This window comes from Nocardia ignorata NBRC 108230 (genome assembly GCF_001612905.1).
In the GTDB taxonomy this organism is placed as follows: domain Bacteria; phylum Actinomycetota; class Actinomycetes; order Mycobacteriales; family Mycobacteriaceae; genus Nocardia; species Nocardia ignorata.
Window position 1 is genome coordinate 223711 of the sequence record NZ_BDBI01000002.1, and the last position, 113240, is coordinate 336950.

Here is a 113240-nt window from a genome sequence, read left to right on the forward strand (position 1 = left end):
CAACCAGTGTTATCCCGACCACGTTGATCCTGGATCGTCAGCACCGGGTCGCCGCGGTCTTCCTTCGCTCGCTACTGGCCGAAGACCTGCAGCCCGTGGTCGAGCAACTCGCCCTCGAGGAGAAGCAGTGAGTCGTCGTCGTCCCGGAAATCTGACCGCGTGTCGCCCCCGCCAGGGTGCCCGCCGCATGGGAGCGGGGTGGACCGTCGATGATCGTTGGGCGGGCATCGCCACCGTCCCGCGCAGCGTCGCCGGTGCGGGCCTGTTCGAGTTCGGTCCGGTCGAGCCGGCCGAGACCGAGCGCACCCTGTCGTTGCCCCGCGACGAGCAGCGTGACGAGGACACCTCCGAGTGATGGTTCTTGCCGCAGTCGGGGACTCGTTCCAGCAGACCGCGGCATCGGGACCGTTGCTGTTGGCGCTGGGTGCCTGTCTGCTCGCGGGCCTGGTGTCGTTCGCTTCACCGTGTGTCGTGCCGCTCGTGCCCGGCTACCTGTCGTATCTGGCCGGCCTGGTCGGTGCCGAGGCGCCACCTGCCTCGACCGCCCAGGTCGCCACGCTCACCGAGCAGCGCCGTAGCGCGAAGCTGCGGGTCGCCGGTGCCGCCGGGCTGTTCGTCGCCGGGTTCACGGTGGTATTCGTGCTGGCCACGGCCACTGTTTTCGGTGTGATCCAGACGCTCAACGTCAACCGCGAACTGCTGCAGCGCATCGGTGGTGTGGTGACGATCCTGATGGGTCTGGTCTTCATCGGCCTGGTGCCCGCGTTGCAGCGCGATACGCGGATGGAACCGCGCCGGTTCACCAGCATCGTCGGTGCGCCCCTGCTCGGCGGGGTGTTCGCGCTCGGCTGGACGCCGTGCCTCGGCCCGACGCTGTCGGGGGTGATGGCGGTGTCCGCCGGTACCGAGGGCACCACCGCCGCGCGCGGTGTGGCGCTGATCGTGGCGTACTGCCTCGGCCTCGGCTTGCCGTTCGTGGTGCTGGCCTTCGGCTCGGCGGGTGCGCTGCGTGGGGTGGGCTGGTTGCGGCGTAATTCGCGCACCATTCAGGTAATCGGGGGTGTTCTGCTCGTCGCCGTCGGCGTCGCGCTGGTCACGGGGGCTTGGGATCAGTTCGTCGGCTGGGTGCGTGACGGGTTCGTCTCCGAGGTGACCCTGCCGATCTGATGACTGACACACTGACTCCCCCCGCTGCCTCCGCCCCGCCCCGCCAGTCGCTTCCCGGCCGCGCCTGGGCGCTGGTCCGCAACACGTGGCGTGGCCTGACCAGCATGCGCACGGCGCTGGTTCTGCTGTTCCTGCTCGCCCTGGCCGCCATTCCCGGCGCGCTGCTGCCGCAGCGCAGCCTGAACGCGCAGAAGGTCGACCAGTACATCGCCGACCGGCCGACGCTCGGCCCGTGGATGGACCGGTTCGAACTGTTCGACGTGTTCGGCAGTTTCTGGTTCACCGCCATCTACGTGCTGCTGTTCATCTCGCTGGTCGGCTGCATCCTGCCGCGCTGCTGGGACCACTACAAGGCGCTGCGCACCCCGCCCGTCGCCGCCCCGCGCAACCTCGGGCGGTTGCCGCATCATTTCGACGAGACCGTCGATCGTGACGCCGACACCGTGATCGAGCAGGCGCGCGAACAGTTGCGTGGCTGGCGTACCGAGGTCCGTCCGGGCAACCGCGACGGCGAGATGACGATCTCCGCCGAGAAGGGGTATCTGCGCGAATTCGGCAACCTCGTGTTCCATCTGTCGCTGGTGGGGCTGTTGGTCGCGATCGCGCTCGGCAAGCTGTTCGGGTACGAGGGCAATGTCATCGTGATCGCCAACGGTGGTCCCGGTTTCTGCACCACCTCGCCCGCGGTGTTCGACTCGTTCCGGGCGGGCAATGTCAACGACGGCACCGGGATGACCCCGCTGTGCGTGAAGGTCAAGGACTTCAAGGCCGATTACCTGCCCACCGGTCAGGCCGAGATGTTCACCTCGAACATCGACTACCAGGCGGGCGAGGACCTGACCACCGATACGTGGCGCAGCACCGAGCTGCGGGTGAATCACCCGTTGCGCGTCGCCGGTGATCGCGTCTACCTGCAGGGGCACGGTTTCGCGCCGACGTTCACCGTCACCTTCCCGAACGGGCAGACCCGCACCGAGACCATCCAGTGGCGTCCCGACGACGCCCAGACCTTCCTGTCCAGCGGTGTGCTGCGCATCGACCCGCCCGGCGGCATGTACGCCACCGAGGAGGAACGCCGCCAGAACCAGATCGCCATCGAAGGTCTCTTCGCGCCGACCGCGATGTTCCACGGCAGTCTGCTCACGTCGTCGTTCCCGAAGATGGACGATCCGGCTGTCGCCGTGGACATCTACCGGGGCAATACGGGCCTCGACACCGGCCGTTCGCAGTCGCTGTTCGCACTGGACCCGGAGATGGTGAAGCAGGGGCGGCTCATTAAGGAAGCGCGCGTCAACCTGCGGCCCGGCGAGTCGACCACCCTGCCCAACGGCACCAAGGTGACCTTCGACGGCGCCGAGGAATTCGTGAATCTGCAGGTCTCGCACGACCCCGCCCAGCAGTGGGTGTTGGTGAGCGCGCTGACCATGATGGCGGGTCTGCTGGTTTCGCTGCTGGTGAAACGACGCCGGATCTGGATCCGGGCGTACCCCGCCGACCCCGAGGCAGGTACCGTGGATCAACGACGAACCGTAGTAGAGATGGGCGGCCTCGCCAGAAGCGATCAAGCGGGCTGGGGCGGCGAATTCGATCGACTGCGGGCACGGTTGCTGGGAGCGGAGAAGTGATGCGGAGCGCACGCGACATCGAGGCGGAGTTCTGATGCCGATCGACGAAACGCTGGCACGCTACAGCGACTATTCGTTCATGTCGGCGATCGCCGTCTACACCCTGGCGACGGTGCTGCTGATCGTGCAGTACGCCTCGGCCCGCGCCAAGCAGGTCGCCGCGCGTGACCACGGCCCCGTCGATCCGTCCCTGCCCGGCCGGATCGCGATGCCCGAGGCGAAGTCGCGCGCCGAACGCTTCGGCGACATGGCGTTCTCCGTGCTCTCGGTGGGTGCGGTCCTGCACATCGCCTCGATCGTGCTGCGCGGTTTCGCCACCCACCGCTTCCCACTCGGCAACATGTACGAGTTCACCACCATGGCCACCGCGGCCGCCGTGGTGATCGGCCTGATCTTCCTGCGCGATCAGCGTTTCCGCGCGATGTGGGCGTTCCTGCTCGTCCCCGTGCTGATCCTGATGTTCCTCGCGGGCACCGTCCTCTACGCCGACGCCGCCCCCGTCGTCCCCGCCCTTCGCTCGTTCTGGCTGCCCATCCACGTCACCATCGTGAGCGTCGGCAGCGGCGTCTTCCTGGTCTCGGGCGTCGCCAGCCTCCTCTACCTCTACCGCATGCGCCAACCGGCAGGCGAAGAGTCCTCGAACATCTTCGGCACCATCGCCCGCCGCCTCCCCGACGCCCGCACCCTCGACCAGCTCGCCTACAAAACCACCATCATCGGCTTCCCCCTCTTCGGCGCAGGCGTCATCCTCGGCGCCATCTGGGCCGAAGCCGCCTGGGGCCGCTTCTGGGGCTGGGACCCGAAGGAAACCTGCTCCTTCATCGCCTGGGTTCTCTACGCGGCCTACCTCCACGCGCGCGCGACCTCGGGCTGGCGAGACACCAAGGCCGCGTGGATCAACATCGCCGGGTTCGTGGCAATGCTGTTCAACCTTTTCATCATCAATATGGTCATCTCGGGTCTGCACAGCTACGCCGGGTTGACCTGAGCGTCCCCGGTTAGCAGCCGTACGCTGTGGCCGCATGGGGATCATCGTCGAATCCGCGCAATTGGCCGCTAGTTCCGACGAGGACCGGCTGGTCGTCACCGACCATGCTGTGATCGTTCTCGACGGTGCCACGGCCCACGATCCCGCGATGCCGTCGGCCGGGGCGTATGTCGACTTTCTCGCCTCGGACCTCGCGCAGTCGATCGATGGAACGTCGCCGTTGGCGGTCGTCCTCGAGCAGTCGATCGCGAGGGCAGTGGCCGTGCTGGGGATCGAACCGGGGGCGGCGCCGTCGAGCACAGTCGCGCTCGTCCGCGTCGAATCCGACGCCGTCGATGTGCTGGTTCTCGGTGACTCGTCGGTGATCGTCGGGCTGCGCACCGGAGGCGTGCAGGTGCATACCGACGATCGGCTGCCGAGGCTTCGGCTACCGGAGGCTGACCTGTTCCGCAGGTTGCTGGCCGACGGGCAGGGCTACAGCGAACAACATCGGAAGGTCCTGCGAGAGCTTCAGGTCGCCGAACGGGCGCAGCGCAACCGCCCGGATGGCTATTGGATCGCCGAAGCCGATCCCGGCGCGGCCGCACACGCGCTGCGCTTTCGGTATCCACGTGATGAGGTCGCGTGGATCATCGCTGCCACCGACGGCGCCTTCGATCTCGTTCCTTCGCTCGGGGTGACCTGGCCCGAAGTCGCGAACATGTCCACGCGACAGCTCGAACAACTGCTTCGTGATGTGCACATCTGGGAGGCCGAGACGGACCCGGACGGCCAGGCACTTCCTCGGGCCAAACGTCACGATGACAAGACCGTCGCCGTCGTGCGCCTCGTGGCCTAGATTCATCGTTTCCTGAATACAGATTTCGATGTACTGTCGACGTGTGGATACTCTGATTCGTCGTGACGCGCTGGCCCGCTTCGGGCACGCGCTCTCCGACGCCACTCGCACGCAGATCTTGCTGAGCCTGCGTGAAGCGCCTGCGTACCCCTCGGACCTGGCCGAACGTATCGGAGTGTCGCGTCAGATCCTGTCCAATCACCTGGCCTGCCTGCGCGGTTGTGGGCTTGTGGTCGCGGTACCGGAGGGGCGGCGCTCGCGTTACGAGCTGGCCGACGCGCGCATCGGGCGGGCCCTGGACGACCTGACCGGGCTGGTGCTGGCCGTGGATCCGGCCTGCTGCCCGGACTCGGCTACGCAAGAGTGCTGCTGATGTCTTCCTCGGTGTCCGCGGCTTCGACGCAGCGCCTGGCCTTGCTGGCGCGCCGGATCCGCTGGTTCGTCGCGGCCACCATCACCTACAACGTCATCGAAGCGATCATCGCCTTGACCGAGGGCGCTCGCGTTTCGTCGGCCGCGCTGATCGGATTCGGTCTGGACTCGATCATCGAGGTGTCCTCGGCCGCCGCCGTCGCCTGGCAGTTCGCAGGCCGGGACCCGGAGAAGCGCGAGAAGATCGCGCTGCGGATCATCGCGTTCTCGTTCTTCGCCCTTGCTCTCTATGTCACCGTCGATTCGATCCGTGGGTTGCTCGGCGCCGGCGAAGCCCGGCCTTCCCCGATCGGGATCACCCTGGCGGCGGTGAGCCTGGCGGTGATGCCGGTGCTGTCGTGGGCCCAGCGCCGCGCCGGCCGCGAACTCGGATCGGCTTCCGCGGTCGCCGATTCCAAGCAGACCCTGCTGTGCACCTATCTTTCGGCGGTGCTGCTGGTCGGACTGTTGCTCAACAGCCTGTTCGGGTGGTCGTGGGCCGACCCCATCGCCGGCCTTGTCATCGCCGCAATCGCGGTCAAGGAAGGTCTCGACGCGTGGCGGGGTGACACCTGCTGTCCGGCACCCTTTGCTGCGAGTACAAGCGATCACGACTGCGCTTGCTGCGACTGATCCGAGAATTCCGCTCATACAGATGCTTCGAGCCACAGACCACGGAAGCGGGGTCTCGTGGTTGCGCCGGCACCTCAATAGCCTGCTCGGCAGTGGGCAGTTCGAAACTCGGCGCAGTAAGGATTCTCGATGAAAAGATCTTTCGCGGTGGCTACGTTGGTCGGCGCGCTGATGCTGGCCCCGGTCGGCCCCGCCCAAGCTGCCACTCAGCCCGCTGCTCCCGTTGCCGCGTGCGTCGAGTACCCGATCGGAGCGCCGGGCGGGTGCGACTTCATCCAGAACATCCTGCAATTGCTGAGCCTCGGCTCGTCCACACTGAGCGCCGGCCCGACAGCATCCTGAATCGAGTCGCGCAGCCATAGGGACAGGCCTGCTGCTCGTCCCGAGTGAAAGTCGAGACAGTACGGCATTGGCCCGCAACATATTCGACGGCATCGACCGCGAGTAGCGTCGAACCGTGCGACCGCGTTGGCTCATCGACCACCACGACGAATTCCCCGGATCGGCCGTTGTCGCGGCTGCCCTGGACGATCCCGTGATCGTGCACCGTCATGACGTCATGATGGGCCGTTGGCCTGTCCTGCCCGACACGCGCCCGGTCGTCGGCTACGGGACGATGCCGACAATGACGCACCTGCGCCGGCATCCGCACCTCGGTGACGCGGTATTCGACGACTACCCGACGCTGCGCTGCTCGTCGTACTACCCGCACGTATACGACCTTCTCGGCCGCACCGCCGTTCTTGTGCCGTTCTCGGCGCTTCCCGACCTTCCCTTGGGACGCATGTTCGGCAGCGATCGCGTCTTTCTCCGCAGTGACACGAACTTCAAACTCTTTCCCGCGGCCGTTCATCCGATTGCCGAGCTGGATCGGTGGGGCGACCTGTACGACAAGCACAAGCACGAACTCGTCGTGGTGTCGGAAGTCGTGAACTTCGAGAATGAGTACCGCTGCTTCTGCCGCAACGGCCGCTTCTTCTGCGGAAGTTCGTACCCCCTGGAACCGTATGCTCCGGTCCCCGACCACGTGCGCGCTTTCGCGGAGGCTGCGGCGAGGCGCATGCTCGTGCACGGCTCCAATATGGTCACGGTCGACGTAGGCGTCTGCCCGGATGGCGTGCTTCGCCTCGTAGAGCTCGGCGGCGTCAATAGCTGGGGCATCTATGGCTCGAACGTCGCGGACTTCATCGCGTCGATGGAAGCCGAGGCACTTGACCGCGCGGAGGTGTGACGCGAGCCCACGGAAGTGGGGGCGTTTCACTTTTGTTCATCGGCATTACCGTCTGCGGTATCTATCGGTGTTCGAGAGGTTGAAGAAATGCGTCGTCTGAGTGTGGTTGCTGCTGTTGCGTTTTCGTTGGGCGTTGGGCTGGCTGGTACTGCGACAGCTTCGCCCGTCGCGACCCCGAGCCCGGTGGCCACCGATTCCGGATCGGCCGGCCCGATGACTGCCTCCGCAGATCCGGATTCGGGTTCGGCGGCCCTTCCCGGCCTGCTGCTGCGATGCCTGTCCACCGGCACAAGCATGCTCATGGGGATGCCGACCTGCGTCTGACTTTCAGGCAAGGCTCCTGAACGTCCCCGGCCTCTCGGTGAGGAGCCGCTGTCAGGTCGTGGTTGGGCACTGTCACCGGCGCCGAGCCCGGTTTTTCCTGAGCTCGGTTGGCTCGGTGTGCTGCTGTGAACCCCCTTGTGCTGCAACCGAGTTGACGTTGATCGCCGGGCGGGTCATGCTGTCCGGTTCGGCTCGGCAGGAGTCGATGATCGACTGGAGGGCCCCGTGGGGAAGCAGATTTCGATGGTGTTGGCCGCTGTGGCGATGGTTGTCGCGGGAGCCGGGGTGGCGGCGGCCGAACCGGGGGAGGGCGGGCGGTACTACGGGGTTGTCACGATGGATCGGGCCGATTCGTCGCATCTGATCTCGGCGGTGAACTATCCGAGCTGGGAGGCTGCGGAGGAAGCCGCGCGGGAGCTGTGCCACCGGCCGAACTGTGAAGTCGTCGCCCGATTCGTCGACGAATGTGTGTCGTTGGCGAGGAACATGGTGAATGCTGGCGGGCCCGGGCGCGACGGGGACTTCCGCGCCCGGGTCGCCCCGACGGCCGAGGAGGCCGAAGCGGCCGCGATCGCCGCTGCGGCGAAGATCGGGCCGGGTCCGGTGATGGTGATGAAGACGGTCTGCAGCGGCGTGTAGTGCCGCGATCAGGAAGCCGGAACGAGGGTGTTCTGGCGGGCCGACACCCACCACCGATCGTTCTCCTTGACCAGCACGTACAGGGCGACCATGGCAGGGTCGGTGTCGATCAGCGTGCCGTCGGCGGTAGTGGCCCGGGCTTCCTTGTGCGCGATGGCGACATCGGGGCGCAGGAAGGTGATGTCGGTGACGTCGTACCGGACGTACTCGTCGGCGAGAAATCCGGCCAAGCCCCGTCGATTGGCATCGAGCAGCGCATCGCGCCCACGCAGCACCATGCCGACCGCATTACCCACGACGGCGTTCGCGGCGAACGGTGCCGTCATCAACTCGGCATCGTTGGTGTTGTACGCGGTCTGGGTATCGGCGACGATCCGGCGGATCGCGGCGATATCGGCGGTGTGGTCCACGGTGTCGTCATCGACCACCGGCGGTTGCATCGTGTTCATAGGTCCGGACGCTATTTGCTCAACTTCGGTTGAGGTCAAGTGTGGCGGGGCCGGAGACAACTGTGCCCGGGTGCTCGGGTGAGCATCCGGGCAGTGGTCGGTGCGATCAGCAGTAGTAGCAGATCTTGTTGGCCGGGAGTTCCACGTGGCAGTTCAGGCAGACCGGTTTGCGGACCGGTTCGGGCTTGGGGGTGGTGACGCTGGGGCGGGAGGAGGCGGTGCGCTTGGCTTCGGCGGCTTCCGCGGCCTCGGTGGTCGCCAGGTCCTGGGAGGTGCGCTGGCGGATCGCGGCGACCTTCGGGGGGAGGGTGGGGAGGCCACCGTCGGCGGGGAGGTCGGTGGCGTAGTGCTGGTAGCACTGCCAGCGGGCGGCGGCCGCGTGCATCTCGAGGTCGTCGGGGATGGGCAGGCCGGCGAGTTCGAGGATGTAGCGGTAGCCGGTGCCGACGGTCTGGTTGCGGCGCACACACAGCGCGCTCAGCGGCGGCTCGTTGTTGTTGTGACAGTATTCGGCGACCCGGTCGAGCACGACCGGCAGCCAGTGCTGCCACTTCACCTGGGTGCGGATACCGGACTCTTCCTGCACCAATTCGGCCAGCTCGGTATTGACGATGAAGTTGTTGAAGCGCGACGCGGTGGCGGCGAGCACGTCGTGTGCCGCGCGTGTCCACGCCGACCGCGCCTCGGTGAACGTCACGGCGCTGCCGTCGGCCGCGCGCCAAGTGGTCGGGATGGAAGCCTGCTGCACATCGATCACCGGAATACGTTATCTACCCAGCTGTTTCGTGCGCAATGGGGGGTATGTGGGTCAGCTCACGCCTCGGGACCGGAATCGTCGCGTGGTTGCTTGCGGAGCCGCCACAGGAATTCCGGGTCGTCGTCCGGACCGAGGATCGGCCTGCGTGCGGCCGGGCCGGGGTTCGGGCTCGGGCGTTCGGGGCCGAACGCCTTCCAGCACAGCACCGCGATGGCCACGATCGCGATGAGTGCCAACAGGTACGTCACGTCGCTCACCTCCTGCTATCGAGGGTAGCCGTGTCCGCACCGTGTGCACATCGGCAACGGAGGGGAAATTCCCGGCAAACGCGAGCCGAACCGGCTCGCGCCGCCGGTGAGGTCAGCGGGGGGCTGCCTCGGTGGTGAGCGATTTGAGCAGCTGCAGAACCTCGGACTCGCGGAATCGGCGGTGTCCGCCCGGCGTGCGCAGCGAACCGAGCCTGCCCGCATGGGCCCACCGAGTAACGGTCTTCGGGTCTACGTGGAACATTGCGGCCACTTGGCCTGGTGTCAGCAGAGTGTCCTGGCCGCCGACGGTGATCGCAGTCATAGCTAACCTCTCCGTTCTCGACAGTTCCCTCATCAGATGGCGCCATCGTCGCACTGCGACCCCCACGTAGTCGAACCACCTACAGTTGGTAAAGGGGAAGTAATAGACAAATGCCGCGAACGGGGCCGCGCGCGCCGGGGTTACCCTGTCAAGGTGAGTGAAGCAACTGGTCAGCAAGGTTCTGCGGGGAAGCGGCTGGCCCGCAACCTTGCCCTCTACACGCTGGCCCGGCTCGGGCTTGTCGTGGTGATCGCCGCGTTGATCGTCGGCGTCGCCAAGCTCATCGGGGTCGAGGTGCCGATCATCGTAGCGGCCCTGTTCGCGCTGATCGTCGCGATGCCGCTGTCGCTGACCCTGTTCAAGAAACTGCGCATGAAGGTGAACGAGGACATCGCCGTCGTCGACGAGCGCCGCCGCCAGGACAAGGCGCAGCTGCGGGCTCGTCTGCGGGGTGACGAGGACGCGTGAAGTACCTCGACCGCAGCGCACCGCGTGACTGGGTCGACAACGCGGTGCGGCTGATCGACGCCGACGCCCAGCGTTCCGCCGACACCCACCTGTTGCGCTACCCGCTGCCCGCCGACTGGCCGGTACAGCTGTATCTCAAGGACGAATCCACCCACATCACAGGCAGTCTCAAGCACCGCCTGGCCAGATCGCTGTTCCTGTACGCGATCTGCAACGGCTGGGTGACCGAGGGGACGACGGTGGTCGAGGCGTCGTCGGGGTCGACGGCGGTGAGCGAGGCGTATTTCGCCAAGCTGCTCGGGCTCGATTTCGTGGCGGTGATGCCGGCGAGTACGTCGCCGCAGAAGATCGCGCTGATCGAAGCCCAGGGTGGCCGTTGCCATTTCGTCGAGCGGCCGCCGGAGATGTACTCCGAGGCCAAGCGGCTGGCCGCCGAATCGGGCGGGCACTTCATGGACCAGTTCACCCACGCCGAACGGGCGACGGACTGGCGCGGCAACAACAACATCGCCGAATCCATCTTCCAGCAGCTGGCTTTGGAACAGCATCCGATCCCGGAGTGGATCGTGGTCGGCGCCGGAACCGGTGGCACGAGCGCGACGATCGGTCGCTACATCCGCTACCGCAGGCACCCCACGCGCCTGGCCGTGGTCGACCCGGAGAACTCCGCGTTCTACGGCGGTTACGAGACCGGCGACGCCGGGTACGAGACCGGAATGCCTTCGCGCATCGAGGGAATCGGTCGCCCGCGGGTGGAGCCGTCGTTCATCGGTCAGGTCGTGGACCGCATGATCGTGGTGCCCGACGCGGCCTCGATCGCGGCCACCCGGCACGCGAGCACCGCCCTCGGCCGCCGCGTGGGCGGCTCGACGGGGACCAATCTGTGGGGCGCGTTCCACCTGGTCGCCGAACTGCTCGCGGCCGGGCGCAGCGGCAGTGTCGTCACCCTGCTGTGCGACGGCGGTGACCGCTACGCCGGTACCTACTTCGACGATGCCTGGGTCGAGGGTCAGCGCCTCGACCTGACCGGACCGAGCGCCGTTCTCGCCGAATTCGCCGCGACGGGTCGCTGGACCGGCTGATTTCCCACACCGAACCTTGACAGTGGATGGCAGGTTTCACTGTCAGGATCGGTGTTCATGACGACCACCTATTACACGGCTTCCAGTCTCGACGGCTACATCGCCGACCCCGACAATTCGCTGGATTGGCTGATGGCGGTAGCCGATGCCGATCCGGCCACCGGGGATGTCGGCGTTTTCCTGGAAGGCGTCGGCGCCATGTGTCTCGGGTCGACCACCTACGAGTGGATGGCGAACAACAACCCGCCCGAGACCTGGCACGACGAGTACGGCGACCTGCCGACCTGGGTGTTCACCCACCGGGTGCTGCCCCGGCTGCCCGGTGCGAACGTGCGCTTCGTCGCCGGTGAGGTCGGCCCGGTCCACGAGCAGATGACCGCAGCGGCCGGGGTTCGCGACATCTGGGTGATGGGTGGTGGCGACCTCGCCGGACAGTTCGCCGATGCCGGGCTGCTCGACGAGGTGATCGTCGGCGTCGCGCCGGTGACTCTCGGTGGCGGCGCGCCCGTACTCCCGCGCCGCATTCTGGCCGACCGGCTGCGACTCGTCGAGGTCGAGCGCCTGGGGCAGTTCGCCAAGCTCGTCTACCGATTGAGCTGACATCGGTCGTCAATTTTTGTTGACAACCCTTGGATCGTCAATCAAAATTGACAGCATGACCGATGCAACCACGCTCGCCGCCGCGGCGGGCAATCCCGATCCCTCGGTCGGTCTGCGCGCGGTGCTCGCCCTGCGCAGACTGGCCGACCGGCTCGAAACCATCCAGGTGGCCAACGCGCGCGCCAACGGCTGGTCGTGGCAGGCGATTGCCGACGCGCTCGAGGTGAGCAAGCAAGCGGTGCATCAGAAACACAACCGGAAGGGTGGCACCCGCTGATGTTCGAGAAATTCACCAAAGGCGCCAAGGTGGCCGTTGTCCTGGCTCAGGAAGAAGCCAAGGAACTGGGCGCCCAGCGAATCGGACCCGAACACGTCCTGCTCGGCGTGCTGACCAACGCCGAGCCGCCGCTGCGCGCGGTTCTCGACGCCGACGGCATCACCGCCGAGGGCGTGCGCTCCACGCTCGCCGCACGGGCGAACGAAACCCCGCTCGGCGCCGACGACGCGGAGGCGCTGCGCTCCATCGGCATCGACCTCGACGCGGTGCGGGCCAGCGTCATCGAGAACTTCGGCCCGCAGGCGTGGGATCAGGCCGAACCCGAACCCAAGCGCGGGATCTTCGGCCGCGTGAAGGGTGCCGACTGGGGCCACATCCCGTTCTCGGCGCCCGCCAAGAAGTCCCTCGAGCTCGCCCTGCGCGAAGCACTGCGCCGCAAGGACCGCGAGATCGGCACCGCCCACCTGTTGCTCGGCATTCTCCGCAGCGTCGATCCGGTGCAGGCCGATCTGCTCGGCGGCAGCGACGGCATCGCGACGCTGCGCGAGGACATCCACCGGATGCTCGACCGCGCCGCCTGAACTTGCCGCGCCGGACACACCGCGATGTCCGATTTCGGGCATAGCATGGGTCTATGCAGCTAGCCATACGGTTGGTCATCAACGCCATAGCCATCTGGGCCGCGGCGGCGTGGATCGACAAGATCACTATTTCCGTGCCGCCGGAATGGTCCGACGAGTGGGGCAACTGGGGCAAGGCCCTGGTCATCCTCATCGTCGCGATCGTGTTCACCGCCGTGAACGCCGTCATCAAGCCGATCGTGAAACTTCTGTCCCTGCCGTTCGTGATCCTCACGCTCGGCCTGTTCCTGCTGGTGGTGAACGCGGCCATGCTGTGGCTCACCGCCAAGATCACCGAACTCACCGACTACGGCCTGCGGGTCGACGGTTTCTGGGCAGCGGTGCTCGGCGGTGTCATCATCATGCTGGTCAACTGGGTACTCGGCATCATCGTGCCCGACGGCGACTAGCCGAAACCGACGGCCAGCGCGCTCAGCGCCGACCAGGCCAGCAGCGCCAGCCCGGAATCGCGCAGGGCGGGAATCAGTTCCAGCCCGCCCTTGCCCGTACGCACCGGGGCGTTGGCCCGGACTGCCAGCGGAATCGCCAGCAGTCCGGCCAGCGCCAGCGGTGTGCGGGCGATCAGCGCGAGACTGATGATGAACGGTACGGCCAGCAGTACCAGGTGCAGTGTGCGGGTGCGCGCGTCACCGAGTTTCACGGCGAGGGTGACCTTCCCGGACTCGGTGTCGGTGGGAATGTCACGCAGGTTGTTGGCGACCAGCACGGCACTGGAGAACGCGCCGACACCGATCGCCAGCAGTAGCCCCACCCAGTCGACCCGCTCCGCCTGCACGAACTGGGTGCCGAGTACGGCGATCAACCCGAAGAACACGAACACCGCGATCTCACCGAAACCGCTGTATCCGTAGGGCTTGCTGCCACCGGTGTAGAACCAGGCACCGGCCAGGCACAGCGCGCCGAGGAGTACCAGCCACCAGGCGGTCGTCGCGGCGAGCACGAGCCCGGCGACGGCCCCCACCGCGAGGCTCACCACGGCGGCGGTGCGAACAGCGCTGGGGGAGGCCAGTTTCGACCCGACCAGCCGCAGCGGCCCCACCCGCTCGTCGTCGGTGCCGCGGATTCCGTCGGAGTAGTCGTTGGCGTAGTTCACCCCGACGATCAGGGCGAGCGAAACGAGCAGGGCCAGTAGTGCTTTCCACCAGACGGCGCCGTCGATCGAGGCGGCGGCACCGGTGCCCGCCAGGACCGGGGCGATCGCGTTGGGCAGCGTCCGCGGCCGGGCGCCTTCGATCCATTCCGCAGCTGTAGCCATGAATCGAAGCCTAGTCGCGTGTTCAGGACCCGGCTGATTCGGCGACCGTCTTCAATCTGGCCAGGCCCTTGTCGAAGTCCTTGCCGATCATGTTGTCGATCGGGAACACCTTGCCGAGCACACCCATCAGGCCCGAGTGGGTGCCGGTCATCCGCCAGGTCACCTCGGTGCCGCCGGGGACCGGGTCGAGGGTGAAGGTGACCGTATTGGTTGCCTTGAACGGTTTCTCGAACTCCAGTCGCACGCCGATCTCGCGCTCGGCATCGGCTTTGATCTCCATCACACCGGCACCGGCCTTGCGGTTGCCGCGCCATGCGTACCGCGCGCCCACACCGGATTCGGGACCGCTGTAGGTGCGGGCCAGCTGCGGGTCGGAATCCTCCCAGGGCGACCACAGCCGCCACTGCCGGAAGTCGTTGATGAAGCCACGGATGCGTGCCGGCTCGGCGGCGATGGTCGCGCGCCTGCTCACCTCGAAGTCGCCCATGAGAGTGAGCCTAGAACCCGGCACCGACAAATTCGCGGCTTGCGGGCCGGTGTCATCGTGGCAGGTCGGCACCCCGCCCGTCGGCCGCGACGACTATCCGGCCAGCAGGCGTGCCCGCACGGCCGCGCGATCGGGCTTACCGGGCCCACGCAGCGGAATCTCCTCGAGCACCACGAGTTCCCTCGGCGCCGCGATCGAGTCGAGCTCGGCGACGACGTGCGCCCGGATCTCCTCCAGCGTGGGGGCGGCGCCCGCGTTCGGCACGATCGCCACGGCCACCCGCTGACCGAGCCGTTCGTCGGGCAGCCCGAGCACGATGCATTCCCGGATCCCCGGATGAGTGGCCAGCACGGCCTCCACCACCTGCGGAATCACCAGCAGGCCACCGGTCATGATGGCCTCGTCGAGTCGTCCGCTGATCGCGAGCTTACCGTCTTCGAACGAACCCGCGTCCTCGGTGCGGAACCAGCCGGGCTCGGCGAAGGCGGGGTGGTCGGGCAGGTTGCGGTACCCGCGCGCGATCATCGCGCCGCCGAGCACCACCCGGCCGTCCTCGATGCGTACGCGGGTGCCGTCGAGCGGTACGCCGTCGTACACGCAGCCGCCGCATGTCTCGCTCATGCCGTAGGTGCGGACCACATTGATCCCGGCATCGCGGGCCCGCTCGTACACCGGTGGCGGGGTGGCCGCCCCGCCGACCAGCACGGCGTCGAGCTCGCTGAGCGCCTTGGCCGCGATCGGCGAGTCCAGCGACTTGATGAGCTGGGTCGGGACGAGCGCGGTGTAGCGGCGCGGCCCGCGCATCGCACCGACCGCCCCGGCCAGTGCCTCCGGCAGGAATCCGCCCGACACGTCGAGCACGGTCGGCTCGGTGCCCGCGAGGATGCTGCGCAACAGCACCTGAATGCCGGCGATGTGGTGGGTCGGCAGGGCGAGCAGCCAGCTGCCGGGTCCGCCGAGGCGAGCGTGGGTGGCGTTTCCGCTGGCCCGCAGTGCCTCGGCGCCGAGCAACGCGCCCTTGGGGATGCCGGTGGTGCCCGAGGTCGTCACGACGAGCGCGACGTCGTCGTCGATCGGGTCGCCCGGCTTGAGCGCGTCGGAGAGTCGGCGTGCCTCGCGACGGTCGGTCGTCGGGATCGGCAGCCACGCCGGTCCGCTGCCGTCGAGGGCCTGCCGCAGATGGGGAAGTACTTCGCCGACACCGGAACCGGTGGGCATCTGCAGCGTCCGAAGGGTTCTGCTCACGCCACCACCTCCGGATACAGCAAGCTGTGCGACCTCACGACTTCGATCGTGTCATGCGGGCGACAAGACCCGGCCAACGGGTCGGTTTGCTCTGCGGGAAAAAGCCAGGCATAGCGTCTGCGATTCAGTAGATGGACAGAACTCGCTGCGCGGTCCGGACGTCGGCGGTCGGGCGCTTGCTCCCAGCCATCGTGCTCGGGCACGCGCGCATCGGCAAATCGGGCGACCCGGCTCACTCCGGCGACCAGCGCTGGTCACGCCGGATGGGATGTTCGGCGGGCACCTCCACCAGCACGATCGGTACGCCGTCGGGGTCGGCAACCCACATCTCCCACAGTCCCCACGGCTCGAGCACGGGTTCACGGACGATGGGAATTCCCTTCAGCGCCAGCTCCGCCGCCGCGTCGGACACATCGCGCACCTGCAGCCACAGCGCACCGTCGAAAGTGCCCGACTGCCCGCTGCCACCGTGCGCGGCGACCTCCACCAGCGACTGCCCGGCGAAGAACACCGTGCCGCCGGGGTACTCCCTGGCGATCGCGAGACCGAGCCCGTCGCGGTAGAACGCGAGGGTGGCCGCATAGTCGCTGGGCCGCACGATGATCCGGCTGTTGAGAATTTCCATCGCCCGTCCGTTCTCAGAAGTACCAGGGGTAGGGCGTCCAGTCGGGCGCGCGCTTCTCCAGGAAGGCGTCGCGCCCCTCCACCGCCTCGTCGGTCATGTACGCCAGCCTGGTCGCCTCACCGGCGAACAGCTGCTGACCGACCAGACCGTCGTCGAGCAGGTTGAACGCGTACTTCAGCATGCGCTGGGCCTGTGGCGATTTGCCGTTGATGTCGGCGGTCCACTCCAGCGCCACGGTCTCGAGCTCGTCGTGGTCGACGACCTTGTTCACCGCACCCATCTGATGCATCTCCTCGGCCGTGTACGGCCTGCCGAGGAAGAAGATCTCGCGCGCGAACTTCTGGCCGACCATCTTCGCCAGATACGCGCTGCCGTAACCGCCGTCGAACGAGCCGACATCGGCGTCGGTCTGCTTGAAGCGCGCGTGCTCGCGCGAAGCGAGCGTCAGGTCGCACACCACGTGCAGGCTGTGGCCGCCGCCGGCCGCCCACCCGTTCACCAGGGCGATCACCACCTTGGGCATGAACCGGATCAGCCGCTGCACCTCGAGGATGTGCAACCGGCCCGCGCGTGCCTTGTCGACGGTGTCGGCGGTGTCGCCCTCGGCGTACTGGTAGCCGCTGCGGCCGCGGATGCGCTGGTCGCCGCCGGAACAGAACGCCCAGCCACCGTCTTTCGGGCTCGGCCCGTTGCCGGTGAGCAGCACCGCACCCACGTCCGGCGACATGCGCGCGTGGTCGAGCGCGCGATACAGCTCGTCGACGGTGTGCGGGCGGAAGGCGTTGCGCACCTCGGGCCGGTCGAAGGCCACGCGCACGGTGCCCTGTTCGACGTGCCGGTGATAGGTGATGTCGGTCAGGTCTTCGAACCCGGGGACGGGCCGCCACAGCTTCGGATCGAAAGTCACGACACCGATTATTGCCCTACCGCATGGGGCGAGCCTACGAGGCGGTAACACCGCAGGTCGAGCGGTCGCGCGAGCATCCCGCGCGCGGGTGCGTATAGTTGCGCCTGCTCGTTCATCGAACCGATCCGGAGGAACCTGAAAGTGGTTGCAGCACTGTCTGAATCCCTGCTCGACGACGCCAAGCGCCCGGCTTTCCTTGCTGACGCCGTCGAGGTTCTCGACGCCGAGGTCTCGGACAAAGGTGGTGCGTCCGGCCTGGCCGTGAAGGGTGGTTACGCGGCGGTCAAGAAGATCAGCCCCACCATCGTTCCCGACGCGCTGGCCTCGCTGGCGCCGAAGCTGCTCGATCAGCTCCAGCCGTACTGGGCCGAATTCACCGCCTCGGGCACCGGCACCTTCGCCGATCTGCTGAGCGCCAAGTCCGACGAGGTCGCCGAGTCGCTGCTGGCGGTCACCGACGCCCGCGCCGAGGCGTCGACCCGTCCCGCGCTGCAGAAGGTGTACTCCTCGATGCGCGGTTCGGCCAAGAAGCACGTCATCGAGGCGCTGCCGCGCGTCGGCGATCTGGTGCAGAAGCACGCGGGCTGAGTTTCCCGCACACACCGAAGGCCGGTGTGGTTCGTACGCGAACCGCACCGGCCTTTCGCATGTCCTGTGACCACTGTCACCCCGGGGGATTCGCGGGAACCGCCCGTCACGGCCACGCCCGGTCGCGGGTAAATTCCGCCGCCCCGACTGTGAGCGAGATAACCGCGCCGGTAAACGGCGGGAAAATTGCGGGTTGCCGTGAATTATGGAGCGCGCGAGGATGCCGCGAACGATTGGCTACTGCCGACCGGAATCGATTACCGTGCCTCTCGAGCGGTTCGGAAAGAGGAATTGCTTGCTGCGGAAATCGCATCTTCCGCTGGGTACAGATGAAATGACTGCATTGCGCAGGTCGAAAGGAAGTCCGGTCACATGATCTCTCGTAAGGCCCTCGCCGCCACCGGTGCCGCCGCTACCGCCGCCGTCATGTTCTTCGGTCCGGCCGCTATGGCGAACGCTGAGGACAGCGGCTCCGCCAGCGGTTCCGCCGAGCTGCTCGAGCTGTCCACCGGCTCGGCCGGCCTGCTCGAAGGCCCCGCCGCCGGCTCCAGCGTGCTCGAGTCGGGCAGTGGTGCCATCGACGGCCTCACCTCCGCCGTCCTCAACATCGTCGACGCCGTCACCGGCATCAAGGACCTCACCGCTCCCGCCGAGTGAGCTGACCCCACCCTCGGCCCTTGTGCCGAAACGAAATCCGGCGACCGGGGCACGGCCCCGTCGCCGGATTTCTTTGTCTTGACGACTTGTTTGCGAACCGATGTATCTCGAACAGATAAACATAGTAATAGCCATACCTTTCGAGCCACCGGCAGCTAATTGCCCGGAACCGCCGGGGAATTGGTCTCCGGCACCATGACGGTGCCGCAGGGCCCCGGCGGTGACGTATCCAACGTGGGCCGGAGGCAGACGCGCCCCGCCCCGTCTGACAGGCTGGTGATTGTGAATCCGTCAACTGCGCAGGCACGAGTGGTCGTCGACGAGTTCGTGCGCGGCGGCGTCCGCGAGGTGGTGCTGTGCCCCGGATCGCGCAACGCCCCGCTCGCCTTCGCCCTGCAGGCCGCCGACGCGGCCGGTCGGCTGCGGCTGCACATGCGCATCGACGAGCGCACCGCGGGATTCCTCGCGATCGGCCTGGCGGTGTCGTCGGGGCGGCCCGTCCCGGTGGTGATGACCTCCGGTACCGCCGTCGCCAACCTGGCCCCCGCCGTGCTCGAGGCGAACTACGCGCGGGTGCCGCTGATCGTGGTCAGCGCGAACCGGCCCTACGAGATGCTCGGCACCGGCGCCAACCAGACCGTCGAACAGCTCGGCCTGTTCGGCAGCCAGGTGCGCGCGACCATCAGCCTCGGACTGGCCGAAGCCGAGGTCGGCGAGGCGAACTACGCGAGACAGAACAGCGTGTGGCGCTCGGCCGTGTGCCGGGTGCTCGCCGCCGCGCGCGGTACCCGCTCCGGCAACGCGGGACCCGTGCAGTTCGACATCCCGCTGCGCGAGCCCCTGGTCCCTGAGCTGTCCGACGATGTGATCCCCGTCGGTCGCGAGGGTGACAAGCCGTGGACGGCTACCCAGTACGCGACCCTCGACGTACCGCTCGACATCGACCTCACCCCCGACACCGTGGTCATCTCCGGACACGGTGCCGGTCTGCGCCCCGAGCTCGCGGCGCTGCCGACGGTCGCCGAGCCGACCGCGCCCATGCACGGCCCGGCCTTGCATCCGCTCGCGCTGTCGCTGCTGGCGCCGAAGCAGGCGATCATCACCGGTCGGCCCACGCTGCACCGGCAGGTGTCGCGGGTGCTCGCCGATCCGAACGTCACCGTGTACGCGCTCACCACGGGTCCACGCTGGCCCGATGTGTCCGGCAATGTCGTCGGCACCGGCACCCGCGCGGTCACCACCGGAACCCCGGACCCGGCATGGCTGGCCCGCTGCGCCGACCTGAACAACCAGGCCGAAGCGGTGGTCCGCGCCGAGCTGGCGAGCCACCCCAAGGCCACCGGCCTGCACGTCGCCGCCGTGGTCATGGACGCTCTGCGCGAGGGTGATCAGCTGTTGCTCGGCGCATCGAACCCGGTGCGCGACGCCGCACTGGTGTCGAGCCCGCGCCGAGGTGTGCGGGTGCTGTCCAACCGTGGCGTCGCGGGCATCGATGGCACCGTCTCCGGCGCGGTGGGCGCGGCGTTGGCACACCCCGGCCGCACGATCGCCCTCATGGGTGACCTGACGTTCCTGCACGACGCGTCCGGCCTGCTCATCGGCCGCGGCGAACCGCGCCCCGGCAACCTGACCATCGTGGTCGCCAACGACGACGGCGGCGGCATCTTCGAGCTGCTCGAACAGGGCGACCCGCAGTACGCGGGCGTGTTCGAGCGGGTCTTCGGCACACCGCACGGCATGGATCTGGCCGCGCTGTGCGCCGCCTACCGCATTCCGCATCGTGGCGTCGACCCCGCCGAACTCGCGGAGGAACTCGCCGCCGACGCGCACGGCATGCGGGTGCTCGAGGTGGCCACCGAACGGTCCAGCCTGCGCGAGCTGCACGCCACCGTGCGCGCCAAGATCGCCGGCTAGAGCTCGTCCTCCTCGTCGACGAACGCGTCACCGTCATCGAGCGGCACCTCGATGCTCTGCTCGATCACATCGGCCGGATTGGCCCGGTCGGCGTCCTGATCGACCCGGGCCGCCATCTCCTCGGTGTAGTCGGCGCTGTCGACGAGGGCCGGGTCGTCGGGGACATCGTCGTGGAAGGCCGACTGCTCCTGTTCCACGCGATCGGCCTCGGGGACCTCGTCCAGCGGGCGGGCGGTGTCGTAGTCGATCATCGGTACTCCTCTGTCGTCGTCGTTGCCTCGGACGGGTGTCGCTGATCGGGTCGTGCGCTGTCCAGAGTGCGCCGTTCGCCGGTTCTCGGCAACCCGCACCGATGATTCCGGCAGCATCGGGTCGTCTCGTTCTGTATGGAGCCGCAATTCGATTTCGCCCCCGCCGCCGGTTCGCTGGCCACTGTCGTCGCCGGGATCACCGACGACCAGTTCACCGCCCTCACCCCGTGCGTCGGCCTCGACGTTCGCGATCTGATCCGCCATGTCGTCGAGCTCACCGAAGCGTTCCGCCAGGCCGCGACCAAGGAATCCGTCGGTCGCTCCGCGCCACCCGGCGTGGTCGACGACGAGCTCTCCGCCGATTGGCGCACCAGGATTCCCACGCAGCTCGACGCGCTCGTCGAGGCATGGCGGGCGCCCGAGGCCTGGGACGGTGATACCGAAGCCGGTGGGGTCGTGATGCCGGCTGCGGCGATGGCGATGGTCGCGCTCGACGAACTCGTGGTCCACGGGTGGGATCTGGCGGTGTCGACCGGTCAGGTACTCGAGGTCGACCCTGATCATCTGGGGATTCTGCTCGAGTTTCTGGGTGAGACCGATCCGGAGGGGACACCCGGGTTGTTCGGGCCGGTCGTCGCTGTCGCCGAGGACGCGCCCGCACTCGACCGAGTGTTGGGGCTCACCGGTCGTGATGCGGGATGGAAGCCTCCGGCCTAGCGCTGCGAGGTGGAAGCCGCGGGCCTGGTGCTGCTGGGTGGAAGCTGCGGGTCTGGCGCTGCGGGTCTGTTTGCCCGAACTCGCGGGTCGAACGTTGTCCTACGACCGTCGGTCGGCGTAGGCCGCGTCGACGAAGGTGCCTGCCATCGTCGCCACGGTCGCGGCGCGCGCGGCTCGGTCGGCTGCGTCCCGATCGATCGGATCGCCGCTGGCCAGGAGACGGTAGTAGAGCGGTGCGGAGACCGCTGACAGCACAGCGCGGGCGTCGGTACCCGCGGGTGCTTCGCCGCGAGCGACCGCGTCGTGGACGCAGGGCGCCCACTCGTCGAGGCGGGTGTCGTAGAAGGCGTGCAGCGCGTTCGCGGTGTCGGCGTCGACGGTGGCGGCGGCGATCACGGCTCGGAACAGGTTGCCTTGGCGTGGGTCGATGAGGGTTTTGGCGACCAGGCGGGCGTTCGCGGTTAGGTCGTCGAGCAGGGCGCCGGTGTCGGTGCGGGGCAGCGACTGCTCGGCCATATCGATCAGGAGGTCCGCGACCAGGCCCGCGGGTGTGCGCCAGCGCCGGTAGACGGTGGTCTTCCCGACGCCCGCCGTCGCGGCGACTTCGGTCAGATCGAGCCCGCCCAAGCCGCGTTCGGCGAGCAGATCGCCGGTCACCTGCAGGACGGCTTCACGGACCCGTGCGGTACGCCCACCTGGGCGAACAGACCCGGGCCAAGCGATATCGTGCTGCATAACGGAACTCCTGTTTCATTTATGGCGAATCGGGTGTACTGTCCGAGGCGTTAACGAAACTATAGACCCTTTAGGAGTTCTCATGGAGTATCGGCGGCTCGGCGCTTCGGGTCTGCACGTTCCCGCCCTCGGTTTCGGGGCAGGCACCTTCGGCGGGCGTGGTCCCCTGTTCAGCGCGTGGGGCGATACCGACGCGGCCCAGGCCAGGCGGTTGATCGACGTCAGCCTCGAGGCTGGAGTGACCCTGTTCGACACGGCCGATGTCTATTCCGACGGTGCGTCCGAGGAAGTGCTCGGTGCTGCGATCAAGGGCAGGCGCGACAAGGTGCTGTTGTCCACCAAGTCGGCGCTACCCACCGGGCCCGGCGCCGACGACGCCGGTGCGGGCCGGGCCAGGCTCATCCGCGCGGTCGATGCGGCGCTGCACCGCCTCGGCACCGACTATCTCGACCTGTTCCAGCTGCACGCCTTCGACGCCGGCACACCGCTGCTCGAAACACTCTCGGCGCTGGGCGATCTCGTGCAGGCAGGCAAGATCCGCTATGTCGGTGTCTCCAACTTCGCCGGTTGGGAACTGATGAAGACCTTGGCCACCGCTGAGGCGCACGGCCTTCCGAAACCCGTTGCGCACCAGGTCTATTACTCGCTCGTGGGACGCGACTACGAGTGGGAACTCATGCCGCTCGGCGCCGATCAGGGTGTCGGCGCGGTGGTGTGGAGCCCGCTGGGCTGGGGTCGGCTCACCGGGAAAGTCCGCCGCGGCCAGCCACTTCCGGCGGGCAGCCGACTGCACGACACGGCGCAAGCCGGTCCACCCGTCGACGACGAGCACCTCTACGACGTCGTCGACGTGCTCGACACCATTTCGGCCGAGACCGGCCGCAGCGTCCCACAGATCGCCCTGAACTGGCTGCTCACCCGTCCCACCGTCGCCACCGTCCTGATCGGTGCCCGCAACGAGGAACAGCTGCGGCAGAACCTCGGCGCCGTCGGTTGGCAACTCGACCCAGAACACCTCGCCGCCCTCGACGCGGCGAGCGCCACCACACCCCCGTACCCCTACTACCCGTACCACCGCTTACCGGACTTCGCCCGGCTCAACCCGCCCGTGGTCCGCGCGGCCTGATCAGTACACGTCGCGCACGTAGCGCTTCTCGGCGACCAGTTGCTTCTTGAAGGCCAGTGCGCCCGCCTCGTCGAGCTTGCCGTGGATGCGGGCGATCCGCAGCAGGGTGTCGTCGACGTCCTTGGCCATGCGAGCGGCGTCGCCGCACACGTAGAAGTGGGCGCCCTCGCACAGCCACGACCACAACTCGGCGCCGTGCTCGATCATCCTGTGCTGCACATAGATCCGCTCGCGCTGATCACGAGAAAAGGCCAGGTCGAGGCGGGTGAGGAAGCCCGAGCGGAACATGTCCTCCAGCTCGGTGCGGTAGTAGAAGTTGTGTGCCGCGTGCTGGTCGCCGAAGAACAACCAGTTGCGCCCGGTCGCGCCGACGGCCCGGCGTTCGTGCAGGAACCCACGGAAAGGAGCGATACCGGTACCGGGGCCGACCATGATCATCGGCACGGTCGGGTCGAGCGGTGGACGGAAATGCGGTGCCCGCTGGAGGAAGATCGGCACCTCGGCACCGGCGCGGTCGGCCAGGAAGGTCGAGCACACCCCGCCTCGGCGCACCGAATCACCCACCGGGTCGCCGTAGCGCAACACACCTACCGTCAGCTGCACCTCGTCCGGCGTGGTGAGCGGGCTGGACGAAATCGAATACTGGCGCGGCTGCAGCTTTTTCAGTGCACCGAGCCAGTCGACCAGGTCGGTCCGCACCGGGAAGTCCCGCAGCACGTCCACGGCTTGGCGGTCCCACAGGTAACTCGCCAACTCGTTGCGGTTGTCCCGGCGCAGCAGTTTGGCCAGTTGCGGGTGCGGATTCCGTTCGGCGATGAACCCGAGCAGATCGTTGCTCACCTTGGTGATGTCGAAATGTGTGCGCAGTGCGTCGGTGAGCAGCAGCTCCCGCCCGTCGACCTCCACCGCGCGTCGTCCGTCGAGGCCGGTAGCCGCGAGCCACTCCGCCACGAGGTCGTCACAGTTGGTCGGCAGCACACCCAAGGAATCGCCCACCTCGTAGGGGGCATCGAGTTTGTGCAGGTCGAAACCGAAGCGGCGCACCTCTTTCGGTGATCCCGGCGCGCTCAGCACTTCGTTGCGCATGAGGGTGGCGAGTACGGGGGACTGACGGGTGAAGGGTGCGGCGGGTGCTCGCCGCGAAGGTGTGGTCTGCGGGCGATCGAGGACGGAGGCGCCACCTCGACCGCTCGGTCGGCTCGCGGCCTGCGCGGGATAAGGCTGCGGCGCGGCCCCCTGTATTGCGGAGTGCTGGGTCGTCGCCGTGAATCCAGGGGGCCACGTCCCTGTTGGTACAGGTGCGAATCCCGGCGTGGCAGGGGCCGTCGACCCGGGCAGGGTCGTGCCGAAGTGGTTGCCTGCGTCAGCCGAGGGGGAACCGACGAGTGGCGCTGCGGGCGGGAAAGTGGTTGCGGGCGGGACGGAGCCGAATCGGGGCGTGCCTGCGGTTGAGGGGATGCCGGTCAGCGCAGATCCGGCTGAACTCGTGCCGAATGTTGTGGGAGTGCCGGCCGGTGAACCAACGTCGGCCAGTGAACCGACGTCGGACGGCGAACCTAGGTCGGCCGCCGACGAGTCGGGGCCAGACGGCGCCGAACCGGGGCCGGACGGCGCCGAACCGGGTGACGTGTCGGGGTTCGGGGTGATGGCAGTGAGGACATCGGTAATCCACTGGTCGGCGGCGTCGTCGAAATCGGGTTCGCTGTCGACGCGGGGGAGTAGGCGGTGGGCGCCACGGGCGGAGAGGAGGGTGTCGAGGGTGCGGCCGTGGCCGCAGAAGTCGTCGTAGGAGGAGTCGCCGAGGGCGAATACCGCGTAGCGGATACGAGGCAGGCGCAGCGCGTCGTCCTCGAGCCGGGCGAGGAAATCGGCGCCGTTGTCGGGCGGTCCGCCGTCACCGAATGTGCTCGTGACGACGAGAACATCACCATCGAGTGCGGTCGGTTCGCAGGAGTCCATGTCGAGCAGCTTGGGCGCGAACCCGCCATCGGCGAGCCGCGCCGCCACCGAGGCGGCCAGCTCCTCAGCGTTGCCGGTTTGCGAAGCCCACAACACCGTCACGGTTGTGGATAACGCACCACCCGCTCCCGGCTCGGCTCCGCCCGCCGAGACGCCTACGGCACCCGGTCGGCCGGGAACCGCATCGACGGTGGGTCCGCCGTTGGCCACCGCACCGCCTGAGCTGAAGTCTCCGAAGGGAGGGTTATCGAACGGCTGCCCACCGACCGGCATTCCGGTGTCAGGGCTGCCGGCGGATTCACCGGCAGTGCCGGGACCCCTGGAGTACGCGCCGGCCAACATGCCGTCGATCCACAAGCGGGCCTGCGGTGACAGCGGGGCGGTGGCAGGCAGCACGGGCTGACCGGACACCGGAAGAGTTTGCAGCGCAGCGAGATACCCACCGAGATAGACGCGCTCGGCCTCGCTGAGTAACGGCGAGATCCCCGCGTCGAGCCCGAGCATCACAGCCAACGGATGCGGACCACCGTGACCGGGCCCCGGGACCGCCGGGCTCTCCGGGGCGAACCCGACCGGTTGACGGGTGTCGGCCGACGGCTGACCAGTGTGCACGGTCGGCGGTGCGGGTTGCCCGGCCGGCATGGCGTGTTGGGGCAGCCGGCCGGCCTCTGGGGAACCTTGCTGAATCGGAACTCCCGTCGAGGATTCCGCCGCCGGACCCACACGGCGCAGCGCGACCGCGCACGCCTTGAACTCCGGTTGCAGGGAAGTGGGGTCGACGGCGTCGTTGGTGACGGCGTTGATCGTCAGGTATTCGCCCTGTTCGTCATTCCAGTGGAAAGGAGCGAAGCAGTCGCCGGGACGGACCCGGTCGCTGATGCGGACCGGGAGAACGGCTCGCCCACGCCGGGAGGCGATTTCGAGCTGATCGCCAGGTTTCAGGTCGAGGCGGGCGGCGTCGTCGGGGTGCACCTCGACGAACGGTTCCGGGTCGAGTTTGGTCAGTTTGGTGACCTTGCCGGTCTTGGTCATGGTGTGCCACTGATGTTGCAGCCGACCGGTATTGAGCAGGAAGGGGTAGTCGTCATCAGGAAGTTCAGCAGCGGGCAGGTGGGGGCGTGGGAAGAACACCGCGCGCCTGCTCGGCGTGGCGAAGGCCAGCGCGGGGGTGTGACCGTCGGCATCTACGTGCAGCGGCTGGTGGATGCCGTCGTTGCGGTAGCGGATCGGGTTGCGTGGGCTGTCACTGTCGTTGCACGGCCACTGCATCGGGCCCTCACGCAGGCGGTCGTAACTCATACCGCTCAGGTCGTAACCGGTGGCGGGATTGGTGAACTGGCGCAACTCGTCGAAAACCTCGGCGCTGGAGGTGAAGTCGAAACCGGGGAAACCCATGGCGGTGGCCACCTGGGCGATGAGCAGCCAGTCGGGCCGGGCTTCACCGACCGGGTCGACGGATCGGCGCAGCAGGGTGACATTGCGTTCCGAATTCACCATCACCGCATCGCTTTCCGCCCACAGCGTGGCGGGCAGCAGCAGATCGGCATAGGAGTTGGTCGCGGTCTCGGTGTAGGCGTCCTGCACCACCACCAGTTCGGCCGCCTCGAGCCCGGCGATCACCGTCTTCCGGTTGGCCACGGTGGCAACGGGATTGGTGCAGATGATCCACGCCGCCTTGATCTCACCGTCGGCCAGACCGGCGAACATGTCGATGGTTCCCTGCCCCGCTTCGGTGCGCAGCGTGCCCTCGGGCAGTTCCCACGCGGTCTCGACGAAGGCGCGGTCGGCGGGGGAGAGCAGGCTGCGCTGGCCGGGCAGCCCCGGCCCCATGTAACCCATCTCGCGCCCGCCCATCGCGTTGGGCTGGCCGGTCAGCGAGAACGGCCCGCTGCCGGGTCGGCAGATCGCACCGGTGGCCAGGTGCAGGTTGATCAGGGCATTGGTGTTCCAGGTGCCGTGCGTGGACTGGTTGAGCCCCATCGTCCACAGCGACATCCACTCGCCCGCCTCGGCGATCATGGTCGCTGCGGTCCTGATGTCGGCTTCGGGGAGCCCGGTGAGTTCGGCGACCCGTTCCGGCGGGTAGTCGGCGAGGAACTCGGGCATCGCCTCCCAGCCCTCGGTGTGTTCGGCGATGAAGTCGGTGTCGATGGCGCCGTCGGCGACGAGCAGGTGCAGCAGGCCGTTGAGCAGGGCGAGGTCGGTACCCGGCGCGATCTGCAGGAACAGGTCGGCGCGCGCGGCCGTTTCGGTGCGCCGCGGGTCGACCACGATCAGTTTGGCGCCGGCTTTGAGCCGGTCGGCCATACGAAGGAAAAGGATCGGATGGCAGTCGGCCATGTTCGCGCCGGTGACGAAGAACAGGTCGGCGTGCTCGAAGTCGTCGTAGGAACCGGGGGGTCCGTCGGCACCGAGGGACTGCTTGTAGCCGGTGCCGGCGCTGGCCATGCACAGCCGCGAGTTGGCTTCGATGTGTTTGGTGCGCAGGTATCCCTTGGCGAGTTTGGTCGCCAGGTATTGGGCTTCCAGCGACATCTGCCCGGACACGTAGAGCGCGATGGCGTCGGGTCCGTGTTCGTCGAGGATCGCGCGCAGCCGGTCGGCGGTTTCGCGCACCGCGTCGTCCACAGGCAGCGGGACGGGCGCTTGTCCACGTTCGGGGCGGTGGTAGGCGGTGGTCATCCGGCCGGGCGCCGCCATCATCTCCGCGTGTGTCGCGCCCTTGGTGCAGAGCCGGCCCGCGTTGGCGGGATGCAGTTTGTCGCCGCTCACCTTGGCGATCACCGGTGCGCCGGACTGGTCGATCGTGGTCCGGACGGAGATGCCGCAGCCCACGCCGCAGTACGAGCACTGCGTGCGCACAGAGTCGTCGCCGGTCATGCGCGGCCCCCTCGGCATGCTCGGGCGCCCTGCGTGGTGACGCGGGTAGGCGTGTCCGGGCGCTGACCTGTCATGGCACCGATCATCCGCACCGGGCGTTGCGCTCGATTTAACGAACGTTATGTCCAGGTGACAATCGACCTCACCGGTCGAAATCTCGTCTGTGAGGTTGCCACCGAAATATAGTCCCTGATCAGGGGATCTTTCGAGGTTTGCCGCAGATCCGAGCGGGGGCTCGACGTGACCGGACTCACCCGGTGAAATCGGCCCAGGTCAGCCCATTTTGTAGCCGCGATGCAGCGCGACGACACCGCCGGTGAGGTCACGCCACTGCACCGAGTCCCAGCCCGCGTCGGCGATGCGCCTGGCCAGCCTGCGCTGGTTCGGCCACGCCCGGATCGACTCGGCCAGGTACACGTAGGCATCCGGGTTGGAGCTCACCGCGCGCGCCACCCGCGGCAGCGCCTTCATCAGGTACTCCATGTAGACGGTGCGGAACGGCCCGAACACCGGGGTCGAGAATTCGCACACCACGAGCCGGCCGCCCGGCTTGGTGACGCGCAGCATCTCGCGCATCGCCAGGTCGATATCGGCCACATTGCGCAAACCGAAGGAGATGGTCACCGCATCGAACGAGTCGTCGGCGAACGGCAACGCCATCGCGTCGCCCGCCACCATCGGTACCTGCCGGAACCGGCCCGCGGCGAGCATGCCCTGGGAGAAGTCGGCGGCCACACACCAGGCGCCGGACTTGCCGAGTTCCACGGTGGACACACCGGTGCCCGCGGCCAGGTCGAGCACCCGCTCACCGGGGCGAAGGGCGAGCGCGCGTCGTGTCGCCCACCGCCAGTACCGGTCCTGACCACCGGAGATGACCGTGTTGGTGAGGTCGTAGCGTTTCGCCACACCGTCGAACATCGACGCGACCTCGTGGGGTTGCTTGTCCAGCGAAGCCCGAATCGGTTCCCGCTGCTCTGTTGTCGCCACGATTCGAGCTTATCCGCCCGCTCGGGGCTAGGCCGAGCGCGGCAACCGCTGCCGCATCCCGGTGACGTCGGCGTAGTGGCCCATCAGTTCGGTGCAGATGGCGGGCCAGGTGCGGTGCAGCACCGACTTGCGAGCCGCGGCCGCGAACCGGGCACGCTGATCGGCATCGCGCAGCGCCGACACCGCGCTCGGCAGCAGTTCGGCGAACCGGTCCACCGGCAGGAGATAACCGTTGCGGCAGTGCGCGATCAGGTCACGTGGCCCACCGGCGTCGGGCCCGATCACCGGCACCCCCGACGACAACGCTTCCTGCACGCCCTGGCAGAACGTCTCGTGCTCGCCCGGATGCACCATGACATCGAGGCTGGCGTAATGGGTGGCCAGTTCGGACCCGCCCAGTTCGCCGGTGAACACCGCGCGGGGCATCAGCCTGCTCAGCCGCGCCCGCTCCGGCCCGTCACCGACCACGACGAGCTGAACGGACGGGTCATCGGCGAGCGCGGCCAACCGGTCCACATGCTTCTCCGGCGCGAGCCTGCCGACGAACCCGACCACCAACCGTTCGCTCGATCCCAGCCAGCTCGCCCGCAGTTCGGCACTGCGCGCGGCCGGGTTGAACCGGTCGACATCCACGCCGCGCCCCCACCGGTGCACCCGGGGAATTCCGTGTTCGGCCAGGTCGGCCGCGGCGGCCGACGACGGGGCGAGCGTGCGCGTGGCTCCCTCGTGGATCCGGCGCGTCCACGCCCAAGCCGCCCGTGCCGCCAGTCCGAGCCCGTAGCTCTTGGCGAAACCGGCCACATCGGTCTGGTACACCGCGATCGAGGGCAGGTCGAGGCGGGTGGCGGCGGCGAGCCCGCCCGCGCCCAGCAGAAATGGCGAGGCCAAATGCACCACGTCCGGGTCGAACTCGGCGATCGCGGCGGTGATCCCGGGTTGTGGCAGGCCGACGGGCAGCGAACTCACCTTCGGCACCATCATCGCGGGCACCCGATGCACCGGGAACCGGCCGTGCAGGCGCGGGGCGGGCGGTGCGCCGCGCAGCGTATCGGGCGCCACGATCATGGCATCGTGCCCGTGCTGCTCCAGGTGATCGAGCACCCGGAGCACGGAATTGACGACGCCGTTCATGTTCGGCAGGAAAGACTCCGAGACGATGGCTACGCGCACACTCCAAGAGTGACCGCCACACCGCGCGCCACGCCCACACCGACGTGAAGCCGGGGCGAACAGCAGGGGAAAGTTACCGCTGTCTGCGCCGCACCAGCCACAGGGCGGGCAGCGCGAGCGCCCACACCACCACGATCACCGACGCGGCGGGCACGATCGCCACCCGCGCGTCGCGTCCGGCCACCCGGACCAGGTCGGGGTCGCGGGTGCTGTACTCCACGTTGATGCGCTGACCGGCGGTGAGATTGGTGGGGTAGAGGATCCCGACCTTCGGATTGTGGGTGACGCTGTCGGGCGTCACATACATCACCGCCGAGCGCAGCCGCCCCGCCGAGAGCACCTCACCGGAGGTCACCCCACGGTTGTGCTCGATCTCGTAGTCGTTGCGCCACGCCGCGAGCACCAGCAGCACCATGAGCACGCTGATCACCGTCGCGGTACCGAGGATTCCGGTACGAACCCGCCGCAGGCGATCGGAGTACCTATCCGACTGGCTGGTTTCCGACACCACGCCACCCTAACGGTGGGCTGCACTAGCGTGTGCCACCATGTCCCGAAAATTCAGCTTCACCGTGCCCTATGCCGTCCCGGTCGAAGATCTTCACCGGGCACTCGTCGACGACGCGATCTGGCAGGAGCGGTTCGCCGCCGCCGAGACCGCGACGCTGGAACTCTCCCATCCCGACGGACCGGATTCGATCCGCATCGAGATGACCGAAACACCCGGCCGGGACAAGGTTCCCGCGCTGGTCCGCAAGGTTCTCAAGAGCGATCTCGTGCTCGCCCGCACCGATGTCTGGCAGCCACTGGGCGGCGAGGTCGCCAAGGGCAGCTTCACCGGGCGCACCGGCGGCATCACCACCGAGATGTCGGGCACCTACGAGCTGCGTCCCACCGCCGAGGGCAGCGAGATCGAGGTCGTCGGCACCGTCACCGTGAAGGTGCCCCTGGTGGGCGGCGCCATCGAGCCGCTGGCCGAACAACTGCACCAGCGCGTCCTCAACAGCGAACGCAAGTTCATCGAGGGCTGGTTCGCGAAGCTCAGCTGAACGGCGCCAGTTCGTCGGCGCGTAGGGAAGCGCGACCGGCCGTTCGCCACAGGCGGGCGGTCAGGTCGTCGTCCTCGTCGGTCACCAGGTTGCCCATCACGCGAACGGCGGTGCGCTGCAAGTACTTCGAGCGCATCACCGGCGGGCCGCCGAGGGGGACCATCTTCGGGTGCGTGGCCAGCCCGGCCAGCCTGCGCGCCACGGAGAACGTGCGCCCGTAGCGCTCGCGCAGCAGTTGCGGCCACACCCGCGTCAGGTCCGGTTCGTCGAGCAGGTCGGCGAGCAGATGACCGCCTTCGAGCCCGTAGTCGATGCCTTCGCCGTTGAGCGGATTCACGCAGCCCGCGGCGTCACCGACCAGCACCCAGTTACGTCCGGCCACGTTCGACACCGCCCCGCCCATCGGCAGCAGCGCCGAGGCCACCGCGCGCAGTTCGCCCTCGAACTCCCATTCCTCGCGACGCAGCCGGGTGTAGTGCTCGAGCAGCGGTTTCAGCGCGATATGCGACGGCCGTGCCTCGGTGGCCAGCGAACCGACACCGATGTTCACCTCACCGTTGCCGAGCGGGAAGATCCAGCCGTAGCCGGGGACCAGCTGGTCGTCGGCATTGCGCAATTCCAGGTGCGAGGAGATCCACTGGTCGTCGCTGCGGCCGGAGGTGATGTAGGCGCGGGCGGCGGTGCCGTAGGCGTAGCGGCGATGCCAGGTGCGGCCGAGCTGTTTGCCGACGGGGGAGCGAACCCCATCGGCGACGACGAGCACCCGGCAGTTCACGGTGTGCGTGGTGTCGCCGATACGCACGGTCACCCCGGTGACCCGGTCTCCGTCGCGCAGCACCTCGGTGACCTTCGCGCCGTCGACCATCCGGGCACCGGACTTGATCGCCGTCTCCCGCAACGTGTTGTCGAGTTCGGTTCGCGCAACGGCACTTCCGTAGGTGGGGAACGACCCGCCCGGCCAGGGCAGCAGTGCCTCACGCCCGAACCCGGCCATCCGCAAACCATGGTTCACCGTGTGCGCACGCAACCACTCGCCGAGCCCGAGATGTTCCAATTCGGCGGTGGCGCGCGGGGTGAGACCGTCACCGCAGGTCTTGTCGCGCGGGAAGACGGCCGAATCGAGCAGCAGCACATCGCGTCCGGCGCGGGCCGCCCACGCCGCCGAGGCGGAACCCGCAGGTCCGGCCCCCACCACGAGCACCTCTACGGTGTCGGGCAGCGTCGCGTGGTCGGCGGGGACGACATCCGGTGAACCCATGGCTCAATACTGGCACCTCGCGCGGTTGTGCGAGAGTGTCGGGTACACCGGGAAATCTCACGTGTGACGGGGTTCATCGGCTGTAGCGCAGGAACACGCTAGGTTGCTACCCGTCGGGGTCGGACGCATCGCTGGGAGAAACTAATGAGCACATCGGCTGTGAGCGACGAGAGCACCGTGGTTGCCGGGGTCGATCTCGTCGATCCGGAACTCGCCGCCACCGTGCGCGACGGGTTGGCCGCAGTCGAGAAACTGCTCGTCGACGAACTCTCCGACGGCGAGGAATTCCTGCAGGAGGCCGCGTTACATCTGGCCAGGGCGGGCGGTAAGCGGTTCCGGCCGCTGTTCACGCTGCTCACCGGCCAGCTCGGCCCGAATCCCACCGATCCCGCGCTGGTCACCGCGGGCACGGTCGTCGAACTCGTGCACCTGGCCACCCTCTACCACGACGACGTGATGGACGAGGCCACCCAGCGCCGCGGCGCCGAGAGCGTGAATTCGCGCTGGGGCAACAACATCGCCATCCTCGCGGGCGACTACCTCTTCGCTCATGCCTCCCGCCTCACCTCGACCCTCGGCCCCGACGCGGTGCGCATCATCGCCGAGACGTTCGCCGAGCTGGTCACGGGTCAGATGCGGGAAACCATGGGTGCCAAGCAGACCCAGGACCCCGTCGAGCACTACCTGAAGGTGGTGTGGGAGAAGACCGGTTCGCTCATCGCCGCCGCGGGCCGCTTCGGTGGCACCTTCTCCGGCGCCGACAGCGACCACGTCGAACGCCTGGCCCGCCTCGGTGACGCGGTCGGTACCGCCTTCCAGATCTCCGACGACATCATCGACATCTCCTCGTCGTCGGAACAGTCCGGCAAGACGCCCGGCACCGACCTGCGCGAAGGCGTGCACACCCTGCCCGTGCTCTACGCCCTGCGCGAGTCCGGCGCCGACGGCGACCGCCTGCGCACCCTGCTCGACCACCCGCTCGACACCGATGCCGAGGTCGACGAGGCCCTGGAACTGCTGCGCCGCTCGCCCGGCATGGCGATGGCCAAGGACAAGCTGCAGGAATACGCCGACCTGGCCGACGCCGAACTGGCCGCCCTGCCGGCAGGCCCCGCCAACGACGCCCTCACCCGCCTCGTCCGCTACACCATCGAACGAGTCGGCTGACCCGGAACTTCTCGCCCCCCGCACCCGTTCACTGAACGCGAGCAACCCGTCCGGATCCGAAAGCAACACCTGATCTCGTACGGACATGGGTAACTCGCCGGGAACGGGCTGACCAGACCCTCCACCTCTGTCTGGCCGCCAACGCGAGCCCGCCCGCACCGGAGTCTGGCCAAAAATCGCGGAGAGGCGGAACAGCATGTTGCGAACGATCGGGCTGATGGTCGCCATGTCGGCGCTGATCGTCGCCATCGGTGCCATGTTCCGCAGCCCGACCATCCTCGTCATCTCGATCGTGCTGGCCGTGGCGATGAACGCCTACGCCTATTTCAACAGCGACAAGCTGGCGTTGAAGGCCATGCACGCCCAACCGGTGAGCGAGCTGGAAGCCCCGGTCATGTACCGCATCGTGCGGGAGCTGGCGACCGCGGCCCGACAGCCGATGCCGCGCCTCTACATCAGCCCGACCAACGCACCCAACGCCTTCGCCACCGGGCGCAATCCCCGGCACGCGGCGGTGTGCTGCACCAGCGGCATCCTGCAATTACTCGACGAACGCGAGTTACGCGCGGTGCTCGGCCACGAACTGTCGCACGTCTACAACCGCGACATTCTCATCTCGTCGGTGGCAGGCGCGATGGCCTCGGTCATCACCGGCCTGGCCAACTTCGCGTTCCTGGCCAGTTCGTTCGGCAACCGCGACGGGCAGGGCCCCAATGTCATCGGCGTGTTGCTGGTCTCGCTGCTCGGCCCGATCGCGGCCGGGCTGATCAAGATGGCGGTATCACGTTCCCGCGAGTACCAGGCCGACCAATCCGGTGCCGAACTCACCGGCGACCCGCTCGCCCTCGCCTCGGCACTGCGCAAGATCGAACGGGGCGTCCAGGCGGCCCCCCTGCCGCCGGACCCGAAGATCACCAGCGAATCGCACCTGATGATCGCCAACCCGTTCCGCGCGGGCGACCGCATCGCCCGCTGGTACTCCACCCACCCCCCGACCGCCGATCGCATCAGGCGGCTCGAGGAAATGGCGGGCGGAACGCACCGGTACTGAGGTGAGGAACTAGCGGTAGTTCACGAACTGCAGCGCGATACCGAAGTCCTCGCCCTTGAGCAGCGAGATCACGGCCTGCAGATCGTCGCGCTTCTTGCTGCTCACCCGCAGCTCGTCGCCCTGGATCTGCGCCTTCACGCCCTTGGGGCCCTCGTCGCGGATCTTCTTGGAGATCTTCTTGGCCTTCTCGGTGTCGATGCCCTGCACCAGCGTGCCGGTGATCTTGAACACCTTGCCCGAGGCCTGCGGCTCACCGGCGTCGAACGCCTTGAGCGAGATGTCGCGCCGGATCAGCTTCTCCTTGAACACCTCGAGCGCCGCCTTCACCCGCTCCTCGGCATTGGCGGTGAGCACGATGGCCTCCTCGCCGGACCAGGCGATCGAGGCGTCGGTGCCCTTGAAGTCGTAGCGGGAGTTCAGCTCCTTCTCCGCCTGATGCAGCGCATTGTCGACCTCCTGCCGGTCGACCTTGCTCACCACGTCGAATGACGAATCAGCCACACTGCGCTCCTGTTCTTCGGAAGGTCCGTACAACTCCGCGGCAAGACTGCCTCACCGCCGAGACAGTTGTACCCGTAACGCGCCGTAGCGCGCGCCCGCAGGGGGTCTGTGCAGGCGGTTTGCATCCCCGGGGTGGGTTCGTTGTAAGCTGCTCAGCGCACCGGAAACGGCGCACAAGGCAGATTGCCCGAGCGGCCAATGGGAGCAGACTGTAAATCTGTCGGCGCAAGCCTACGTAGGTTCGAATCCTACATCTGCCACATCGAACCCCGTCGATCATCAAGATCGGCGGGGTTTTCTGTTCCGCCTCCCCGGGACTTTGGGCCAGACTCAGGCGCGTGACCCGGTTCTCGACGCGGCAAGCTTGATCGAGGCGCTGAGTCAGCCCCTACCCGGTGAGTTACCCATGTGCTTGCGCAATCAGTGGTCTGGTTGGCGGCAAAAAGCTGCTCCCACCTGGCGATTTGGTGCTCATCGGTTGCAGTGTGTAATCTCTTTCAGGACGCCGGAGCACGGGGTCGCTCTGATCGGTTCGCCGACCAAGACTCTGTGCCACGTAGTCATGCCCCCTTAGCTCAGTCGGCAGAGCGTTTCCATGGTAAGGAAAAGGTCAACGGTTCGATTCCGTTAGGGGGCTCGCCGGATTGCCGGTGGTGACCGACTTTCCCGCCGGCCCCACCGTAATAGGTCCGCCGTGGCGGTGTAGCTCAGTCGGTAGAGCAAACGACTCATAATCGTTGTGTCGCCGGTTCAAGTCCGGCCATCGCTACCAATAACGACTCAGCCCAGACCGGAAAGAAGGCATATCGTGGCCGCGAAGTCCACCGATGTCCGGCCAAAGATCACCTTGGCCTGCGAAGAGTGCAAGCACCGCAACTACATCACCAAGAAGAACCGGCGCAACGACCCGGACCGCCTCGAGCTGAAGAAGTTCTGCCCGAACTGCGGCACCCACCGGGCGCACCGCGAATCGCGCTGATTCGAAACAAAAACATCTGCCGAAGGCCGGACGAAAGTCCGGCCTTCGTGCGTTTTCCAGACCGGTCGCCAGGGGTGTGCGCGCACAAGTCGGTAATGTGCCACGCTGTGACAGTGAACACCGGAACTGACGAAGCGGTCTCGGCCGCAGCCGCCGAACCATTCGATCCCGCCGCCCACGCGGCCTCGATGGTCGGCCACCACTACCGGGTCGACGACTATTACGAGGTCGGTCGCGAAAAGGTGCGTGAATACGCCCGCGCCGTGCAGGACTACCACCCGGTGCACTGGGACGAGGACATCGCGCGCGAATACGGCCACTCCGGTCTGCTCGCCCCGCTCACCTTCATCTCCCTGGTCGGCATCCTGGCCCAGCGCCGGTTGTTCGAGGAGATCGTCACCGGATACGACCTCAGCCAGATCATGCAGACCGATCAGATCCTGGAATTCCACCGGCCGATCCGCGTCGGCGATCGGCTCACCTGTGACGTTTATCTGCATTCGTTCCGGCAGGCATTCGGCGGCGACATCATCGTGACCAAGAACATCGTCACCGACGCCGACGACGAATTGGTGCTCACCACCTACACCACTCTCATCGGACGCAGCGGCGGCGATATCGATCCGAATATGTCGGCGGCCGTCCGCAATGTGCTCATGCACGGCCTCGGCAACGACGAACCGGCACACCACGCGCCGAGCGACGCCTTCACCGCGATCATCCCGGACCCGGTGACCAAGAACCCGGAACCGCAGACCAGTACCCACGCGCTCGCCTTCGAAAGCATCGCGGTCGGCGACGAACTGCCCGCCCGGACGGTCCGGCTCACCCGCGGCGACCTGGTGAACTACGCCGGCGTCTCCGGTGACGCCAACCCCATTCACTGGAGTGACGAGATCGTCAAACTCGTCGGTCTCGACAACGTGGTGGCCCACGGCATGCTCACCATGGGTCTCGGCGGCGGCTTCGTCACCTCCTGGCTCGGCGACCCGGGTGCGGTGAAGGAATACAACGTGCGCTTCACCAGCCCCGTCTACGTGCGTGCCGATGCACCGGCCGAGGTGGATTTCACGGGTAAGGTGAAGTCGGTCGACCCGGAGACCCGAACGGCCGTCGTCGCCATCACGGCGAAATCGGCGGGCAAGAAGATCTTCGGCCGCGCCACGGCAACAGTTCAGCTGGCCTGACCTGGTCGAGCGTCCCGATTGGCACATTGCCCACGCGGTAACGTACACTCGGGACTCTGGGGTCACCGGCTGCTGCGCGCTGACTTCCCGGGAGCCTGCTCCCATGGAAGCGGCGCGCGTGTTGTGTGTGATGCCGACCCTGGAAAAGACGGCTCGCAAGAGTCGATAATCGAATATCGATTGTGGTTGGACGTATCGGCCAAGGCCGGTCCAACCGAAGGGGCGTAGCTCAATTGGCAGAGCAGCGGTCTCCAAAACCGCAGGTTGCAGGTTCAAGTCCTGTCGCCCCTGCCCTGAATGCCAGCGACGAGAGAGGATCGACGTGACGGACGAGCGGGATACTCGCGCCGAAGACGGCGACGATACCGCCGCTGCCACTCGGCCGAGCGGCAAGCGGACTGCTCGTCGTGCGCGCACGTCGGACTCTCCGGTGACCACCGGTTCGGTGGCCATGCTCGACCGGCCGTCGAACTCGCGCAAGGCGGACAAGACTGCCGGTAAGGCCAAGACGGGCAACCCGTTCAAGCGGCTGCTCAAGTTCCTGCGAGAGGTCATCGCGGAACTGCGCAAGGTGATCTGGCCCAACCGGAAGCAGATGGTCACCTATACGACCGTCGTTCTGGTGTTCGTGGTCTTCATGGTCGCGTTCATCGCCGGGATCGACGTAGCGTTCGTCAAGGGTGTCGACTGGCTGTTCGGCTGATCGCCGACACCCACGCCGGTAGCCGATCGCGGGCCGGAACGGCGGAGTGTGCCTCCGCGCACCCGACCCGGCCCAGAGGATGTACGTGACGACACAGGAAGCGAGTGCCTCAGTGAGCACCCCGGAGAACGACACCAACGACGAGTTCCCGGTTGACGACACTGTCGCGGCGGACAACGCCACCGACGAGGTCGAGGCCACCACCGAGCTCGCTGACGAGGCCGCCGACGCCGTCGTCGAGGACACCACGGTTCCCACCGAGGAAGACCCCGAAGCCGACCCCGTCGAGTCGATGAAGGCCAAGCTGCGCCGCGTCCCCGGCGACTGGTACGTCGTGCACTCCTACGCCGGTTACGAGAACAAGGTCAAGACCAACCTCGAGACCCGCGTGCAGAACCTCGGACTGGAGGACTACATCTTCCAGGTCGAGGTACCGACCGAAGAGGTCACCGAGATCAAGAACGGGCAGAAGAAGAACGTCAACCGCAAGGTGCTGCCCGGCTACATCCTGGTCCGGATGGAACTGAACAACGAGTCGTGGGGCGCGGTGCGCAACACTCCCGGCGTCACCGGCTTCGTCGGTATGACCGGCGGCGGCCCGGGCGCCAAGCCCACCCCGCTGACCATCAACGAGGTCGTGAAGTTCCTGGTTCCGGCCGGTGCGCAGGCCCAGAAGAAGGCGGCCGCGGCCGCTGCTTCGGGTGGCGCCGACACCGGTGCCGCCGCCGCGGGCAAGCCGACCATCGAGGTCGACTTCGAGGTCGGCGAGTCGGTCACCGTGATGGACGGCCCGTTCGCGACGCTGCCCGCCAGCATCAGCGAGGTCAACGCCGAGCAGCAGAAGCTCAAGGTGCTCGTGTCGATCTTCGGTCGCGAGACCCCGGTGGAGCTGAACTTCACCCAGGTTTCCAAGATCTAGCTCGAACCAGCTTCGCAACGGCACCGCCTCGGCGGTGCCGTTGTCGTTTCCCGACCCTCCCGGCTGCGGCGCCCGCGACGCGGTTCGGTAGAGTGTGACAGTTCGTGTGTAGACCCCCTCCAGGCGTTTTCCGTCCGGTGTGACGGTCGTGCGCGAATGCCGGGCTTGGACCCGGCGTGGGAGCGATCCCGCAACAGGCTTACGGCAACCGTAAGGAACCGAAACCCAAGGAAGAAAGATGCCCCCCAAGAAGAAGAAGCTCGCCGGGATCATCAAGCTGCAGATCCAGGCCGGCGCCGCGAACCCGGCCCCTCCGGTCGGCCCCGCGCTCGGTCAGCACGGCGTCAACATCATGGAGTTCTGCAAGGCGTACAACGCCGCGACCGAGTCGCAGCGTGGCAACGTCATCCCGGTCGAGATCTCGGTGTACGAGGACCGGTCGTTCGACTTCAAGCTGAAGACCCCGCCCGCCGCCAAGCTGCTGCTCAAGGCCGCCGGTGTGCAGAAGGGCTCGGCCGAGCCGCACAAGACCAAGGTCGCCAAGGTCACTATGGACCAGGTCCGGGAGATCGCCAAGACCAAGCAGGAAGACCTGAACGCCAACGACATCGAGCAGGCCGCGAAGATCATCGCCGGCACCGCTCGTTCGATGGGTATCACCGTCGAAGGCTGAGCGACTCGCTCACGTGGGAGGGCCGGCCAGGCCCGTAACACCACATCTGAACTCGAACATTAAGGACAGAGAAACATGGCAAAGCGAAGCAAGGCGTATCTCGCCGCTGCTGAGAAGGTCGATCGCGACAAGCTGTACTCCCCGCTGGCCGCCGCGCGCCTGGCGAAGGAGACCGCGACCACCAAGACCGACGCGACCGTCGAGGTCGCCGTCCGTCTGGGCGTCGATCCCCGCAAGGCCGACCAGATGGTCCGTGGCACCGTCAACCTGCCGCACGGCACCGGTAAGACCGCCCGCGTCATCGTGTTCGCCGCCGGCGAGAAGGCCGCCGAGGCCGAGGCCGCCGGTGCCGACGCCGTTGGCGCCGAGGACCTGATCGAGCGGATCCAGGGCGGCTGGCTCGACTTCGACGCCGCGATCGCCACCCCGGATCAGATGGCCAAGGTCGGCCGCATCGCGCGTGTCCTCGGCCCGCGTGGTCTGATGCCGAACCCGAAGACGGGCACCGTCACCAACGATGTGACCAAGGCGGTCAACGACATCAAGGGCGGCAAGATCAACTTCCGCGTCGACAAGCAGGCCAACCTGCACTTCGTCATCGGCAAGGCGTCGTTCGACGACTCGAAGCTGGTGGAGAACTACGGTGCCGCGCTGGACGAGATCCTGCGTGTGAAGCCGTCGACCGCCAAGGGGCGCTACGTCAAGAAGATCACGGTTTCGACCAACACCGGCCCGGGCATCCCGGTGGACCCGAACCGCACCCGCAACCTCCTCGACGAGGACGCGTGAGCTTCTGACAGGTAGCTCCTGAACAACCGCGAGGGTGGGAACGCACTGCGTTCCCACCCTCGCGGCGTTTCAGCGCTCGGTGTCGTCGGTGTCGCGCCAGGCGAGCAGTACGGACTCGCCGCTGTGTGGTTTCCAGGGCAGGAAGATCGCCACGATCACCGCGCAGACGAGGACCGCGCCGGTCGCGACGAGGGAGGCGGCGTGTGCGCCCTGCAGGGTTGCCGTCTTCATGGCGACGATGAGGTTCTCGCGCTGAGTTTCGAGGAACGGGGCGAGTTCGCGTTTGCGCAGCTCGAGGACGCTGAGGGGGCTGGCTTTGACCAGGCTCTTCTCGTTGTCGTTCATGATGCCGACCGGGATGGCGTCGATTCGGGCACCGATCCGGCTGGTGTAGTACGAGGCGACGATCGAGCCGAGGACCGCGACGCCGAGGGTGCCGCCGATCTCACGGGTGGTGTCGTTGACCGCCGAACCCGCGCCCGCCTCCTCCAGTGGGAGCGCCGACATGATCGATTCGGTGGCCGGTCCCTGCACGATGCCGAGGCCGAGTGCCATCGACACCATCGACGGCAGCACCCCGATCAGATAGCTGCTGTCCACGGTGACCTGTCCGCCCAGATAGAGGCCGAGGCCGGTGAGCAGCAGACCGATCACCAGGACCGCCGTGGTGCCGACTCGTTGCGCGAGCAGGGTCGCGACGGGGGCGCCGATCGCCACCGAGAACGCGAACGGCAGCGAGGCGATACCGAATTCGAGTGGCGTGTATTCGCGGACGCCCTGGAAGTACTGCGTGATCAGGAACAGGAACCCGAACATCGAGAAGTAACCGATGGCAATGGCCAAGGCGGGCAACGAGAATCGTCGATTGCGGAACAGGCGCATGTCGAGAATCGGTGCGGGCGTGCGCAATTCCCAGATCACGAAGGCGGCGAGCAGGAGCGCGCCGAGTGTGGCGGTGCAGAGGGTGGTGAGCGAAAGCCAGCCGTTGTGCGGTGCCTCGATGATCGCCCACACCACCAGCGTGATGCCGGCGATCGAGAGTCCGATCCCGGGTAGATCCAGCTTGCCGACCTGGTCGGCTCGCGATTCCGGCACCCAGATCAGCGTCGCGATCAATGCGGCCAGTGCCACCGGCACATTGATCCAGAACACCGAGTGCCAGCTGAAGTGCTCGAGCAGCCACCCGCCCGAGATCGGGCCGATGGCGATGGCGAAGCCCGCCATCGCGGTCCAGGCGGCGATGGCGAGCGCGCGTTCTCTTCGGTCGGTGAAGATGTTGATGATCAGGGCGAGGGTGGCGGGGAAGACGGCGGCGGCGAAGACGCCCATCGCCGCGCGGGCCGCGATGACCTGGGTCATCGACTCGGCGAAAGCGCCGCCGACCGACATGACGGCGATGCCGACCAGGCCGATCGTCATGATCCGCCTGCGGCCGTACCGGTCACCGAGATTGCCCGCGGCGAGCAGTAGTCCGGCGAAGGTGAGGGTGTAGGCATCGACGACCCACTGCAGGCCGGAGACGCCGGTGGCGAGCTGGACGCCGATGGAGGGGAGAGCGACGTTGACGATGGTGTTGTCGAGGACGACCAGCAGTTCGGCCAGACAGATCACGGCGAGTGCGAGGAATCGCCGGGAACGCCGGTCCAGCAACACTGGTGGAGCGACTACGGAGGTTGTCATAGGCCAGGAGTGAACCAGGTTACTGTCACCCTGCGTAACACCTTTCAGGTGCGATTGCTACCACAATGTAGGAACCGAAGTGGCCTGGATCACAAGATATTCGGGCGTTCCGGGCACTGCCGACCCGTTTTGGCAGATGAGGGTGGGTGCAGGTACAGTGGAATCCGGTCGTCGACCTGTTCGATGACTACCCATTCGTTCTACCGAAGACCGTTGGTCGTCGATGCCGCTCGCGCGGTATTCGATCGAAGGTCCGGCGACATTGCCGGCGGCCCACGCAGGGAGAGCTGAGGCAGAGGAATTCTATTCTTTCGCGCCCCGGTACGCCTTGCGTCCGGGGCGTTAGTTTTGTCGCCGGCCCCTGATTCGGTAGTGCGCGTTCACGAACCGACATCAGAGAGGAGGCGAAGTATGGCGAAGCCTGAAAAGGTCACCGCTGTCGCGGAGATCGCGGAGCAGTTCAAGAACTCCACGGCCACTGTCGTCACGGAATACCGTGGCCTGTCGGTCGGCAAGCTCACCGAGCTGCGTCGCGCGCTGGGCGCCGGTGCCACGTACTCCGTCGCCAAGAACACCCTGGTCAAGCGTGCGGCCGCGGAAGCGGGCATCGAGGGCCTTGACGACTTGTTCGTCGGACCGACCGCCATCACCTTCATCCAGGGTGAGCCGGTCGACGCCGCGAAGGCCATCAAGACCTTCGCCAAGGAGAACAAGGCGCTCATCATCAAGGGCGGCTACATGGACGGCGCTGCGCTGTCCGTGTCCGAGGTCGAGAAGATCGCCGACCTGGAGAGCCGTGAGGTCCTGCTGGCCAAGCTGGCCGGCGCGATGAAGGGCAACATGTCCAAGGCTGCCGGGCTGTTCTCGGCTCCTGCCGGTCAGGTGGCCCGTCTGGCCGCCGCGCTGCAGGAGAAGAAGCAGGCCGAAGGCGCTGCCGAGTAATACCCCCGCACGGGTGTTACCGCCCGCGCACCAAGACATTCACCACCGAAAGGAACAATCATGGCCAAGCTGTCCACCGAAGAGCTGCTCGACGTTTTCTCGGAGATGACCCTGCTGGAGCTCTCGGGCTTCGTGAAGGCGTTCGAGGAGAAGTTCGAGGTCACCGCTGCTGCCCCCGTCGCCGTCGCCGCCGCCGGTGGCGCCGCTGCTCCGGCCGAGGCCGCTGAGGAGCAGGACGAGTTCGACGTCATCCTCGAGGGTGCGGGCGACAAGAAGATCCAGGTCATCAAGGTGGTCCGTGAGATCGTCTCGGGCCTGGGCCTGAAGGAAGCCAAGGACCTGGTCGAGGGTGCCCCGAAGCCGATCCTGGAGAAGGTCGCCAAGGACGCCGCCGAGGCTGCCAAGGCGAAGCTGGAAGAGGCCGGCGCCAAGGTCTCGGTCAAGTAATTCAGCGCTTCGCGTAGACGAACGGGCGGTCCCTCAGGGGGCCGCCCGTTTGTTATATATACGGACATGGGAAAGTGATACGCGCTGTAGCGCATGGTCGGGGTTACTCTTCAGTCATGTAGAGGTGTGCCCCGTCTCACTCATGGGTTACAGTGACCGGACCCACAGTGTCGTGACGCACCGCCGAGATGTGAGCGCGCGGTGAGCGGGTGGGGTGCTCGCAGGATCAATGGAGGTAGGCGTGGGCGTCGAGGTCAGGACCGAGGGTGTAACCAAGTCCTTCGGTTCACAGCGAATTTGGCAGGACGTGTCGATCACGCTCCCTTCGGGCGAGGTGAGCGCGCTGCTCGGCCCCTCGGGTACGGGTAAGTCGGTGTTCCTGAAATCGCTCATCGGTCTGCTGCGGCCCGAGCGCGGGTCCATCTTCATCGATGGCACCGATATCACCACCTGCTCCAACAAGGAGCTCTACGAGATCCGCAAACTGTTCGGCGTGCTCTTCCAGGACGGCGCGCTGTTCGGCTCGATGAATCTGTTCGACAACATCGCGTTCCCGCTGCGCGAGCACACCAAGAAGTCGGAAACCGAGATCCGTCGCATCGTGATGGAGAAGCTCGAGCTCACCGGTCTGCTCGGCGCCGAGAACAAACTGCCCGGCGAGATCTCCGGTGGTATGCGCAAGCGCGCCGGCCTGGCCCGTGCGCTGGTGCTCGACCCGCAGATCATCCTCGTCGACGAGCCCGACTCCGGCCTCGACCCGGTGCGTACCTCGTACCTGGCGCAGCTGCTGCTCAACATCAACGCCCAGATCGACGCGACGATCCTCATCGTGACGCACAACATCAACCTGGCCCGTACCGTGCCCGACAACATCGGCATGCTGTTCCGTCGTCAGCTGGTGATGTTCGGCCCGCGTGAGGTGCTGCTCACCAGCGAGGAGCCGGTGGTCAAGCAGTTCCTCAACGGTCGCATGATCGGCCCGATCGGTATGTCCGAGGAGAAGGACGAGGCGCAGATGGCGCGCGAGCAGGCGCTCGTCGACGCCGGTCACCACCACGGTGGCGCCGAGGAGATCGAGGGCATCATCCCGCAGATGAAGGCCGAGCCGGGCATGCCCGCACGCCAGGCTGTCTACCGCCGTCAGGCCCGTGTGCGCGAGATCATGCACACCCTGCCCGCCGCGGCCCAGGCCGCCATCCGCGAGTCGCTGGCCGAGTCCGACGACACCCAGGTGATGGCCGCCTACGGGGGCAACGATCACCCCACCGAATCGTTCAAAGCGATGCCGCACGGCCAGACCAACGGCTGACAAGTTTCGTCTCGAAAGGCCCCGGGTTCGCCCGGGGCCTTTCGCGTTCCTGTGCCAGAAAGCGCCCTGACCTGGCGTTCTACGGGATGGCGCACACGGCGCGTCGCGGGTAAAATGGCCGCGGTTCGGGCGGGGATGCCCAGCGCGCCAGGCGATCTCGATCTCGGACACGGAGCCGCCGCGCCACTTGACGAGCCGGTCGCGAACCGTCACCCTATTCACAACAGCGTCTGCTGTTACAGGGGCTTCGGCGCCCGAGTTTCCGACGCGGCCAGCGTCCCGGGACTTCGGCGCGTTTGCCGTCCGAGTGATGACTCGGATGGTATGTTGACACCCCCTTGCATAGGGGTGTAAGTTTGGACGTTGCGCTGGCTGCCTCCTGTCCACACCTTGATTCGCACTCGTAAGTTCCACCTTCCGGTGTTACTTCCGCTGCTGCCTGTTCAGGTTTCGTTCGGGTCGTAACCAGCGGAACTCGTAGCAGACAAGCGACGGTCGCGGACCACCACGCGACGCGCGTGAGGTGCTGGAAGGACGCATCTTGGCAGTCTCCACCCAGACCAAGGCTGGTATCCCCGGAGCCCCGTTGAGGGTTTCGTTCGCGAAGATCCGAGAGCCCTTGGAGGTGCCCGGACTTCTCGACCTACAAACGGACTCGTTCGCCTGGTTGGTCGGTTCTCCCGACTGGCGTGAGAAGGCGGCCGCACGCGGCGACGTCGGTCTCGCAGGCGGCCTCGAAGAGGTGCTCGAAGAGCTCTCGCCGATCGAGGATTTCTCCGGTTCGATGTCCCTGTCGTTCTCCGACCCGCGCTTCGAAGAGGTCAAGGCCTCCATCGATGAGTGCAAAGAGAAGGACATGACCTACGCGGCGCCTCTGTTCGTCACCGCGGAGTTCATCAACAACAACACCGGCGAGATCAAGAGCCAGACCGTCTTCATGGGTGATTTCCCCATGATGACCGACAAGGGCACCTTCATCATCAACGGCACCGAGCGTGTCGTCGTCTCCCAGCTCGTGCGTTCCCCCGGCGTGTACTTCGATCACAGCATCGACAAGGCCACCGAGAAGGACCTGCACAGCGTGCGCGTGATCCCGTCGCGCGGTGCCTGGCTGGAATTCGACGTCGACAAGCGCGACACCGTCGGTGTCCGCATCGACCGCAAGCGCCGTCAGCCGGTCACCGTGCTGCTCAAGGCACTCGGCATGACCACCGAGGAGATCGTCGAGCGTTTCGGCTTCTCCGAGATCATGATGTCGACCCTGGAGAAGGACAGCACGCCCGGCCAGGACGAGGCGCTGCTCGACATCTACCGCAAGCTGCGTCCGGGCGAGCCGCCGACCAAGGAGTCCGCGCAGACTCTGCTGGAGAACCTGTTCTTCAAGGAGAAGCGCTACGACCTGGCGCGCGTCGGTCGCTACAAGATCAACAAGAAGCTCGGCATCAACCTCGACAAGCCGGTCACTTCCTCGGTGCTCACCAAGGAAGACATCGTCGACACCATCGAGTACCTGGTGCGTCTGCACGCCGGTGACCGCTCGATGACCGCCCCCGGCGGCGAAGAGGTCCCCGTCGAGATCGACGACATCGACCACTTCGGTAACCGTCGTCTGCGCACCGTCGGCGAGCTGATCCAGAACCAGATCCGCGTGGGCCTGTCCCGCATGGAGCGCGTGGTCCGCGAGCGGATGACGACTCAGGACGTCGAGGCGATCACGCCGCAGACCCTGATCAACATCCGTCCCGTGGTCGCGGCGATCAAGGAGTTCTTCGGAACCTCCCAGCTGTCGCAGTTCATGGACCAGAACAACCCGCTGTCGGGTCTCACCCACAAGCGCCGCCTGTCGGCGCTGGGCCCGGGTGGTCTGTCCCGTGAGCGTGCCGGTCTGGAAGTTCGTGACGTCCACCCGTCGCACTACGGCCGCATGTGCCCGATCGAGACCCCGGAAGGCCCGAACATCGGCCTGATCGGTTCGCTGTCGGTGTACGCGCGGGTCAACCCGTTCGGCTTCATCGAGACGCCGTACCGCAAGGTCGTCGACGGCAAGGTCACCGACGAGGTCAAGTACCTCACGGCCGACGAGGAAGACCGTTACGTCCGCGCGCAGGCCAACTCGCCGGTCGACGCCGAGGGTCGCTTCATCGAGGAGAAGGTCCTCGTGCGGCGCGCCGGTGAAGAGGTCGAGTTCGTCTCGCCGTCGCAGGTCGACTACATGGACATCTCGCCGCGCCAGATGGTGTCGGTCGCGACGGCCATGATCCCGTTCCTCGAGCACGACGACGCCAACCGTGCCCTCATGGGTGCGAACATGCAGCGTCAGGCCGTGCCGCTGATCCGTTCCGAGGCTCCCATCGTGGGCACCGGTATGGAGCTGCGCGCCGCGGTCGACGCAGGCGATGTCGTGGTGAACGAGAAGTCGGGTGTGGTCGAGGAGGTCTCGGCCGACTACGTCACCGTGATGGCCGACGACGGCAGCCGCAAGTCCTACCGGATGCGCAAGTTCAACCGCTCCAACCAGGGCACCTGCTCCAACCAGCGTCCGATCGTGGACGAGGGTCAGCGGGTCGAGGCCGGTCAGGTGCTGGCCGACGGTCCCTGCACCGAGAACGGTGAGATGGCGCTGGGCAAGAACCTGCTCGTCGCGATCATGCCGTGGGAAGGCCACAACTACGAGGACGCGATCATCCTGTCGCAGCGCCTCGTGGAAGAGGACGTTCTCACCTCGATCCACATCGAAGAGCACGAGATCGACGCCCGCGACACCAAGCTGGGCGCCGAGGAGATCACCCGGGACATCCCGAACGTCTCCGACGAGGTGCTGGCCGACCTGGACGAGCGCGGCATCATCCGCATCGGTGCCGAGGTTCGCGACGGCGACATCCTGGTCGGCAAGGTCACGCCCAAGGGCGAGACCGAGCTCACCCCGGAAGAGCGCCTGCTGCGTGCCATCTTCGGTGAGAAGGCGCGCGAAGTGCGCGACACCTCGCTGAAGGTGCCCCACGGTGAGTCCGGCAAGGTCATCGGCATCCGCGTGTTCTCGCGCGAGGACGACGACGATCTGCCTCCCGGCGTGAACGAGCTGGTCCGTGTCTACGTGGCGCAGAAGCGCAAGATCCAGGACGGCGACAAGCTCGCCGGCCGCCACGGCAACAAGGGCGTCATCGGCAAGATCCTCCCCGTGGAGGACATGCCGTTCATGCCCGACGGCACCCCGGTCGACATCATCCTGAACACCCACGGTGTGCCGCGTCGTATGAACATCGGCCAGATCCTGGAAACCCATCTCGGGTGGATCGGTAAGGCCGGCTGGAACATCGATGTGGCCTCGGACGGCACTCGTCCCGAGTGGGCGGCCACGCTGCCCGAGGAGATGCTGGCCGCACCGGCCGACTCGAACATCGCGACGCCCGTCTTCGACGGCGCGAAGGACAACGAGCTCACCGGTCTGCTCGGCTCGACGCTGCCCAACCGTGACGGTGAGCGGATGGTCGACGCCGACGGCAAGGCGACCCTGTTCGACGGTCGTTCCGGCGAGCCGTTCCCGTACCCGGTCGCGGTCGGTTACATGTACATCCTGAAGCTGCACCACCTGGTCGACGACAAGATCCACGCGCGTTCGACCGGTCCGTACTCGATGATCACGCAGCAGCCGCTGGGTGGTAAGGCCCAGTTCGGTGGTCAGCGTTTCGGTGAGATGGAGTGCTGGGCCATGCAGGCCTACGGTGCGGCGTACACGCTGCAGGAGCTCCTGACCATCAAGTCCGACGACGTGGTCGGCCGCGTGAAGGTCTACGAGGCCATCGTCAAGGGCGAGAACATTCCGGAGCCGGGCATTCCGGAGTCGTTCAAGGTGCTCCTCAAGGAACTCCAGTCGCTGTGCCTCAACGTGGAGGTCCTGTCTTCGGACGGCGCCGCGATCGAGATGCGTGACGGTGACGACGAGGATCTGGAGCGCGCCGCGGCGAACCTGGGCATCAACCTGTCCAGGAACGAAGCGGCCACTGTCGACGATTTGGCGAACTAGGTGGTAAGCGCGGTGCGGGTGTCTCCGGAAAAGACGCCCGCATCGCGCACCGCGCTCGACAACTAGTGAACTTTTGCTCGAATTCGACCCGAACAGGGGAAAGGAAGTTACGTGCTAGACGTCAACTTCTTCGATGAACTCCGGATCGGCCTGGCCTCTGCCGAAGACATTCGCAACTGGTCCTACGGCGAGGTCAAGAAGCCGGAGACCATCAACTACCGCACGCTCAAGCCGGAGAAGGACGGGCTCTTCTGCGAGAAGATCTTCGGCCCCACCCGGGACTGGGAGTGCTACTGCGGCAAGTACAAGCGCGTCCGCTTCAAGGGCATCATCTGTGAGCGCTGTGGCGTCGAGGTGACTCGCGCCAAGGTGCGTCGTGAGCGCATGGGCCACATCGAGCTGGCCGCACCGGTCACCCACATCTGGTACTTCAAGGGCGTTCCGTCGCGCTTGGGCTACCTGCTGGATCTGGCGCCGAAGGATCTCGAGAAGATCATCTACTTCGCCGCCTACGTCATCGTCGGTGTCGACGAGGAGCTGCGCCACAACGAGCTCAGCACCCTCGAGGCCGAGATGGAGGTCGAGAAGAAGGCTGTCGCCGATCAGCGCGACGCCGATCTCGAGGCCCGCGCGCAGAAGCTCGAGGCCGACCTGGCCGAGCTGGAGGCCGAGGGCGCCAAGTCCGACGTGCGCCGCAAGGTCAAGGACGGCGGCGAGCGCGAAATGCGTCAGCTGCGCGACCGTGCCCAGCGTGAGCTGGATCGTCTCGACGAGATCTGGACCACCTTCACCAAGCTGTCGGTCAAGCAGCTCATCGTCGACGAGGTGCTCTACCGCGAGCTCGTCGACCGCTACGGCGAGTACTTCACCGGTGCCATGGGTGCGGAGTCCATCCAGAAGCTGATGGAGAACTTCGACATCGACGCCGAGGCCGAGTCGCTGCGCGAGACCATCCGCAGCGGTAAGGGCCAGAAGAAGCTGCGCGCGCTCAAGCGCCTCAAGGTCGTCGCGGCCTTCCAGGCCAACGGCAACTCGCCCATGGGCATGGTGCTCGACGCCGTTCCGGTGATCCCGCCGGAGCTGCGCCCGATGGTTCAGCTCGACGGTGGCCGTTTCGCCACCTCCGACCTGAACGACCTGTACCGCCGCGTGATCAACCGCAACAACCGCCTCAAGCGACTGATCGATCTGGGTGCGCCCGAGATCATCGTCAACAACGAGAAGCGGATGCTGCAGGAGTCCGTCGACGCGCTGTTCGACAACGGTCGTCGTGGTCGCCCGGTCACCGGTCCGGGTAACCGCCCGCTGAAGTCGCTGAGCGATCTGCTCAAGGGCAAGCAGGGTCGTTTCCGTCAGAACCTGCTCGGTAAGCGTGTCGACTACTCGGGCCGTTCGGTCATCGTGGTCGGTCCGCAGCTGAAGCTGCACCAGTGTGGTCTGCCGAAGCTGATGGCGCTCGAACTGTTCAAGCCGTTCGTCATGAAGCGTCTGGTGGATCTCAACCACGCGCAGAACATCAAGTCCGCCAAGCGGATGGTCGAGCGTCAGCGTCCCCAGGTGTGGGATGTCCTCGAAGAGGTCATCGCCGAGCACCCGGTGATGCTGAACCGTGCGCCCACCCTGCACCGCCTCGGTATCCAGGCCTTCGAGCCGCAGCTGGTGGAAGGCAAGGCCATCCAGCTGCACCCGCTGGTGTGTGAGGCGTTCAACGCCGACTTCGACGGTGACCAGATGGCCGTGCACCTTCCGCTGTCGGCGGAGGCGCAGGCCGAGGCGCGCATCCTGATGCTGTCGTCGAACAACATCCTGTCCCCGGCGTCGGGTCGCCCGCTGGCGATGCCGCGTCTGGACATGGTGACCGGCCTGTTCTACCTGACTCGTCTCGACGAGAACGGTGTCGGCACCTACCGGGCCGGCGGCAAGGACACCCCGGAGTTCGGCGTGTACTCCTCGCCCGCCGAGGCGCAGATGGCCGTCGACCGCGGTGAGCTCACCGTGCGTTCGATGATCAAGGTGCGGCTCACCGAGCAGCGCCCGCCGAAGGAGATCGAGGCGGAGCTGTTCCCCGAGGGGTGGCACCGTGGCGATGCCTGGCTCGCCGAGACCACGCTCGGTCGCGTGATCTTCAACGAGCTGCTCCCGGCGGACTACGCGTTCATCAACGAGCCGATGCCGAAGAAGCGTCAGGCCACGATCATCAACGATCTGGCCGAGCGCTACCCGATGATCGTCGTCGCCCAGACCGTCGACAAGCTCAAGGACGCGGGCTTCTACTGGGCCACGCGTTCGGGTGTCACCGTCTCCATGTCGGACGTGCTCGTTCCGCCGGAGAAGGCCGACATCATGGAGCGCTACGAGGGCATGGCCGACCAGATCGAGAAGAAGTACCAGCGTGGTGCTCTCGATCACCAGGAGCGCAACAACGCCCTGGTCAAGATCTGGCAGGAAGCGACCGAAGAGGTCGGTGCGGCGCTGCGCACCCACTACCCGGCCGACAACCCGATCATCACGATCGTCGACTCGGGTGCCACGGGTAACTTCACCCAGACCCGTACCCTCGCCGGTATGAAGGGCCTGGTGACGAACCCGAAGGGTGAGTTCATCCCGCGCCCGATCAAGTCCTCGTTCCGTGAGGGCCTGACCGTGCTCGAGTACTTCATCAACACCCACGGTGCTCGTAAGGGTCTGGCCGACACCGCGCTTCGTACCGCCGACTCGGGTTACCTGACCCGTCGTCTGGTGGACGTCTCTCAGGACGTCATCGTGCGCGAGCACGACTGTGGCACCGAGCGCGGCATCGTGGTGCCGATCGCGGAGAAGCAGGCCGACGGCACGATCATCCGTGACGCGCACGTGGAGACCTCGACCTTCGCCCGCACCCTGGCGCAGGATGCGGTCGACGCGAGCGGCAACGTCATCGTGGCGAAGGGTGCCGACCTCGGCGACCCCGCGCTCGAGGCGCTGCTCGAGGCCGGTATCACCGAGGTGAAGGTCCGCTCCGTGCTGACCTGCACCACCGGCACCGGCGTCTGCGCCACCTGCTACGGCCGTTCGATGGCCACCGGCAAGCTGGTCGACATCGGCGAGGCCGTCGGCATCGTCGCCGCCCAGTCCATCGGTGAGCCCGGTACCCAGCTGACCATGCGTACCTTCCACCAGGGTGGCGTCGCAGGCGACGACATCACCGGTGGTCTGCCGCGTGTTCAGGAGCTCTTCGAGGCCCGTGTCCCCAAGGGCAAGGCGCCGATCGCGGAGGTCTCGGGCCGGGTGCGTCTCGAGGACGACGACCGCTTCTACAAGATCACGATCATCCCTGATGACGGGTCGGAGGAAGTCGTCTACGACAAGCTCTCGAAGCGTCAGCGTCTGCGGGTGTTCAAGCACGACGACGGCTCCGAGCGTCTGCTGGCCGACGGTGACCACGTGGAGGTGGGTCAGCAGCTGCTCGAGGGCGCTGCCGATCCGCACGAGGTGCTGCGCGTGATGGGTCCCCGTCAGGTGCAGGTCCACCTGGTCCACGAGGTCCAGGAGGTCTACCGCTCGCAGGGTGTGTCGATCCACGACAAGCACATCGAGGTCATCGTGCGCCAGATGCTGCGTCGCGTGACGATCATCGATTCGGGTGCCACGGAGTTCCTGCCCGGCTCGCTCACCGAGCGTGCCGAGTTCGAGGCCTCGAACCGTCGCGTGGTCGCCGAGGGTGGCGAGCCCGCCTCCGGCCGTCCGGTGCTGATGGGTATCACCAAGGCGTCGCTGGCCACCGATTCGTGGCTGTCGGCGGCCTCCTTCCAGGAGACCACCCGAGTGCTGACGGACGCGGCCATCAACTGCCGCTCCGACAAGCTGATCGGCCTGAAGGAGAACGTGATCATCGGTAAGCTCATCCCGGCCGGTACCGGTATCAACCGTTACCGCAACATCCAGGTGCAGCCGACCGAAGAAGCCCGTGCCGCCGCGTACGCGGTGCCGTCCTACGACGACACCTACTACTCGCCGGACAGCTTCGGCTCCTCCACCGGTGCCGCGGTGCCGCTGGACGACTACGGCTTCAGCGACTACCGCTAAGCAGTAACCGAACGCCCCGCTCCTTTCGAGGAGCGGGGCGTTCGTCGTTCAGTGGCCGCCGTGGTTCGGTATCGTTGACTCATGACCGCGGCCTATGACCACTACCCCGAGCTACATCGGTTGGTCGAGCAGCTACGACCCGAGACCGCCCCGGCGGCTCGCGAGGCATTGCTGCGCCTGGTCAAGTCCAGCACGCCTGACCGGCTTGCGGCGCTGCCGACCTTCGACGGACCGGAAGACCTCAGCGAGCGTATGGACGACGAATTGTTCGATTCGCAGTGACCCTGATAGTTGACGCGAATGTGCTTGTCGCGGTGATGAATCGCAAGGACAAGCGTCACGCCGAAATGAAAGACTACCTATCCTCGCGGACCGACACCTTCATTGTGACGCCCTACATCGTTGCTGAGGTGACCTACTTGCTGCAGAAATATGCTTGCTGGTGCGCATGCCGAGATCCAGTTCATGGAGACGGTGCGTGATGGTGTGTTCTGTGAGGAGTTCGAGCCCGCCGACGCGACCCGCATCGTCGAGCTGATGAAGCAGTTCGCCAGCTTCCCACTCGGCGCCGCCGATGCCTCACTGATCGCCGTCGCCGAGCGCCTACAAGTCCGGGATATAGCATCGGCCGACCACCACTTCCGTGCGGTCCGCACCGCGGGGCTCGACTACATCAACGTCGTTCCTTAGGTTTCTGGCGATCGTAGGTGGTCAGTATGGCTGACGGAGCGTGTCTGGCCTTCCGGAAGGTAGCTCGGATCGGATCGCCGCGAGAGCATCTCGCAGGCGTAGATCAGATGGTCATCGACCCGATTCCACCCCACCCGCGCGGCCAGCGCCCGCTCGACCTCTGCCATCGGATCGTGCACCTTCACCGCCTGGATCGCACCGCATGGGGATCAATCCAGAATAGCGGGACCGTCGTCTGCCGATGCTCCTCGTTTGCAGTTCTGGTCGAAGATCCGCTCCAATATTTCGCGCTGTTCGTTCTCCACCTGCAGTGCCGTGCAGGGTTCGCAGCCCCACCTCGGCGAGAAATCACTGACAACGCAGCCGCCCAGCATGACCTCGCCGCGTTGGGCGGCTTCTTGCAGTGGAGGAGCGGGCATGCCGTAAACGATCCGAGTCATCGGGCCACCGCATTCGGCACAGCGTGGTGCCTCGGCTTCTTTCTTCACCATCTGAGCGTGCCGCAACGAGCGTCGTTGCGTGGTAGATCGGCGCGTTGCCGACTTCTTCTCGCTACGAAAGGCAGAAATGCATGTCGGAATCGCAGCCAATTGCGGCTTGTTCTATGACAGCCCTTATCCGGCAGGGCGAAGTCGGGGCTTTCTAAAACACTGGTACCCGCCTCCTGACTGAGAATCACTCCACCACAGTGGGTTCGGGTCGGCGGGGTGGGGCGGTGCGGGCGTGGGTGGCGTAGAGGGTGAGGCCGACGAAGGTGAGGCCGCCGACCAGGTTGCCCACCACCGTGGGGATTTCGTTCCAGATCAGGTAGTCGCCGATCGAGAAGTCGCCGCCGAGGAGCAGGCCGGAGGGGAAGAGGAACATGTTGACGATGGAGTGTTCGAAGCCCATGTAGAAGAACAGCATGATGGGCATCCACATCGCGATCACCTTGCCCGACACCGAGGTCGACATCATCGCGGCGACCACGCCGGTGGAAACCATCCAGTTGCACAACACAGCGCGGATGAACAGCGTGAGCATGCCCGCGGCGCCGTGGTCGGCGTAGCCCACAGTCCTTGATTCGCCGATGTCGCCGAGCTTTTCGCCGACCACGCTCGGGTCGACGGAGAATCCCATGGTCAGGATGATCGCCATCATCACGGCCACCGTGAACGCGCCGGCGAAGTTGCCGACGAAGACCAGCCCCCAGTTCCGCAACATCGACCGCACCGTGACTCCGCGCCGCTTGTCGATCAGCGCCAGCGGTACCAGCGTGAAAACTCCGGTGAGCAGATCGAATCCGAGCAAGTACAGCATGCAGAAACCGACCGGGAACAGGACGGCGCCGAGCAGCGGCTCCCCGGTGTTCACGGTGATGGTCACCGCGAAGGCGGCGGCGAGGGCGAGGATCGCACCGGCCATGTAGGCGCGGATCACCGTGTCGCGGGTGGACATGAACGCTTTGGCTTCGCCCGCGTCGATCATCTTCTCGACGAAGTCCGCCGGTTTGAGATAGGACATCGAAACCCCTTCATAGTGCCTCTCGCGCAGCAGTTTTCGCCGTGGAGGTTGCCTGCCGATCACGGCAGGTTGCCCCCACGTAAATAGTGGTATTCCACTATGGTGGATAGCCGTCTCCCGATGGGAGGCTGGCGGCGACCCCGAATCGAGGAGCCCGCATGCAACCGATCCTGCCCAAGTCCGCCGCCGCCGATCTGATCGTCGCCGCCCGCCTCCGCAAGGGCATCACGTGGGCGAGCATCGCGGAGTCGATCGGCGCACCACTGGTCTGGACGACCGCGGCCCTGCTCGGCCAGCACCCGATGACCGAGGAGCAGGCGGCCGCCGTCTGCGCGCTGCTCGACCTCGACGACAACGTCGCCGAAAGTTTGCGCCTGCAACCGTCCCGCGGTGCCGACCCGGCGCAACTGTCCGACCCCACGATCTACCGCCTGGTCGAGGCGGTCTCGGTCTACGGTCCGGCGCTCAAAGCACTCATCCACGAGGAGTTCGGCGACGGCATCATGAGCGCCATCAACTTCAACATCGACATCGCTCGCCGCCCCCACCCCGACGGCGACCGTGTCGTCATCACCCTGGACGGCAAGTTCCTCGACTATCGCTGGTGAGAGAGGGAGTTCGAGCAACCTGCCCGCGGCCTGCTTGCTGCCGCGGCCGAGCAGCGAGGACGCGGGCGCCGCGTGTCCTCGGACGACCGAGGACGGGACTCATGTCCGGTCGAGTCGGGGTTCGGCAGTGGGGGATTCGGGGTCGCCGAGAGTGGTGACGGCGGGTTCGCCGAGGCGGACGGCGATGACGCCCAGGAGGATCAAGGCGCCGCCGAGGAGTTGGATGGGGCCGGGGGCTTCGCCGAGGAGGAGCCAGGCGAAGACCAGGGCGGCCAGGACTTCGGTGAGGGCTACGAAGGAGGCGAGGCGGGAGCCGAGGCGGCGGGTGGCGGCGATGCCGGTGACGTAGGAGATGGCGGCGGTGACGATGCCGATGAGGAGGATGGGCAGCCACCAGGGGGTGGTGAAATCGTCGAAGACCACGGGGTTCGTGGTGGCGCGCAGGGGGACGATGCCGATGGTTCCGGCCGCGAGCAGGACCACGCCGCCGATGAGGAGACCGCCTGCGGCGAGGACGGTGCCGGGCAGGTCGCTGCCCTGGTCGGAGAGCACGAAATAGGTTGCCGCGCCGACCATCGAGCCGAGGGCCCAGATGATGCCGACGGGGTCGGTGGAGACGCCGGAGACCACGTCGAGCACCAGCATCAGGCCGGTGATACCGAGAATCGCACCGGCGACGGTCGCCGCGCCGGGGCGCTGCCGGTGCCGCACCCACAACCAGCCGACCACCGCGATCGGCGCCGCGAATTCGATGAGCAACGCGGTGCCGACCTCCATGCGCGCGACCGCGTTGAAATAGGCGAGCTGAGTGCCCGCTACGGCGACCAAACCGTAGGCGACGATGAGTTTCGCGTTGTCGCGCAACAGCTTCCGGTTGTCGCGCAGATGTGGCCAGGCCAGCGGCAACAACACGACGCCTGCGAGCAGCACCCGCACGGCGACCACCGCGGCCGCGCTCCAGCCCGCGTTCATCAACCCACGCGCGAGCGGTCCGGAGAGCCCGAACGACGTGGCCGAGGCGAGGGCGAAGAGCAAGCCGGTGCGCAGCCGCCGGGCCGCCGCGTCATGGGTCAAAGTCTCCATGACTAATGACGGTAGAAACCATGGCGTAATCTGTCAACATGGTTTTTGCTCATGACACCGAGGCGGCGCTGCTGTCGGCTGTGGAGCTGGTGAATTCCGCCGTCGAGCCGGACACGCTCACCGAGATCGCCCAGCTCGACGAGTTCTTCGTCCGGCACGACTACACGGGCGCGCACCGGAGCGACGCGGCGGAACTCTTCGAGGTACGCGCTCTGCGTGGCCCGCTACGCCGGTTGCTGACCAGCGACCGCGACACCGCCGTCGCGCTGGTGAACGAGATCCTGCGCGAGCACCGCGCCGTGCCGCAGCTGGTCCGCCACGGCAGCGTCGACTACCACGTGCACGCCGTCCCCGCCGAGGCCGCGCTCCCGGTGCGCATCGCGGTGGAAACCGCCATGGCGATGATCGATGTCATCCGCGCCGACGACCTGAGCCGCCTCTCGATCTGCGCCGACGACGACTGTGCAGGCCTGGTCCTCGACCTGTCCCGCAACCGCTCGAAGCGCTACTGCAGCACCACCTGCGGCAATCGCAACGCAGTCGCCGCATATCGCGCACGTCAGCGTTGATGCGGTCGGCGCCCGAAACGGGGTGAGCGCTACCGATCCCGCGTCTTACCTCGATATGACGCGGGATCGTGGGTGCAGATTCAGGGTGCCCCGGTGACGTACGCGATCGCGGTATCGATGGCCGGCTGACCACCGGCCATGGCGTACCCCGCGAGCGCACCGATGGCGGCACCGGCGACGGTCGCCACGGGCACCGTGATGAAGTCGAGGACGAACAGCCCGAGGGGGAAGCCGAGCACGAATCCGATGGCAGCACCGATCGCCGCGCCCTGGATGATCTGCGGCTGCAGCCGTTGGGTTTCGGCGAAGAACCGCTCCTGCGCGCTGATGTCGCGGACCGGGGTCTCGGATTCGCCGACCGGGGTGAGGGTGAGTCGGGAACCTTCGGCGTCGATGCTCGGAGTGAGCGGCACCGCATGCTCGCCGACCCGCACGACCATCGGCAGCGCTGCCACTACCGCGCCTGAATCATCGGTGATCGCAACGACTTTCGCGTCATGGACGAGCTCGAAGCGGCCGGTGTCGATGCTGGTGACCACCGCGCGCCGATCGTCGGTCGCGCTGACCTCGTAGTTCACGCCTTTGTCGACCCCACGCAGGCCGAGCGGTTCCGGGGCGGGCGCCGGCTCGGCGTGTCCGATCCCGACTCCCGCGACACCGACTCCCACTGCCAGCACCGCCGCGCCGAACATCTTGCCGAACCTCATCGCGCCATCCTCCTGCTGCCCGCACCGGGCCACGCACGCCCGGTCATCGCGGCAAACTTAGCCGCTGATCAGCTTTTCGGAAAGTTCTCGCCGGATGGTTCCGCCGTCGCGACTCGGGCGTCGGGCAAGACCACAACCAACAATCGCGATCGGCGTACGAATCCACAGTTCAGTGAGCTGGATTCAGAGGGTCCGCACCGACCGGTGGACGCCGGGCGAAGTCGGGTGCGTGCTCCGGCCGAAGTCCGATACCGCCCAAGTACGCGGTGAGCCCGGCGAGCGCGGGCATCGCGTCGACCACGCGCAGCGGCAGCGGTGCGGCGTCGAGGTCGCCGCGCAGGGCGGGGGCGATCAGCAGCTCGTGTTCGCCACGCTGCGAGCGCTGGGTGAAGGTCGCGGGCAGCATCCGCCTGCGCTGCACCTTGTCGAGGTCGGCGGTGGTGACGGTGCCGTCGAGCAGGGGGCGCGCGAGGAGGCGGGCGGCGGCGACGGCGTCCTGGATGGCGAGGTTCACGCCCACACCGCCGACCGGTGACATGGTGTGCGCGGCGTCGCCGATGCACAGCAGGCCGGGCACGTACCAGCGTTCGAGCATCCCGACGGTCACCTCGAGCAACTTGACGTCGTCCCAGGACCGGATGTGTGCCAGCGCCTCGCTCGGCCAGTCGAACAGTTCGCCGATCCGATCCCGCAGCCACTGCACGTCGTGCTCGGCGCGCAGCTTTGCGTCGCAACCCTTCTCGATGATGTATCCGGTTTGGTAATAGTCGCCGCGATCGATCGCCACCGCCGAGTTTCCGCTGGTGAAACGGGTCTGTACGGCGCCGCTCGCACTGTCGTCGACGGCTTTGGGGATGCGGAAGAACCACATGTCCATCGGCACGTCCTCGCTTCGCTGAAGTAGGCCCGCCGACTCTCGTGCCACGGAATCTCGTCCGTCACAGGCGATGACGAGGTCGGCGCGCAGCGTGTGCGTATCGCCCGTCGCGTCGAGGTAATGCACGCCGACGACCGTGCCGGACTCCTGGACGAGCCCGGTGACGGTCGAGCGCATCCGCAGGGTGAACCCGGGTTCGGCAGCGGCGGCTCCGGCCATCAGGTCGAGGAAATCCCACTGCGGGACCATCGCGACGTGCCGGTAGCGGCCGGGGACCCTGGTGAAGTCGGCGGCGACCACCATGCGGTCGCCCGCGTAGACGCGCAGGGTGGTCAGCGCGGACTGGGGGAGACGGGCGAATTCGGCGCCGAGTCCGAGCTGGTCGAGCAGCCGAATCGTCGACGGATGGACGGTGTCGCCGCGGAAGTCGCGAAGGAAGTCGGGATGCTTTTCCAGCACGGTGACCTCGACGCCCGCCCGTGCGAGCAGCAGGCCCGCCATCATCCCGGCCGGTCCGCCGCCGACGATGCAGCACGTTGTCTTGTCCATCGTTTTCCCCTCCGCCGGAATGTCTACGACGAAGCGTAGTAGTAAATCCCTTTGCCGGTACAGGGAATTCGGCAAACTCCCGACCGACCCTTGACGCGCCTAGGTACGCGCGCAATACTGAACCAGATGGTTCAGTATGACTTCCTAGACGCCTCGTTCGGGGCGCTCGCGGACCCCACCCGCCGGGGCATCCTCGAGCATCTCGGTCGTGGGCCCGCCACCGTCAGCGAGTTGGCCGAGCGGTTCGAGATGACGTTGACCGGCATCAAGAAGCACATCGGGTTGCTCGAGGATGCGGGCATGGTGGTCACCGAGAAGCGTGGGCGGGTGCGGTACTGCCGCATCGGCGAGCACGTGTTCGATCGTGAGGTGGCCTGGATGCAGGGTTATCGGCAGATGCTGGAAGCCCGGATGGACCGTCTCGATGAATTCCTGCGACGAACGGAGCCAGAGCAATGAGCACCACAACCAAGGACGCGGTCATCACCTCCACCTCGGACCGCGAAGTGCACATCGAACGCGATTTCGACGCACCGCTGGATCGGGTGTGGGACGCCTACAGCCGCGTCGAGCAGCTGTCGCGCTGGTGGGCGCGCGGCCACGAGGTCGACATCGAGCGCTGGGAGTTCCGCAAGGGCGGCCACTGGCGTTTCGTGGAGCACGAGGGCGACGAGTCCTACGGTTTCGAAGGCCGCTTCCGCGAGATCACCCCGAAGGAGCGGATCGTGCAGTCCTTCGAATGGGACGGCATGCCCGCCCACATCTCGATCGACACGACCACCTTCGTCGACCTCGGCAACGGCCGCACCCGCGTGGTCACCGACAGCATCTTCCACACCGCCGAGGAATGCGCGGGCATGCTCGCCTCCGGCATGGAGACCGGTCTCAACGACAGCTACCGCGCTCTCGACGCCCTGCTCGCCGGAAACCGCTGACCGCGCACGGACTCACGACGCAGGCCCGGCTGTTCAGCTGTGCGAGCACCCGGTCGCGCGCTTACGCGGCTTCAACCGCAGCGGCGGCAGCGGCGGAGCGGGAATCCGCTCCTGCTCCGGATGGTCGACCACCTGCCCGAACCGGCTGGTGTCGTGGGCTTCCCACGCCTGGCGCGCCGCGACGATCTCCTCGTGACTTCGCCCCACGAAGTTCCACCACATCACCAGTTCCTCGGTGAACGGCTCACCGCCGATCAGGGCGAAATGCGCGTGGTCGGTGCTCGTCGAACGCACCTCGGCCCGATCGGTGCCCAGGTACAGCAGCGGTCCGGGACCGAGCTCGATTCCGTCGACGACGACCGTGCCCTCGACGACGAGCACCGCGTGCTCGAAGGCGCGTTCCAGCGGTAATCGCACGTCCGCGCCGGGGTCGAGGACGATGTCCGCGCCGACGATCGGCGTATAGGCCTTCGCCGGTGAGGTGACGCCGCCCAGCGAACCGATCAGCACGGTCGCCCGCAGCCCCGGTTCCTCGTACACGGGCAGTTCGCGATGCTGTTCGAAGTGCGGTTCGACGCCGGTCGCGGTGTCTGGCAGGGCGATCCACAGTTGCAGGCCGTTGCCCGCGTTCGCGCCAGGTACGCCGAACTCCGAATGCGCGATGCCGCGACCGGAGGTCATCAGGTTCAGCTGACCCGGTTCGATCCGCACATCCGAACCCACCGAATCGCGGTGCCGGATCTGCCCGTCGAACGGCCAGGTCACCGTCTGCAGGCCGATGTGCGGGTGGGGCAGGATGTCGGGCGAGGCGCCGGTGCGGGTGACGGTGGGCGAGCCGAACCGGTCGAGGAAACACCACGCGCCGACGGTCGGCAGATCCCGTTGCGGCAGCGTGCGTTCCACGTACACGCCGCGCACGCCGCCGAGCGGAACCTCCCTGGCCGGGTACAGCTCCGCGATCGGGCCGGGGCTCGGCGACGGTTCGCACAGCACCTCGGTGGGGTCGGCCTCGAGGTCGCTCATCCGGGGATGCCCTTGCCGACCACATGCGCGTCGAACTCGGGGTGCTTGTCGAGCCAGCCCCGGATGAACGCGCAGTGTGGGGTGATGGTCCGCCCGCGCGCGATCACGTCCTCCACGGCGTAGCGGGCCAGCTTGCTGCCGAGGCCCTTGCCGCCGAAGGCGTCGTCGATCTCGGTGTGCACGAAGTCGGTGTCGTTGCCGCGCTCGATGTACTCGGCGAAGCCGGCGAGTTCGTCGCCGTAGAAGATGTCGTAGCGGTTCTTGTCCTGGTTGCGGACGACACGGGCCTGCGACGCGGTGGTCTCCGACATCCTTGCGCTCCTTCCGCACCGCCAACGGGTGCGCTCGTGACTTGGTATACCGACCAACCCGGGCGCGGCGTGAGTATTCCCGGCCGCGCCCGAGCCGATGCTATTCCCGTCCCGCCGAGGTGAACGACATGTCCGCGTACCGAGGGCCCGCCACCTGTCCGGCGATCGGTTCCAGCGTCGCGAGTTCGTCGTCGCTGAGCCGCACCCCGGCGGCCGCGACGTTCTCGGCGAGCCTGCCGCGCTTGCGGGTGCCCGGGATCGGCACCACCGCAAGGCCGTGTGCCTCGGCGCGCGCGTGCACCCACGCGAGGGCGACCTGGGCCTGGGTGATGCCGTGCGCTTGCGCGATCGCCGCCAGCGGTGCGAGAAGTTCGGCGTTGCGTTCGGCGTTGGCACCGGTGAAGCGGGGCATCCGCTGCCGGAAGTCGTTGCCGCCGAGGCTGTCCGCATTGCTGAACGCGCCGGTGAGGAACCCGCGACCCAGCGGCGAGTACGGCACGAACGTCACGCCGAGTTCGGCCGCGGCGGGCACGGCGGTGCGCTCCACATCGCGGGAGAACAGCGACCACTCCGACTGCACGGCCGCGATCGGGTGCACCGCGTGCGCGGCGCGCAGTTCGTCGCCGGTCACTTCCGACAGGCCGAGCGCGCGCACTTTGCCCGCGGTGACCAGCTCGGCCATCGTGGCGACGGTGTCCTCGATCGGCACGGCCGGGTCGCGGCGGTGCATGTAGTACAGGTCGATGGTGTCGACACCGAGCCTGCGCAGGCTCGCGTCCACGGCGCCGCGGATGTATTCGGGGGAGTTGTCGAAGCCGCGGAACGCCGGATCGTCGGCCTTGCGCACGATGCCGAATTTGGTGGCGATCACCAGCTCGTCGCGGTGCTCGCGGACGAAACCGGACAGGAATTCCTCGTTGTGGCCGGAGCCGTAGATATCGGCGGTGTCGAACAGGGTCACGCCGAGTTCGAGGGCGTGCTCGAGGGTGGCCCGGGACTCGGCCAGGTCGGAGTCGCCGTAGAACTCGCTGATGCCCATGCAGCCCAGACCCTGGATGCCGACCCGTCGGCCGTCGGCGCCGAGGGTGGTGGTCGGCAGAGTGGTGCTCATGTATCGGTTCCTTCGCTCGTGTGCGCGGTGAGCGTGACGGGCGGGACCAACTCGGATCGGCCCTCGTACACGGCGATCTTGTAGTCCAGCACGGCCACGGTCTTCTGTAGTTCCGCGATCTTGTCGAGCACGTCGGCCCTGGTCTGCCGGAACATCTCCAGCCGTTGCGGGAAGGTCTGCTCACCCGCGCGCACCAGTTCGGCATACCGGATCATGTCGGCCACCGGCATGCCGGTCGTGCGCAGCCGCGCGATCAGCTCCAGCCACTCCAGGTCGCGATCGCTGAAGCGGCGGTTGCCGGTGTGGTCGCGACCGATGTAGTTCATCAGCCCGATCCGCTCGTACCAGCGCAGCGTGTCGCGACTGAGGCCCGACCGCTCGGCGACCTCGCCGATCGAGTATTTCGGGCGCTCCCGTTCGTTCGCGCTGTCGGTGTGCCGAACCGCTTGCGGATCCATCGTGCTCGTCCCTTTCCGTGGAACTCCACCGACGCTAGCCACCTGGAGTGCACTCCAAGCAAGCCTATTCGCGGGACGAGCCGATCTCAGTTGTACTTCGGCAGTTCCTGTACCGCCCAGCGGTTTCCGTCGGGGTCGGCGAAGAACGTGAACAGGCCCCAGCCCAGATCCTGCACCGGGGTCGCCTCGACGCCCGCCGCGACGAGTTGTTCGTAGGCCTGCTGGGCGCTCGGCACCACCATCTGCATGCCCTCGACGCTGCCGGGAGCAGCCTGGGTGATGCCGCGGCCGATGCAGATCGAGCAGCCCGAACCCGGCGGGGTGAGCTGGACGAAGCGGATGTCGGGGCTCGGCGTGTGGTCGTGATCGGCGTTGAAACCGATGCTGGTGTAGAAGTCCTTGGCCCGATCGATATCGGTGACCGGGATGGCAACGAGCTCGATTTTCCAATCCATGCGGTCAAGCATCCCACCGCCCACCGACAGAAACGTAGTGTGGATCACATGGCTAAGGAGATCGACCGCATCCGGGCCCGCTCGGCTTGGGAAACGGTGAAGGAGAGCCCGGTGATCACCGCCATCGCGGTGGCGCCGGTGGTACTGGTACTCGGCGTGGTCTGGTGGCTGACGAACGGCGTAGTCGCCTTCGTGTTGCTCGCGCTGCTCGGCGTCGGAATCGTGGTCGGGGGCAAGCTGCTGAAGTAGGTCAGCGCGGCACGTGGAAGTGCGTCAGTTCGCCGGTTCCCTGGTCCACCCGCGCCCACGGCCGATCGAACTCGAGCACCGCCAGCGCCGAGGTGGGGAACTTGCGGCTCAGCTCGGTGGCCGCGTCGGAATCGCGGTTGGTCGCGAGATCCCAAGCGGTCCAAGGAATTCCGGGAACATGGCCGACAAGGAGGAGAGTCGAGACAGCATCGTCGGTGAGCTGGATCAGCTCGATCAGGGTGTGCGGGTTCGCCTCGTAGATGTCGTCGCGGTACTCGACGGGAGCGTCGATCCCGGTGGCGGCCAGGGTGAGCCGGGTGCGCTGGGCGGTGGAGCAGCGCACCGCGTCGATCGCCCGCTGGGTGGCGCGCAACCAGTCGCCCGCCAGGGCGGCTTCGCGTTCGCCGCGTGGTGCCAGTGGCCGTTCGTGGTCCTCCACCCCGTCCGGGTACGCCGATTTTCCGTGCCGCATCAGGATCAGGGTCACCGCCATGTACTACACGGTAATCGTGCACACCGGTGAGGTCACAGTCACACTCGAGGCACACTGAAAGCTGCGTCACTCATACCCGAGGTGACGTCCGACCACATATTTCGAGGATCTGCACCCATGGCCTACGTCATCACGCAGCGTTGTTGCAACGACGCCAGCTGCGTCACCGAGTGCCCGGTCGACTGCATCCGCCCGACCCCGGATCAGCCGGAGTTCGCCACGGCGGAAATGCTCTACATCGACCCAGACACCTGTATCGACTGCGGCGCCTGTGTCGATGCGTGCCCGGTGGACGCCATCTTCTCCGAGGACGATCTCCTCGCCTCGCTCGGCAGGTACCGCGAGATCAATGCCGAGTACTTCCGGCGTCACCCGCTGGAGACGAATTTCGACCCACTCGCCACCCCCGTGCGCCCACCGAAGAGTCTCGGCACCCTGCGCGTCGCGATCGTCGGTGCGGGCCCGGCGGCCTGCTACGCCGCCGACGAGCTGTTGCGGCGCAGCGATGTCGAGGTGGAGATGTTCGACCGGCTGCCGACGCCGTGGGGTCTGGTCCGCGCGGGCGTGGCGCCCGATCACGCGGGCACCAAGAACGTCGCGACGATGTTCGAATCGGCCTTCCGCCGCGACACTCTGCAGTACTACCTCAATGTCGAGATCGGCGAACACATCGATCACCGTGAGCTGCTCGAGCACCACCACGCCGTGATCTACGCCGTCGGCGCGTCGAGCGACCGCAAGCTCGGTGTCCCGGGTGAGGACCTGCCCGGCAGCCATTCGGCCACCGAGTTCGTCGCCTGGTACAACGGCCATCCCGATTTCGCCGAGCGCGAGTTCGACCTGTCGGGTGAGCGCGCGGTGATCGTCGGCAACGGCAATGTGGCGCTCGACGTGGCGCGCGTGCTCACCGTCGACCCGGACGAGCTGGCCAAGACCGACATCGCCGACCACGCCCTGGACGCGCTGCGCCGCAGCAACATCCGCGAGGTCGTGATTCTCGGCCGCCGCGGTCCGCTGCAGGCCGCCTACAGCTCGCCGGAGTTCCTGGCGCTCACCCATCTGAAGGGCGTCGACGTGGTCGTCGATCCCGCCGACCTCGATCTCGACGAGCACAGCCGGGCGATCCTCGACGACCCGAACATCGAACCCTCGCTGCGGCTCAAGTATCAGCTGGCCCAGGAGTATTCGACCGGCCGACGCGATCCGGCGAACAAGCGCATCGTCTTCCGCTACCTGGCGACTCCCACCGAGGTGCTCGGTGACGACCACGTGACCGGTATCGAGTTCGCACACAACGAACTCACCGCCGACCTCGTCGCCACCCCGACCGACCGCACCGAGCGCCTCGACACCGGCCTGGTGCTCCGCTCGATCGGTTACCGCGGCGTCCCCGTGCCCGGCCTGCCGTTCGACGAGCGGCGCGGTGTGGTGCCGAGCGAGCACGGTCGCGTGCTCGTCGATACCCAGCCCCTGCCCGGTGTGTACGTGGCGGGCTGGATCAAGCGTGGTCCGCGCGGCGTGATCGGCTCCAACCGAATCGATGCCGAGGAAACCGTCGAAGCCCTGATCGACGACTTCATCGCGGGCAGACTCACCAACCCGACCGGCGACCGGGCCGCCCTGCGCGCCCTGCTCACCGAGCGTCAGCCCGACCTCGTCGACCGCGCCGCCTGGAAGACCATCGACCAGGCGGAAAAGGCCGCGGGTAAAGCCGCAGGCCGACCCCGCGTCAAGTTCACCACCCGCGCCGACCTCCTCAAGGCCGCGAAGGGCTAATCGGACCCGCGGCCGAGAACCAGGCCCACCCGCCGCCGGTTCTCGGCCGCCGCCCGCCCGAGCTAGGGCAGGGGCATGACCTTGACGACGGTCGTCGTGATCCCACCGACCACGAACCACAACCGCAACACCGGCCGCCCACTCACATCGCCCGGCTCGTACCGCCCGCGCACCGTGATGTGTTCACGCGCCAGCACCGGCGCCACATACTCGATCACCGCGCGATGCGGCACCGCGAGCAGTTTCGGATAGTCGACGAGGAACTGCTCCACGGCCTGCCAGTAGCAGGCGTTGTTCACATGGTTGTACTGGTCGATGTCGGTGGCGCGCACCGGGAACGGCACATCGGTGTCGGATTCGCGCGGCGCCGGATCGGTGAGGTAGGGCCGCCACCGCAGCCGGTGTTCGTCGGTGGTGCGGGCCAGGTAGGCCAGGCCTTCGTCGCTGATGCGGGCGGGCAGGTTGCTCGACTCGCTGAGGTTGATCCAGAACCCCTCGGTCTCGATCAGGCCGCCGCCCTCGCTGGTGATGCGCACGCGCATGTTCGTCCACCTGGTCGACATGCTCGCGCACCACCGCGTGAGGTGTACGTGATCGGGAAAGACGACCGGGCGGATCACGTCGATGACGGTGCGGCGCACGATCCAGGTGGGATCGGTGCGGTGCAGCGCGGTCTGATGCAGTTCCTCGTAGGCGATATCCTGCAGGTAGCGGGCGACCCCGTCGAAGCGCAGCCGGTGGTACGGGTCCACGTCGCCGGCCCGGACAGGCCACGCCGTGGCGAAACCCGTGCCCTCCTGGGGTAGCGGGGCCAGTGGCTGATCGAGTGACACGTGTGCTCCTTGCGCGGTCCACACAGGCGAGCCGCGACTTCTTGCGTAGTTCTGCCCTCGACTTTACGGTGCGCAGATCACACCCTCACGTCGAGCCGGGACTAGCCCCCACCGGCGTACATGACAAGTGCTGTGGGCGCCCGGTAACCTGCTGGAATGGCCGGCGGGGCGATGGCAGGCGCGATGTTCGGGCGCTATGAGTTGCGTCGGCTTCTCGGAGTCGGCGGCATGGGCGAGGTCTACGAGGCTTTCGACACCACCAAGGATCGCGTCGTCGCGCTCAAGGTGCTCAATCGTGAGCTGGCGGCCGACCCCACCTATGTGCAGCGTTTCCGCCGCGAATCCCATGCGATGGCCAGTGTGCAGGAGCCGCACGTCATCCCGGTGCACGACTGGGGCGAGGTCGACGGTGTGCTCTACATCGACATGCGCCTGGTGCGCGGTTCCGATCTCAAGGAGCGGCTGCAGCAGCACGGCAAGCTGACGCCCGGCGAGGCGGTGCAGGTGGTCGAGCAGATCGCGGCCGCGCTCGACGCCGCGCACGAGCTCGGCCTGGTGCATCGCGACGTGAAGCCGGCCAACATCCTTCTCACGGCCAACCTGTTCGCCTACCTGGTCGACTTCGGTATCGCGCACGGCGCGTCCGATCCGCAGCTCACCAGCGCGGGCAGCGCCGTCGGTTCGATGGCCTACATGGCGCCGGAACGGTTCGAGGAAGTGCCGATGACGCCGGCCGTCGACACCTACGCGCTCACCTGTGTGCTCTACGAGTCGCTGGTGGGACGGGTGCCGTTCCCCGTGAACAGCCTCGCCGGCGCGATCGGTTCGCATCAGATGGCACCGCCGCCCCGGCCGAGTGCGGTCGATCCGGCGCTGTCGGCGTTCGACGCGGTGATCGAGCGTGGCATGGCCAAGCGGCCCGAGCAGCGCTACGGCTCGCCGGGCGACCTGGCTCGCGCCGCCCGTGCCGCGCTGGTGCAGGCCGAACGCGACGCGCCCGCAACCGTTCCCGGCCCGCGGGTGACGCCGCTGGTGAAGCAGCCGCCGCCGCGCCCGTTCACCGGGCAGACCCGGGTCACCGGGCCGCAACCACCGCCGCCGACCGCTCCCTCGCCTGCTCAGCCACCCGCCGCGGCGCACCGGTCCGCACCGCAGCAGCCGATCGCGGGTTTCGCGCAGTCCGGGCGGCAGCAGACCAGGATGAGCACCGGCCCCCAGTTCTCCTCGGGTGTCTACGCCCATCCGTCGGAACCGCTGCCCCTTCCGCAGCGGAATTCGGCGACGCCGATTCTCGCCGGTGCGCTCGGCGCGCTGATCGTCGTGGCCGCGGTCGGTGTGGCGGTGTGGGTGATGTTGAGTGTCAACGATTCCGGTACCGATCGCGCAGGCCAGCCGGTGTCCTCGTCCAGTCTGCAGATGCCGCCGCCGGTGGTGGTGTCGGTCAGCCAGGAAGTGCCCACCGGCGTTCCGCAGGCACCGCCGACGGAGCCGAAACCGACCACAACCACTGTGCCGCCGCTGAATTCGGCCGTCACCGGCGCCGACGGGCAGGGTTTCCTCAGCGGTGGCCCGCGCTGCAACGACAACGACGCCGCCATGACGATCGCGCGCACCACCACCTCGCGGGTGGTCATCTGCCACACCGGGGCCGACCGCTTCTACTACAAGGGTGTCGCGGTGCGCAACGGCAACGCGATCGAACTCGACGATCCCGTCTCGACCGGTGGCGGCGGATTCACCGCGACCAACCCGAGTGACGGAACGCAATACCAGGTCACGCCTGCTGGCCTGACCATCATCAAGGGTGGTTCGGTGCTCTCCAGTGAGGCGATGCTGGAATTCGCCCATCGCTGAGCGCGGCCGGGATATGTTCGACAGGGGTTCGATCGTCGAGAGAGGTTTCCCGGATGCGTGCAGCTCAGGTGAGCAAGTTGGAAGGTCCGTCGTCGATCGAGGTCGTCGACCTGCCCGAACCGGTCGCTTACCCGGGCGGTGTCCTCATCGACGTGCACGCCGCCGGGATCGCCTTCCCCGACGTACTGATGACGCGCGGTCTCTACCAGATGAAGCCGGGTCTGCCGTTCGTCGTCGGCGGTGAGGTCGGTGGCGTGGTGCGCGAGGCGCCCGCCGAGTCCGGGCTGCGTGCCGGTGACCGGGTCGCGGCATTGACCATGCTCGGCAACGGCGTCGCGGAGGTGGCGGTGGCACCCGCCGACGCGGTCTTCAAGCTGCCGGACAACGTGTCGCTCCAGGCGGGTGCGGGCATCCTGTTCAACGACCTGACCGTGCACTTCTGCCTCACCGAGCGCGGCAGGCTGGCCGAGGGCGAGACGGTCCTCGTGCACGGTGCGGCCGGTGGCGTCGGTACTTCGACCCTGCGGCTGGCCAAGGCGCTGGGCGCGGGCCGGGTGATCGCCGTGGTGAGCACCGAGGCCAAGGCGCAGGTCGCCAAGGCCAACGGCGCCACCGACGTAGTGCTCACCGACGGCTGGCTGGCGGCGGTCAAGGAACTGACCGGCGGGCGGGGCGTCGACATCGTGCTCGACCCGGTGGGCGGCGACCGTTTCACCGACAGCATCCGCAGCCTCGCGGGCGGTGGCCGGTTGCTCGTCGTCGGGTTCACCGCGGGCGAGATCCCCACGGTGAAGGTGAATCGGCTGCTGCTCAAGAACGTGGAGGTCGTCGGTGCGGCCTGGGGTGAATGGGTGATGACCCACCCTGGTTACCTGGCCGAACAATGGGCCGACCTGGAGCCGCTGTTCGCCTCCGGTGCCGTCACGGCGCCGGAACCGGTGCTCTACCCCCTGGAGCGCACGGCCGAAGCCGTTGCGGCCCTGGACAACCGGACCGCGACCGGCAAGGTCGTCGTACAACTGCGCTGACTCGGTGTGAGGTTGTCGGACCGCCGGGGTAGCGTCCGGTTCGTCGCCGGGATCGAAGGAGCGCGCCGTGCAGTTGTCGAATCGAGTACTGAACCGGACGCTGCTCGCGCGGCAGCACCTCCTCGAACGGTCCACACTGAGCACACCGCAGATGTGCGAGCATCTCGTCGGGTTGCAGGCGCAGGACGTCCCGCCGCCGTTCATCGGTTTGTGGAGCCGGACAGTCGATTTCGACCCCGACACGGTGTCGCGCGGATTGGACGACCGCACGCTGGTGCGGATCACCCTGATGCGCGGCACCATCCACCTCGTCACCCCGCCCGACGCCCTCCGCATCGCCCCGCACATCCAGCCCGAACTCGAAAAGGTGCCCTTCCGTAAGGGTTTCAACTACGGGGCGATGGTCGGACTCGACCCCGAGCAGGTCCGTGCCGACGGGGAGGCGGTGCTCGGCGACGAGCCGATGTCGGCCGCCGACCTGCGCGCCGAAGCCGCCATCCGCTACCCGGATCGCGATCCGGGTGCGGTGTCGCAGACCTGGCTCTACCAGCTCCCGGTCCTGCAGACCCCACCGCGTGGCCGCTGGCGCGACAACAGCCGACCCGTCTGGTCGCGGGTGCAGCCGTGGCTGGGCGCCCCGCTCGACCCGGACTACCCGGTGGCCGAACTGATCCTGCGCTACCTGCGCGCTTTCGGTCCGGCCTCGACCATGGACATGCAGACCTGGTCGCGCTTGCCCGGCATGAAACAGGTGGTCGCCGACCTGGGCGACCGCGTCCGCACCTACACCGACGAGCGCGGCCGGACCCTCTACGACGCCGCCGAACTCGAACTCGCCGACCCCGACCTGCCCGCCCCGGTGCGCCTGCTCGGCTGGTACGACAACGCCCTGCTCTCCCACCAGGACCGCAGCCGCGTCATCGGCGAAACCATCGCCCCACGTTCCTTCGGTGCCAATGTCTCGCCGGTCCTGATCGACGGCTTCACCGCCGGGGTCTACAAAGTCTTCGTGAAGTCGGGAACCGCGCGCCTGCGGGTGAGCCCTACCCGTACATGGACGAAAGCCGAAGCGGCAGAGGTCGAATCGGAGGCCGCCGCCTTGCTCGCGTTCCTGGAACCGGAATCCGCCCCGGTCGTCGAGATCCTCGCCCCGGAGGCCGACCTCCGTCCGTGACACGGCTTTAACGCCGGGGAAATACCGGATTCCTAGGGTCGGTCCTACGACGTTCATGGCTGCAACGGACGACGTGCTCGGCTGAACCCGGCGAGCGAACCAGCCGCAACCGAAAGGGTGCGCGCATGGGTTCGTCCGTGGTCATCACCGATGTCACCGTCTACACGCCGCAGGGGTGGCAGCCTGGAGAGGTCGTCGTCCGCGACGGCCGGGTCGCCGCATTGCGGGCAGACCAGGAGCACGCGGCGCTCCCACGCTTCGACGGTGCGGGCGGCTATCTGCTTCCCGGCTTCGTCAACACCCACACCCACCTGCAACAAGCGGTACTTCGCGGCGTGGGGGAAGGGCTGCCGCTGCTGGAATGGTTGCGCTGCGTCGGCGAGCACACCGTCGCCGCCACTCCTGAACAGACCTACCTCTCGGCCCTGGCCGGTGGCTTGGAACTGCTCCGCAGCGGCGTGACCACGGTCGTCGAGCACCTGTGGCCGAACCCGTCCGACCAGGTCCACCAGGCCGTGATCCGCGCGCTCGACGAGCTCGGCATCCGGGTGGTCCTCGGGCGCGGCATCGCCGACCGCGCCGACGTCACCCGAAAATGGGGCCTCGACCCGCGCCTGATGCAGCCGCTCGACGAGGCGTTCGCCCATATCGACGCACTCGACCGGCAGCTGGCGGGCTCGCGCATCACCACCGCGCTTGCCGTGCCCAACCCGCGCTGTCTCACCCCCGACGGCATGGCGGCGGCCCGCGCCTACGCCGAGTCGACCGGCAAGACGGTGTCGATCCATGTCCTCGAGACCACCACCGACGACGACATGTGCCGCCTGCACGCCGGCATGGGCGCCGTCGACTACCTCGACACCCACGGCTTCCTCGGGGAGCGCACGCTCGCCGTGCACTGTGTGAACCTCGACGCGCACGGTCGCGCGGTCTTCGCCGGGCGCGGTGTCACCGTCTCCTACAACCCGATCTCGAACATGCGCCTCGGCAGCGGCATCGCCCCGATCGGCGACATGCTGGCCGCCGGGATCGACGTGACCCTCGGCGTCGACGGCGCGGCCAGCAACGACACCCAGGACATGCTCCTGACTTTGCGCATGGGCGCGTACCTGCAACGTGCCGCACACCGCCGCGCCGACCTGTTCGGCATCGATCGCATGCTGTACATGGCCACGGGTGCGGCCGGTCGGGTGCTCGGCGGGCCGGTACACACCGGCATCGCCGTCGGCGATCGGGCCGACCTCACCCTGGTCCGCTTCGACCGCGACTTCGCTTGTCTGCCTGTGCTCGACCCGGGCGCGACTCTGCTGACGGCTGCTTCACCGCGCGTGGTCGACACGGTCTGGGTCGACGGCGAGGCAGTGATCCGCGACGGCCACAGCACGAGAGTCGACACCGACGAACTGACTCGCCGCCTGATCCACATGCGATGAATGTTAATCCCGCGGAAACAGCTCACATATTGCATGTAATCCAGCAAGACCACACTGAATCCATTCACATGTTGCACGCAACATCCACCGTAGGAAGGTGATCACGGTGACGCTCTACGACACAGTGAACGACGCGGACGCGAGGACGCTGCTCGCCGGACTCGAGGTTTCCTTCGCGGGCGTCGGCAAACGTTTCGGCGGTGACGACGGCACCCTGGCCCTCACCGGCATCGACCTGGATATCCGCGAAGGCGAGTTCGTCGCCGTGGTCGGGCCGTCCGGTTGCGGCAAGTCCACCCTGCTGCGCCTGGCCGCGGGCCTCGAGCGGGTGAGCGCGGGAGCCGTTGCGGTGCGCACGAATTCGATCGGCTTCATCTTCCAGGAAGCCACCCTGCTGCCTTGGCGCAAGGTGCGGCGCAATGTCGAACTGTCGGCGGAGCTGGCCGGAGTGCCGCGCGCTGTGCGGCGGGCACGGGTGGAACGGGCGATCGAGGCGGTCGGGCTGGCCGACTTCGCGAATGCCCTGCCGCGCAGGCTCTCCGGCGGCATGCGGATGCGGGTCTCACTGGCCAGGGCGCTGGCGCTGGAACCGAGGCTGATGCTGCTCGACGAACCGTTCGGCGCGCTCGACGAGATGACGCGACTGACCATGCAGGAGGAACTGCTCCGCCTCTACCGCGACAACGCCTTCACCGCCCTGTTCATCACACACTCCGTGGCGGAGGCGGTGTTTCTCGCGTCGCGGGTGGTGGTGATGTCGGCGCGGCCGGGGCGGGTGCACGAGGTGATCGACGTCGGCCTGCCCTATCCGCGCGACCGGGAACTGCGCTTCGATCCCGCCTTCACCGAACTCGTCGCGCGCGTGTCGCACTCGTTGAAAGAGGCTGCCTGATGGTGAGTATCGCCGCCCGGGCCGTGATACCGGCGAAGCCGGGGACCGAGCTGTCCACCGCACGCGTGCGCAAGATCGCCAAGACCCTTGCCGCGCCGGCCATTTCGATCGCCCTTGCCCTCGCCGCCTGGTACGCGGTGTCGATGCTGGTACTCAGCGAAGGTCGCCGTTTCCTGCTGCCACCACCGCATGTGGTGTTCACCGAGTCGCTGACCGATCCGAAGAAGCTCGAGGTGATGGGTGAGGCATTGGCGGTGACCGCGCGGGTCGCGCTCACCGGGCTGCTGATCTCGGCCGTGCTCGGTGTCGCCATCGCGGTGCTGATGAGCCAGGCCAAACCGATCGAGAACGTCGTCTATCCGTATGCCGTCGTGCTGCAAGCGATTCCGGTGCTCGCCGTGGTCCCGCTGATCGGGCTGTGGCTCGGCTACGGTTTCGCCGCGCGGACCACGGTCTGTGTGCTCATCGCCATTCACCCGATCATCGCGATGACGTTGTTCGGCATCAAATCCGTCGACGCGAACCTACGCGAGCTGTTCACTCTCGGCCGCGCCGGGCGCCTGCGCAGGCTCTGGTCCCTGCAACTACCGGCCGCCTTGCCCTCCACCCTGACCGGTTTACGCACGGCCGCCGGGCTTTCCGTCACCGGCGCGATCATCGGCGACATGTTCTTCGCGCAGGGCAAACCCGGCATCGGCACCCTGCTCGACACCTACCGCGCCCGGCTCCAATCCGAGGACCTCATCGGCGCGCTCCTGCTCGCCGCCCTGTTCGGGGTGCTCGTGTTCACCGTTTTCACGCTGATCCAGAAGGTCAGCGTCGGCCGCTGGCACGACTCGGCCCACTAGAAGGAACCGCCATGAAAAACGCACGTCCCCTGCACCGCCTCGGTATCGCGGCCCTTGCCCTCACCCTCGCCGCCTGTTCCGGCGAAACCGGTGAGGACACCGCCGTCGCCCTCGAACCCGCACCCGCCGAACAATGGCTGGCCGGTGTCTGCCCGGAGACCGTTGTCGTGCAGTTGCAATGGGCCCCGGAAACCGACTCCGGCCCGATCTTCGGCCTGCTCGGTCCCGGCTACACGGTCGACGCCGACAACAACAAGATCACCGGTCCGCTCGTCACCGCGGGCAAGGACACCGGGGTGGAACTCGAGATCCGGGCGGGCGGACCGGCCATCGGCTTCCAGACCGTGCCGTCGCAGATGTACGTCGACGAGAGCATCACCCTCGGCCTCGCCCACTCCGAGCACGCCATCGCCGCCGCCGGGCAGCAGCCGATCGTGGCGGTCACCACCTTGCTGCGCAACAGCCCGCAGATGCTGATGTGGGACCCGGCGACCAATCCCGGCTGGCAGGGGATCGCCGATATCGGCCGGTCCGGCAGGCCGATCGTGGTGTCCAAGGGGCAGCTGTACCCGGACTGGCTGGTGGCGCGTGGCCTGGTGAAACCCGAACAGATCGACGCCTCCTACGACAATTCGCCGTCCCGGTTCGTCACCGATCCGTCCTTCGCGCAGCAGGGTTTCGTCAACGCCGAGCCCTACACCTACGAACACGAGGTGCGCGCCTGGAACAAGCCCGTGCGCTACCAGCTGCTCAAGGACGTCGGCTACGAGGGATACGCCCGCACAGTGAACGTCCGGGCGGACAAACTCGCCGAATTGCGGCCCTGCCTGCAGAAATTGGTGCCGATGATCCAGCGGGCCACCGCCGAATTCCGGGCCGATTCGACGCATGTCGACGAGGTGGTCGTCGATGTGGTCGAGCAGAATCCCAAGCTCAGCCCCTACAGTGCCGAGCTCGCCGCGTTCGGCTCCACGGCGCTGATCGACGGCGGCCTGATCGGCAACGACAGCGACGGTGTGCTCGGCAGCTTCGACGAGGCCCGCGTGCAGCGCATCATCGACGAATTCGCGCCCATCCTGCGCGCGGGCGGGGCGAATGTGCCGTCCGGCCTGCGGGCATCGGATCTCGTCACCAAGGAATTCCTCGACCCGTCCATCTCCGTCACCGGATAAGGAGACATTCCATGAGCACCAGCTACGACCTGTCCGAGGTCTCGCGCGAGAAGCGGATGGGCGGCCTCGGCAGGGAAACCACCCGTGAGATCCGCGTCGTCGACCTGACCGATTTCGAGAATCGCCGCGCCGAGATCACCGACCAACTGTGGGCGGCGGCCACCGAGATCGGCTTCTTCCAGCTCTCCGGGCACGGCATCCCGCAAGCGTTGATCGACGAGATGTTCGGCGCCACAGCGGAGTTCTTCGCCTTGCCGCAGGAGATCAAAGCCAAATATCCGCTGGTGAAAGAACACAACGCCGGCTGGGAGAGCATGAGTCAGGTGCGCCCGTCCATCGGAGTGCCCGATCAGAAGGAGTCGTATCAGGTCACCCGGCCGCACATGGACGGGCTCTGGCCGAGCGAGACCGAGCTGCCCGGATTCCGTTCACGTGTCCTGGATTTCGAGCATCGGGCCTGGGAAGTGGCGATGCGGGTGCTGTCCTGCTTCGCCGACCGGCTCGGACTGGCGCGCGAACACTTCACCACCGCACACGATCCCGCATCGCCGAACTACCAGAGCGCACTGCGATTGCTGCACTACTTCGCGGTGCCCGAGGAACTGCGCGGCGTTCCCGGCCGCTGGCGGGCAGGCGCGCACACCGACTTCGACTGTCTCACCCTGCTTTTCCAGCGCGACGGCCAAGGCGGGCTGCAAGTATGTCCCGGCAAGGAGATGGCCGAACAGGAGTGGACCTCCATCACCCCGTCCTCGAGCCTGATCACCTGCAATATCGGCGACATGCTCACCCGCTGGAGCGACGATCTGCTGCCGTCGAACTTCCACCGGGTCCGCAGCCCCGGCGAGGGGGAGTACCAGGGCGAGCGCTACAGCATCGCCTACTTCGCCCAGGCCGACCGCGACGCGATCATCCAGGGCCCCGGCGGCAAATACCCACCGGTCACCGCGGCCGATTTCCTCACCCAGCGTGTGCGAGCCAACTACCGGCCGCAGGGATAATCGGCGCAGACAACGGAAGGGACACGGCATGAGCGGTCAGCGCCCGGAGGCGGAAGCGGAGCGTGACGACGGCACCTCACTGCTCGGCCCGTCGGTGCATCGCCGGATCAGGCAGCTGGTCCTTTCCGGCGAACTCGCCCCGGGCAGCCCACTCAGCGTGCCCGCGCTGGCGTCTCGGCTGGGGGTGAGCCGCAGCCCGGTGCGCGAGGCCGTGCAGCAGCTCATCTACGAGGGTCTCGCGGTGAGCACACCGCACGCGGGCGCGAAGGTGGCCGCCGTCGACGACGAACGCATCCGCGAGGTACTCGCGGTCCGCGCCGTCCTCGACGGCCTGGCCGCCGCCACGGCCGCCACCCGCCTCACCGACGCCGACCTCGACAAACTCGCGGCCGTCATCGCCGCCCAGGAAACCAACCTGGACGACGCCACCGACGCCGCCCGCGACGCCCAGCTCGACCTGGAATTCCACAGCTTCATCCGGGGCGCATCCGGAAACCGGTGCCTCGCCGACGAATTGGCGCGTCTGGAAGCGCAGGCGCACCTGTACCGAGGCGACCTGTGGTGCTCCGCGCGCAACCGTCGCGTGGCCCTGCGTGAACACCGCCGCATCCTTGAAGCCCTGGAATCAGGCCACCCCGAATCGGCCCGCGCCGCCGCCGAGGCGCACGTCCACGGCCTGATGACCCGCCTCTCCCGGCACTGACTTGCTTGAGCCGGTTCCAAGGCGCGTCATCCATCGACGATGCCCGAGCCCGCCGCGGCGCCGGCGGTTTCGAGTCCGCCCTACCGGTCCGTGGCGCGGGTGTCCGACTGGCCGACGCGGCGATCCCGGTAGGCGGGCGCCTTCGTGGTACCCGCAGGCGTGAGCGTGCGCAGCAGGGGGAGCGTGCGCCGTTCGATCACCGTCGACAGCACGATCACGCTGTGCGACCGCACCACCGCGCTGGTGCGGTCGATGCTGAGCAGCACGGCCTGTAGACCGGCGTGTGAGTCGGCGCCGATCCGGCAGAGCACGTCACCGGAACCCGTGGTCGCGTAGGCCTCGAGCACGCCGGGGATCGCGTCGAGTTCGGCGGTGAGGGTGTCGAGCGCGCCCTGGGCGATCTCCAGGGTGACGAACGCCTGCACGTCGAAACCCGCTGCGGTGACATCGATCTGGGGGTCGTAGGAGGCGATCACCCCGGCCTCCTCCATCCGGTTGATCCTGGCCTGCACCGTCGCGCGGGCCACCTTCGTGCGCCGCGAGAGTTCCAGGATCCCGGCCTTCTGGAACTCGTGCATGGCCGACAGGATCGCCAGGTCGAGTTCGTCCAGTTTCGCGGGTGTGCGCATGCCAGACCTCCGTCCTCGGGTGCTATTCAAATTGTCCACCATCCGACAGCGTGAGGTATCAACTTTGGTCAGCATGACCAGGCTTGAGCGGTGTTGTTGCCTAGCTCACCGGTGGCGCGCTTTCCTAGGTCATGACCATTGAGCAGCAGCTCGTCGGGCTGATCGAGCACGACGACAGTGTCGATCCGTTCCCTGTCACCGGCTGGGACGCGCTGGTGTGGGTTGTCGGCAACGCCACCCAGTGCGCGCACTTCCTGCAATCGGCCTTCGGGATGCGGCTCGAGGCCTACGCCGGCCCCGAGGCCGGCAACCGCGACCACAAGGCCTACGTGCTGCGCAGCGGGGGAGCGCGGTTCGTGGTCAAGGGCGCGGTGGATCCGGACAGTCCGCTGGTCGCCCATCACGACCGGCACGGCGACGGCGTGGTCGACATCGCTCTCGAGGTCCCCGATGTGGACCGGTGCGTCACCTGGGCGCGCGAGCACGGCGCGACGATCCTGGTCGAACCACACGACGAGAGCGACGAATTCGGCACGGTGCGCTCCGCCGCCCTGGCCACCTACGGCGAGACCAGGCACACCCTGATCGACCGCTCCGGCTACGCGGGCCCGTATCTGCCCGGCTATGTCGCACGCACCTCGACCCTTCGCGACGGTCCGCGCCTGTTCCAGGCCATCGACCATGTGGTCGGCAATGTGGAACTGGGCATGATGGACCGCTGGGTCGACTTCTACCGCCGCGTCATGGGTTTCACGAATATGGCCGAATTCGTCGGCGACGACATCGCGACCGAATACTCCGCGCTGATGAGCAAGGTCGTCGCCAACGGCAACCACCGCGTGAAGTTCCCGCTCAACGAGCCGGCCGTCGGCCGCAAACGTTCCCAGATCGATGAGTACCTCGAGTTCTATCGCGGACCGGGCGTGCAGCACATCGCCCTGGCCACCGGCGACATCCTCGCCACCGTCGACGCCCTGCGCGCCGCGGGCGTCGAATTCCTGCCGACCCCCGACACCTATTACGAGGACCCCGAACTGCGCGCCCGCATCGGCCATGTCCGCGTCCCCGTCGAGGAACTGCAGCGGCGCGGCATCCTCGTCGACCGCGACGAAGACGGCTACCTACTGCAGATCTTCACCCGCCCGATCACCGACCGTCCAACGGTGTTCTTCGAACTCATCGAGCGACACGGCTCACTCGGCTTCGGAAAAGGCAATTTCAAAGCCCTTTTCCAAGCCATCGAACGCGAGCAGGAGGCCCGCGGGAACCTGTGAGTGCGTCCGCGCACGCACTACAGTTCATGGCATGCGGATCCCCTCGGCGATCATCACCGGCATGGCCCTGGCTGTCGTGCTGTCGTCGTGCGGATCGGGGGGCGACTCCGATTCGCCGGCGGGCCCGAATCGGCCGCCACCGAAGGTGGCCTCACTCGGCCCGTTCGTCGGCGAGTGCGGGCACGTCACCGACGACGAGGTGCGCGAGCTGGCGGGCCTGTCCCAGATCGCGCGGGTGTACAAGAACTCGACCGGCTGCAACTGGCAGTCGGCCGGATTGTTCGCCCCGAGCGTGACATTCGCGTCCTATCGCGGCAGCCCGATCGAACGCGAGAAGGCCTGGGTGTCCAGCGTCGGCCGCAACCCGGAGTCGATCGATGTGGCCGGTCGCCCCGGTTTTCAGGCGCTCGACCCGCAGGGGACCGTCTGCGACTTCGCGGTGCAACTCGACGACGACTTCTTCGAATGGTCCATCTCCACCGGCACTTTCGCCACGGGCGGTAACCCGTGCGACCGCACACGGAAACTGGCCGAGCTCACGGTAGGACGGCTGGGATGAGCGCCACCAGGATCGCGACCGCCGCGGCGGCGCTGCTGCTCACCGTCACCCTCGCGGGCTGCGGTGAGAAGGTCGAGGGCAACGCGCGCCCGGCAGGCGGCGGTGGCGGCGGCGAGTCGGTGAACACCGATTTCGACAAGCTGCTGCGCGAATGCGAGGTCGTCGAACCCGCGAAGATCGGTGAGATCGTCGGCAACGCGCTCAGCGTCACCACCTCCTTCAGCGGCGCCGTCTGCATGTGGGACATCGACGACGCACCTGGCGGCTCGGCCATGGCCACCCTCAACTGGTACGAGATGGGTACGCTGAACAACGAGAAGACCACCAACGAGAAGTTGGGGTACCTCACCGGTGACATCACGGTGCAGGGTCGCAGGGCCCTGCAGGTGCGCAGGCCGGGCGACAACGACTCCTGCGGAGTCACCGCGCCGGCCGCCGATGTCGGGGTCATCGGCTGGTGGATCAACTACCGGCCGGGCTCGGCCCACCCGGATCCGTGCGCGGGAGCGCAGAAGCTGGTGGAGCTGACCCTGGATCTGGCCAGGTAGAAGCCTTGACGCACGACCCCGCTTTGACCCCGGTTCGGGCGGGCGCGTATCGTGGACCGCTGTGCCCGGATTGCTACGGGCAAGTTCGTGCGTGAACGTAGGCCAGCGAGAGCGGCTGATACGTTCCAGCGTGCCCAGAAAAAGGGCCCTGAGCCGCGCGCGACACGCCCGACCGCGGGTAAACGGAAACACGGTCGGACGTGCGAGTGAAAGCTCGATGAACTGAAGACACGTGTTCCGCTACCGCAATCACCAATAAGGAAAGCCGGTCTATGCCAACCATCAACCAGCTGGTCCGCAAGGGTCGCCGCGACAAGGTCACCAAGACCAAGACTGCGGCCCTGAAGGGGAGCCCGCAGCGTCGTGGCGTGTGCACTCGCGTGTACACCACCACCCCCAAGAAGCCGAACTCCGCGCTCCGTAAGGTCGCGCGCGTTCGCCTGACCAGCGCGATCGAGGTCACGGCGTACATCCCCGGTGAAGGCCACAACCTGCAGGAGCACTCCATGGTGCTCGTCCGCGGCGGTCGTGTGAAGGACCTCCCGGGTGTCCGCTACAAGATCATCCGTGGCTCGCTGGACACCCAGGGTGTGAAGAACCGCAAGCAGGCCCGCAGCCGCTACGGCGCCAAGAAGGAGAAGAGCTGATATGCCACGCAAGGGCCCCGCACCCAAGCGTCCGCTGATCAACGACCCGGTCTACGGGTCCCCGCTGGTCACTCAGCTGGTCAACAAGATTCTGCTGGACGGCAAGAAGTCGACCGCCGAGCGCATCGTCTACGGTGCCCTCGAGCAGGCGCGCGAGAAGACCGGCACCGATCCGGTCGTCACCCTCAAGCGCGCGCTCGACAACGTCAAGCCCGCCCTCGAGGTGAAGCCCCGCCGCGTCGGTGGCGCCACCTACCAGGTGCCGGTCGAGGTCCGTCCGGGCCGCGCCAACACCCTCGCGCTGCGCTGGCTGGTCAGCTACTCCCGCGCCCGTCGTGAGAAGACGATGATCGAGCGTCTCGCCCACGAGCTCCTCGACGCGAGCAACGGCCTCGGTGCCGCGGTGAAGCGTCGCGAGGACACCCACAAGATGGCCGAGTCGAACCGGGCCTTCGCGCACTACCGCTGGTGATAGTCCGGCCCGTCACTTAAAAGGGAGAATTTCGTGGCACAGGACGTGCTCACCGACCTGAACAAGGTCCGCAACATCGGCATCATGGCCCACATCGATGCGGGCAAGACCACCACGACCGAACGCATCCTGTTCTACACCGGCATCACGTACAAGATCGGTGAAGTTCACGACGGCGCGGCCACGATGGACTGGATGGAGCAGGAGCAGGAGCGTGGTATCACCATCACCTCCGCCGCTACCACCTGCTTCTGGAAAGACAACCAGATCAACATCATCGACACCCCCGGGCACGTCGACTTCACCGTCGAGGTGGAGCGTTCGCTGCGCGTGCTCGATGGTGCGGTCGCGGTGTTCGACGGCAAAGAGGGTGTCGAGCCCCAGTCCGAGCAGGTGTGGCGTCAGGCCGACAAGTACGACGTGCCGCGTATCTGCTTCGTGAACAAGATGGACAAGCTCGGCGCTGATTTCTACTTCACCGTGCAGACCATCAAGGACCGTCTCGGTGCCAAGCCGCTGGTCATCCAGCTGCCGATCGGTGCCGAGAACGACTTCGAGGGCATCGTCGACCTCGTCGAGAACAACGCCAAGGTCTGGAAGGGCGAGACCAAGCTCGGCGAAGAGTACGAGGTCGTCGAGATCCCGGCCGACCTCAAGGACAAGGCCGAGCAGTACCGCCAGGAGCTGCTCGAGACCGTCGCCGAGTCCGACGAGGCGCTGCTCGAGAAGTTCTTCGGTGGCGAGGAGCTCTCCGTCGAGGAGATCAAGGGCGCCATCCGCAAGATGACCGTCAACTCCGAGCTGTACCCGGTGCTGTGCGGTTCCGCGTTCAAGAACAAGGGCGTGCAGCCCATGCTCGACGCGGTCATCGATTACCTGCCCTCCCCGCTGGACGTCGAGGCCACCACCGGCCACGTGCCCGGCAAGGAAGACGAGATCCTGACCCGCAAGCCGAACGTCGACGAGCCGTTCTCGGCTCTGGCGTTCAAGATCGCGGTGCACCCGTTCTTCGGTGAGCTCACCTACATCCGCGTGTACTCGGGCAAGGTGGACTCCGGCTCGCAGGTCGTGAACTCGACCAAGGGCAAGAAGGAGCGTCTGGGCAAGCTGTTCCAGATGCACTCCAACAAGGAGAACCCGGTGACCACCGCTTCGGCGGGTCACATCTACGCCGTGATCGGTCTGAAGGACACCACCACCGGTGACACCCTCTCGGATCCGCAGAACCAGGTCGTCCTCGAGTCGATGACGTTCCCGGACCCGGTCATCGAGGTCTCCATCGAGCCCAAGACCAAGTCCGACCAGGAGAAGCTCGGCACCGCGATCCAGAAGCTGGCGCGCGAGGACCCGACGTTCTCGGTGAAGCTCGACCAGGAGACCGGCCAGACCGTCATCGGCGGTATGGGCGAGCTCCACCTCGACATCCTCGTCGACCGCATGAAGCGCGAGTTCAAGGTCGAGGCGAACGTCGGTAAGCCGCAGGTGGCCTACCGTGAGACGATCACCAAGCCGGTCGAGAAGCTCGAGTTCACGCACAAGAAGCAGACGGGTGGCTCCGGCCAGTTCGCGAAGGTCATCATCGCGGTCGAGCCCTTCGTCGGCGAAGACGGTGCGCACTACGAGTTCGAGAACAAGGTCTCCGGCGGTCGCGTGCCCCGTGAGTACATCCCGTCGGTCGACGCGGGTGCCCAGGACGCCATGCAGTACGGCGTGCTCGCCGGCTACCCGCTGGTGAACCTGAAGGTCACCCTGCTCGACGGCGCGTACCACGACGTCGACTCCTCGGAGATGGCGTTCAAGATCGCGGGTTCGCAGGCCCTGAAGGAAGCGGCCCGTAAGGCCGGTCCGGTGATCCTCGAGCCGCTCATGGCGGTGGAGGTCATCACACCCGAGGATTACATGGGTGAAGTGATCGGCGACCTCAACTCCCGCCGTGGCCAGATCCAGGCCATGGAGGAACGCAGTGGTGCCCGTGTCGTCAAGGCGCTGGTTCCGCTCTCGGAGATGTTCGGCTACATCGGTGACCTGCGGTCGAAGACCCAGGGTCGCGCGAACTACTCCATGGTGTTCGCCCAGTACGCGGAGGTTCCGGCCAACGTGTCCAAGGAGATCATCGCCAAGGCGACCGGCGAGTAATTCGCTTGCCGCGGCCTTGTACGCTTGGCCGCGGCAACCGGGCGTCAGCACGACCCCCCTTATTAACCGCACTGCTGCAAAAAAGCACGCACTAACTAGTCCAGGAGGACAACAGTGGCGAAGGCGAAGTTCGAGCGGACGAAGCCCCACGTCAACATCGGCACCATCGGTCACGTCGACCATGGCAAGACCACGCTGACTGCGGCCATCACCAAGGTGCTCGCCGACAAGTACCCGGACCTGAACGAGAGCTTCGCTTTCGACCAGATCGACAAGGCGCCGGAGGAGAAGGCTCGTGGTATCACGATCAACATCTCCCACGTCGAGTACCAGACCGAAAAGCGCCACTACGCGCACGTCGACGCCCCGGGTCACGCCGACTACATCAAGAACATGATCACCGGTGCGGCCCAGATGGACGGTGCCATCCTCGTGGTCGCCGCCACCGACGGCCCGATGCCGCAGACCCGCGAGCACGTGCTGCTCGCCCGTCAGGTCGGCGTGCCCTACATCCTGGTCGCGCTGAACAAGTCGGACATGGTCGACGACGAGGAAATCCTCGAGCTCGTCGAGATGGAGGTCCGCGAGCTGCTGGCGTCGCAGGAGTTCGACGAGGATGCCCCCGTCGTGCGCGTCTCCGGCCTCAAGGCCCTCGAGGGTGACGAGAAGTGGGCCGAGTCCATCGTCGAGCTGATGAAGGCCGTCGACGACTCGATCCCGGACCCGGTCCGTGAGACCGAGCTCCCGTTCCTGATGCCCGTCGAGGACGTGTTCACCATCACCGGTCGTGGCACCGTCGTCACCGGTCGTGTCGAGCGCGGCATCATCAACGTGAACGAGGAAGTCGAGATCGTCGGCATCCGCGAGAAGAGCACCAAGACCACCGTCACCGGTATCGAGATGTTCCGCAAGCTGCTCGACCAGGGCCAGGCCGGCGACAACGTCGGTCTGCTGGTTCGTGGCATCAAGCGCGAAGATGTCGAGCGTGGCCAGGTCGTCGTGAAGCCGGGCACCACCACTCCCCACACGGAGTTCGAGGGCCAGGCGTACATCCTGTCGAAGGACGAGGGCGGTCGCCACACCCCGTTCTTCAACAACTACCGCCCGCAGTTCTACTTCCGTACCACGGACGTGACGGGCGTTGTGACCCTCCCCGAGGGCACCGAGATGGTCATGCCCGGTGACAACACCGAGATGTCCGTCAAGCTGATCCAGCCGGTCGCCATGGACGAGGGCCTGCGCTTCGCGATCCGCGAGGGTGGCCGCACCGTCGGCGCCGGTCGCGTCACGAAGATCATCAAGTGAGTCTCTGACTCACTGACACCGCAACGGCGTCGCTCCCCCGGGAGCGGCGCCGTTCGGCGTTTTCCGGGGGCGCATCGAAGGATCCCATAAGCGTGGTTCGCCATAATCGGTCGAAATCGATTGCCCGGCATGGCATTCTGAGGACAGATCGACGGGGGTGTCGCCATGGGGGAAGGATTCCTCGACAAGTCAGGGGCAGAGCCGGGTCGTAGCACGCCGTACCGGCCGCCGGAACCGGCACGATGGCCCACTCGCCCGCAGCCCGAGCCTCTACTCTTCTCCCATGAAGTCCGCGCCGCGAATGTCGAGCGCGAACGGGTTCAGCGGCTGTTGCGAGAGTCGGCGGCGGGGCCCGATTACTCGTCGAGCAGTGCCAGGAAGATCGGGACCGTCGCGATCGTCGGCATAGCCGCTCTCATCGGCGGCGGCTACCTGCTCAGCCGCCCGAGTAATCCGGACCCGGTCATCGCGTCCTGCGTACGAACCGAGAAGAACGGCAGCCAGACCGTCGTCGCTGACAGCAACTGCTCGAGCTCGGGCGTCGGATCCTTCCGCGGCAGCTCGACCTGGCCGCAGTACCAGTACTACTACGGCGGCAACACCACCATCGGCAAGCCACCGTCCGGCGGCACGACCATCAAGCCGAGCAATGTCGAAATCAAGACCAAGAGCGGCACGGTCATCCAGCGCGGCGGCCTCGGCCGTGGTGGCGGCAGCGGCTCCTAGTCCGCCACACAAGCCATGACATGTGGGGTCATCGCCGGGAGGGCGCTGGGTGGGTAGCGTTCGTGGGGTCGGGTGTCCCTGGGGCGTTTGGAGGCGGCGTGGTTGTGGTGAAGGGGTTCGAGGTTGTCGAGGGGGAGCTCGGGCACGGGTTGCCGTATTTCGCGTTCGGGGAGGGGCGGCCGTTGGTGTTCCTGCGGTGGTTCACGCCGGATCACACGAACCCGAGCGGATGGATGCGGGCCAGTGAGGTGAAAACGTTGGCGCCGCTGGCCAGGAACTTCCGGGTGTATGCGGTGAATCGGGCGCCGGGGATGGCGGAGGGGACGTCGATGGCCGATATCGCGCGCGACCACGCGGAGGCTTTGCGGGACGAATTCGGGGAGCCCGTCGATGTGCTGGGGATTTCTTCGGGCGGGTCGGTGGCCCTGCAATTGGCCGCCGATCATCCGTCGGCGGTGCGCAGGCTGGTGATCGCGTCGTCGGGGTGCCGGCTGCCCGAGCCCGCTCGCGCCTCGCAGCTGAAGTACGCGACGGCCGCCGCCGAAGGGAAACGCGCACTCCAGCACATGGCGACCGTCGGTATCGAGTCGCCGGTGAAGGCCCGCCTGGTCGGTGCGGTGGCCTGGCTCGCCGACCCGCTGATGCGCCCGAAGAACCCCGCCGACACCCTCGCCTTCGTCCTCGCCGAAGACGCCTTCGACGTCACCGACCGCCTCACCGATATCACCGCCCCCACCCTGGTGATCGGCGGCGAACGCGACGAGTTCTACCCCCAGTCGATCTTCCATCAGACCGCCGAGGGCATCCCCGACTCCCGCTTGATCATCTACCCCGACACCACTCACATGGGCGCGATCAAACACGAACGCTTCGCTCCCGAAGTCACCGAATTCCTAGGATCAGCAACGTAATCGAGGCCTCCGGCGAACGGTCTTCACCGCTCGTCGAGGTGTACCCGGACCGTGACACCGCCGCGCTCGCCGCGGTGCGCGACAGCATGGCCGTAATGGTCGAGGCCGTCGATGCGCAGGGTGATCGGCCCACCCGCACCGAGGAAGTTGCGCCACCACGTCTTCTGATCCGGCATGGCGACGCCGATGACGTACTCGTCCCCGGACCGGCGGTAGTTGACGGGGGTGCTGAACGTGCGCCCCGAGCGGCGGCCGACATAACTCACCTCGGCGAAGGATTTGCCGAGAGCCTTGTGAAGGCCCGGCGCCCTCGTCACGGCGAGGACGATCGCGTTGAAGACGCGCATGCCGCGTCGCATCATCGGATTCTGAAACATCTATCTGCCCCGGATCTGTCACGGAATGTGTGGTCTCGACCGTACCGATCGACTGTGGCAATTCATCGAGAGCTCACTGTGTCAGCGGACCTTGGCCCCGTAGACATGCTCGACCGCCATTATCATCAGGACGCGGCGGTCCGACACCATCACCTCGCGGTATTCGTCCCAGTCCGGGTGCTCGCCCGCGGCGGCGCGGTAGTAGGCGACGAGGGCTTCCACTTCGGGGCCGTGTGGGTCGGTGCCGGGGCCGGTGAGCTCGGCGGTGCCTTCGGCGGTTGCCCAGGACCAGCCGTCGGCGCTGCCCACTTCGAGAGCGGCGCGTGGGTCGCGGCGCAGGTTCGCGGTCTTGGCACGGCCCTCGGTCATCGAGACGTAGATGACGCCCGCCTCGCGGTCGTAGTAGGGGGTGACCGGTGAAAGCTGGGGTCTGCCATCGGCTTTGATCGTGGCGAGGACGCCGATCTTCGCCTCGGCGAGCAGGGCGTGCGGATCGAACTGTTCGGACATGGGCCACTCCTGTTGTCGGCGTGTTCTGACGAACCGTTGTGCACCTGCGTTTATGCCCGCGCGGAAAACCTGTCGACAATCCCGGACCGGGCCGCGTACAAAGAGTCCATGTTTACGGTACGTCCGCAGTCGCGGTTCTAGTTCGCATCGGGTCCGTGTGGCGCCGAGGCGACGCCGCGTGACCCGACGCCCGTGCCGTCCCCCGGAGCGCCTCACCGGCGAGCGTCGATCTCTGAAACCGACTCGGCCGGGAGCCTCCCATGACCAGAACCGATCTCGCCCGCCTACGAAATATCGGCATCGCCGCCCACATCGACGCGGGCAAGACCACGATCACCGAACGAATCCTGTTCTACACCGGTGTGATTCGCACCCTGGGTGAGGTGCACGACGGTACCGCCGTGATGGACCACATGGTGCAGGAGCGTGAGCACGGCATCACCATCACCTCCGCGGCGACCACCTGCGAGTGGGCCGAGCACCAGATCACCGTCATCGACACCCCTGGCCACGTCGACTTCACCGCCGAGGTGGAGCGCACGCTGCGGGTGCTCGACGGCGCGGTCGCGGTGTTCGACGCCAAGGAGGGTGTGGAGGCGCAGTCGGAGCAGGTGTGGCGCCAGGCCGACACCTACGGTGTGCCCCGGATCTGTTTCGTGAACAAGATGGACAAGCTCGGCGCCGATTTCGCGTTCACCGTGCGGACCATCGCGGAACGACTCGGTGTGCGCCCGTTGGTGATCCAGCTGCCGATCGGTGCCGAACGTGACTTCGAGGGCGTGATCGACCTGGTCGACATGACCGCGAAGCGGTGGCGCGGCGACACCGGAAACGGTGTCCGCTACGAGACCGTCGAGATACCGGAACAGCTGCGGACCAGGGTGATTCAGCATCGAGAAGCACTGCTGGCGACGGTCGCCGAAGCCGACGACGACGTGCTGGAAAGCTACCTGTCCGGCAAGCCGATCGCCGTCGACGTCCTCAAAGCCGCGATCCGGCGGATGACGCTCGACGCCACGGCCTACCCGGTGCTGTGCGGTTCGGCGCTGGCCAATATCGGCGTACAACCGCTGCTGGACGCCATCGTCGACTACCTGCCGTCGCCGGTGGATGTCGTCGCTGTGCACGGCTTCTCGGCGGAAGGAACACACGTGCACCGCGCTCCCGATATCGCCGAGCCGTTCGCGGCCCTGGCGTTCAAGGTCGCGGCGCATCCGTTCTTCGGGACGCTGGTGTATCTGCGTGTGTACTCCGGTACCGCCGAACCCGGTGCCACCGTGCTGAATTCGACGAACGGACGAAAGGAGCGCCTGGGCAAACTGTTCCAGATGCACGCGAGCACCGAGATCGCGATCGATCGGGTGCGGGCGGGTCAGATCTGTGCCGTGATCGGCCTCGAAGCCACCGGCACCGGCGACACCCTGTGCGATCGGCACGACCCGATCGTGCTGGAGTCGATGACCTTCCCCGCCCCGGTCCTGTCCCTCTCGATCGAACCGAGGACTCGCGCCGACCAGGACAAGCTCGGCATCGCCCTGGCCCGCCTGGCCGACGAGGACCCGACGTTCATCGTGCATGTCGACGCCGAAACCGGACAGACGGTGATCGGCGGCATGGGCGAGCTGCATCTGGAAATCCTGGTCGACCGGCTGAAACGACAGTTCCGGGTGGACGCGACCATCGGCGAACCACGCGTGGCCTACCGCGAGACCGTCACCGCTCCCGTCGACCTGCTCGAGCACACCCACCGCAAACAGGTGGGTGGACGCGGGCAGTACGCGAAGGTGGCGATCGCGCTGGCCCCGCACGTGGCCGACGACGGCGCCGTCTACGAATTCCGCAACCAGGTCACCGGTGGGCGGGTGCCGAGGGAGTACGTCCCCGCGGTCGACGCGGGCGCGCAAGACGCGCTCGCGGTTGGCCCGCTCGCCGGCTTCCCCCTGGTGAACGTGCTGGTGACGCTGCTCGACGGCGCCGCCCACGTGCGGGATTCCTCGGATCTGGCGTTCCGGCTGGCCGGTGCGGCAGCGGTGCGCGCGGCGGTGGCGCGCGCGAAGCCGGTGCTGCTCGAACCCATGATGGCCGTGGAGGTCGTCACGCCCGAGCAGTACGTCGGCGAGGTGATCGGTGATCTGAACACCCGGCGTGGCCGGATCACCGAGCTGGCCGAGCGCGGCGGCGCCCACGTCGTCCGCGCGCTGACCCCACTGTCGGAGATGTTCGGCTACATCGGCGATCTTCGCTCGAAAACCCGTGGCCGAGCGAACTTCTCGATGACGTTCGACTCCTACGCCCCGGTCCCACCCGAGGTCGCGAAGTCGATCATCGCGAACAGCTGACCAGGATGTCGGTGGCGTCTCCTCAGGCGCCACCGACTCAGGGCGCCAGGGTGCCGACCGTCCACAGAGGCGCGGTTTCCACGCGGGCGAAGCGCCATCCGTCGGGCGTGCGCACGGCATCGAATCGGTAGGTGCCGCCACCGGCGTAGAACGGTTCGGGGGCCACTCGGCCGGGGGTCGGTGCGCTGGGAACGAACGCGAACAGCGAGTTCGCCCGGACCTGGGCCCGATCGCCCGCGAGCTCGATGCGCACATTGCTGATGTAGTGCGGCGAGCGCTGCTGGTCGGAGTGGTTGCGGCCGGCGAGTGCGATGACCTTGTCGAGGCCGGTGGCCTCCCCGCCGGGTGATTTGGCGGTCACATCGGGGGTGTAGATGGTGGCGAAGGCGTCGAATCGTCCTTCTTCCAGTGCTGCGGCGAGATTGTCGATGAGGGCGTGGATCTCGTTGCGGTCTTCCAGCTCACGCAGTCGTTGCTCGGAGGAGTCGGTGCAGGCGGTGGCGAGCAGCGCGGTCGGCAGCGCGAGGATCGGCAGGAGGTAACGGATTTCGGTCATGATCCCAGCCTTCGGCTTGATTGTTGGTATAACCAATGTAGGTGCGGCCAACGATAACATTCGTGGGTGCGACCAACAAGTGCTTGATACGATGAGGTCATGGAACACGCGGGAGCGCAGGCGGCGGCGAAGCTGCGGGGGATGCCGACTCGATGCCTAACCCAGGTCGCGGTGCTGGCCGACCGGGCTGCCGAACGCGCCCTCGCCGACACCGGCTCGCGCAGGCATCACTTCGCGCTGCTGGCCACCCTGGCCGAGTTCGGTCCCGCCAGCCAGGCCGAGCTGGGCAGGCGCACCGGCATCGACCGCAGCGATATCGTTGGTGCGCTCAACGATCTGGCCGGGCGCGGCTTCGTCGACCGCACCCCCGACCCCGAGGACCGGCGCCGCAATATCGTCACGATCACCGAGCCAGGCGCCGCCCACCTCGCCGACCTCGACGGCAAGCTGCGCGCCGCCCAGCAGGAACTACTCGGTGCGCTGTCCGAGGGCGAACGCGACCAGCTCGTGGGTCTGCTCAGCCGCGTACTGGACGACCACGCGGGGCGGTGAAGCTCACCCGTGCTATTCGATCAGCGGTGCTCGCCCGTGAAGGCCTGGTCTTCGGGTGTCTGCCTTGTGGGCCGACGCGCAGCCGGTGCCCCGCGCAGCAGATGCAAGGCGTCGGCGTCGGCCTCGTTGCGGGCGGTGTAGACCTCGAGCCGGTGGTCGGGGCTGTCGGGTTGCAACCACACCTGATAGTCCACATCCACGCTGCCGACCGTCGGATGCTGTAGTCGCATCGTGCCGACGGTGCAGTCGGCGACTTCGCCCTCGGCCCACAGTGTCGCGAATTCCGTACTGCGCATGGACAATTCGCCGATCAGTTCGGCCAGGCGTGCGTCGGTGGGGTAGCGGCCCGCCGTGAGCCGCAGGTAGCCGACGTGAATGCGGGCGAGTTCGTCCCAGTTGCGATGCAGGTCCTTGGTGAGCGGATCGAGGAAGAATTGGCGCGGGATCGAGGGGCGCTCGACAGGGTCGGCGGGGGCGGCGAAGTCGAGGTGTTCGGCGAAGAGTGCGTGTCCGCTGTGGTTCCAGGCGAGCACGTCGCCGCGCCTGCCGAGGACGAGGGCGGGCATGGTGTCGCCGAGCGCGTCGAGTAGGGCGAGGACGCGGGGGTGGGCGCGTTCGGATTCGTCGCGGGTGAGTCGTGGTGTGGTCGGTCGTCCGGCCAGGTTGTGCAGGTGTGCGGTTTCGGCGGCATCGAGGCGCAGTACCCGCGCGAGGGCATCGATGACCTGCGGTGACGCCGTGCCCGCCTGATCCTGTTCGAGCCGGGTGTAGTAGCCGGCGCTCACGCCCGCCAGCTGCGCGAGTTCTTCGCGGCGCAGCCCGGGCACCCGGCGGGTCGCGCCGTAGGTGCGCAGCTCGAGATCGGCTGGGGTGATGCGGTCGCGGCGGGTTTTGAGGAATACGCCGAGGCTTTCCAGCTCCATGCTCCCGATCGTAGGGAGCCCGGCGAGCTCGTGGGTATCCCTGCCGGGTGTACCCATCGCCGGGTCTGGTTGCCGTGCACGCCAGGGCCCAGATTCGGTGACATGAACAATGCTTCTCCGGTGCGGGCCTGGCTGGGCCTGCTGGTGGTCCTCGGTCCGGTTCTGCTCGTCGCGATGGACGGTTCGGTGCTGTTCCTCGCGATGCCCGCGATCACCGGTACGCTGTCCCCGTCCGCCGATCAGAGCCTGTGGATCCTGGACAGTTACGGCTTCGCCGTCGGCTCCCTGCTCATCGCCTTCGGCACCATCGGCGACCGCTACGGGCGCAAACGGCTCCTGCTGATCGGCGCCGCGATGTTCGGCCTCGGCTCGGTGGGCGCGGCCTTCGCCACCAGCCCCGAATCGCTGATCGCGTTCCGCGTGCTGATGGGCGTGGCCGGGGCGACGCTGTTGCCGTCGGCGCTGGCCGTGCTCGGCACCCTGTTCACCGACCCGAGGCGCCGTGCACAGGCCATCGGTATCTTCGCGGCCACGTTCGCCGCCGGATTCGCGATCGGACCGATCGTCGCGGGTCAGCTGCTGAGCCGGTTCTGGTGGGGTTCGGTCCTGTTGATCAATGTGCCGGTTGTGTTGTTGTTCCTGATGTTCGCGCCGATCCTGCTCGGGGAGGTGCGGGCCACGGTGGTCGGCCGTATCGACGTGGCGAGCGTGGCTACCTCGGCGATGGGTCTGTTGCTCGCCATGTACGCCGTGAAACACACAGCGGCAGAAGGCCTTTCCACTTCGGCCACGGGCGCGGGCTTGGTGGGTGCGGTGCTGCTCGGCTGGTTCGGGCGCAGGCAGGGGCGGATCGCGAACCCGCTGATCGACTTGGCGTTGTTCCGCAACCGCGTGTTCACGATCGCGATCGTCACCGGCTTCCTGCCGCTGGCGGCGTGGTCGGCCACCGCCTACCTCGGCGGCATCTATCTGCAGTCCGTGCTCGACCTCACCGTCACCGATGCCGCGCTGCTCGCGGTGCCCGGGGCCGTGGTCCTCACCGTCACCGCCGTCGTCACCCCGGCGATCGCCGCCCGGATCGGCCGGTCGGCCGCGCTCGTCACCGCGCATTTCACCATCGTCGCGGGTTTGCTGCTGTTGCTGCCGACCGGCACGAGCACCGGCGCGGGCTGGTATATCGCGGCGACGGCCGTGGCGGGCATCGGCTACGGCATCTCCTTCAGCGTGGTCGCCGATATCGCGGTCGCGGCGGTCCCGCCCGAGCGCGCGGGGTCGGCCGCCGCGCTCGCCGAAACCGGCAACGAACTCGGCAATGCTCTCGGCATCGCCCTGTTCGGTTCCCTGGCCGCGCTCGTCTTCCGTATCGGCGGTCCGGACCTGGCGCCCACCCTCGGCGCAACCCTCGACCTGCCCGACCTGCTTCCAGCCGCCGCCGACGCGCGATCGGCGTTCGTCGACGGGCTGCATGTAGTCGCCGCGGCCGCCGCCGTGCTGCATGCCCTCCTCGGTCTGGTCGCGCTGCGCGTTCTGCGCTCGCGTCCAGTGGATGTGGAGATCACGCAACCCGCTCCGGCGGGCCTCTGACGAAGAGTCCATCGGCGACGCCCCGAACGTCGGGCGGCATCACATCGCTGGCCGAATGCGACGTGAACCACACTCCCGACCGGCGCACTGGTACAAACAAGCGAGAGGGAAGGACGAAATATATGAGCGCGCCGATCGTCATCGTCGGAGCGGGCCTGGCAGGCCTGCGCACCGCCGAGGAATTACGCCGAGCCGGGTACGAGGGGGGTGTGCTGCTCGTCGGGGACGAGGCGCGGCCACCGTACGATCGCCCACCGCTGTCCAAGCAGTTCGTGCGTGGCGAGACCGACGACACCACCCTGCGCCCGCCGGAGTTCTTCACCGAGAAGAACATCGAGCTGCGCCTCGGCACCGCTGTCGCCCGGGTGGACACCGCCGCGCGCACCCTCACCCTCGCCGACGGTGACACCATCGCCTACGACCAGCTCGTCATCGCCACGGGTTTGCGCCCCCGCCGCCTGCCCGGGGTGGAGGAGGTGACGGGCGTACACGTGCTGCGCGCCCACGACGACGCCGAATCCCTGCGCGCCGACCTGGCCGCCGCCCAGCGCGCCCTCATCGTCGGCGCCGGATTCATCGGCTGCGAACTGGCCGCGAGCTTCCGCGCCGCGGGCAAGGACGTGACCCTCGTCGAACCGCAGCCTGCCCCGCTCGCGTCGGTACTCGGCGAGCAGATCGGTGGGTACGTGGCGCGTATGCACCGCGACCACGGTGTCGACCTGCGCTGTGGCGTCGGCGTCGACACGCTTCGGGTGGACGTCGACGGGCACGTGCGCGGCGCGCTGCTCAGCGACGGTTCCGATATAGATGCCGACCTGGTGGTCATCGGAATCGGGTCTGTGCCCGCCACCGACTGGCTGGCCGGTTCCGGTATCGAACTGGCCGACCCGACGGCGGGCGGCGGCGTGCTCGCCGACGAGCTGGGTCGTACGTCCGCTGAGGGCGTCTGGGCCGTCGGTGACGTCGCTGCCTGGCGTTACGGTGACATTCGCAAGCGGGTCGAGCATTGGACCAGTGCGGGTGAGCAGGCGAAGCTGGTGGTTACCGCGCTGCTCGGCGGCGCGGCACCTACGGCTGCGCGGGTGCCGTACTTCTGGAGCGATCAGTACGACGTGAAGATCCAGGCTCTCGGTACGCCTCATCCGGCTGACGAGGTCACCGTCGTGTCCGAAGACGGGCACAAGTTCCTCGCCTACTACTCCAGGGACGGAATTCTCACCGCTGTTCTCGGGGCGGGGATGACGGCCCAGGTGATGAAGTTGCGTGCGAAGTTGGCTGCGCCTACACCGGTGGCCGATCTCCTGGCTGCTACGTCGTGACTTTGGTTGGGTAACTCCCGCGCGACCGGCTTCACGGCACCACTTCGGTGTTTTGTGTACCACGGAGGTATTGACTCGCCTTCCGGCACGCGACTCGGATTACTCTGGCGCCGTGGGGATTTCTGAGTACGCACCCGGCGACGTGGTCGTCTTTTCACACGGCCCGTTCGGCGGTATCTGTGCTGTTGTCCAGTCCGTCGACACCCGGCGGTCGACGCTCGGGCTGGAGTTCGCCGTGGGCACCACGCACCGGGAGGGCGGGGTGCTGCGGGAGGATCGGCATCGGCTGACCGTCGGGTTCGACGAGGTCGAGTTGCTGTAGGCGGGACGGGGGGCTTCGCGGGCCTGTAATACGGTGGACCTGTGATCGTCGCGCTTATCGATTCGGGTCTCGGCTTGTTGCCGACGGCCGCGTGGCTGCGCAAACTGCGACCCGATGTGGATCTGCTGCTGCTGCTCGATCCCGAGGGCGCGCCGTGGGGGCCCAAGCCGGAACAGTGGGTGGTCGAGCGGGTGCTGGCGACGGCGCGGCAGGCGCTGGCGCTGGGGGCCGAGGTGATCGTGCTGCCGTGCAATACGGCGAGTGTGACGGCGTTGGCTCAGGTGCGCGCCGAGGTGGGGGAGTCGGTGCCGGTGATCGGCACGGTTCCGGCGATCAAACCCGCTGCGGCGCAGTGCCGTTCGGTTGCGGTGTGGGCGACGGCGGCGACGACGGCCAGCCGTTATCAGGCCGACCTCATCGCCCGCTTCGGCGGCGATGCGAAGGTTGTCGGGGTGGCCTGCCACGGCCTGGCCGACGCCATCGACCGAGGTGACGTGCCCGCGATCAACGCCTCGATCGCCGATGCCGCCGCCCGCACACCCGCCGATGTGGAGGGCGTCGTGCTCGGCTGCACCCACTATCCGCTGGTCGTCGACGCCATCGTCGCCGCATTGCCGGACGGTGTGCGCCTGTTCGACAGCGCCCAGGCCGTCGCCGCCCAGACCGTCCGCAAGATGGACGAGCTCGGCAGGCCGAGCACCGGCACCGGCACCGTCATGGTCCGCACCAGCGGTGAACCGGGTGAATTGCCCGCCGGCGCGGCGACTTTCGAGTCCGGGCGGCTGCTGGGAGCCGTCGGTCTCTGACCCCAGGAGGTGCGTGTGTCCGAGTTGCCGACCGCCGAGCAGGTTCGTGCCGCACTAGCCGAACACGCCGACCCGGCCGACGCGCGACACCTGCAACGCTTCTTCAAAACCGGACCCGGCGAGTACGGCGACGGTGATGTGTTCCTCGGTGTCCGCGTGCCTGTCAGCCGGAGGGTCGCCAAAGGATTCACCGCGCTGCCGCTCGACCAGGTCGACGAACTCCTCGACAGCCCGGTCCACGAGGAACGCCTGGTCGCTCTGTTCGTCCTCGGCGCGAAGTTCGCCACCGCGTCGAAACCACGCACCCGTGACGACAAGGCGCGCGAGGAGACAGTCGACCGCTACCTGGCCGCCGTGTGCCGGGGCCGGGTGAACAACTGGGACCTGGTCGACTCGTCGGCCGAATACATTCTCGGTGCCTGGTTGCTCGACAAAGACCGCACCCTGCTTTTCGAACTGGCACACCAGGATTCGCTCTGGGAGCGCAGAGTCGCCCTGCTGTCGACCTTCGCCTTCATCCGCGCGGGCGACGCGAGCACCACCCTGGCCCTGGCCGAGGAGCTGCTCGACGATCACCGCGACCTGATCCAGAAAGCCCTCGGGTGGATGCTGCGCGAGGTCGGCAAGAAGGTCGACCCCGCGCTACTCACCGGCTTCCTCGATGCCAACGCACGCGAAATGGGTCGCACCGCACTCAGTTACGCGACCGAACACCTCGACAAGGAACAACGCGCCGCGTATCGGGCGATGCGCTAGAACTGGATTTTCAGGTGGTCGGTCACCGGCCGGGCCTGGCAGCCGAGGATGTACCCGTTCTCGATGTCCTCGGGGTCGAGGATCTCCGAATTCTCCATCTCCACTTTGCCTTCCAGCACCGTGCAGGCACACGACCCGCATTCGCCCTCCTGGCAGGAGTAGGGCACGTCGAGGCCCTTGTCGAGCATGATGTCGACCAGCGTCTGCTTGCGCGGCCAGCTCAGCTCGTGCACCTGCCCGTCGAGCTCCACCTCGACGGTCGCGGCGTCGGCGGCCTCTTCCTCGGACACCTCGGCGGGCGCGTGGTCGGCGAACGGGTCACCGGCCAGCGAGTTGAAGATCTCGGCGTGGGTGCGGCTGCGCGGCACGTCGAGCGCGGCGAGCGCGGTGTGCACGAGGTCCATGAACGGTTTCGGCCCGCACATGAACGCCTCGTAGGCGGTGTAGGGGCTCACCAGGCGGGCGAGCATGTCGGCGGTCGGCAGGCCGAGCAGCGGTTCGAGCCAGTGGATGACACTGAGCCGCTGCGGGAACTTGCCGACCAGTTCGCGCAGCTCGTCGGCGAAGATCACCGAGCCGGCGTCGCGGTTGGCGTAAACCAGCACGATCTTGCCGCTGCCCTTGGCGAGCGCCGACTTCAGGATGGAGATGACCGGGGTGATGCCGCTGCCCGCCGCGAACAGCAGCAGATCGGTGTCGAGGTCGCGGGGGGTGAACACGCCCGACGGCGGGAGTACTTCCAGCTCGTCGCCTGCGCTGATGTTGTCGCACAGCCAGTTCGAACCGTAACCACCCTCGGTGCGTTTCACGGTCACCTTGGGCAGGTCGTCGGTGAACGGCGAGCTGGCCAGCGAGTAGCAGCGGGCCACCGAACCGGTGAGCTCGCTGGGGATGCGCAGGGTGAGGAACTGCCCGGGCTGGTAGGCGAACCGTTCGCGCAGCTCGTCGGGCACCTCGAAGACCACGGAGCGGGTGTCGGTCGTTTCGGCGATGACTGCGGCGACCCGCAGTACCACCGAGCGCGAGCCGTGCGGAACCTCGACTGTGGTCATGTCGTCCTCTCGGGCAAAACTAGAACGTGTTTCAGTTTCATGCTAAGTCCGGACGCGCCTGCAGGGCAAGCTGCGCCTCGAGCCCGGCCACGAGCACCTCCATCCCGAAGTCGTAGGAGTACTTGCCGCGCAGGTCGGACATGTACTTCGTGGCACGGGCCACCGCTTCGGGCAGCAGCACGTCCGCGGGGGCGGAGCGGTCGCGCGGATTCACCCTGCTGCGGCCGAACAGGTAGGTGTGAATGGTCGCGTAGGCGGCCAGCACGTTGCGATCGGAGAATCCCGCGTCGAACAGGATCTCCATCACCGCTTCGATCAGGTCGAGCTGCTTGCCGAGCATCTGCTCGAGCAGGATGTCGCCCAGGCCGGGATGCCTGCGCAGTTTATCGTCTATCTGATCGATCAGATCGCGCAGGCGTACCTGCCACGGGCCGGACTCGCGCGGCGGCTTGCGCACGCCGACCAGCGCCGCGCTGGCGACCAGGTCGAGGAGTTCGCGCTTGTCGGCGACGTAGTAGTAGGGCGCCATCGGCGACACCCCGAGCTCACGCGAGAGCCTGCGCATGGACAGCTTCTCCACGCCGTCCTCGCGTACTACGCGCAGCGCCGCCTCGACGATCTCCGCTTCCGAGAGTGTCGAATTCGCGCCGCTGCCGACCCCACCGTGGTTACGCAAGCCTCTGCCTCACCTCTACTGCCGCTGGGCTCTCGGGCCCCTTCCGTCCTGCTCCCGGAAGTCTAGATGTCGTGGCCCGTCCAGTGAGTTTTTCCGAATCCCCCCTTTATGGCAGTGACTGACGTTAAAGTCGCGAGTGACCGTCAACACATGGGAGGTAGTCATGGCCGAGAACCCGGCACCCGCGAGCGAGGACACCGGCGAGGACCTGATCGCCGAGACGCTGATCGAAGAGGTCAGCATCGACGGCATGTGCGGCGTGTACTGACCATGGCGGCAGGCGTGCTCGATCTCGATGCCCGATGGGCGCTGCATCCCCGGGTCTCCTTGCGTCCGGAGTCCTTCGGTGCGCTGCTGTACCACTTCGGCACCCGCAAGCTCTCGTTCCTCAAGAGCCGCGAGCTGGTCGACGTGGTCCGGTCGCTGCCCGCACACCATTCCGTGCGGGAAGCGCTGCATGCCAAGGGCTTCAGTGCTTCGACGGCATATGTCGAGGCGCTCGACCAGTTGGCCCGCACCGACATGATCGTGCCCGCGCCGGGTCCGGTCACGCCGGTGGAACCGAGCCCGCCTGCCCCGGTCGGCGCCCCACAGGGCGGACGGCTGATCGACCGTTTCGAATCCGGTCTGGCCGCGCCGATCTGTCTCACCTGGGAGCTGACGTACGCGTGCAACCTGTCGTGCGTGCACTGCTTGTCGTCGTCGGGTCGCCGCGACCCGAACGAGCTGAGCACCGAGCAGTGCAAGGCGCTGATCGACGAGTTCGAACGCATGCAGATCTTCTACGTCAACATCGGTGGCGGTGAGCCGACCGTGCGCCCGGACTTCTGGGAACTCGTCGACTACGCCACCGCCCATCACGTGGGGGTCAAGTTCTCCACCAACGGGGTCCGGATCAACCAGCAGGTCGCCGCTCGGCTGGCCGCCAGCGACTACGTCGACGTGCAGATCTCCCTCGACGGCGCCACCGCCGAGGTCAATGACGCCGTGCGTGGTCCCGGCTCCTACGACACCGCCATCAAGGCGTTGTCGAACCTGGCCGACGCGGGCTTCCGTGACGCCAAGCTGTCGGTGGTCGCGACCCGCCACAACATCGCCCAGCTCGACGAATTCAAGGCCATCGCCGACCGGTACGGCGCCACACTGCGCCTGACCCGCCTGCGCCCGTCGGGCCGCGGCGCCGACGTGTGGGACGAGCTGCACCCGCTGCCCGAACAGCAGCGCGAGCTCTACGACTGGCTCGTGCGCAACGGCGAGGGCGTGCTCACCGGCGACTCCTTCTTCCACCTGTCTGCCTTCGGTTCGGCCCTGCCCGGCCTGAACATGTGCGGTGCGGGCCGGGTGGTCTGCCTGGTCGACCCCGTCGGCGACGTCTACGCCTGCCCGTTCGCCATCCACGACCGGTTCAAGGCCGGAAACATCCTCACCGACGGTGGTTTCGACGGTGTGTGGACCAATGCCGAACTGTTCGCCGAACTGCGCGAGCCGGTCGACGGCGGCGCCTGCACCAAGTGCAGCCACTACGACGCCTGCCGTGGCGGGTGCATGGCCGCCAAATTCTTCACCGGTCTGCCCGCCAACGGACCCGACCCGGAGTGTGTGCAGGGGTACGGGGAGGCGGCGTTGTCGGCACCGGGCCGCGTCGTTCCGCGCCCGGCGGTGGACCACTCGCGGCCGGTGCGCGCCCGCACCCGGGTGTCGCTGCCGCTGACCGTGCGTCAGCCACCGGCCAAGGCGTGCAACGAGAGTCCGCTCGGGTAGTCGCGTCGCGGTTGCCAGCGGTGCGCTGCCGATCTTGCTCGACACGTCATCCAATCGGTCGGAGCGGCATTTCGAGCGGAGTTTCTTCCTTTTTTCTGGGGTGATGATGTTTGGCGGGCCAAGTGCGAATAGCATGCGAGGAATGCGCCATGATCGTCTGCCCGACGGCTTCGGGGTACGGATCGATCCACGGGTACGCGCATTTTCCGGGGGTCGGATCCTGATCGGCGGATCGCCCGCACGGATGCTGCGCCTGGCACCCGAGGCCGCCGAATTGATCGGCGACGGGTACCTCGAGGTCACCGATACCAAGTCCGCGATCGTCGCCCGCAGACTCCTCGATTCCGGGGTCGCCAACCCGCGACCCCGGCTGCTGCCCTCACCCGACGACGTCACGGTCGTCGTCCCGCTCTACAACAACGCCGACGGACTCGTGCGGCTGCTCGGCTCGCTGCGCGGTCACAATGTGATTGTCGTCGACGACGGTTCCGACGAACCGGTGCGCATCCCGCCCCGGCCGGGGCGCGGGCAGGTGACGGTGCTGCGTCACGAGCGCCCACTCGGCCCGGCAGCCGCCCGAAATGCCGGGTTGCGGGCGGCGTCAACGGGTTTCGTCGCGTTCCTCGACTCCGATGTGGTGCCGCGCAGCGGCTGGCTCGAGGTGATGCTCGGGCATTTCAGCGATCCGCAGGTGGCGCTGGTCGCGCCGCGCATCGTCGCCCTGGATTCGGAGTCCAACGCGCTGGCCCGCTACGAACACACCCGCTCCTCGCTGGATCTGGGCAGGCGCGAGGCCGCGGTGCACGCACGCGGCATCGTGTCCTACGTGCCGAGCGCGGCACTGCTCGCCCGGCGCGCGGCACTGCTCGGCGAGGGCGGGTTCGACGAATCCATGCAGGTGGCCGAGGATGTCGACCTGTGCTGGCGGCTCGAGCGGGCAGGCTGGCGGCTGCGCTACGAGCCGGCCGCCCACGTCGCCCACGACCACCGGGTCGAGTTCCGGGCCTGGTTCACGCGAAAGCTGTTCTACGGCACGGGCGCCGCGCCGCTCGGCAAGCGGCACGGGGAGATGGTCTCGCCGCTGAGCGTGCCGAAGTGGACGGTGCTCGCCGCGATCCTGTTCGCCACCCTGTCGAAATGGGGGCTGCTCGGCGGACTGGTCACCCTGGCGACGGCGCTGGTCCGGATGCGTCGGGTGTTCGCCGAACTCGACAACTCCACCCGGATCGCGGCGGTGTATCTGGCGCGCGGATTCTTCGCCGGGCTCTGGCGATTGGCCTCGGCGATGTGTCGTGACTATTGGCCGGTGACGCTGCTGGCGGTGCTCGCGTCGAGGCGGATCAGGAAGATCGCGGTCACCATGGCACTGGCCGACGGACTGGCCGATTGGTTCACCCACCGCGATTCCGGTGGCCTCGATCCGCTGCGCTATGTGGCCTACAAGCGACTCGACGATGTCGCCTACGGCACCGGGCTGTGGCTCGGCGTCATCCGGGCACGCAGCTTCGAGGCGCTGAAGCCGCACGTTCCGCCGAACTGAGTTGTCCGCGTTGCCGAACACGCTGGTGGTCGGGGCCGGTTCGGCGGGGTGTGTGCTCGCGGCTCGGCTCAGTGACGACCCGGCCCACACGGTGCTGGTGCTCGAGGCCGGCCAGGTGTGGCCCGGAACGGCCGACATTCCCGTCGAACTGCTCGACCCCGGCCATCTCCCGGTCGGGCCGGAGTCGGCGGTGCTCTGGCGCTACGCGGGAAACCTGGTGCGTGGCAAGCTGATCGGCGGTTCCGGGGCGATCAACGGCAGTTATTTCATCCGGCCGCCCGCCGTGAGCTTCACGGACTGGAACAGCGAGCGATGGACCTTCGACACGCTGCTGCCGTTCTTCCGGGGCCTGGAGAACGACCTGGATCACGGCACCGACCCCGGCCACGGCACCGACGGTCCGATCCCGGTTGTCCGGGCCACCGATCCCACTCCGTTCAGCGCCGAATTCGCCGAACGATGCGCGGCAGCCGGATTACGCGAGGTCGCCGACCTCAACGCACTCGACGCACCGGAAGGCTTCGGGCGGGTACCGCTCGCGATCTCGGGAAACCGGCGCGCCGGACCGGGCATCACCCATCTCTATCCGGTCCTCGACCGGCCCAACCTCACCGTCGTCGGGGAAACGACGGTGACGCGCCTGGTCATGAACGGCAGCCGGGCGGTCGGTGTGGAATGGGTGCGCGGCCACGAACACGGACGCACCGACGCCGACCGGATCGTGCTCTGCGCGGGCGCCGTGGAATCGGCCGCGCTGCTGCTGCGCTCGGGCATCGGACCCGAGCGGCAACTGCGTGCACTCGGCATTCCGGTGGTCCGGCCCGCCCCCGTCGGGGCGTGGTGCACCGACCACCCCGAGATCGGTGTCGAGTTCCCCGGCCCCGAACCGGCCGCGTCCACCGTCGCCCTCGAATACGTGCTCGAAAACGACGACCTCGAATTCCGCCCGTACACACCTGTGTTCTCACCTGGTCTGCGCAGGCTCGGGGTGGCGCACATGCGGCCGACCGGCGCCGCCGAACTGACGTTGCGTTCGGCCGACCCCACCGTGCCGGCCCATATCGATCAGAGCAGGCTGCTCACCGCGGCGGACCGGGCAAACCTGCGCGCGGGCGTCGAGCTGGCGTGCGAACTGTTCGACCTGAGGTTCGGCCCCGTCGACGACCACTGGCTACGTGCCAATAGTGGGACGTCCCAGCATCTGTCCGGTACCTGCCGGATGGGTCCGGCGAATGATGAGCAATCGGTCGTCGACGAGCTCGGTCGCGTGCACGGAATCGAAGGATTGAGTATTGCCGACCTTTCGGTCGTCCCGGTGCCGCTGACGCGGGGTCCGCAGGCCACGGTAGTGACGCTCGCCGCAGCCATAGCGGCGTGCTACGCGGTGTGACGGAGTGACATCTGCTAGCACAATGTGACCTGCGGGACAAACCCGCACTTCTGGCGTTTGGCCCGATAACTGCCCGGTACAGTTTGTAGCGGGAAAGAAAGGCAAATGGTCAGCAATCTTGCAGGTGGGCGGCCCCCACGGCAGGCTACGGAGGCGGGCGCGCAGCTCGGTGCTCTGGAAGCCTATGCCGCACAGGCCCATGGTTTTCTCAGTGCCGGTGGTGAACAGCTGACCCAGCTGGCCGGTCTGTTGCGTCCGCTCGTTCTCGAGTCCTGGTTACGCAGCGTACGCGGTGGGATCGATCCCACCGATATGGTCGACGGCCGCGGGCTGCGCGGCGCCGACCTGGTGCGGTATCGCGATGCCCACCCTATCGCCGCCCTCATGCCGTTGATCGACAAACTGCTGGTCCAGGACGCGGCGCGGGCGGGGCTCATCGTCACCGTCGCCGACCAGTTCGGGCGGGTGCTCTGCGTGCACGGTCATCCCGACCAGGTCGCCGCGGCCGCCGAGATCGGTCTGCGCGAAGGCGACGACCTCAGCGAACGGCGCATCGGCACCAATGCCGTCGGCCTCGTCGTGCGCACCGGCCGGGCCACCTGGATCCACGGGCCCGAGCACTTCCTGCACCGCATGCACCAGATCACCGGTGCGGCGGCACCCGTGCACGAGCCGGACGGCAGGCTCGTCGGGGTACTGATGATTGCCGGCGGGATGCGGGTGGCCAAGCCGGAAATCCTCGCTCTGGTCAAGGCCGCCGCCACCGCCGCCGAGATGGATCTGGTGCTGCGAGCCATGCGGGCGGGCCGAGGCGAAACCGGCTCGGTGCGCGGAAGCGACCCGGCGGCCGAACCCGAACAGGCCAGGCTGGCGCTCGATGTGCTCGGGCTCGGGCAACCGCACTTGAGCGTGGCGGGGGAGCGGGTACCGCTGTCGCAACGTCATGCCGAGATCCTGCTGTTGCTCACCGAGCATCCCGAGGGTCTGGGTTCGGATCATCTCGCGCTGCTGCTCGACGACACCGATCTGGACAACGGCACGATCCGCGCCGCCATGTCCCGGTTGCGCGCGGTGGTCGGCGCGACGGTGGTCGCCTCGCGCCCATACCGTTTGCAGGTACATGTCGCAACCGATGTGGAGGCGCTGCGGGCCGCGCTGGATTCCGGTGATATCGAATCCGCATTGCGGTTGTACGCCGGTCCGGTGTTGCCGCGGTCCTCGGCGCCGGGCATCTGCGACCTCCGCGACGAGTTGCGGGTGCGGTTGCGTACCGCTGTGCTCGCCTCGGCCGACCCGGCCGTGCTGCGCCGGTGGACCGCGTGTCAGGAAGGGCGCGACGATGCCGCAGCCTGGGCCGCCTATCGGGCGACCGTCGATCGCGATTCACCCCTGTATGCGCAGATCGAAGCCAAGATTCGGGTGCTCGATCGGCGCCTCGGTGCCGATGCAACGCAGATGCAACGTTTCGGCTCCTAGTCTCCGGTTCTGAAAGTGTGCTAGCTCACATATCTGTAGCCGATGTGTTGGAGCGCACACTCATGGCCAGGTCGTGCCCACCTCCGGAAACCGACTGGACGCCCGTCTGACTTTTTTATCGGAATAAGTTCCTTTTTATTAACTGAACGCCTAGTGTCGGCACTGCATGGACAGGCGCCATGTGATGTAGGCGACATTGGAGGAACGATCAACAGCTAGACCAACCGCGGCCGACGATCTGTCCGCCGCCGCAGGCGGTCCGAGGAGGATCGCCGCTCTCGTCCACATGATCTGTCGGGGATCTGCGCGGATGTGGCGTTGTGCCCATCGCGCTCTTGGCCGGACCCATCGGCGACCACGAGGTACTTCAGGTGTCTTCGTGCTGCCCGAAAACGTTCGGACTGCTGTTTTTTCGCGATACGAGGAGGCTCTGGTGCACGGTACGGAGTTGGGTGGGTTCAGCGCGCGACCGCAGGAAGCGGAGGGTGCGTCGGCACCGTTCCCGCTGACCCCCGCTCAGCTGGGGGTCTGGTACGCGCAGCTGCTCGACCCCGACGTGCCGATCACCATCGCCCAGTACGTGGACATCACCGGCGAGCTGGATCCCGATGTGCTGCAAGCGGTTACAGCCGAGGCGGCACACACCTACGGTTCGCCGCTGGTGCGGATCGGTGAGCGCGACGGTGTTCCGTATCAGGTGGTCGACCACTCGCTCCCGATCGAGAACGAGCTCCCGCTGATCGATCTGCGCCACCACGACGACCCCGTCGCCGCCGCCCAGGAATGGATGCGCGCGGAATTCGGCGCCCCGCTCGACCTGCTCACCGACCGCCTCGTCGCGGGCGCGGTGCTGCGGGTGGGTGCGCAGCGCTGGTTCTGGTACCTGCGCGGACACCACATCGTGCTCGACGGGTACGGCGCGTTCACGCTGTCGCAGCGCATCGCGGAGCTCTACACCGCCCGGGTACTCGACTTCGAGCCGTCGCGGGTGGTGCCGGGTGACCTGGCCGAACTCGTCGAGGGCGAACAGCGCTACCGCGAGAGCACCCGTTTCGCCGCCGATCGTGAGCACTGGGCCGAGCGCATCGCGGGCCTGGACAGCCCGACCGCGCTCGACCCGCGCACCGCGCCGCGCTCGGCGATCAACCTGGTCACCGGCGGCAGGCTCACCGACAAACTGGTGCAGCGACTGGAAACCATTGCCGCCAGCGATGATTCGACGCTGTCGGCGGTGCTGCTCGCCGCGTTCGCCGCCTACCTCGGGCGGCTCACCGACCGGCCGCACGCGGTGCTGAGCCTGCCTGTTACGGCTCGGACCACCGCTGTCATGCGGCGCTCGGCGGGCATGCTGTCCAATATCGTTCCGCTGCGCCTGCCGACCGGCGCGGCCGGGGCGAGCACCACTTGGGGCGAGCTGCTGCGCGCGGCCCGGGTGGAGGTGGCCGGTGCGCTGCGCCACCAGCGCTACCGCGCCGAGGACATCCGCCGCGACGCCGAGGACGACGGTCGCCCGGCCCGGCGCGCGCTGTTCGGTCCGCTCGCGAACTTCATGCTGTTCCGCACCAGCCTGCTGCTCGGCAACACCACCGGGCGCTACCGGGTGCTGTCGACGGGTCCGATCGAGGATCTGAGCCTGAATGTGTACTACGGCGATCACGACCGGGTGCATGTCGATTTCGAGGCGAACCCCAACCTCTACGACGCCGATTCGCTGGCCCGGCATCACTGCCGTTTCCTGCGCTTCCTCGAGCGGCTGACGGCTGTCGACCTGGATACCCCGGTCGGCGCCGTCGAGGTGGCCACCGAGCTGGAACTCGAGGTCAGCACCAAGATCTGGAATGCCACCGGCTTCGATGTGACGGCCGTGCTCACGGAGCGCGCGGTGGCGTCGGCGACGCTGCCCGCGATGTTCGAGGCGCAGGTTCTGCGGACACCCGATTCCGTGGCTGTCCGGATGGCCGGTTCCGGTCAGGCGCTCACCTATCGCGAACTGTCGCAGCGGGCCGCCCGGCTGGCACGACGGCTGCGGGCGGAGGGCATCGGTCCGGAATCGCTGGTGGCGCTGAGTATTCGGCGTTCCACCGACCTGGTGATCGCCATGTACGCGGTGCTCGCCGCCGGCGCGGCGTACGTACCGATCGATCCGGACCACCCGGCCGATCGCATCGCCCACATCCTCGAAACCGCCTCGCCCGCCGCGGTTCTCACCACCACGCGAGAAGCCTCCCTCGCCACGGACGTGCCGGTACTCGCGGTCGACGACATCGACCTGAGCTGGTACGCCGACGAGCCGCTCACCGATGCCGACCGCACGGCGCCGCTGCGGCCGGAGCATCCGGCCTACGTCATCTTCACCTCCGGCTCCACCGGTCTGCCCAAGGGCGTGGCCGTCGAGCACGCCGCGATCGTGAACCGGCTGGTGTGGATGCAGCACAGCTACCGCCTGCACGGCGTGGACACGGTGCTGCAGAAGACGCCGACGACCTTCGACGTGTCGGTGTGGGAGTTCCTCTGGCCCTTGCAGATCGGTGCCACACTGCTGCTCGCAGAGCCGGACGGGCACCGCGATCCCGCCTACCTGCGCCGGGTGATCGCCGAATACGGCGTCACGGTCGCACATTTCGTGCCGTCGATGCTCGAGGCCTTCCTCGCTCAGCAGGAGATCGCCGAACGTGGTTCGTTGCGACTGGTTTTCGCCTCGGGCGAGGCGCTGCCCGCCCCGCTGGCGCAGCGGTTGCGGTTGCTCACCGGCGCCCGGCTGCATAATCTCTACGGTCCCACCGAGGCCGCCGTCGACGTCACCTTCCACGAGGTGACCGACGCCGACCGGGTGACGGTGCCGATCGGCGCGCCGGTGTTCAATACCCGGCTCCATGTTCTCGACTCGCGGCTGCGGCCGGTTCCGGTCGGGGCTCCGGGTGAGCTGTATCTGTCGGGGGTACAGCTCGCCCGGGGTTATGTCGGCCGTCCCGAGCTCACCGCGGGCCGGTTCGTCGCCGACCCGGCGGCGGCGGGTGAACGTATGTACCGCACCGGTGACCTTGTGCGCTGGACGACCAACGGTGAACTGGAATACCTGGGCCGCACCGACTTCCAGGTGAAGTTGCGTGGCCTGCGCATCGAACTCGGTGAGATCGAAGCGATCCTCGACGGCGTCGAGGGCGCCGCGCGCACGGTTGTCGTCGTGCGTGACGACGCGGGTGTCGGCGAACAACTTGTCGCGTATGTGGTGGCCGAGGCCGGTGCCGTCACCGCCGACGCGCTGCGTGCGGCCGCCCTGCGCGCCCTGCCCGCCTACATGGTTCCCGCCGCGTTCGTGCTGCTCGACGAGCTGCCGGTGAACGCCTCGGGCAAGCTCGACCGCAAGGCCCTGCCCGCTCCCGCTCGCACCGTCGTCGCCTACACCGAGCCCGCCGGGCCGGTGGAGGAGACGGTGGCGCGGGTGTTCGGTGAGGTGCTCGGCCTCGAGCGGATCGGCCGTGACGACGACTTCTTCGCACTCGGCGGCAACAGCCTCGTCGCCACCCAGGTCGCGGCGCGCCTCGGCGCCGATCTCGGCTGCGGTCTGACGGTGCGCGACCTGTTCGGCGCCACGACGGTGGCACGGCTGGCCGCGGTGATCGCCGAGCGCGCCGACGCCGGTGTGAGCGCCCAGCTGCCGGTGCTCGCCGCCCGACCGCGCCCGTCGACGGTTCCGCTTTCCCCCGCACAGCAACGCATCTGGTTCCTGAATCGGTTCGACCCGGCCGCGCCCGGCTACAACATGCCCTTCGTGGTGCGTGTGCGCGGCACTGCGGATCTCCCCGCGCTGCTGAGCGCGCTCGAGTCCGTGGTGGACCGGCACGAGGCCCTGCGCACCATCTTCCCGGCTGTCGACACGGGGGGCGAGGTGGCCGAGCAGGTGGTGTGCCCGGCCGGGCTGGTGCGCATCGGTGCGCCGACCGAGGTGGCCGCCGCAGATCTGGATGCCGAGCTCATCCGATTCGCCTCCACCGGTTTCGATCTGGAGCGCGAGGCGCCGTTCCGCGCGCAGGTGTTCGTGGTGGCCGACACCGCCGCGCGAGGCGAACCGCACACGGACTCAGACGAGCTCGGCCCCGAAGCCCGTCACGAAAACGGCGCCGCGGTCGATGCGGGTGACGGTGAATGCGTGCTCGCCGTCGTGTTGCATCACATCGCGGCGGACGGTGTTTCGCTGCAGGTGCTCGTCCGCGATGTGCTCACCGCCTACCGCGCCGCCGCCGACGGCGTCGCCCCCGACTGGTCGCCGCTGACCGTGCAGTACGCCGACTACACCCTGTGGCAGCGTGAACTCCTCGGCGCCGAGAGCGACCCGAACTCGCTCGCCGCACGCGAAATCGCCTTCTGGGAAAGGGCTCTGGCGGGACTGCCCGATCAGCTCGAACTGCCGTCGGCGCGGCCGCGTCCGGTGGAACCGAGCATGCGCGGCGCGCGGGTGAGCTTCACCATCGACCCCGCCCTGCACCGGCAGCTCACCGACTTGGCTCAGCAGGCCGGGGCGTCGCTGTTCATGGTGCTGCACACCGCGCTGGCCGTGCTGCTCGCCCGCCTGTCGGGCACCACCGACATCGCCGTCGGCACCGGTGTCGCCGGACGTGGCGACCGGGCCATCGACGACCTGATCGGCATGTTCGTCAACACGCTCGTGCTGCGCACCGAGGTCGACCCGGCCGCCAGTTTCGCGGCCGCCCTCGAGCACACGCGCGAGACCGACCTTGCCGCGTTCGCGCACACCACGGTGCCGTTCGACCGGCTCGTCGATGTGGTGAACCCGGCGCGCTCGCAGTCACGCCACCCGCTGTTCCAGGTGGCTCTGAACTTCCAGGCGGTGCTCGACACCACCTTCGAGTTGGCGGGCTCGCCGGTCACCGTGCACGAGATCGAACTCGCCATCACCAAGTTCGATCTGCAGATCACCCTGGCCGAAAAGCGTTCCGCCACTGGCGAAGCCGACGGTATCGAGGCCGTCGTCCTGTACGCCACCGATCTGTTCGACGAAACCGATATCCGTGACCTCGGTGCGCGCTTCGTGCGTTTGCTCGCCGCCGCCTCGGCCGCGCCGGAAACCGCCGTGGGCGAGCTGCCGCTGCTGTCGGTGGAAGAACAGGCCCGGCTCACCGGCATGCGTGGCGCACCCGTCACCGCCACCGGTCTGCTACCCGACCTGCTCGCCGCCGCCGTCGCGGCCGACCCGGAGCGTGAGGCCGTCACCGACGGCGACCGCAGCCTCACCTACCGGGAGCTCGAGCGGGCCTCGTCGCGACTGGCCCGGGTGCTCATCGATGCCGGCGTCGGACCGGACGACGTCGTCGCCGTCGGCATTCCGCGTTCCATCGAATCGGTGCTCGCCGTGTGGGCGGTCGCGAAGGCGGGTGCGGCGTGGCTGCCCGTCGACCCCAGCTACCCGCTGGACCGGATCAACCACATGGTCACCGATTCCGGTGCACGCCTCGGCCTGACCGTCGACGGGTCGGCCGCCGCGCTGCCCACCTCGATCGAATGGCTGGCCCTCGACGAGCTCAAGCTGATGGCCGAATGCGCCTCGCGCTCCAGCGAACCCGTCACCGATCTCGACCGGGTGCGTCCGCTGCGGGCCGAGCACCTCGCCTATGTCATCTACACCTCCGGTTCCACCGGTCTGCCCAAGGGTGTGCTGGTGACCCAGGCCGGGATCGCCGGATTCGCCGCCGAGGAGACCGATCGCATGGTCGGCTCGCCGGACGCGCGGGTGCTGCAGGTGGGTTCACCGTCGTTCGACATCTCGGTGATGGAGTTCCTGCTCGCGGTGAACTCGGCCGCCACGCTGGTGATCGCCGTGCCCGGTCGGCATGTCGGTGACGAACTGGCGCAACTGCTTTCGGAGCAGCGGGTCACACACGCGCTCATGACCCCGTCGGCGCTGGCCGTCCTCGATCCCGCCCGGCTCGAGCACCTGCGGATGGTGATGGTCGGTGGCGAGGCGTGCCCGCTCGAGCTGGTCGCCCGCTGGACCGAGGGCCCGGTGGGGCGCGTGTTCGTCAACGCCTACGGCCCCTCCGAGACCACCGTCGCCACGAACATCAGCGCACCCCTCACCGCCGACACCCCGCTCACCCTCGGCACACCGCTGCGCGGCATCGCTCAGTGGGTGCTCGACAGCAGGCTCCGCCCGGTGCCCGCGGGCGTCACCGGCGAGCTGTACGTGGCGGGCGCCCAGCTCGCCCGTGGCTACCGCGACCGCGCCGCCCTCACCGCCACCCGCTTCGTCGCCTGCCTCTGGGAGCAGGGCGCCCGCATGTACCGCACCGGCGACCTGGTCCGCTGGACCCCCGAAGGCTCCCTCGTCTACGTCGGCCGCAACGACGACCAGGTGAAACTGCGCGGATTCCGCATCGAACTCGGCGAAATCGAATCCGCCCTCCTCGCCGACGCCTCGGTTCGCCAGGCCGTCGTGATGGTCCGCCGCGATGCCCATCGCGGTGACCAGCTCGTCGCCTACCTCGTGCCGGCCACACGGTCGGGCAAGGGCTCCGAAGCGTTCCCGGAGAGGATCGCCGAAGGGCTGCGTGGTCGGTTGGCGGCGCATATGGTGCCGTCCGCGTTCGTGGTGCTCGACGCGCTGCCGTTGACGCCGAACGGGAAGCTCGATCGGCGGGCGTTGCCGGAGCCGGTGTTCGCGGCGAAGGCCTTCCGCGCACCCGCGCCTGGCACCGAAACCGTGGTGGCTCAGGTGTTCGGCGACGTGCTCGGCGTGGAGTCGGTCGGCGCGGATGACGACTTCTTCGCTCTCGGTGGCAATTCCCTGGTCGCCACGCAGGTCGTGTCCCGGCTCGGGGCCGCGCTCGGTGCCGGTGTGCCGTTGAAGTCGCTGTTCGAAGCGCCGACCGTCAGCGCGCTCGCCGCCCGCCTGGCCGGTGCCGAGAAGACCGCCGCGATGCCCGCACTCGTCGCAGGTGAACGGCCGCAGCGGATTCCACTGTCCTACGCGCAGCAGCGGATGTGGTTCCTCAACCAGTTCGACGCGGAGTCGGTGGCCGACAATATCGCCGCCGCCATCCGCCTGACCGGCGATCTCGACCACACCGCGCTGGCCGCGGCAGTGGACGCGGTGATCGCCCGGCACGAAGCGCTGCGCACCCGCTACCCGGCCGTCGACGGTATCCCGTTCCAGCAGGTTCTCGATCGGTTCTCCGTGGCCCTCGAGCCCGAGGACATCGATCCCGCGACGCTCGACGATCGTGTCCGCGCACTCGCCGCCGTGCCGTTCGCGGTGGATCAGGAGCCGCCGGTCCGCCTGCGCCTGCTGCGCACCGCCGCCGACGAGCACGTCCTGGTGCTCGTGGTGCACCACATCGCCGCCGACGGCTGGTCGGTGGCGCCGCTCACCCACGACGTGATGCTCGCCTACGCGGCCCACCGCGCGGGCACCGCTCCGGAGTGGACCGCGCTGCCCGTGCAGTACGCCGACTTCGCCCTCTGGCAGCGGGACGCGCTGGGTGCCGAGGACGACCCGTCGTCGGCGATGGCCCGTCAGATCGGTTTCTGGACAACAGAACTCGCGAACCTGCCCGACCTGCTGGCGCTCCCCACCGACCGCCCGCGTCCGGCCGTGGCATCGGGTCGCGGAGCCCGCCACGCCTTCTCGATTCCCGCGACGATCACCGACCGCCTGCGTGCGCTGGCGGCCGAGTCCCACGCATCGCTGTTCATGGTGCTGCACGCCGTGTTCGCCACCACCTTGGCCAAACTCTCGGGCGAGGACGACATTTCGGTCGGCACACCCGTGGCCGGTCGCGGTGACCAGGCTCTCGACCGGCTCGTCGGCATGTTCGTCAACACGCTCGTGCTGCGCACCCGGATTCCGTCGGATGCCACCTTCACCGAACTCGTCGGCACCGTCCGCGACGCCGATCTGCGTGCACTCGCCAACGCCGACGTCACCTTCGACCGGCTCGTGGAGGTGGTCGACCCACAACGCTCGACCGCACGCCACCCTCTCTTCCAGGTGATGCTCGACTTCCAGAACACCACCCGGACCGAACTCGAACTCGCGGGCCTCACCGCGACGGAAGTCGAGATCGACACCCACACAGCCAAATTCGACCTGCACCTGACGCTGCGCGAAACCTCCGACGGCCTGCTCGCCCGCTTCGAGTACGCCACGGACCTCTTCGACGCGCGGACCATCACAGATTTCAGCACCCGGCTCCTACGGGTACTGGATACGGTGAGCGCCGATCCCAACGTCGTGATCGGCGACATCGACCTGCTCGGCGCCGCGGAGCGCACCCTGCTGCTCGAAACCTGGAACGACACCGCGTTCCCGGTGATCGAGGGGGCGAACCTGGTCTCGCTGTTCGAGGCACAGGCCGCCCGCACCCCGGGTGCGACCGCGGTGACATTCGAGGGTCGGTCCCTCACCTACGCCGAGTTCGGCGAGCGGGTGAATCGCCTCGCCCGCCTGCTCATCTCGATCGGTGTGCGCCCCGACCGCACGGTTGCCCTCGGACTGCGCCGCGGCACCGACCTGGTGGTCGCCATGTACGCGGTGCTCACCGCAGGTGGGGCGTACGTGCCGCTCGACCCCGACCACCCCGCCGAGCGCATCGCGCAGGTGCTCGACGCCGCCGACCCGGTGTGCGTGCTCACCCGTGAGGCGGACGGCCTCGATCTGGCCCGCGCCGAGCGCGCTGTCGTCCTCGACCTGGATCAGGTCGACACCACCGATTACCCGGCCGACCCGGTCACCGACGTCGACCGCCTCGCCACCATCACCCCGGACAATGCCGCCTACCTGATCTTCACCTCCGGCT

112 protein-coding genes and 4 tRNA genes (2 of these 116 only partly in view) are annotated in these 113240 nt (G+C 67.4%); 79 read left to right on the forward strand and 37 right to left on the reverse strand.

Translation table 11 applies throughout. The features are described from left to right. The 11 genes from NI2_RS01460 to NI2_RS01505 all read left to right on the forward strand — a co-directional run. A protein-coding gene (locus NI2_RS01460) for a TlpA disulfide reductase family protein (protein WP_067484954.1) crosses the window boundary here: on the forward strand, positions 1-131 show its 3' end. It extends 511 nt beyond the left edge of the window; the window shows 131 of its 642 coding nt (coding positions 512-642); its start codon lies off the left edge, out of view; the stop codon is at positions 129-131. Then, positions 128-355 (forward strand): hypothetical protein, encoded by a 228-nt coding sequence (locus NI2_RS33465; protein WP_133733852.1) that lies wholly within the window; start codon positions 128-130, stop codon positions 353-355. Before NI2_RS01460 ends, NI2_RS33465 begins: the two co-directional genes overlap by 4 nt. Beyond that, complete coding sequence (locus tag NI2_RS01465) at positions 355-1167, forward strand: cytochrome c biogenesis CcdA family protein (protein ID WP_067484956.1); 813 nt, start codon at positions 355-357, stop codon at positions 1165-1167. Before NI2_RS33465 ends, NI2_RS01465 begins: the two co-directional genes overlap by 1 nt. Then, a complete protein-coding gene (resB, locus tag NI2_RS01470) occupies positions 1167-2792 on the forward strand; it encodes a cytochrome c biogenesis protein ResB (RefSeq protein ID WP_067484959.1) in 1626 nt (541 codons plus the stop codon). The genes NI2_RS01465 and resB overlap by 1 nt, the downstream gene beginning before the upstream one ends. 34 nt (positions 2793-2826) lie before the next feature. Then, positions 2827-3780, forward strand: coding sequence for a c-type cytochrome biogenesis protein CcsB (gene ccsB, locus NI2_RS01475; RefSeq protein WP_067484962.1), 954 nt, complete (start codon positions 2827-2829; stop codon positions 3778-3780). Between the two features lie 34 nt (positions 3781-3814). Next, positions 3815-4618 (forward strand): hypothetical protein, encoded by an 804-nt coding sequence (locus NI2_RS01480; RefSeq protein WP_067484964.1) that lies wholly within the window; start codon positions 3815-3817, stop codon positions 4616-4618. A 28-nt stretch (positions 4619-4646) separates the two neighbouring features. Then, a complete protein-coding gene (locus NI2_RS01485) occupies positions 4647-4991 on the forward strand; it encodes an ArsR/SmtB family transcription factor (protein ID WP_210740173.1) in 345 nt (114 codons plus the stop codon). Further along, positions 4991-5662, forward strand: a complete 672-nt coding sequence (locus NI2_RS01490; RefSeq protein WP_067485862.1) for a cation efflux transmembrane domain-containing protein — start codon at positions 4991-4993, stop codon at positions 5660-5662. Before NI2_RS01485 ends, NI2_RS01490 begins: the two co-directional genes overlap by 1 nt. A gap of 129 nt (positions 5663-5791) precedes the next feature. Then, positions 5792-6004, forward strand: a complete 213-nt coding sequence (locus NI2_RS01495; RefSeq protein WP_067484968.1) for a hypothetical protein — start codon at positions 5792-5794, stop codon at positions 6002-6004. A gap of 115 nt (positions 6005-6119) precedes the next feature. Further along, entirely contained in the window at positions 6120-6893 is a 774-nt protein-coding gene (locus NI2_RS01500; protein WP_067484970.1) for an ATP-grasp domain-containing protein, read from the forward strand. A gap of 549 nt (positions 6894-7442) precedes the next feature. Next, positions 7443-7856 carry a DUF4189 domain-containing protein gene (locus tag NI2_RS01505; RefSeq protein ID WP_067484973.1) on the forward strand — a complete coding sequence of 138 codons (414 nt, stop codon included), beginning with the start codon at positions 7443-7445 and terminating at the stop codon, positions 7854-7856. 8 nt (positions 7857-7864) lie between these two features. Here the strand turns inward: NI2_RS01505 and NI2_RS01510 are convergent, their stop codons facing one another. The 4 genes from NI2_RS01510 to NI2_RS01525 form a co-directional block, all read right to left on the reverse strand. Then, the gene (locus tag NI2_RS01510) at positions 7865-8305 is read right to left on the reverse strand and encodes an SgcJ/EcaC family oxidoreductase (RefSeq protein WP_067484976.1); all 441 of its coding nucleotides are present in this window, start codon (positions 8303-8305) and stop codon (positions 7865-7867) included. Positions 8306-8411: 106 nt separating this feature from the next. Further along, complete coding sequence (locus NI2_RS01515; RefSeq protein WP_067484979.1) at positions 8412-9062, reverse strand: hypothetical protein; 651 nt, start codon at positions 9060-9062, stop codon at positions 8412-8414. A 56-nt stretch (positions 9063-9118) separates the two neighbouring features. Further along, the gene (locus NI2_RS01520; protein ID WP_067485864.1) at positions 9119-9310 is read right to left on the reverse strand and encodes a hypothetical protein; all 192 of its coding nucleotides are present in this window, start codon (positions 9308-9310) and stop codon (positions 9119-9121) included. Positions 9311-9422: 112 nt separating this feature from the next. Further along, the gene (locus NI2_RS01525; RefSeq protein WP_019049435.1) at positions 9423-9632 is read right to left on the reverse strand and encodes a BldC family transcriptional regulator; all 210 of its coding nucleotides are present in this window, start codon (positions 9630-9632) and stop codon (positions 9423-9425) included. 153 nt (positions 9633-9785) lie between these two features. On the opposite strand from NI2_RS01525, the gene NI2_RS01530 reads away from it, so the two are divergent. Genes NI2_RS01530 through NI2_RS01555 form a run of 6 tightly spaced genes read left to right on the forward strand, consistent with a single transcriptional unit; the run spans position 9786 to position 13089 of the window. Further along, positions 9786-10100 (forward strand): DUF4229 domain-containing protein, encoded by a 315-nt coding sequence (locus NI2_RS01530; protein ID WP_067484981.1) that lies wholly within the window; start codon positions 9786-9788, stop codon positions 10098-10100. Next, the gene (cds1, locus tag NI2_RS01535) at positions 10097-11182 is read left to right on the forward strand and encodes an L-cysteine desulfhydrase Cds1 (protein ID WP_067484984.1); all 1086 of its coding nucleotides are present in this window, start codon (positions 10097-10099) and stop codon (positions 11180-11182) included. Before NI2_RS01530 ends, cds1 begins: the two co-directional genes overlap by 4 nt. A 57-nt stretch (positions 11183-11239) precedes the next feature. Further along, complete coding sequence (locus NI2_RS01540; RefSeq protein WP_067484987.1) at positions 11240-11782, forward strand: dihydrofolate reductase family protein; 543 nt, start codon at positions 11240-11242, stop codon at positions 11780-11782. A gap of 55 nt (positions 11783-11837) precedes the next feature. After that, on the forward strand, positions 11838-12059 hold the full coding sequence (locus tag NI2_RS01545; RefSeq protein ID WP_067484990.1) for a hypothetical protein: 222 nt from the start codon (positions 11838-11840) through the stop codon (positions 12057-12059). Beyond that, positions 12059-12640, forward strand: coding sequence for a Clp protease N-terminal domain-containing protein (locus tag NI2_RS01550; protein ID WP_067484992.1), 582 nt, complete (start codon positions 12059-12061; stop codon positions 12638-12640). Before NI2_RS01545 ends, NI2_RS01550 begins: the two co-directional genes overlap by 1 nt. Before the next feature lie 53 nt (positions 12641-12693). Further along, the gene (locus NI2_RS01555; RefSeq protein ID WP_067484995.1) at positions 12694-13089 is read left to right on the forward strand and encodes a phage holin family protein; all 396 of its coding nucleotides are present in this window, start codon (positions 12694-12696) and stop codon (positions 13087-13089) included. Here the strand turns inward: NI2_RS01555 and NI2_RS01560 are convergent. From NI2_RS01560 to NI2_RS01580, 5 genes are all read right to left on the reverse strand, one after another. Next, complete coding sequence (locus tag NI2_RS01560) at positions 13086-13955, reverse strand: 1,4-dihydroxy-2-naphthoate polyprenyltransferase (RefSeq protein WP_067485000.1); 870 nt, start codon at positions 13953-13955, stop codon at positions 13086-13088. The two genes, NI2_RS01555 and NI2_RS01560, sit on opposite strands and share 4 nt — an antisense overlap. A 22-nt stretch (positions 13956-13977) precedes the next feature. Beyond that, a complete protein-coding gene (locus NI2_RS01565) occupies positions 13978-14442 on the reverse strand; it encodes an SRPBCC family protein (protein ID WP_067485002.1) in 465 nt (154 codons plus the stop codon). Positions 14443-14535: 93 nt separating this feature from the next. Beyond that, positions 14536-15660, reverse strand: coding sequence for an o-succinylbenzoate--CoA ligase (gene menE, locus NI2_RS01570; RefSeq protein ID WP_067485003.1), 1125 nt, complete (start codon positions 15658-15660; stop codon positions 14536-14538). Positions 15661-15919: 259 nt separating this feature from the next. Continuing rightward, positions 15920-16312: a VOC family protein gene (locus tag NI2_RS01575; RefSeq protein ID WP_067485005.1), complete on the reverse strand. Its 393-nt coding sequence runs from the start codon at positions 16310-16312 to the stop codon at positions 15920-15922. Between the two features lie 13 nt (positions 16313-16325). Then, entirely contained in the window at positions 16326-17219 is an 894-nt protein-coding gene (locus tag NI2_RS01580; RefSeq protein WP_067485007.1) for a 1,4-dihydroxy-2-naphthoyl-CoA synthase, read from the reverse strand. A 141-nt stretch (positions 17220-17360) separates the two neighbouring features. Here NI2_RS01580 and NI2_RS01585 point away from each other — a divergent pair, with 141 nt between their 5' ends. The 3 genes from NI2_RS01585 (at position 17361) to menD (ending at position 20378) form a co-directional block, all read left to right on the forward strand. Further along, positions 17361-17807, forward strand: a complete 447-nt coding sequence (locus tag NI2_RS01585; protein WP_067485009.1) for a DUF6918 family protein — start codon at positions 17361-17363, stop codon at positions 17805-17807. A gap of 372 nt (positions 17808-18179) precedes the next feature. Next, on the forward strand, positions 18180-18464 hold the full coding sequence (locus NI2_RS01590; RefSeq protein ID WP_067485012.1) for a hypothetical protein: 285 nt from the start codon (positions 18180-18182) through the stop codon (positions 18462-18464). A 282-nt stretch (positions 18465-18746) separates the two neighbouring features. Then, on the forward strand, positions 18747-20378 hold the full coding sequence (menD, locus tag NI2_RS01595) for a 2-succinyl-5-enolpyruvyl-6-hydroxy-3-cyclohexene-1-carboxylic-acid synthase (protein ID WP_067485866.1): 1632 nt from the start codon (positions 18747-18749) through the stop codon (positions 20376-20378). Here the strand turns inward: menD and NI2_RS01600 are convergent. Next, on the reverse strand, positions 20375-20629 hold the full coding sequence (locus tag NI2_RS01600; RefSeq protein WP_067485015.1) for an Rv3202a family protein: 255 nt from the start codon (positions 20627-20629) through the stop codon (positions 20375-20377). The genes menD and NI2_RS01600 overlap by 4 nt on opposite strands. Positions 20630-20764: 135 nt before the next feature. On the opposite strand from NI2_RS01600, the gene NI2_RS01605 reads away from it, so the two are divergent. Next, the gene (locus tag NI2_RS01605) at positions 20765-21346 is read left to right on the forward strand and encodes a TIGR03086 family metal-binding protein (RefSeq protein ID WP_067485018.1); all 582 of its coding nucleotides are present in this window, start codon (positions 20765-20767) and stop codon (positions 21344-21346) included. Between the two features lie 99 nt (positions 21347-21445). Here the strand turns inward: NI2_RS01605 and NI2_RS01610 are convergent, their stop codons facing one another. Beyond that, the gene (locus NI2_RS01610; protein ID WP_067485021.1) at positions 21446-22081 is read right to left on the reverse strand and encodes a TetR/AcrR family transcriptional regulator; all 636 of its coding nucleotides are present in this window, start codon (positions 22079-22081) and stop codon (positions 21446-21448) included. A gap of 82 nt (positions 22082-22163) precedes the next feature. Here NI2_RS01610 and NI2_RS01615 point away from each other — a divergent pair, with 82 nt between their 5' ends. Then, positions 22164-23207, forward strand: coding sequence for an aldo/keto reductase (locus NI2_RS01615; RefSeq protein ID WP_067485024.1), 1044 nt, complete (start codon positions 22164-22166; stop codon positions 23205-23207). Here the strand turns inward: NI2_RS01615 and NI2_RS34835 are convergent, their stop codons facing one another. From NI2_RS34835 to NI2_RS01635, 4 genes are all read right to left on the reverse strand, one after another. Continuing rightward, positions 23208-28046: a bifunctional nitrate reductase/sulfite reductase flavoprotein subunit alpha gene (locus tag NI2_RS34835; protein WP_084475780.1), complete on the reverse strand. Its 4839-nt coding sequence runs from the start codon at positions 28044-28046 to the stop codon at positions 23208-23210. A 273-nt stretch (positions 28047-28319) separates the two neighbouring features. Next, positions 28320-29033 carry a demethylmenaquinone methyltransferase gene (locus tag NI2_RS01625; RefSeq protein WP_067485031.1) on the reverse strand — a complete coding sequence of 238 codons (714 nt, stop codon included), beginning with the start codon at positions 29031-29033 and terminating at the stop codon, positions 28320-28322. 27 nt (positions 29034-29060) lie between these two features. Further along, positions 29061-30203, reverse strand: a complete 1143-nt coding sequence (locus NI2_RS01630) for a glycosyltransferase family 4 protein (RefSeq protein WP_067485035.1) — start codon at positions 30201-30203, stop codon at positions 29061-29063. 73 nt (positions 30204-30276) lie between these two features. Continuing rightward, positions 30277-30711 carry a DUF3592 domain-containing protein gene (locus NI2_RS01635; protein ID WP_067485868.1) on the reverse strand — a complete coding sequence of 145 codons (435 nt, stop codon included), beginning with the start codon at positions 30709-30711 and terminating at the stop codon, positions 30277-30279. 40 nt (positions 30712-30751) lie between these two features. On the opposite strand from NI2_RS01635, the gene NI2_RS01640 reads away from it, so the two are divergent. After that, a complete protein-coding gene (locus tag NI2_RS01640) occupies positions 30752-31252 on the forward strand; it encodes a DUF2505 domain-containing protein (RefSeq protein WP_067485038.1) in 501 nt (166 codons plus the stop codon). Here NI2_RS01640 and NI2_RS01645 read toward each other — a convergent pair. Beyond that, the gene (locus tag NI2_RS01645; protein WP_067485040.1) at positions 31245-32510 is read right to left on the reverse strand and encodes a geranylgeranyl reductase family protein; all 1266 of its coding nucleotides are present in this window, start codon (positions 32508-32510) and stop codon (positions 31245-31247) included. The genes NI2_RS01640 and NI2_RS01645 overlap by 8 nt on opposite strands. Positions 32511-32654: 144 nt before the next feature. Here NI2_RS01645 and NI2_RS01650 point away from each other — a divergent pair, with 144 nt between their 5' ends. Continuing rightward, positions 32655-33677, forward strand: a complete 1023-nt coding sequence (locus tag NI2_RS01650; protein ID WP_067485043.1) for a polyprenyl synthetase family protein — start codon at positions 32655-32657, stop codon at positions 33675-33677. A 196-nt stretch (positions 33678-33873) separates the two neighbouring features. Further along, positions 33874-34728: a zinc metalloprotease HtpX gene (gene htpX / locus NI2_RS01655; protein WP_067485047.1), complete on the forward strand. Its 855-nt coding sequence runs from the start codon at positions 33874-33876 to the stop codon at positions 34726-34728. Positions 34729-34737: 9 nt separating this feature from the next. Here htpX and NI2_RS01660 read toward each other — a convergent pair whose 3' ends face one another. Then, a complete protein-coding gene (locus tag NI2_RS01660) occupies positions 34738-35229 on the reverse strand; it encodes a YajQ family cyclic di-GMP-binding protein (protein WP_067485050.1) in 492 nt (163 codons plus the stop codon). A gap of 177 nt (positions 35230-35406) precedes the next feature. Between NI2_RS01660 and NI2_RS01665 the strand changes: the two genes are divergently transcribed. From NI2_RS01665 to rplA, 10 genes are all read left to right on the forward strand, one after another. Then, positions 35407-35489: transfer RNA gene (locus NI2_RS01665), tRNA-Tyr, on the forward strand. A 304-nt stretch (positions 35490-35793) separates the two neighbouring features. Beyond that, positions 35794-35866 (forward strand) — tRNA-Thr (locus tag NI2_RS01670). 59 nt (positions 35867-35925) lie between these two features. After that, positions 35926-36001: transfer RNA gene (locus tag NI2_RS01675), tRNA-Met, on the forward strand. A 36-nt stretch (positions 36002-36037) separates the two neighbouring features. Beyond that, complete coding sequence (gene rpmG / locus NI2_RS01680; protein WP_019049401.1) at positions 36038-36208, forward strand: 50S ribosomal protein L33; 171 nt, start codon at positions 36038-36040, stop codon at positions 36206-36208. Between the two features lie 113 nt (positions 36209-36321). Further along, positions 36322-37395: a fused (3R)-hydroxyacyl-ACP dehydratase subunits HadA/HadB gene (locus NI2_RS01685; RefSeq protein WP_166655732.1), complete on the forward strand. Its 1074-nt coding sequence runs from the start codon at positions 36322-36324 to the stop codon at positions 37393-37395. Positions 37396-37613: 218 nt separating this feature from the next. Continuing rightward, positions 37614-37686: transfer RNA gene (locus tag NI2_RS01690), tRNA-Trp, on the forward strand. A 31-nt stretch (positions 37687-37717) separates the two neighbouring features. After that, positions 37718-38098: a preprotein translocase subunit SecE gene (secE, locus tag NI2_RS01695; protein ID WP_067485056.1), complete on the forward strand. Its 381-nt coding sequence runs from the start codon at positions 37718-37720 to the stop codon at positions 38096-38098. 112 nt (positions 38099-38210) lie between these two features. Then, positions 38211-39017, forward strand: coding sequence for a transcription termination/antitermination protein NusG (nusG, locus tag NI2_RS01700; protein ID WP_067485059.1), 807 nt, complete (start codon positions 38211-38213; stop codon positions 39015-39017). A gap of 238 nt (positions 39018-39255) precedes the next feature. Then, the gene (gene rplK / locus NI2_RS01705; RefSeq protein WP_067485062.1) at positions 39256-39690 is read left to right on the forward strand and encodes a 50S ribosomal protein L11; all 435 of its coding nucleotides are present in this window, start codon (positions 39256-39258) and stop codon (positions 39688-39690) included. Positions 39691-39765: 75 nt separating this feature from the next. Beyond that, a complete protein-coding gene (gene rplA / locus NI2_RS01710; protein WP_067485065.1) occupies positions 39766-40479 on the forward strand; it encodes a 50S ribosomal protein L1 in 714 nt (237 codons plus the stop codon). Positions 40480-40548: 69 nt separating this feature from the next. On the opposite strand, the gene NI2_RS01715 is transcribed toward rplA, so the two are convergent. After that, the gene (locus NI2_RS01715) at positions 40549-42159 is read right to left on the reverse strand and encodes an MFS transporter (RefSeq protein WP_067485067.1); all 1611 of its coding nucleotides are present in this window, start codon (positions 42157-42159) and stop codon (positions 40549-40551) included. 411 nt (positions 42160-42570) lie between these two features. Between NI2_RS01715 and rplJ the strand changes: the two genes are divergently transcribed. From rplJ to NI2_RS01750, 7 genes are all read left to right on the forward strand, one after another. Further along, positions 42571-43101: a 50S ribosomal protein L10 gene (gene rplJ, locus NI2_RS01720; protein ID WP_067485070.1), complete on the forward strand. Its 531-nt coding sequence runs from the start codon at positions 42571-42573 to the stop codon at positions 43099-43101. Positions 43102-43161: 60 nt separating this feature from the next. Further along, positions 43162-43548: a 50S ribosomal protein L7/L12 gene (rplL, locus tag NI2_RS01725; protein WP_067485073.1), complete on the forward strand. Its 387-nt coding sequence runs from the start codon at positions 43162-43164 to the stop codon at positions 43546-43548. A 229-nt stretch (positions 43549-43777) separates the two neighbouring features. Continuing rightward, complete coding sequence (locus NI2_RS01730) at positions 43778-44857, forward strand: ABC transporter ATP-binding protein (protein ID WP_067485076.1); 1080 nt, start codon at positions 43778-43780, stop codon at positions 44855-44857. A 523-nt stretch (positions 44858-45380) separates the two neighbouring features. Further along, on the forward strand, positions 45381-48881 hold the full coding sequence (rpoB, locus tag NI2_RS01735; protein WP_067485078.1) for a DNA-directed RNA polymerase subunit beta: 3501 nt from the start codon (positions 45381-45383) through the stop codon (positions 48879-48881). 111 nt (positions 48882-48992) lie between these two features. Continuing rightward, on the forward strand, positions 48993-52946 hold the full coding sequence (locus tag NI2_RS01740; RefSeq protein WP_067485082.1) for a DNA-directed RNA polymerase subunit beta': 3954 nt from the start codon (positions 48993-48995) through the stop codon (positions 52944-52946). A gap of 81 nt (positions 52947-53027) precedes the next feature. Beyond that, complete coding sequence (locus NI2_RS01745; protein WP_067485085.1) at positions 53028-53228, forward strand: hypothetical protein; 201 nt, start codon at positions 53028-53030, stop codon at positions 53226-53228. 150 nt (positions 53229-53378) lie between these two features. Further along, positions 53379-53636: a PIN domain-containing protein gene (locus NI2_RS01750; RefSeq protein WP_067485088.1), complete on the forward strand. Its 258-nt coding sequence runs from the start codon at positions 53379-53381 to the stop codon at positions 53634-53636. 209 nt (positions 53637-53845) lie between these two features. On the opposite strand, the gene NI2_RS33485 is transcribed toward NI2_RS01750, so the two are convergent. Both NI2_RS33485 and NI2_RS01760 read right to left on the reverse strand, forming a co-directional pair. After that, complete coding sequence (locus tag NI2_RS33485; protein ID WP_133733850.1) at positions 53846-54124, reverse strand: hypothetical protein; 279 nt, start codon at positions 54122-54124, stop codon at positions 53846-53848. 187 nt (positions 54125-54311) lie between these two features. Continuing rightward, entirely contained in the window at positions 54312-55139 is an 828-nt protein-coding gene (locus tag NI2_RS01760) for a formate/nitrite transporter family protein (RefSeq protein WP_067485094.1), read from the reverse strand. Between the two features lie 158 nt (positions 55140-55297). Between NI2_RS01760 and cynS the strand changes: the two genes are divergently transcribed. Beyond that, positions 55298-55747 carry a cyanase gene (gene cynS / locus NI2_RS01765; RefSeq protein WP_067485097.1) on the forward strand — a complete coding sequence of 150 codons (450 nt, stop codon included), beginning with the start codon at positions 55298-55300 and terminating at the stop codon, positions 55745-55747. A 99-nt stretch (positions 55748-55846) separates the two neighbouring features. Here cynS and NI2_RS01770 read toward each other — a convergent pair whose 3' ends face one another. Further along, positions 55847-56830 carry an EamA family transporter gene (locus tag NI2_RS01770; protein ID WP_067485101.1) on the reverse strand — a complete coding sequence of 328 codons (984 nt, stop codon included), beginning with the start codon at positions 56828-56830 and terminating at the stop codon, positions 55847-55849. 38 nt (positions 56831-56868) lie between these two features. Here NI2_RS01770 and NI2_RS01775 point away from each other — a divergent pair, with 38 nt between their 5' ends. Next, on the forward strand, positions 56869-57399 hold the full coding sequence (locus NI2_RS01775) for a CGNR zinc finger domain-containing protein (protein ID WP_067485104.1): 531 nt from the start codon (positions 56869-56871) through the stop codon (positions 57397-57399). An 80-nt stretch (positions 57400-57479) separates the two neighbouring features. Here NI2_RS01775 and NI2_RS01780 read toward each other — a convergent pair whose 3' ends face one another. Together NI2_RS01780 and NI2_RS01785 are read right to left on the reverse strand one after the other, a co-directional pair. Next, the gene (locus NI2_RS01780; protein ID WP_067485109.1) at positions 57480-58106 is read right to left on the reverse strand and encodes a DUF8020 domain-containing protein; all 627 of its coding nucleotides are present in this window, start codon (positions 58104-58106) and stop codon (positions 57480-57482) included. 169 nt (positions 58107-58275) lie between these two features. Further along, the gene (locus NI2_RS01785; protein ID WP_067485112.1) at positions 58276-59532 is read right to left on the reverse strand and encodes an FAD-dependent oxidoreductase; all 1257 of its coding nucleotides are present in this window, start codon (positions 59530-59532) and stop codon (positions 58276-58278) included. A gap of 126 nt (positions 59533-59658) precedes the next feature. On the opposite strand from NI2_RS01785, the gene NI2_RS01790 reads away from it, so the two are divergent. Together NI2_RS01790 and NI2_RS01795 are read left to right on the forward strand one after the other, a co-directional pair. Next, positions 59659-59991 (forward strand): ArsR/SmtB family transcription factor, encoded by a 333-nt coding sequence (locus NI2_RS01790; RefSeq protein ID WP_067485870.1) that lies wholly within the window; start codon positions 59659-59661, stop codon positions 59989-59991. After that, on the forward strand, positions 59988-60467 hold the full coding sequence (locus NI2_RS01795) for an SRPBCC family protein (protein WP_067485115.1): 480 nt from the start codon (positions 59988-59990) through the stop codon (positions 60465-60467). The genes NI2_RS01790 and NI2_RS01795 overlap by 4 nt, the downstream gene beginning before the upstream one ends. Before the next feature lie 33 nt (positions 60468-60500). On the opposite strand, the gene NI2_RS01800 is transcribed toward NI2_RS01795, so the two are convergent. From NI2_RS01800 to NI2_RS01820, 5 genes are all read right to left on the reverse strand, one after another. Continuing rightward, entirely contained in the window at positions 60501-61490 is a 990-nt protein-coding gene (locus tag NI2_RS01800; protein WP_067485118.1) for a pirin family protein, read from the reverse strand. Beyond that, positions 61487-61801, reverse strand: a complete 315-nt coding sequence (locus NI2_RS01805) for a GNAT family N-acetyltransferase (protein WP_067485121.1) — start codon at positions 61799-61801, stop codon at positions 61487-61489. The genes NI2_RS01800 and NI2_RS01805 overlap by 4 nt, the downstream gene beginning before the upstream one ends. Positions 61802-61901: 100 nt before the next feature. Further along, positions 61902-62912 (reverse strand): aldo/keto reductase, encoded by a 1011-nt coding sequence (locus tag NI2_RS01810; RefSeq protein WP_067485124.1) that lies wholly within the window; start codon positions 62910-62912, stop codon positions 61902-61904. Further along, positions 62909-63370, reverse strand: a complete 462-nt coding sequence (locus NI2_RS01815; protein ID WP_067485126.1) for a MerR family transcriptional regulator — start codon at positions 63368-63370, stop codon at positions 62909-62911. The genes NI2_RS01810 and NI2_RS01815 overlap by 4 nt, the downstream gene beginning before the upstream one ends. An 86-nt stretch (positions 63371-63456) precedes the next feature. Then, positions 63457-63825 carry a VOC family protein gene (locus NI2_RS01820; RefSeq protein WP_067485872.1) on the reverse strand — a complete coding sequence of 123 codons (369 nt, stop codon included), beginning with the start codon at positions 63823-63825 and terminating at the stop codon, positions 63457-63459. Positions 63826-63873: 48 nt separating this feature from the next. Between NI2_RS01820 and NI2_RS01825 the strand changes: the two genes are divergently transcribed. Beyond that, positions 63874-64074 (forward strand): hypothetical protein, encoded by a 201-nt coding sequence (locus NI2_RS01825; RefSeq protein ID WP_067485129.1) that lies wholly within the window; start codon positions 63874-63876, stop codon positions 64072-64074. Position 64075: 1 nt separating this feature from the next. On the opposite strand, the gene NI2_RS01830 is transcribed toward NI2_RS01825, so the two are convergent. Next, entirely contained in the window at positions 64076-64567 is a 492-nt protein-coding gene (locus NI2_RS01830; RefSeq protein ID WP_067485132.1) for a SixA phosphatase family protein, read from the reverse strand. Between the two features lie 117 nt (positions 64568-64684). On the opposite strand from NI2_RS01830, the gene NI2_RS01835 reads away from it, so the two are divergent. Then, positions 64685-66343, forward strand: coding sequence for an FAD-dependent oxidoreductase (locus tag NI2_RS01835; RefSeq protein WP_067485135.1), 1659 nt, complete (start codon positions 64685-64687; stop codon positions 66341-66343). Between the two features lie 62 nt (positions 66344-66405). On the opposite strand, the gene NI2_RS01840 is transcribed toward NI2_RS01835, so the two are convergent. After that, on the reverse strand, positions 66406-67176 hold the full coding sequence (locus tag NI2_RS01840) for an acyl-[acyl-carrier-protein] thioesterase (protein ID WP_067485874.1): 771 nt from the start codon (positions 67174-67176) through the stop codon (positions 66406-66408). 156 nt (positions 67177-67332) lie between these two features. Here NI2_RS01840 and NI2_RS01845 point away from each other — a divergent pair, with 156 nt between their 5' ends. From NI2_RS01845 to NI2_RS01885, 9 genes are all read left to right on the forward strand, one after another. Next, complete coding sequence (locus NI2_RS01845) at positions 67333-69030, forward strand: serine/threonine-protein kinase (protein ID WP_067485138.1); 1698 nt, start codon at positions 67333-67335, stop codon at positions 69028-69030. 53 nt (positions 69031-69083) lie between these two features. Beyond that, positions 69084-70058 carry an NADPH:quinone oxidoreductase family protein gene (locus NI2_RS01850; protein WP_067485142.1) on the forward strand — a complete coding sequence of 325 codons (975 nt, stop codon included), beginning with the start codon at positions 69084-69086 and terminating at the stop codon, positions 70056-70058. Positions 70059-70125: 67 nt separating this feature from the next. Then, complete coding sequence (locus tag NI2_RS01855) at positions 70126-71232, forward strand: winged helix DNA-binding domain-containing protein (protein ID WP_067485145.1); 1107 nt, start codon at positions 70126-70128, stop codon at positions 71230-71232. Positions 71233-71357: 125 nt separating this feature from the next. Continuing rightward, positions 71358-72665, forward strand: coding sequence for an amidohydrolase family protein (locus NI2_RS01860; RefSeq protein ID WP_067485148.1), 1308 nt, complete (start codon positions 71358-71360; stop codon positions 72663-72665). 106 nt (positions 72666-72771) lie between these two features. After that, complete coding sequence (locus NI2_RS01865; protein ID WP_067485876.1) at positions 72772-73557, forward strand: ABC transporter ATP-binding protein; 786 nt, start codon at positions 72772-72774, stop codon at positions 73555-73557. Continuing rightward, positions 73557-74405 carry an ABC transporter permease gene (locus NI2_RS01870; protein WP_084475781.1) on the forward strand — a complete coding sequence of 283 codons (849 nt, stop codon included), beginning with the start codon at positions 73557-73559 and terminating at the stop codon, positions 74403-74405. The genes NI2_RS01865 and NI2_RS01870 overlap by 1 nt, the downstream gene beginning before the upstream one ends. An 11-nt stretch (positions 74406-74416) precedes the next feature. Beyond that, entirely contained in the window at positions 74417-75577 is a 1161-nt protein-coding gene (locus NI2_RS01875; RefSeq protein ID WP_067485151.1) for a periplasmic binding family protein, read from the forward strand. Between the two features lie 11 nt (positions 75578-75588). Continuing rightward, entirely contained in the window at positions 75589-76578 is a 990-nt protein-coding gene (locus NI2_RS01880; RefSeq protein ID WP_067485153.1) for an isopenicillin N synthase family dioxygenase, read from the forward strand. Between the two features lie 28 nt (positions 76579-76606). Beyond that, the gene (locus tag NI2_RS01885) at positions 76607-77281 is read left to right on the forward strand and encodes a GntR family transcriptional regulator (RefSeq protein ID WP_067485157.1); all 675 of its coding nucleotides are present in this window, start codon (positions 76607-76609) and stop codon (positions 77279-77281) included. An 80-nt stretch (positions 77282-77361) separates the two neighbouring features. Here NI2_RS01885 and NI2_RS01890 read toward each other — a convergent pair whose 3' ends face one another. Then, positions 77362-77910 (reverse strand): Lrp/AsnC family transcriptional regulator, encoded by a 549-nt coding sequence (locus NI2_RS01890; RefSeq protein ID WP_067485159.1) that lies wholly within the window; start codon positions 77908-77910, stop codon positions 77362-77364. A 131-nt stretch (positions 77911-78041) separates the two neighbouring features. On the opposite strand from NI2_RS01890, the gene hppD reads away from it, so the two are divergent. The 9 genes from hppD (at position 78042) to NI2_RS01935 (ending at position 86488) form a co-directional block, all read left to right on the forward strand. Then, on the forward strand, positions 78042-79184 hold the full coding sequence (hppD, locus tag NI2_RS01895; RefSeq protein WP_067485162.1) for a 4-hydroxyphenylpyruvate dioxygenase: 1143 nt from the start codon (positions 78042-78044) through the stop codon (positions 79182-79184). A 31-nt stretch (positions 79185-79215) separates the two neighbouring features. Further along, positions 79216-79743: a DUF3558 domain-containing protein gene (locus tag NI2_RS01900; protein WP_067485165.1), complete on the forward strand. Its 528-nt coding sequence runs from the start codon at positions 79216-79218 to the stop codon at positions 79741-79743. Continuing rightward, positions 79740-80291: a DUF3558 domain-containing protein gene (locus NI2_RS01905; RefSeq protein WP_067485168.1), complete on the forward strand. Its 552-nt coding sequence runs from the start codon at positions 79740-79742 to the stop codon at positions 80289-80291. Before NI2_RS01900 ends, NI2_RS01905 begins: the two co-directional genes overlap by 4 nt. A gap of 272 nt (positions 80292-80563) precedes the next feature. Continuing rightward, the gene (rpsL, locus tag NI2_RS01910; RefSeq protein ID WP_056814220.1) at positions 80564-80938 is read left to right on the forward strand and encodes a 30S ribosomal protein S12; all 375 of its coding nucleotides are present in this window, start codon (positions 80564-80566) and stop codon (positions 80936-80938) included. Position 80939: 1 nt separating this feature from the next. Next, positions 80940-81410 carry a 30S ribosomal protein S7 gene (gene rpsG, locus NI2_RS01915; protein WP_067485171.1) on the forward strand — a complete coding sequence of 157 codons (471 nt, stop codon included), beginning with the start codon at positions 80940-80942 and terminating at the stop codon, positions 81408-81410. 33 nt (positions 81411-81443) lie between these two features. Next, positions 81444-83546 (forward strand): elongation factor G, encoded by a 2103-nt coding sequence (fusA, locus tag NI2_RS01920; protein WP_067485174.1) that lies wholly within the window; start codon positions 81444-81446, stop codon positions 83544-83546. Positions 83547-83660: 114 nt separating this feature from the next. Beyond that, on the forward strand, positions 83661-84851 hold the full coding sequence (gene tuf, locus NI2_RS01925) for an elongation factor Tu (protein WP_067485177.1): 1191 nt from the start codon (positions 83661-83663) through the stop codon (positions 84849-84851). A 330-nt stretch (positions 84852-85181) separates the two neighbouring features. Then, the gene (locus tag NI2_RS01930; RefSeq protein ID WP_067485180.1) at positions 85182-85577 is read left to right on the forward strand and encodes a hypothetical protein; all 396 of its coding nucleotides are present in this window, start codon (positions 85182-85184) and stop codon (positions 85575-85577) included. Between the two features lie 98 nt (positions 85578-85675). Continuing rightward, positions 85676-86488: an alpha/beta fold hydrolase gene (locus tag NI2_RS01935; RefSeq protein WP_067485183.1), complete on the forward strand. Its 813-nt coding sequence runs from the start codon at positions 85676-85678 to the stop codon at positions 86486-86488. A gap of 23 nt (positions 86489-86511) precedes the next feature. On the opposite strand, the gene NI2_RS01940 is transcribed toward NI2_RS01935, so the two are convergent. Together NI2_RS01940 and NI2_RS01945 are read right to left on the reverse strand one after the other, a co-directional pair. Then, entirely contained in the window at positions 86512-86847 is a 336-nt protein-coding gene (locus tag NI2_RS01940; protein WP_255283992.1) for a hypothetical protein, read from the reverse strand. 99 nt (positions 86848-86946) lie between these two features. After that, positions 86947-87375: a PPOX class F420-dependent oxidoreductase gene (locus NI2_RS01945; protein WP_067485189.1), complete on the reverse strand. Its 429-nt coding sequence runs from the start codon at positions 87373-87375 to the stop codon at positions 86947-86949. 260 nt (positions 87376-87635) lie between these two features. Here NI2_RS01945 and fusA (NI2_RS01950) point away from each other — a divergent pair, with 260 nt between their 5' ends. Continuing rightward, the gene (gene fusA, locus NI2_RS01950; protein ID WP_067485197.1) at positions 87636-89714 is read left to right on the forward strand and encodes an elongation factor G; all 2079 of its coding nucleotides are present in this window, start codon (positions 87636-87638) and stop codon (positions 89712-89714) included. Between the two features lie 37 nt (positions 89715-89751). On the opposite strand, the gene NI2_RS01955 is transcribed toward fusA (NI2_RS01950), so the two are convergent. After that, entirely contained in the window at positions 89752-90270 is a 519-nt protein-coding gene (locus tag NI2_RS01955) for a nuclear transport factor 2 family protein (RefSeq protein WP_067485200.1), read from the reverse strand. A 99-nt stretch (positions 90271-90369) separates the two neighbouring features. Between NI2_RS01955 and NI2_RS01960 the strand changes: the two genes are divergently transcribed. Further along, entirely contained in the window at positions 90370-90822 is a 453-nt protein-coding gene (locus NI2_RS01960; RefSeq protein ID WP_067485203.1) for a MarR family winged helix-turn-helix transcriptional regulator, read from the forward strand. Positions 90823-90842: 20 nt separating this feature from the next. Here NI2_RS01960 and NI2_RS01965 read toward each other — a convergent pair whose 3' ends face one another. After that, positions 90843-91745 (reverse strand): helix-turn-helix transcriptional regulator, encoded by a 903-nt coding sequence (locus NI2_RS01965; RefSeq protein ID WP_084475783.1) that lies wholly within the window; start codon positions 91743-91745, stop codon positions 90843-90845. Between the two features lie 102 nt (positions 91746-91847). Here NI2_RS01965 and NI2_RS01970 point away from each other — a divergent pair, with 102 nt between their 5' ends. The 5 genes from NI2_RS01970 (at position 91848) to NI2_RS01990 (ending at position 96532) form a co-directional block, all read left to right on the forward strand. After that, a complete protein-coding gene (locus NI2_RS01970; RefSeq protein ID WP_067485206.1) occupies positions 91848-93329 on the forward strand; it encodes an MFS transporter in 1482 nt (493 codons plus the stop codon). A gap of 122 nt (positions 93330-93451) precedes the next feature. Further along, entirely contained in the window at positions 93452-94648 is a 1197-nt protein-coding gene (locus NI2_RS01975; RefSeq protein ID WP_067485208.1) for an NAD(P)/FAD-dependent oxidoreductase, read from the forward strand. Positions 94649-94760: 112 nt separating this feature from the next. Beyond that, positions 94761-94970, forward strand: coding sequence for a hypothetical protein (locus NI2_RS01980; protein ID WP_067485211.1), 210 nt, complete (start codon positions 94761-94763; stop codon positions 94968-94970). Positions 94971-95011: 41 nt separating this feature from the next. Next, a complete protein-coding gene (locus NI2_RS01985; protein ID WP_067485214.1) occupies positions 95012-95776 on the forward strand; it encodes a glutamate racemase in 765 nt (254 codons plus the stop codon). A gap of 15 nt (positions 95777-95791) precedes the next feature. Further along, positions 95792-96532: a DNA alkylation repair protein gene (locus NI2_RS01990; RefSeq protein ID WP_067485880.1), complete on the forward strand. Its 741-nt coding sequence runs from the start codon at positions 95792-95794 to the stop codon at positions 96530-96532. On the opposite strand, the gene NI2_RS01995 is transcribed toward NI2_RS01990, so the two are convergent. Together NI2_RS01995 and mftR2 are read right to left on the reverse strand one after the other, a co-directional pair. Then, on the reverse strand, positions 96529-97584 hold the full coding sequence (locus NI2_RS01995) for a ferredoxin--NADP reductase (protein WP_067485217.1): 1056 nt from the start codon (positions 97582-97584) through the stop codon (positions 96529-96531). The two genes, NI2_RS01990 and NI2_RS01995, sit on opposite strands and share 4 nt — an antisense overlap. 37 nt (positions 97585-97621) lie before the next feature. Beyond that, positions 97622-98260, reverse strand: a complete 639-nt coding sequence (mftR2, locus tag NI2_RS02000) for a mycofactocin system transcriptional regulator MftR2 (protein WP_067485219.1) — start codon at positions 98258-98260, stop codon at positions 97622-97624. Positions 98261-98423: 163 nt separating this feature from the next. Between mftR2 and mftA the strand changes: the two genes are divergently transcribed. The 6 genes from mftA to NI2_RS02030 form a co-directional block, all read left to right on the forward strand. Next, complete coding sequence (mftA, locus tag NI2_RS02005; protein ID WP_067485222.1) at positions 98424-98528, forward strand: mycofactocin precursor MftA; 105 nt, start codon at positions 98424-98426, stop codon at positions 98526-98528. Between the two features lie 2 nt (positions 98529-98530). Then, positions 98531-100021, forward strand: coding sequence for a mycofactocin radical SAM maturase (gene mftC, locus NI2_RS02010; RefSeq protein ID WP_084457342.1), 1491 nt, complete (start codon positions 98531-98533; stop codon positions 100019-100021). A 142-nt stretch (positions 100022-100163) separates the two neighbouring features. After that, positions 100164-101561 (forward strand): mycofactocin biosynthesis glycosyltransferase MftF, encoded by a 1398-nt coding sequence (gene mftF, locus NI2_RS02015; RefSeq protein ID WP_067485225.1) that lies wholly within the window; start codon positions 100164-100166, stop codon positions 101559-101561. 10 nt (positions 101562-101571) lie between these two features. Further along, positions 101572-102951, forward strand: a complete 1380-nt coding sequence (gene mftG / locus NI2_RS02020) for a mycofactocin dehydrogenase MftG (RefSeq protein WP_067485884.1) — start codon at positions 101572-101574, stop codon at positions 102949-102951. A gap of 105 nt (positions 102952-103056) precedes the next feature. Next, complete coding sequence (locus NI2_RS02025; protein WP_067485228.1) at positions 103057-104427, forward strand: GAF domain-containing protein; 1371 nt, start codon at positions 103057-103059, stop codon at positions 104425-104427. 433 nt (positions 104428-104860) lie between these two features. Beyond that, positions 104861-113240: the start of a non-ribosomal peptide synthetase gene (locus NI2_RS02030; protein WP_067485231.1), read on the forward strand. 9896 nt of this gene lie beyond the right edge of the window; only the first 8380 of its 18276 coding nucleotides appear in the window; it begins with the start codon at positions 104861-104863; the stop codon falls past the right edge of the window.

Excerpts from the sequence above, each read along its gene's own strand:
- NI2_RS01875 (WP_067485151.1), top strand. The coding sequence starts at position 74,417 with ATGAAAAACGCACGTCCCCTGCACCGCCTCGGTATCGCGGCCCTTGCC.
- NI2_RS01970 (WP_067485206.1), top strand. The coding sequence starts at position 91,848 with ATGAACAATGCTTCTCCGGTGCGGGCCTGGCTGGGCCTGCTGGTGGTC.
- NI2_RS01565 (WP_067485002.1), bottom strand. The coding sequence starts at position 14,442 with ATGGGCGACTTCGAGGTGAGCAGGCGCGCGACCATCGCCGCCGAGCCG.
- NI2_RS01960 (WP_067485203.1), top strand. The coding sequence starts at position 90,370 with ATGGAACACGCGGGAGCGCAGGCGGCGGCGAAGCTGCGGGGGATGCCG.
- NI2_RS01900 (WP_067485165.1), top strand. The coding sequence starts at position 79,216 with ATGCGGATCCCCTCGGCGATCATCACCGGCATGGCCCTGGCTGTCGTG.
- NI2_RS01560 (WP_067485000.1), bottom strand. The coding sequence starts at position 13,955 with ATGGCTACAGCTGCGGAATGGATCGAAGGCGCCCGGCCGCGGACGCTG.
- NI2_RS01715 (WP_067485067.1), bottom strand. The coding sequence starts at position 42,159 with ATGACAACCTCCGTAGTCGCTCCACCAGTGTTGCTGGACCGGCGTTCC.
- NI2_RS01790 (WP_067485870.1), top strand. The coding sequence starts at position 59,659 with ATGGTTCAGTATGACTTCCTAGACGCCTCGTTCGGGGCGCTCGCGGAC.
- NI2_RS01545 (WP_067484990.1), top strand. The coding sequence starts at position 11,838 with ATGACCGATGCAACCACGCTCGCCGCCGCGGCGGGCAATCCCGATCCC.
- NI2_RS01615 (WP_067485024.1), top strand. The coding sequence starts at position 22,164 with ATGGAGTATCGGCGGCTCGGCGCTTCGGGTCTGCACGTTCCCGCCCTC.
- NI2_RS01730 (WP_067485076.1), top strand. The coding sequence starts at position 43,778 with ATGGAGGTAGGCGTGGGCGTCGAGGTCAGGACCGAGGGTGTAACCAAG.
- NI2_RS01770 (WP_067485101.1), bottom strand. The coding sequence starts at position 56,830 with ATGGAGACTTTGACCCATGACGCGGCGGCCCGGCGGCTGCGCACCGGC.
- NI2_RS01850 (WP_067485142.1), top strand. The coding sequence starts at position 69,084 with ATGCGTGCAGCTCAGGTGAGCAAGTTGGAAGGTCCGTCGTCGATCGAG.
- fusA (WP_067485197.1), top strand. The coding sequence starts at position 87,636 with ATGACCAGAACCGATCTCGCCCGCCTACGAAATATCGGCATCGCCGCC.
- NI2_RS01645 (WP_067485040.1), bottom strand. The coding sequence starts at position 32,510 with ATGGGTTCACCGGATGTCGTCCCCGCCGACCACGCGACGCTGCCCGAC.
- NI2_RS01945 (WP_067485189.1), bottom strand. The coding sequence starts at position 87,375 with ATGTCCGAACAGTTCGATCCGCACGCCCTGCTCGCCGAGGCGAAGATC.
- NI2_RS01955 (WP_067485200.1), bottom strand. The coding sequence starts at position 90,270 with ATGACCGAAATCCGTTACCTCCTGCCGATCCTCGCGCTGCCGACCGCG.
- NI2_RS01885 (WP_067485157.1), top strand. The coding sequence starts at position 76,607 with ATGAGCGGTCAGCGCCCGGAGGCGGAAGCGGAGCGTGACGACGGCACC.
- NI2_RS01610 (WP_067485021.1), bottom strand. The coding sequence starts at position 22,081 with ATGCAGCACGATATCGCTTGGCCCGGGTCTGTTCGCCCAGGTGGGCGT.
- NI2_RS01870 (WP_084475781.1), top strand. The coding sequence starts at position 73,557 with ATGGTGAGTATCGCCGCCCGGGCCGTGATACCGGCGAAGCCGGGGACC.
- NI2_RS01800 (WP_067485118.1), bottom strand. The coding sequence starts at position 61,490 with ATGAGCGACCTCGAGGCCGACCCCACCGAGGTGCTGTGCGAACCGTCG.
- NI2_RS01860 (WP_067485148.1), top strand. The coding sequence starts at position 71,358 with ATGGGTTCGTCCGTGGTCATCACCGATGTCACCGTCTACACGCCGCAG.
- rplK (WP_067485062.1), top strand. The coding sequence starts at position 39,256 with ATGCCCCCCAAGAAGAAGAAGCTCGCCGGGATCATCAAGCTGCAGATC.
- NI2_RS01890 (WP_067485159.1), bottom strand. The coding sequence starts at position 77,910 with ATGCGCACACCCGCGAAACTGGACGAACTCGACCTGGCGATCCTGTCG.
- rplA (WP_067485065.1), top strand. The coding sequence starts at position 39,766 with ATGGCAAAGCGAAGCAAGGCGTATCTCGCCGCTGCTGAGAAGGTCGAT.
- htpX (WP_067485047.1), top strand. The coding sequence starts at position 33,874 with ATGTTGCGAACGATCGGGCTGATGGTCGCCATGTCGGCGCTGATCGTC.
- NI2_RS01590 (WP_067485012.1), top strand. The coding sequence starts at position 18,180 with ATGATCTCTCGTAAGGCCCTCGCCGCCACCGGTGCCGCCGCTACCGCC.
- NI2_RS01600 (WP_067485015.1), bottom strand. The coding sequence starts at position 20,629 with ATGATCGACTACGACACCGCCCGCCCGCTGGACGAGGTCCCCGAGGCC.
- NI2_RS01995 (WP_067485217.1), bottom strand. The coding sequence starts at position 97,584 with ATGACCACAGTCGAGGTTCCGCACGGCTCGCGCTCGGTGGTACTGCGG.
- NI2_RS01815 (WP_067485126.1), bottom strand. The coding sequence starts at position 63,370 with ATGGATCCGCAAGCGGTTCGGCACACCGACAGCGCGAACGAACGGGAG.
- NI2_RS01575 (WP_067485005.1), bottom strand. The coding sequence starts at position 16,312 with ATGGAAATTCTCAACAGCCGGATCATCGTGCGGCCCAGCGACTATGCG.
- cynS (WP_067485097.1), top strand. The coding sequence starts at position 55,298 with ATGCAACCGATCCTGCCCAAGTCCGCCGCCGCCGATCTGATCGTCGCC.
- NI2_RS01965 (WP_084475783.1), bottom strand. The coding sequence starts at position 91,745 with ATGGAGCTGGAAAGCCTCGGCGTATTCCTCAAAACCCGCCGCGACCGC.
- NI2_RS01760 (WP_067485094.1), bottom strand. The coding sequence starts at position 55,139 with ATGTCCTATCTCAAACCGGCGGACTTCGTCGAGAAGATGATCGACGCG.
- NI2_RS01905 (WP_067485168.1), top strand. The coding sequence starts at position 79,740 with ATGAGCGCCACCAGGATCGCGACCGCCGCGGCGGCGCTGCTGCTCACC.
- NI2_RS02025 (WP_067485228.1), top strand. The coding sequence starts at position 103,057 with ATGGTCAGCAATCTTGCAGGTGGGCGGCCCCCACGGCAGGCTACGGAG.
- NI2_RS01495 (WP_067484968.1), top strand. The coding sequence starts at position 5,792 with ATGAAAAGATCTTTCGCGGTGGCTACGTTGGTCGGCGCGCTGATGCTG.
- NI2_RS01745 (WP_067485085.1), top strand. The coding sequence starts at position 53,028 with ATGACCGCGGCCTATGACCACTACCCCGAGCTACATCGGTTGGTCGAG.
- NI2_RS01480 (WP_067484964.1), top strand. The coding sequence starts at position 3,815 with ATGGGGATCATCGTCGAATCCGCGCAATTGGCCGCTAGTTCCGACGAG.
- NI2_RS01785 (WP_067485112.1), bottom strand. The coding sequence starts at position 59,532 with ATGGACAAGACAACGTGCTGCATCGTCGGCGGCGGACCGGCCGGGATG.
- NI2_RS01780 (WP_067485109.1), bottom strand. The coding sequence starts at position 58,106 with ATGAGGTTCGGCAAGATGTTCGGCGCGGCGGTGCTGGCAGTGGGAGTC.
- mftC (WP_084457342.1), top strand. The coding sequence starts at position 98,531 with ATGGCGGCAGGCGTGCTCGATCTCGATGCCCGATGGGCGCTGCATCCC.
- NI2_RS01830 (WP_067485132.1), bottom strand. The coding sequence starts at position 64,567 with ATGGCGGTGACCCTGATCCTGATGCGGCACGGAAAATCGGCGTACCCG.
- mftA (WP_067485222.1), top strand. The coding sequence starts at position 98,424 with ATGGCCGAGAACCCGGCACCCGCGAGCGAGGACACCGGCGAGGACCTG.
- NI2_RS01555 (WP_067484995.1), top strand. The coding sequence starts at position 12,694 with ATGCAGCTAGCCATACGGTTGGTCATCAACGCCATAGCCATCTGGGCC.
- NI2_RS34835 (WP_084475780.1), bottom strand. The coding sequence starts at position 28,046 with ATGACCGGCGACGACTCTGTGCGCACGCAGTGCTCGTACTGCGGCGTG.
- NI2_RS01550 (WP_067484992.1), top strand. The coding sequence starts at position 12,059 with ATGTTCGAGAAATTCACCAAAGGCGCCAAGGTGGCCGTTGTCCTGGCT.
- NI2_RS01810 (WP_067485124.1), bottom strand. The coding sequence starts at position 62,912 with ATGAGCACCACTCTGCCGACCACCACCCTCGGCGCCGACGGCCGACGG.
- resB (WP_067484959.1), top strand. The coding sequence starts at position 1,167 with ATGACTGACACACTGACTCCCCCCGCTGCCTCCGCCCCGCCCCGCCAG.
- mftF (WP_067485225.1), top strand. The coding sequence starts at position 100,164 with ATGCGCCATGATCGTCTGCCCGACGGCTTCGGGGTACGGATCGATCCA.
- NI2_RS01820 (WP_067485872.1), bottom strand. The coding sequence starts at position 63,825 with ATGGATTGGAAAATCGAGCTCGTTGCCATCCCGGTCACCGATATCGAT.
- NI2_RS01605 (WP_067485018.1), top strand. The coding sequence starts at position 20,765 with ATGGAGCCGCAATTCGATTTCGCCCCCGCCGCCGGTTCGCTGGCCACT.
- NI2_RS01795 (WP_067485115.1), top strand. The coding sequence starts at position 59,988 with ATGAGCACCACAACCAAGGACGCGGTCATCACCTCCACCTCGGACCGC.
- rpsL (WP_056814220.1), top strand. The coding sequence starts at position 80,564 with ATGCCAACCATCAACCAGCTGGTCCGCAAGGGTCGCCGCGACAAGGTC.
- NI2_RS01525 (WP_019049435.1), bottom strand. The coding sequence starts at position 9,632 with ATGACTGCGATCACCGTCGGCGGCCAGGACACTCTGCTGACACCAGGC.
- NI2_RS01880 (WP_067485153.1), top strand. The coding sequence starts at position 75,589 with ATGAGCACCAGCTACGACCTGTCCGAGGTCTCGCGCGAGAAGCGGATG.
- NI2_RS01640 (WP_067485038.1), top strand. The coding sequence starts at position 30,752 with ATGTCCCGAAAATTCAGCTTCACCGTGCCCTATGCCGTCCCGGTCGAA.
- NI2_RS01805 (WP_067485121.1), bottom strand. The coding sequence starts at position 61,801 with ATGTCGGAGACCACCGCGTCGCAGGCCCGTGTCGTCCGCAACCAGGAC.
- NI2_RS01510 (WP_067484976.1), bottom strand. The coding sequence starts at position 8,305 with ATGAACACGATGCAACCGCCGGTGGTCGATGACGACACCGTGGACCAC.
- hppD (WP_067485162.1), top strand. The coding sequence starts at position 78,042 with ATGACCATTGAGCAGCAGCTCGTCGGGCTGATCGAGCACGACGACAGT.
- NI2_RS01750 (WP_067485088.1), top strand. The coding sequence starts at position 53,379 with ATGCTTGCTGGTGCGCATGCCGAGATCCAGTTCATGGAGACGGTGCGT.
- ccsB (WP_067484962.1), top strand. The coding sequence starts at position 2,827 with ATGCCGATCGACGAAACGCTGGCACGCTACAGCGACTATTCGTTCATG.
- menE (WP_067485003.1), bottom strand. The coding sequence starts at position 15,660 with ATGCCCACCGGTTCCGGTGTCGGCGAAGTACTTCCCCATCTGCGGCAG.
- NI2_RS01485 (WP_210740173.1), top strand. The coding sequence starts at position 4,647 with ATGTACTGTCGACGTGTGGATACTCTGATTCGTCGTGACGCGCTGGCC.
- NI2_RS01490 (WP_067485862.1), top strand. The coding sequence starts at position 4,991 with ATGTCTTCCTCGGTGTCCGCGGCTTCGACGCAGCGCCTGGCCTTGCTG.
- rplL (WP_067485073.1), top strand. The coding sequence starts at position 43,162 with ATGGCCAAGCTGTCCACCGAAGAGCTGCTCGACGTTTTCTCGGAGATG.
- NI2_RS01835 (WP_067485135.1), top strand. The coding sequence starts at position 64,685 with ATGGCCTACGTCATCACGCAGCGTTGTTGCAACGACGCCAGCTGCGTC.
- NI2_RS01845 (WP_067485138.1), top strand. The coding sequence starts at position 67,333 with ATGGCCGGCGGGGCGATGGCAGGCGCGATGTTCGGGCGCTATGAGTTG.
- rplJ (WP_067485070.1), top strand. The coding sequence starts at position 42,571 with ATGGCGAAGCCTGAAAAGGTCACCGCTGTCGCGGAGATCGCGGAGCAG.
- NI2_RS01825 (WP_067485129.1), top strand. The coding sequence starts at position 63,874 with ATGGCTAAGGAGATCGACCGCATCCGGGCCCGCTCGGCTTGGGAAACG.
- NI2_RS01775 (WP_067485104.1), top strand. The coding sequence starts at position 56,869 with ATGGTTTTTGCTCATGACACCGAGGCGGCGCTGCTGTCGGCTGTGGAG.
- NI2_RS01650 (WP_067485043.1), top strand. The coding sequence starts at position 32,655 with ATGAGCACATCGGCTGTGAGCGACGAGAGCACCGTGGTTGCCGGGGTC.
- NI2_RS01940 (WP_255283992.1), bottom strand. The coding sequence starts at position 86,847 with ATGCGACGCGGCATGCGCGTCTTCAACGCGATCGTCCTCGCCGTGACG.
- rpsG (WP_067485171.1), top strand. The coding sequence starts at position 80,940 with ATGCCACGCAAGGGCCCCGCACCCAAGCGTCCGCTGATCAACGACCCG.
- NI2_RS01465 (WP_067484956.1), top strand. The coding sequence starts at position 355 with ATGGTTCTTGCCGCAGTCGGGGACTCGTTCCAGCAGACCGCGGCATCG.
- NI2_RS01540 (WP_067484987.1), top strand. The coding sequence starts at position 11,240 with ATGACGACCACCTATTACACGGCTTCCAGTCTCGACGGCTACATCGCC.
- NI2_RS01975 (WP_067485208.1), top strand. The coding sequence starts at position 93,452 with ATGAGCGCGCCGATCGTCATCGTCGGAGCGGGCCTGGCAGGCCTGCGC.